This is a genomic window from Cobetia sp. MMG027 (assembly GCF_027947415.1).
Lineage (GTDB): Bacteria > Pseudomonadota > Gammaproteobacteria > Pseudomonadales > Halomonadaceae > Cobetia > Cobetia marina.
This window is the reverse complement of sequence record NZ_JAQJIO010000013.1, coordinates 1-110820: the sequence shown is the minus strand read 5'-3', so window position 1 is coordinate 110820 and position 110820 is coordinate 1. Positions and strand designations below refer to the sequence as shown.

Below are 110820 nucleotides of genomic sequence, written 5' to 3'. Positions count from 1 at the left end.
TGAACCGCCCCTGCAGCCCAGCTGCAGGGGCGTTTCTCTTTGTGCGTAGGAAAAAGTGGTGCGCAGGAAAGTGATATGCAGATCGGGGTGGCGTGCACCCCGCTGAGTCATCCATACGAGAGTTCTGTCCCTGTCGCCTCGACGTGAAGCCCGATTCCTCCTGGAGTCGGGCTTTTTCGTGGGTTGACCTTGATTGTGCAAAGACGGTGCTTTGCCCCTCGTGGCATGAGCCGACGATCAAAATGCCGTAGTCTCTAGGCATATCTTTTTGATGACAGGGAAGGCAATGGACGAGTTGATCGTGGTCGGTGCCGTGTTTGCGGTTCTGGTCATCGGTGGGGCGCTGACGGGTTGGCTCAGTCTGCTCAAGATCAAGGGGCTGGAGCAGCGTGTTCTCAAGCTGGAAGCACAGCTGCGGGAGGTCGGGCCACAGCTTATGCACAGCACCTCCAGGCGTCAGGGTGTGGATAAGTCGAATGATGGCTCTACCACGACTGACGATGCCGAGGGGGGCTTGTCACCTGATGGGAAGAAGGCTGCAGCGAGCCGAAGTCCTATTGACGAGGCATCCTCTCATCAGGCGGATGCGGATGCGGGCGCCGCTCCCGTGAAGCTGCTCGAGTCGCTATGGACACGCTTGCTGCATGGTGCGTCTGGCAGGCCCAGGGGGGAGAGGCGTGAGACCGGCAGCACGGATCGCGCAGGTGGCACCCCCATGGCGCGGAGCTTCGCGGTAATGCGCGAGCACTGGATGATACTTGTCGGTGCCCTGTCTCTGGTCATGGCGGGCGTGATGCTGGTCGGTTACTCCCTTGAGCAGGGGCTGCTGGGGCCGGGCATGCGACTGGCGCTGGGGCTGGGCTTCGGCATCGGCATGATCGTGCTGGCTGAATGGCTACGTTGGCGCACGACGCAATCTCCCAGCTTGACCGGAGCCGTGAGCGGTGCGGGAAGTCTGGTCACCGCAGCAAGTCTATTGGCCGGTCACTACCTGCTGTCGTTGGGTTCTCCACTCGTCACCTTCGTGCTGTTGGCTCTGCTGAGTCTGTGGACGCTGGAGCGTGCCCGCCATCATGGCCCATGGCTGGCCGCGCTGGGCATGCTGGGTGGTTACGCCCTCCCGCTTGCCTTGCCCCTTCAGGCACAGTTGGGAGGAGCCGCCAGCCTGATGCTGCTGGGGCATCTAGGGGTCATCGCCCTGGCATGCCGCCTTCTGCACCGGAAGATCGGACTGAACTGGCTGTATTGGGGGGGATTGTGCGGTGCCTTGCTATGGTGGATGGCGCTGCTCCCCCTGGAGGCGGGAACTGTTGATCTGCGACCTGTCTCAGGCGAGCTGGAGCGCGGACTTGCGGGTCTCTGGTTGTGCCTGTTGGCTATTGCGTACCTCCATACCTGGCGAGACGAGTCTGGACGATCCGAAGGCCGGGTGGTGGCAGATGGCGCGCAGGGTGGCGTGAGTGCCACGGGGGAGGCCATGACCTGGTGGCCATGGCGTGCCACCCCGCGGGTGCAGCGTCATTGGATCGCGGGTCTGCTGCTGGGGGCCGTCAATGCCATGAGCCTGTTGCTGCCCCATGTTGGGGGGCTGGAGGCTGCCAATGACATCGCGCCCGGTGACTGGTTGCCGAGTGTCCTGCTGCTGTGGGTCACGGGATGGACCGCACGACACATGGCGGCTAGCTGGTCGATGATGGTGGGGGCGGTAGCGTTCTGGTTGTTGGCATGGGGATGGAGCCCACTGACGGCGAGCGGGATCTGGGTGATGACAGGGCCGATGGCGCTGTGTGTTGGATTGGTTGGCCTTGCCTGCTGGAAACCGCAGGCCTCGCAGGCACCTGCCAAGCAGGCGCACATGCTGTCTGCCTGCTGGTGGGCCATGGCGACTCTGGTACCGCTGGTCGCGTGGGGACTGGCCGTCTGGAACGGCACCATCCCTGTCGAGGCGGAGGGTGGAGCGGCCCCATGGCTGAACGCCGCCATGCCACCCTTGATCTGGGGGCTGGTATGTTGGATTGGCGCCAACCGTTTCCATTCGCGAGAAGGAGTGCGTCTGGCTGCCGGCCTGTGGCTGCCCGCTCAATTCGGGATTGCGCTGGCGCTGGTGATCGCGCTTGACGGTCCATCGCTGACACTGGCGTTGGCATTGCAACTGCTTGGGTTGACGGGGTGTGAGTGGCGTTGGTGGCGACTCCAGGCTGATGAGGATGGCGCCGGACGCTCCCTGTTTGCCGAGTTGGCGCGCCTGCTTGCCTGGGGGTTGGCCCTGCGTCTGGCCTGGGGTGTCGTCACTGGCACGTATGACGACATCAGTCACTGGCCGTTGCAGGTCTTTCTGCCGGTGCTTGTCTGTGTCGCCCTCAGCAGTCATGGCATGCGTCACCGCAAGTCTATCCAGCGCTGGCTGGAAGGGGTCGTGGTTCAGCTTGCGCTCGCCACGACAGTGCTGGAGATTCGTTATCTGCTGACAGACGGCCAGCCTTTCTCCGGCCCTCTTTCACTGGCGGAACTCTCCCTGCAGGTGTTGGCGCTCGCTGGTGTGGCGGCGGGCTATGCCTGGCGCGGGCGTGGTTCGGCGACGAATGTCGCGCTATACCGCCTGCTGGCCTCCGTCGTGGGCGGCCTGGCAGGAATCATTTGGCTTGCCGGCATCGTTCTGGCATTCAATCCGCTGTGGCAGGGCGGTGATGTCGGTCGCTGGCCATTGTTGAACTGGCTATTGCCCGCTTATGCGCTGCCGGCGCTGGGAGCCGCCCTGGTATGGCGTCTTTCGCAGCATGCTGCCTTGCTGCGTCGTCTCTGCGAGGTGGTGGGTCTGCTGGCTGTCGGGCTATGGATTGGGCTCAGCTTGCGCCATGTCTGGCATGGTGGCGCGCTCTGGCTCTGGCTCGGGGTCGAGCAGGCGGAGCTTTATGCCTATAGTCTCGCCTTGCTGGCCGTTGCGGCGAGTCTCGTGATCGGCGGTGCCAGAATGGGGCAACCGCACTGGCAGCGCGTCGGACAGGGGCTGTTGGTCGTGACGATTCTCAAGGTCGGACTCTGGGACACGGCGACTCTGGATGGCCTGTGGCGAGTGGGGTCATGGCTCGGGCTTGGAACCGTGCTGATGCTGCTGTCAGCGTTGTTCAAGCGCCTGGCAGGGGCCGGTACGCGAAGGGAGGAGCAGGAATGAGTGAAAAGCCCCCGAACTTTGGTCGTTGTTCTTGGCTCGCAAGCCCATGAATCCGATAGAATGTGCCCTTTTGCACAGGGACGCTCCCCGCATGACCATCCGTGATCTCATTCGCCTGCTCGGAGATGGTGACTACCACTCCGGAGAGGCCCTGGGCGAAGAGCTCGGGGTGTCGCGTACGGCGGTCTGGAAGCAGCTCAAGAAACTTGAGGCGCTTGATATCCCGCTTGAGGCTGTGAAGGGGTTGGGCTATCGACTGGCCAACCCTATCGAGTTGCTTGATGGACAGCGGATCATCGAAGCGCTGCCACGCGAGACTCGCAAGCATCTGAAGCGCCTGTTCATCGAGGAATCGTTGGATTCCACCAATACCTTCATCCGTGAGCGCTTTCGCCAGGGAGCGGGTCATGCAGAGGTCTGCCTGGCTGAGGTGCAGTCTGCCGGGCGGGGTCGTCGTGGTCGCGAGTGGCAGACGCCATGGGGCCGCAGCCTGGTCTTCTCACTTGGTTGGCGCTTCGAGTCAGGTGCCGCATCACTGGAAGGCTTGAGCCTGGCGATCGGCGTGGCAGTCGCCGAGGTGCTGGAGGCGGATGGGTTGCCTGCGCGCCTGAAGTGGCCGAATGACGTCCTGCTTCAGATACAGAAGGACCAGCCGAAGATTGCCGGCATTCTGGTCGAGGTGACAGGTGATGTCTCCGGGCCTTGTGATGTCGTGATCGGTATCGGGTTGAACATCGAGTTGCCCGCGAGTCATCGCGAGGATATCGGGCAATCGGTCGCGGCGGTACGTGACATCATCCCGGGCGCTTCACGCAACGCTTATGCGGCTCGCCTGATGGAGTCGCTGCTGGCCCTGTTGCCTGAGTTCGAAGCTGAAGGGTTCTCTGCCTGGCAGCAGCGCTGGAATGAGCGCAATGCGTTCAAGGGGCGCGATGTGGTGATTCTGCGAGGCGACAAGCGGGAGGAAGCCATCGCTGAAGGTGTGGATATCAACGGAAATCTCGAGGTGCGCATGAATGGCGAAACCATCACACTCGCCGGTGGCGAGATCAGTCTGCGCGCTGTCTCATGATTCTGGATCTTGATATCGGCAACACCTTGTCCAAGTGGCGTCTCAAGGACACTGTCTCCAGCGAGATCCGCTCACGCGGCGCAGTATGGACACGTGAAGAGTGGCGTCCAGGGGAGGATATTCCCGATCTGGACGTCGTCACGGCAGTGCGCATTTCCAGCGTGGCGCGCAAGCAGGTATTGGATGAGACCGTCGAGCTGCTGCGCAAGCAGGTCGGGGCAGTGCATGTGGCACGCTCGACACGTGAGGCGCTGGGGGTCACCTGCGGGTATGAAGAGCCGCAGCGATTGGGGGTGGATCGCTGGCTTGGCGCGCTTGCCGGGCATCATCTGACCGGCGGATGTTGCAGTGTGGACTGTGGAAGCGCCATTACCGTGGACTTCGTGTTGCCGGGCGGGAAGCATCTCGGGGGCTATATCATTCCCGGGCTACGCCTGATGAAGGAGAGCCTCAAGCTGGGGACGCGCAACGTGGCCATCGACCCGGACAGTGAGGTGGACAGCCTGCTGGCGCCGGGACGCAATACGGTGGAGGCGGTCAATCACGGGATCTACATGGCGGCGGTCAGTGCCGTCAATCGGTTGTATGCCGAGGTGTGTGATCGTGAGGGGGTCGCGCTGCCGCTGTTGCTGACCGGAGGGGATGCACGCGTGGTAGCGAGAGGCCTGCGGGTTCCTCATGCATTATGGCCGGACATGGTCTATGCCGGTCTCGAGGCGCTTTTCCCGCTGACAGCGGCGGAGCGTGCCGGACGCCTGTCAGGCGCGCCGGAGCAGCCGCGCGTTGCTGATCTGGAAAAACTTCGCTCAGGGCTTGCACTTACCCAGATGCTTTGACATACTACGCCCCGTTCTGAGGAGATACATTCCCTCAAGCGCTTGAAGTCAAAAGAAATCAAGCACTTGACAGCGTATCCCAAGCGGCGTAAGATTTGTCGCCATAGAAGAGGTGGGGTTCCCGAGTGGCCAAAGGGAGCAGACTGTAAATCTGCCGCGAAAGCTTCGAAGGTTCGAATCCTTCCCCCACCACCAGATTCGCTCATGATGGCATGTTCATCTGGGCAGCAAGAGTTGGAAAGCGGGCATAGTTTAATGGTAGAACCTCAGCCTTCCAAGCTGATGACGCGGGTTCGATTCCCGCTGCCCGCTCCAGTTCATCTCGTCTGACGAGATTGCGCAAAGGTTTTGCTCGTGTAGCTCAGGGGTAGAGCACACCCTTGGTAAGGGTGAGGTCGGCGGTTCAAATCCGCCCACGAGCTCCATACAACGGAAAGGCGAGTCGCAGTTTGGCTCGTCTTTTTCGTTTCCGACGACCTCCCAGGTCGCGGTCAAAGATAAGGCTTGTCAGTATGGGTTGTCTCAGCTATGATGGCGCCCGCTGTTAATTCAGCCTTGTTTTTAGTCTCTGGAACACGCAAGTGTTACAGGCCAGTAGCTCAATTGGCAGAGCAGCGGTCTCCAAAACCGCAGGTTGGGGGTTCGATTCCCTCCTGGCCTGCCATCCTTCCCCAGGATGGTATTCGACTTCTTACCGATTCTCGATTCTAGCGATCGCTGCACCCTTGAGGAGTCTCTTTGATGAAACAGAACGCCGAGGTGCAGGAAGCGCGCCACGACGGATTCAAGTGGTCGGTCGTTGTCATTCTTCTTGTGCTGGCTGTTGCCGGCAACGCCTATTTTGCTGACCAAGCGCTGCTTTATCGCGTGCTTGGTGTCGTCGTGCTTGGCGTTGCAGCGGCTGCTCTGGCCATCACGACCAACAAGGGTCGTGATGTCGTCGAGCTGGCAAGCAGTGCGCGCCGCGAGATCCAGCGCGTCGTTTGGCCGACCCGACAGGAAACTGTCCAGACAACTGCCATCGTGCTGGGTGCCGTGCTTATCGTGGGCCTGTTGCTATGGCTCATCGATACCACCCTCGGCTGGCTGATGTCCGGCATCGTCAGTTAACGGAGTTTCCATGTCCAAGCGTTGGTATGTCATACACGCCTATTCCGGTTTCGAAAAGCAGGTCATGCGCTCCCTGAATGAGCGTGTGAAGTTGTATGCCATGGAAGAGCACTTCGGTGAGATCCTGGTGCCTGTGGAAGAAATCGTCGAGATGCGTGACGGCAAGCGCCGCAAGAGTGAGCGCAAGTTCTATCCAGGCTACGTGCTGGTCGAGATGGACATGAATGATCAGTCCTGGCACCTGGTGAATGAAACCCCGCGCGTCATGGGGTTCATCGGTGGCACGCCGGAGAAGCCGGCTGCGATCACCCAGAAAGAAGCCGACGCCATGTTGCGTCGCGTTCAGGACGGTACTGATAAGCCGCGTCCAAAGACTCTCTTCGAGCCGGGCGAGACAGTGCGCGTCACCGACGGTCCTTTCGCCGATTTCAATGGCGTCGTCGAAGAAGTGAATTACGAAAAGAGCCGCCTGCAGGTCAGCGTGCTGATCTTCGGGCGTGCCACGCCAGTGGAACTCGAGTTCTCGCAGGTCGAGAAGGACTGATCTTTGGATCACCTTTCCTGTCTGGACACGAGCATCACGGCAACACGACGGGTCGCCTGAGGCGGCCCGGTTTCACGGGGAGCCGCAAGGCGCTACCACCCAAAATGGAGTCCTATCATGGCCAAGAAAGTACAGGCTTACATCAAGCTGCAGGTCGCAGCCGGTAAAGCTAACCCGAGCCCGCCCGTGGGTCCTGCCCTCGGTCAGCACGGTGTCAACATCATGGAGTTCTGTAAAGCGTTCAACGCCGCTACCCAGAACGTCGAGCCGGGCCTCCCGACTCCTGTGGTCATCACCGTGTATTCCGACCGCAGCTTCACCTTCGTCACCAAGACGCCGCCTGCCGCCGTCCTGCTGCTGAAGGCTGCTGGTCTGAAGTCCGGTTCTGGCGAGCCGAACAAGAAGAAGGTCGGTACCGTGACTCGCGCTCAGCTCGAAGAGATCGCGACCACCAAGGAACCGGACCTGACAGCTTCCAATCTGGACGCTGCTGTTCGCACCATCGCCGGTACTGCCCGTAGCATGGGCCTGAACGTGGAGGGTCTTTGATCATGGCCAAGATTTCAAAGCGCGCCCAGGCGATCAACGCAAAAGTCGAATCCGGTAAGGTCTACAGCGTCGAAGAAGCTGTCGCTCTGCTGTCCGAGCTGTCCACCGTCAAGTTCAAGGAGACTGTTGAAGTCTCTCTGAACCTGGGTGTCGATCCGCGTAAATCCGACCAGGTCGTTCGCGGCGCTACCGTCATGCCGAACGGCACCGGTAACGACGTGCGTGTCGCTGTCTTCACCCAGGGCGCCAACGCTGAAGCAGCGAAGGAAGCCGGTGCAGACGTCGTCGGCATGGACGATCTGGCTGAGCAGGTCAAGAAAGGCGTGATGGACTTCGACGTCGTCATCGCTTCTCCGGACGCCATGCGCGTCGTTGGTCAGCTGGGTCAGATCCTCGGCCCGCGCGGCCTGATGCCGAACCCGAAAGTCGGTACCGTGACGCCGGACGTCGCGACTGCCGTGAAGAATGCCAAGGCAGGTCAGGTGCGTTTCCGTACTGACAAGAACGGCATCATTCACGCCGGTATCGGCAAGATCGACTTCAGTGCAGACGCGATTCAGGGTAACATCGACGCCCTGGTCGCCGAAGTGAAGAAGCTCAAGCCGAGCACTTCCAAAGGTATCTACCTGAAGAAGATCACCCTGTCCAGCACCATGGGCCCGGGTCTGACCGTCGATCACGCCAAGTACGCGTAAGGCAGTCACAGAATGTTTCACTTTGCGGTCCCCGTGCTCAGCCGCGGGGCGCCGTCAAAGACCGCAGGTGCCAGCCTTGTCGCTTCGGTGGCAGGGCTGGCTTAATCGCGACGTGATGCCTGCATCGCGCGCAGCCTGCGCAGATGGTGTCCCAGCCTCGCTGGTGGCAGCCATCCTCCAAGACTCTCCCGCGCAGTTCAGGTGAGAGAGATGGTAAACCACTGGGGAATTCGTTCCCCGGCACGAAATGGAGTCAACACCGTGGCTTTAGGTCTCGAAGACAAGAAGGCAATTGTTGCTGAGGTCAGCGAAACCGCCAAGGGTGCTCTCTCCGTAGTCGCTGCCGACTCTCGTGGTGTAACTGTTGGCGCAATGACCGAATTGCGCAAGCAGTGCCGCGAAGCGGGCGTCCAGCTGCGTGTTGTTCGCAACACCCTGGCTCGCCGTGCGCTGTCCGGTACCTCTTATGAGGTGCTGAACGAGTCCTTCGTCGGCCCGACCCTGCTTGCATTCTCCATGGAACACCCGGGCGCTGGCGCTCGTCTGTTCAAGGAATTTGCCAAGAAGGTCGAGGCATTCGAAGTCAAGGCACTGGCCTACGAAGGCGAGTTCATCCCGGCGGCCAACATCGACCGTCTGGCATCTCTGCCGACCCGCGACGAAGCACTGTCCAAGCTGCTGTCTGTCATGAAGGAAGCTTCTGCAGGCAAGCTGGTCCGTACTATCGCAGCACTGCGCGATCAGAAGCAGGAAGCCGAAGCCGCCGCGTAAGCGTCGCTTCTTCCTCCTGGCTGTCTCGTGCAGCCTGAATCGATTTCCGTTTGACCGAGCATCTTTGCTCCGCAAAGTTTAGGATTGCTAAAATGGCACTGACCAAAGAAGACATCATCAACGCCGTCGCTGACATGACCGTCATGGAAGTGGCTGAGCTGATCGAAGCAATGGAAGAGAAGTTCGGCGTTTCTGCCGCTGCCGCCGTCGTTGCTGGCCCGGCCGCTGCAGGTGAAGCCGCTGAAGAACAGACCGAGTTCGACATCGTTCTGACTGCTGCTGGTGACAAGAAAGTCAACGTCATCAAGGCTGTTCGCGAACTGACTGGCCTGGGCCTGAAAGAAGCCAAGGCAGCTGTTGACGGCGCTCCGGCCACCCTGAAAGAAGGCGTGAGCAAGGAAGACGCTGAAGAAGCGAAGAAGAAGCTGGAAGAAGCTGGCGCGTCCGTGGAACTCAAGTAACTCGTGTTCCAGGCTACGCACGCTGCGTAAGCTTCCTGGCTGGTGGCGGACTCCGCCACCAGCCTTTTTCTGTTGCAAGACGAATTATGACGGCGAGCCAGCCCGCAAGGGAGGCTTGCCGTCCGCGCCTGATGGACATCGCCGCGCCATCAGGTATGAGCCGACCACGCATCGGTCACCCAAGGTGAACAAGCTGGGGAATACAGATGGCTTACTCATACACTGAGAAAAAACGCATCCGCAAGGATTTTGGCAAACTGCCCCAAGTGATGGATGTGCCTTACCTGCTGGCCATCCAGCTTGATTCCTACCACGACTTTCTCCAGCAGGACAGGGCGCCAGAACAGCGCCTGGAAGTCGGCCTTCACGCTGCCTTCAAGTCCGTGTTCCCGATTGCCAGTTTCTCTGGCAACGCAGCGCTCGAGTATGTCAGCTACCGTTTCGGTACGCCGGCGTTCGACGTAAAGGAATGTCAGCTGCGCGGAGTGACCTACTCTGCACCGCTGCGCGTGAAAGTGCGCCTGATGATCTACGACAAGGAATCGTCCAACAAGGCGATCAAGGACATCAAGGAGCAGGAAGTCTACATGGGGGAAATCCCCCTGATGACAGAGAACGGTACCTTCGTCATCAATGGTACTGAACGTGTCATCGTGTCTCAGCTGCATCGCTCGCCGGGTGTGTTCTTCGATCACGACAAGGGCAAGAGCCACTCGTCCGGCAAGTTGCTGTACTCCGCACGTGTGATTCCTTACCGCGGTTCCTGGCTGGACTTCGAGTTTGACCCGAAGGACAACGTCTACGTCCGTATCGACCGTCGTCGCAAGCTGCCGGCCTCCGTGCTGCTGCGTGCCATGGGCATGACCAGCGAAGAGATTCTCGGTACCTTCTTCGATACCACCATGTACCACATCGAGCGCAGCGGCTTCTCCGTTGAGCTGGTGCCGTCACGCCTGCGTGGCGAGACTGCCGCCTTCGACATCAAGGATGCCGATGGCAGCGTGATCGTGGAAGAAGGTCGTCGCATCACCCAGAAGCACGTCCGTCAGATGGAAAGCTCCGGCCTCGAGCGTCTCGAAGTGCCGATGGAGTACCTCTACGGCAAGGTGCTGGCCAAGGATCAGATCGATCCGGCCACCGGTGAGCTGGTGTGCGAATGCAACAGCGAGATCACCCCGGAACTGCTGGAGAAGATGGCTCAGGCCAAGATCACCCAGTTCGAGGTCATCTACACCAACGATCTGGATTGCGGTCCGTTCGTGTCTGACACATTGAAGCTGGATACCACGCGTAACCAGCTCGAGGCACTGGTCGAGATCTACCGCATGATGCGTCCGGGCGAGCCGCCCACCAAGGACGCGGCAGAATCACTGTTCCAGAACCTGTTCTTCAGCGAAGACCGCTACGACCTGTCGGGCGTGGGTCGCATGAAGTTCAACCGTCGCCTGCGTCGCGAAAGCGATACCGGCAGCGGCGTGCTCGATCAGGACGATATCCTGACCGTCATGCAGGAACTGATCAGCATCCGTAACGGCAATGGCGATGTCGATGACATCGACCACCTGGGCAACCGTCGTATTCGCTCTGTGGGCGAAATGGCGGAAAACCAGTTCCGTGTCGGTCTGGTCCGTGTCGAGCGTGCGGTCAAGGAGCGTCTCTCCATGGCCGAGAGCGAAGGCCTGATGCCGCAGGATCTCATCAACGCCAAGCCGGTTGCGGCGGCGGTGAAGGAATTCTTCGGTTCCAGCCAGCTCTCCCAGTTCATGGATCAGAACAACCCGCTGTCCGAAGTGACGCACAAGCGCCGTGTCTCCGCGCTTGGTCCGGGTGGTCTGACCCGTGAGCGCGCCGGCTTCGAAGTTCGTGACGTTCACGCCACGCACTACGGCCGTCTGTGCCCGATCGAGACGCCGGAAGGCCCGAACATCGGTCTGATCAACTCCCTGGCGACCTACTCCAAGACCAACAGCTATGGCTTCCTCGAGACGCCGTACCGCAAGGTCGTGGATTGTCAGGTCACCGACGACGTCGTCGATCTGTCCGCGATCGAGGAAGGCGATTTCATCATCGCCCAGGCCTCCGCGACCGTCGACGAGAACAACCGTCTGGTCGACGACCTGGTTCAGGTGCGTCACCGTGGCGAGACTACCTTCATGGCGCCGGAAAAGGTCACCATGATGGACGTGTCTCCGCGTCAGGTCGTCTCCGTCGCTGCGGCATTGATCCCGTTCCTCGAGCACGATGATGCCAACCGCGCCCTGATGGGTGCGAACATGCAGCGTCAGGCCGTTCCGACCCTGAAGGCTGACAAGCCGCTGGTCGGTACCGGCATGGAGCGCTTCGTGGCGCGTGACTCCGGCGTCTGCGCCGTGGCACGTCGTGGCGGCGTCATCGACTCCGTCGATGCCAAGCGTATCGTCGTGCGTGTGCGGGAAGAAGAGATCATCGGCGGTGAAGCCGGCGTTGATATCTACAACCTGACCAAGTACGTCCGCTCGAACCAGAACACCTGTCAGAACCAGCGTCCGATCGTGCGCCCGGGCGACGAAGTCGCCATCGGCGATATCCTGGCCGACGGCCCGTCCGTCGACATGGGGGATCTGGCACTGGGTCAGAACATGCGTCTGGCGTTCATGCCCTGGAACGGCTTCAACTTCGAGGACTCCATCCTGTTCTCGGAGCGTGTGGTGCAGGAAGATCGCTTCACCACCATCCACATCCAGGAACTGACCTGTGTCGCGCGTGACACCAAGCTCGGGCCGGAAGAAATCACGTCCGATATCCCGAACGTCGGCGAGTCCGCACTCTCCAAGCTGGATGAGTCCGGTGTCGTCTACATCGGTGCCGAGCTGAATCCGGGCGATATCCTGGTCGGCAAGGTCACGCCGAAGGGCGAGACCCAGCTGACGCCGGAAGAGAAGCTGCTGCGTGCCATCTTCGGCGAGAAGGCGTCCGACGTGAAGGACACCTCTCTGCGTGCCCCGACCGGCATGAAGGCCACCGTCATCGACGTTCAGGTCTTCACCCGTGACGGCGTCGAGAAGGATCAGCGTGCGCTCTCCATCGAGCAGATGCAGCTGGCCGAGGTCCGCAAGGACCTGCAGGAAACCTACCGCATCGCGGAAGAGGCGACCTTCGAGCGTCTGCAGCGCAACCTGGTCGGTCAGGCGGTCAACGGTGGTCCGAAGCTCAAGAAGGGCGACGTGCTGACCGATGACTACCTCGAGGCCCTGCCGCGTCAGGAGTGGTTCAAGCTGCGTCTGCAGGACGAATCTCTCAATGAGCTGCTGGCCCAGGCCGATGAGCAGCTCGAGATCCGTCGTCGCGAGATGGACGAGCGCTTCGAAGACAAGAAGCGCAAGCTCACCCAGGGCGATGATCTGGCACCGGGCGTGCTCAAGATCGTCAAGGTATACGTCGCCGTGAAGCGCCGTATCCAGCCGGGTGACAAGATGGCCGGTCGTCACGGTAACAAGGGTGTCATCTCCGCGATCATGCCGGTGGAAGACATGCCGTTCGATGGTTACGGCGAGCCGGTAGATGTCGTGCTGAACCCGCTGGGTGTTCCGTCGCGCATGAACGTCGGTCAGATCCTCGAGACCCACCTCGGCATGGCCGCGCGTGGTCTGGGCGTGAAGATCGAGCACATGCTGCGCGAAGAGCGTGCCGAGCAGGTCAAGCAGATCCGCGAGTTCCTCGACAAGGTGTACAACACCGTCGGAGGCCGCCAGGAAGACCTCTCCGTGCTCAGTGATGACGAGATCATCACCATGGCGCACAACCTGAAGAAGGGCGTACCGATGGCGACGCCGGTCTTCGATGGCGCCAAGGAACACGAGATCAAGCAGTTGCTCACGCTGGCCGGTATCCCCGATTCCGGACAGATGGACCTCTACGATGGCCGCACCGGCGAGAAGTTCGATCGCAAGGTGACCGTCGGTTACATGTACATGCTCAAGCTCAACCACTTGGTGGATGACAAGATGCATGCGCGTTCGACCGGCTCCTACTCCCTCGTCACGCAGCAGCCGCTGGGTGGTAAGGCGCAGTTTGGTGGTCAGCGCTTCGGTGAGATGGAGGTCTGGGCCCTCGAGGCGTACGGCGCTGCCTACACCCTCCAGGAGATGCTCACGGTCAAGTCCGATGACGTGGAAGGCCGTACCAAGATGTACAAGAGCATCGTAGATGGCGATCACACCATGCAGGCGGGCATGCCCGAATCCTTCAACGTGCTGGTGAAGGAAATCCGCTCGCTGGGTATCGACATGGAGCTGGAAGGCTGACGCCGAAAAGCCACAAGTATTGACGGTCCGCAAAGCCTGGTGTCAGCAGCCAGGCTTTGCCCATGACAACTCCGCAACGGAGCGACCCATGAAAGATTTGGTGAAAGTTCTCAAATCGCAGGCGCAGTCCGAAGAATTCGACGCCATCAAGATTACCCTGGCGTCTCCGGACATGATTCGCTCGTGGTCTTTTGGTGAAGTGAAGAAGCCTGAAACCATCAATTACCGGACATTCAAGCCGGAACGTGATGGTCTTTTCTGTGCCAAGATCTTTGGTCCGGTGAAGGACTACGAGTGCCTGTGTGGCAAGTACAAGCGGATGAAGCATCGCGGCATCATCTGTGAGAAGTGTGGCGTTGAAGTGACCAAGGCGGCAGTGCGTCGTGAGCGTATGGCTCACATCGAACTGGCCAGCCCGGTCGCGCACATCTGGTTCCTGAAGTCGCTGCCGTCCCGTATCGGCATGCTGCTCGACATGACTCTGCGTGATATCGAGCGTGTGCTGTACTTCGAAAGCTTCGTGGTCATCGATCCGGGCATGACGACCCTCGAGAAGGGTCATCTGCTCAATGATGAGCAGTACTTCGAGGCGCTGGAAGAATTCGGCGATGACTTCGATGCCCGCATGGGTGCCGAGGCCATCAAGGCGCTGCTCGAGGACATCGAGCTGGAAGAAGAGGTCGAGCGCCTGCGCGAAGAGATTCCGCAGACCAACTCCGAGACCAAGATCAAGAAGCTGTCCAAGCGCCTCAAGCTGCTGGAAGCCTTCTACTATTCCGGCAACAAGCCGGGCTGGATGATCATGGAAGTGCTGCCAGTGCTGCCGCCGGACCTGCGTCCGCTGGTACCGCTGGACGGCGGCCGCTTCGCGACCTCGGATCTGAACGATCTGTATCGCCGCGTGATCAACCGCAACAACCGCCTCAAGCGTCTGCTCGACCTCAATGCGCCGGACATCATCGTGCGCAACGAGAAGCGCATGCTGCAGGAATCCGTGGATGCACTGCTCGACAACGGTCGTCGCGGTCGCGCCATCACCGGTTCCAACAAGCGTCCGCTGAAGTCACTGGCCGACATGATCAAGGGCAAGCAGGGTCGTTTCCGTCAGAACCTGCTGGGCAAGCGTGTCGACTACTCCGGTCGTTCCGTCATCACCGTCGGCCCGACCCTGCGTCTGCACCAGTGTGGTCTGCCGAAGAAGATGGCGCTTGAGCTGTTCAAGCCGTTCATCTACGCCAAGCTGCAGGCCTCCGGTCACGCCAGCACCATCAAGGCCGCCAAGAAGATGGTCGAGCGTGAAGCCCCGGAAGTCTGGGATTTCCTCGCCGACGTCATCCGCGAGCACCCGGTGCTGCTGAACCGTGCCCCGACTCTGCACCGTCTGGGTATCCAGGCGTTCGAGCCGCTGCTGATCGAAGGCAAGGCCATCCAGCTGCACCCGCTGGTCTGCGCGGCGTACAACGCCGACTTCGATGGTGACCAGATGGCCGTTCACGTACCGCTGACGCTGGAAGCCCAGCTGGAAGCGCGTGCGTTGATGATGTCGACCAACAACGTGCTGTCGCCGGCCAACGGCGAGCCGATCATCGTGCCGTCCCAGGACGTCGTGCTGGGTCTGTACTACATGACCCGCGAGAAGATCGGTGCCAAGGGTGAGGGCATGGCCTTCGCGAACCTGGGTGAAGTCGAGCGTGCCTTCGGCACGCACAGCGCTCACCTGCACGCGATGGTCAAGGTCCGTCTGACCGAGACGCTCAAGGATGAAGAATCCGGCGAGCTGTACGAGAAGACGTCCCTGCACGACACCACCATCGGTCGCGCACTGCTGTTCCGCATTCTGCCGAAGGGCATGCCGTTCGAGCTGATCAACCAGGTGATGAAGAAGAAAGCCATCTCCGGTCTGATCAACGAGGCGTACCGTCGTGTCGGTCTGAAGGACACCGTCATCTTCGCTGACCAGCTGATGTACACCGGCTTCCGTCTCGCGACCTGGTCCGGCGCCTCCATCGGCGTCAACGACTTCGTCATTCCGGACGCGAAGAAGGTCATCATCGACGCGGCCGAAGACGAAGTGAAAGAGATCGAAGACCAGTTCTCCTCCGGTCTCGTGACCGCGGGCGAGAAGTACAACAAGGTCATCGATATCTGGGCGCGTGCCAACGACCGTGTCGCCAAGGAGATGATGGCGGGTATCTCGAAAGAGACCGTCGTCAACTGGAAGGGCGAAGTGGTCAACGGCGAAGACGGCAAGCCGATGGAGCAGGAGTCGTTCAACAGCGTCTTCATCATGGCTGACTCCGGTGCTCGTGGTTCCGCGGCCCAGATTCGTCAGCTGGCCGGCATGCGTGGCCTGATGGCCAAGCCGGATGGCTCGATCATCGAGACGCCGATCACCGCCAACTTCCGTGAAGGTCTGAACGTACTCCAGTACTTCATCTCCACCCACGGTGCCCGTAAGGGTCTGGCGGATACGGCACTGAAGACCGCCAACTCCGGTTACCTGACGCGTCGTCTGGTCGATGTTGCCCAGGATCTGGTCATCACCGAAGCGGATTGTGGCACTCAGGAAGGTCTGATCCTGCACCCGGTCATCGAAGGCGGTGACATCATCGTCCCGCTGTCTCAGCGTGTGCTGGGTCGTGTCGTGGCACAGGATGTCGTCGATCCGGTCTCTGATGAGGTCCTGATCGCACGCGGCACCCTGCTGGATGAAGCCTGGTGTGCACAGCTCGATACCATGGGTGTCGATGAGATCATCGTGCGTACCACCATCGGCTGTGAAACCGTGCACGGTGTCTGCTCGGCCTGTTATGGCCGTGATCTGGCGCGTGGCCATCAGGTCAACGTCGGTGAAGCCATCGGTGTCATCGCGGCACAGTCCATCGGTGAGCCGGGTACCCAGCTGACCATGCGTACCTTCCACATCGGTGGTGCCGCCTCGCGTGCTTCTGCCGTGGATAGCGTCCAGGTCAAGCACGGCGGCCACGTGCGTCTGCACAACATCAAGTCGGTCGAGCGCGCGGATGGCAAGCTGATCGTCGTCTCGCGTTCCAGTGCGCTGGCTGTCGCTGACGATCACGGTCGTGAGCGTGAGTTCTACAAGCTGCCGTATGGTGCCGAGCTGTCCGTACGTGACGGTGACAAGGTCGAATCCGGTCAGTCCGTCGCCAAGTGGGATCCGCACACTCACCCGATCGTCGCCGAAGTGGCGGGTCAGGTGCAGTTCACGGACATGGAAGATGGTCAGACCATCAACCGTACCACCGACGAGATGACAGGCCTGTCCTCCATCGAAGTCATCGAGAGCGCCTCACGTCCGTCCGCGGCACGTGACAAGCGTCCGATGATCATGCTGGTGGATTCCAGTGGCAAGCACGTGACACTGCCGGGCTCCAACACGCCGGTCCAGTACCTGCTGCCGGGCAATGCCGTCGTGTCCGCCGAGAATGGCGCAGCCGTCGGTGTGGGTGACGTCATCGCACGTATCCCGATGGAAGCGTCCGGTAACAAGGACATCACCGGTGGTCTGCCGCGCGTTGCCGACCTGTTCGAAGCACGTCGTCCGAAGGAACCGGCCATCCTGGCCGAGATCTCCGGTACCGTGACCTTCGGCAAGGAAACCAAGGGCAAGCGTCGCCTGACCATCACGCCGGCCGAAGGTGACCCGTTCGAGCTGTTGATCCCGAAATGGCGCCAGATCAGCGTCTTCGAAGGGGAAACGGTCGAGAAGGGTGAGGTCATCTCCGATGGCCCGAGCAATCCGCACGATATCCTGCGTCTGCTCGGCGTCGCGGAAATGACCAAGTACATCACCACCGAAGTCCAGGAGGTCTATCGCCTCCAGGGTGTCGGCATCAACGACAAGCACATCGAAGTCATCGTGCGTCAGATGCTGCGCAAGGTGGAGATCACCGATTCCGGCGATTCCAGCTTCATCACCGGCGACCAGGTGGAATACGCCCGTGTCGTCGAAGAGAACATGCGTCTCGAGGCCGAAGGCAAGTTCCCGGCCAAGTTCGACCGCATCCTGCTCGGTATCACCAAGGCGAGCCTGGCGACAGAATCGTTCATCTCGGCGGCCTCCTTCCAGGAGACCACACGAGTTCTGACCGAAGCCTCTGTCACCGGCAAGCGCGATTATCTCCGTGGTCTGAAGGAGAACGTCGTGGTGGGTCGCCTGATCCCGGCGGGTACTGGCCTGGCTTATCACGATGAGCGTCGCCGCCGTCGTGATGGCCTGCCGCTCGCACCGGCCCCGTCGGCACAGGACGTCGAGCAGGAGCTGGGTGCCCAGCTGACCGCTCTCGACGCGGACGACGACGACCTCTGAGGTCTTGAGCCCCGCCGTCGCTGACGGCGGGGTTGACGCCCTTGTGGCCCAAGCCCTAGAATATGCAGCCTTTAACAGTAGGGCAGGTGCATCCTGTCCGATTGTTGGAAGGCAGTACAACCCATTGGAGCAAGCAAATGGCAACCGTAAACCAGCTCGTGCGCAAGCCGCGCAAGCGTCAGGCGTCCAAGAGTGACGTCCCTGCGCTGCAGGCATGCCCGCAGAAGCGTGGCGTGTGTACTCGCGTATACACCACTACCCCGAAGAAGCCGAACTCCGCACTCCGTAAGGTCTGCCGTGTTCGCCTGACCAACGGCTTCGAAGTCTCTTCCTACATCGGCGGTGAAGGTCACAACCTTCAGGAACACTCTGTTGTTCTGATCCGTGGCGGTCGTGTGAAGGATTTGCCGGGTGTCCGTTACCACACCGTTCGTGGTGCACTGGATACCTCTGGCGTGCAGAACCGTAAGCAGGGCCGTTCCAAGTACGGCGCCAAGCGTCCGAAGGCGTAATTCAAAGTTTAATATCGGTCTGATAAGAGTAAGGTCGGGTGTCGCGTCCATCGCGAGGCATCCCGGGTTTACCTGAAGGACCCTTCTACTGAGGGCTTATCATGCCTAGAAGACGTGTAGCAGCTAAGCGCGAAATCCTGCCGGATCCGAAGTTCGGAAGCGAGCGCCTGGCCAAGTTCATGAACCACCTGATGATCAGCGGCAAGAAGTCTGCAGCCGAGCGCATCGTTTACGGTGCCCTCGACCGTGTTGCCGAACGCTCCAATGATGAGCCGCTGGATCTCTTCGACAAGGCGTTGGAAGCCATCCAGCCGATGGTTGAGGTGAAGTCCCGTCGTGTCGGTGGTGCTACCTACCAGGTGCCGGTCGAAGTTCGTCCGTCCCGTCGCCAGGCACTGGCCATGCGTTGGCTGGTGGACGCTGCGCGCAAGCGCGGCGAAAAGACCATGGTGCAGCGCCTCTCTGGCGAGATCCTGGATGCCGCTGAAGGCAAGGGTTCTGCTGTGAAGAAGCGTGAAGACGTGCACCGCATGGCAGAAGCCAACAAGGCCTTCTCCCACTACCGCTTCTAAACAACGGGGATACTCACCGTGGCACGCAAGACTCCACTTAAGCGTTACCGCAACATCGGTATCTGTGCCCACGTCGACGCCGGTAAGACTACCACTACCGAGCGCGTCCTGTTCTACACCGGCCTGTCCCACAAGGTCGGCGAAGTCCACGATGGTGCTGCCACCATGGACTGGATGGAGCAGGAACAGGAACGTGGCATCACGATCACCTCTGCGGCGACCACCTGCTTCTGGCAGGGCATGAACAAGCAGTTCGACGAGCACCGTATCAACATCATCGATACTCCGGGGCACGTTGACTTCACTGTTGAAGTCGAGCGTTCACTGCGTGTTCTCGATGGCGCGGTCGTGGTGCTGTGTGGTTCTTCCGGTGTCCAGCCGCAGACAGAGACTGTCTGGCGTCAGGCCAACCGTTACGAAGTTCCGCGCATGATCTTCGTCAACAAGATGGACCGCGCTGGCGCGGACTTCTTCATGGTCGTCGAACAGGTGCGCAAGCGCCTGGGCGCGAACGCCGTGCCGATCCAGATCAACTGGGGCGCGGAAGACGAGTTCAAGGGCGTCATCGACCTGATCAAGATGAAGGCGATCGTCTGGGACGAAGACAATCACGGCATGAACTATGAGCTGATCGACATTCCGGCTGAGCTGCAAGACACAGCTGCCGAATGGCGTGAGCACATGCTCGAGTCTGCTGCTGAAGCGTCCGAAGAACTGATGGACAAGTACCTTGAAGAAGGCGACCTGACCGAGGAAGAAGTCAAGGCTGCGCTGCGTCAGCGTACCCTGGCCAACGAAATCTGCCTCGTGACCTGTGGTTCTGCCTTCAAGAACAAGGGTGTCCAGGCGGTTCTGGATGCGGTCATCGAATACATGCCGTCTCCGCTTGAAGTCAAGGCCATCGAAGGTGAGCTTGACGACAAGGACGGTACCATCGAGACCCGCGAAGCTGACGACAAGGCTCCGTTCGCGGCGCTGGCGTTCAAGATCGCGACCGACCCGTTCGTGGGTACCCTGACCTTCATCCGCGTCTACTCGGGCGTGCTGAAGTCTGGCGATGGCGTCTTCAACTCCGTCAAGAGCAAGAAGGAGCGTGTCGGTCGTATCGTCCAGATGCACTCCAACTCTCGTGAGGAGATCAAGGAAGTCTATGCTGGCGATATCGCCGCATGTATCGGTCTGAAAGACGTGACCACCGGGGATACCCTGTGTGATCCGGACAACAAGATCGTGCTTGAGCGCATGGAATTCCCTGAGCCGGTCATCTCCGTCGCCGTCGAGCCGAAGTCCAAGGCCGACCAGGAAAAGATGGGTGTCGCACTGGGCAAGCTGGCCCAGGAAGATCCGTCCTTCCGCGTCGAGACCGACGAAGAGTCTGGTCAGACCATCATCTCCGGTATGGGTGAGCTTCACCTGGACATCCTCGTTGACCGCATGCGTCGCGAGTTCAATGTCGAGGCGAACATCGGCAAGCCGCAGGTGGCTTACCGTGAGACCATCCGCACCAAGGTCGAGCAGGAAGGCAAGTTCGTTCGTCAGTCCGGTGGTCGTGGTCAGTTCGGTCACGTCTGGCTTCGCATTGAGCCTCTGACTGCAGAGGACAAGGGCGACGACGAAGAAATGACCTTCAAGTTCGAGTCCGAGATCGTCGGTGGTGCGGTTCCGAAGGAATACGTGCCGGCCGTCGAGAAGGGTGCCGCTGAGCAGCTCAAGAATGGTGTCATCGCCGGTTATCCGATGATCGACGTCAAGGTCACGCTGTTCGATGGTTCCTACCACGACGTCGACTCCAACGAGACCGCGTTCAAGGTTGCCTCTTCCATGGCGATCAAGGCCGGTGCCCCGAAAGCGGGTGCAGTGCTGCTTGAGCCGCTCATGAAAGTCGAAGTCGTCACGCCTGAAGATTTCATGGGTGACGTCATGGGCGACCTGAACCGTCGTCGTGGCCTCGTTCAGGGCATGGATGATTCTTCCACTGGCAAGATCATCAATGCACTGGTGCCGCTGGGTGAGATGTTCGGTTATGCGACCGACCTGCGCTCACAGACCCAGGGCCGCGCAAGCTACTCCATGGAGTTTGCGAAATACGACGAAGCGCCGAACAGCATCGTCGAAGCCGTCATCAACCAGAAGTAACCGATTAGCTAACGAAAGAGGTTATAGCAGTGGCTAAGGAAAAATTTGAGCGTTCGAAGCCGCACGTCAACGTCGGCACCATTGGTCACGTCGATCACGGCAAGACCACTCTGACTGCGGCACTGACTCGTGTCTCTGCAGAAGTTTTCGGTGGTGACGCGCGTGCGTTTGACTCCATCGATAACGCCCCGGAAGAGCGTGAGCGTGGTATCACCATCTCCACCGCTCACGTGGAATACCAGTCCGAAGTGCGTCACTACGCGCACGTCGACTGCCCGGGTCACGCTGACTACGTCAAGAACATGATCACCGGTGCTGCCCAGATGGACGGCGCTATCCTGGTCTGTTCCGCAGCTGACGGCCCCATGCCGCAGACTCGCGAGCACATCCTGCTGTCCCGTCAGGTCGGCGTTCCGTTCATCGTTGTCTTCCTGAACAAGGCTGACATGGTCGATGACGAAGAGCTGCTCGAGCTGGTCGAGATGGAAGTGCGCGAACTCCTGAGCGAGTACGACTTCCCGGGTGACGACACTCCGATCGTCATCGGTTCTGCTCTGATGGCTCTGGAAGGCAAGGACGACAACGGTATGGGTACTACCGCCGTTGCCAACCTGATCAAGGCCCTGGATGCGTACATCCCGGAGCCGGAGCGTGCTATCGACCAGCCGTTCCTGATGCCGATCGAAGACGTCTTCTCCATCTCTGGCCGTGGTACCGTCGTGACTGGCCGCATCGAGCGTGGTCTGGTCAAGACTGGCGAAGAGATCGAGATCATCGGCGTGCGTGACACCACCAAGACTACCGTTACCGGTGTCGAGATGTTCCGCAAGCTGTTGGACGAAGGTCGTGCTGGTGAGAACGTCGGCGCTCTGCTGCGTGGCACCAAGCGTGATGACGTCGAGCGTGGCCAGGTTCTGGCCAAGCCGGGCTCCATCAAGCCGCACACCAAGTTCGAAGCAGAAGTCTACGTTCTGTCCAAGGAAGAAGGCGGTCGTCACACTCCGTTCTTCAAGGGCTATCGTCCGCAGTTCTACTTCCGTACCACTGACATCACTGGTACCTGTGAGCTGCCGGAAGGCGTCGAGATGGTCATGCCGGGCGACAACGTCCAGATGGTCGTGTCTCTGATCGCTCCGATCGCCATGGAAGATGGTCTGCGCTTCGCTATCCGTGAAGGCGGTCGTACCGTCGGCGCTGGCGTCGTGGCCAAGATTGTCGAGTAAGGTTCTCCTTACCTGACACAGAAGGGGGCCCTGTTGGGCCCCCTTTTCTCGCATGTTTGACACCTGATGTCAGTCTGCCTATAATGCGCATCCTTTGAATGCGTGGGTGACGGCCTACGCCGTCGACATCCATTGGAGTTTTGGGCAATGCAAAACCAGAAGATTCGCATCCGGTTGAAAGCATTCGACCACCGTCTGATCGACCAGTCCTCTGCAGAGATCGTTGAAACTGCAAAGCGTACCGGTGCTCAGGTTCGTGGCCCGATCCCGCTGCCGACCCGTCGCGAGCGTTACACCATCCTGGTATCTCCGCACGTCAACAAGGACGCGCGTGACCAGTATGAGATTCGTACCCACAAGCGCGTTCTCGACATCGTCGAGCCGACAGAGAAGACTGTCGACGCGCTGATGAAGCTTGACCTGGCCGCCGGTGTGGACGTCCAGATCAAGGTTGACTGATACCTCACTAGTCACTGCGGCCCAGCGCTCTCAATGATGGAGCAGCAGCCGCCACGCCGGGATGGCGTCATACAATGTGCTAGTGGAATGCTCTGGAAAGGGCAGCCATAGCGGGTGACAGCCCCGTACACTAAAGGAGACTGAACATGTCTATCGGTTTAGTCGGTAAGAAGGCCGGGATGACCCGCGTCTTCACCGAAGCTGGCGCATCCGTGCCGGTTACCGTGATTGAAGTTGAGCCGAACCGCATCGTGACCATCAAGTCCGTCGAGACTGATGGCTACAATGCGATTCAGGTGACAACTGGTTCCCGCAAGGCCAAGCACCTCACCAAGGCAACTGCTGGTCAGTATGCCAAGGCAGGTGTTGAGGCTGGTCGTTCCCTGATGGAGTTCCGCCTGGAAGAAGGCGATGAAGCTCCTGCAGTGGGCGGCGAACTCACCGTATCCCTCTTTGAAGCTGGTCAGAAGATTGACGTGACTGGCACCTCCAAGGGTAAAGGTTTCCAGGGCGCAGTTAAGCGCTGGAACTTCCGCACCCAAGACGCTACCCACGGTAACTCACTGTCGCACCGCGCGCCGGGTTCCATCGGTAACTGTCAGACCCCGGGCCGCGTCTTCAAAGGTAAGAAGATGGCTGGCCAGATGGGCAACGTCCGTTCCACCGTCCAGAGCCTGGAAGTGGTCCGCGTCGACGCTGAGCGCAATCTTCTGTTGGTCAAGGGTGCCGTTCCAGGTGCTCCGGGCGGCGAAGTGATCGTGCGTTCCGCTGTGAAAGCTCGCTGAGGGGAATTAACCGATGAATCTTAATCTTGCAGGTGCAGGCGGCGCAGTAGACGTCTCCGATGCTACCTTTGGTAAGGACTTCAACGAGGCTCTGGTTCACCAGGTCGTCACCGCCTATCTGGCTGGTGCGCGTCAGGGTACCGTGGCTCAGAAGACCCGTTCTGACGTGTCCGGCGGTGGCAAGAAGCCGTGGCGTCAGAAAGGTACTGGCCGCGCTCGTGCCGGTACCATCCGTTCCCCGCTGTGGCGTTCTGGCGGTGTGACCTTTGCAGCGCGTCCGCAGGACCACTCGCACAAGGTCAACCGCAAGATGTATCGCGCTGCCATGCGTTCCATCCTGTCCGAGCTGGTCCGTCAGGATCGCCTGGTCGCGGTCGACGCAATCACTGTCGATGCTCCGAAGACCAAGCTGCTGATCGCCAAGCTCCAGGAACTGGGCCTTGAGAAAGCGCTGATCGTCACAGAAGAGCAGGACGTCAATCTGTACCTGGCTGCGCGCAACATCCCGTATGTTGACGTCGTCAATGTCGCTGGCGCTGACCCGGTCAGCCTCGTCGGTTACGACAAGGTGCTGATGACTGTCGCTGCCCTGCGCAAGTTCGAGGAGAACCTGGGATGAATCAGGAACGCGTATTCAAGGTCCTGCTTGGTCCTCACATGACCGAGAAGGCCGCGGTCGCTGCCGAGAACAACCAGTACGTGTTCAAGGTTGCCAGCGACGCGACAAAGCCCGAAATCAAGAAAGCCGTCGAAGAGCTGTTTGGCAAGAAAGTCGATCGTGTTCAGGTTCTGAACATGAAAGGCAAGACCAAGCGCACCGCTCGCGGTGTTGGTCGTCGCGCTGGTTATCGCAAGGCCTATGTAACTCTGGCCGCCGGCGAGACCATCGAAGACTTCTCTGGCGCCGAGTAAGGCAGGAGTACGGAACATGGCAATTGTTAAGACAAAACCTACCTCCGCCGGTCGCCGCCACCTGGTAAAAGTCGTCAATGACGAACTTTTCAAAGGTCGCGCGTACGCTCCGCTGCTTGAAAAGCAGTCAAAGTCCGGTGGTCGTAACAATAATGGTCGCATCACTACTCGCCACATCGGCGGTGGTCATCGTCACCATTACCGTCTGGTCGACTTCAAGCGCAACAAGGATGGCATTCCGGCCATCGTCGAGCGCCTGGAATACGATCCGAACCGTAGCGCGAACATCGCGCTGGTGAAGTACCTCGACGGCGAACGTCGCTACATCATTGCACCGAAAGGTGTCTCTGCTGGCGACCGTCTCGAGTCCGGTGTCAACGCACCGATCAAGAAAGGCAACGCTCTGCCGCTGCGCAATGTCCCGGTGGGTTCCACCGTTCACTGTGTAGAGCTGAAGCCGGGCAAGGGCGCTCAGATCGCTCGTAGTGCAGGTACCAGTGCCCAGGTCGTGGCACGTGACGGTAACTACACCACGCTGCGTCTGCGCTCTGGCGAGATGCGTAAGGTGCTGTCCGAATGCCGTGCAACACTCGGCGAAGTGGGCAACTCCGAGCACAGCCTCCGTCAACTGGGCAAGGCCGGTGCTAAGCGTTGGAGAGGCGTGCGCCCGACCGTTCGCGGTGTCGCGATGAACCCTGTCGATCACCCGCATGGTGGTGGTGAAGGTCGTACCTCTGGTGGCCGTCATCCGGTCAGCCCGTGGGGCGTCCCGACCAAGGGTCACAAGACTCGCAAGAACAAGCGCACCGATAAGCTTATCGTCCGTCGCCGCAAGGCCAAGTAACAGATATTGAGAGGTAACGGCTGTGCCACGTTCACTGAAGAAAGGTCCATTTATTGACCTTCATCTGCTGAAGAAGGTTGAGACAGCAGTGGAAAAGAACGACCGCAAACCGATCAAGACCTGGTCGCGTCGTTCCATGATCCTGCCGAACATGGTCGGGCTCACCATTGCCGTCCATAACGGTCGCCAGCATGTCCCGGTTCTCGTTTCTGAGGAAATGGTCGGTCACAAGCTCGGCGAGTTTGCTGCCACCCGCACATACCGCGGGCACGCTGCAGATAAAAAAGCCAAACGGTAAGCCAGAGAGGATTTAAGAGATGGAAGTAGCTGCTAAGCTGCGCGGCGCTCGTTTATCCGCCCAGAAGGCCCGTTTGGTGGCTGACCAGGTGCGCGGTAAGCCGGTCGCCGAGGCGCTGAATCTGCTCGCTTTCTCACCGAAGAAGGCCGCGAAGATTGTTCGCAAGGTTCTGCAGTCCGCGATCGCGAATGCGGAAGAAAACAACGGCATGGACATTGACGAGCTTCGCGTCTCGACTATCTGTGTCGACGAGGGCATGACGCTCAAGCGCATCCAGCCACGTGCCAAAGGCCGTGCGGATCGCATCTTGAAGCGCACTTGTCATATCACCGTCAAGGTAGCCGAGAAGTAGGAGACGACCAATGGGTCAGAAAGTTAATCCGACAGGTTTCCGACTGGGTATTGTCAAGGATCATACCTCTGTCTGGTACGCCGAAGGCGCTACCTATGCCGACAAACTGAACAACGATCTGCAGGTGCGTGGATTCCTGGAAGAGCGTCTGAAAAGCGCTTCCGTGAGCCGCATCAGCATCGAGCGTCCGGCAAACAACGCCCGTATTACCATTCACACTGCCCGTCCGGGTATCGTGATCGGTAAGAAAGGTGAAGATGTCGATCGCCTTCGTCGTGAAGTTTCCGAGATGATGGGCGTTCCCGTCCACATCAACATCGAGGAGATTCGCAAGCCGGAACTCGATGCCAAGCTGGTCGCTGCCAATGTGGCAGGTCAGCTCGAGCGTCGTGTCATGTTCCGTCGTGCGATGAAGCGTGCTGTGCAGAACGCAATGCGTCTGGGCGCCAAGGGCATCAAGATTCAGCTCTCCGGTCGTCTCGGCGGTGCCGAAATCGCCCGTACCGAATGGTACCGCGAAGGCCGCGTTCCGCTTCACACCCTGCGTGCTGACATTGATTACTCCACCTTCGAAGCTCACACCACCTACGGCATCATTGGTGTCAAGGTCTGGATCTTCAAAGGCGAGATCCTCGGTGGCATCGAAGAGGTGCGAGCCAAGGCGAAGCAGCCCGCGTCCGCACCCAAGAAGAAAGGCAAGTAAGGGGGTAATCGATGTTACAGCCCAAGCGTATGAAATTCCGCAAGATGCAGAAAGGTCGCAATCGTGGCCTGGCGCATCGCGGAAGCAAGGTAAGCTTTGGTGAGTTTGGCCTGAAAGCCACCGGCCGTGGTCGTATCACCGCTCGTCAGATCGAAGCTGGCCGTCGTGCCATCACTCGTCACGTCAAGCGTGGCGGTAAGATCTGGATCCGCGTCTTCCCAGACAAGCCGATTTCCAACAAGCCGTTGGAAGTTCGTATGGGTAAAGGTAAGGGTTCTGTCGAGTACTGGGTCGCACAGATCCAGCCCGGCAAGGTCCTTTACGAGATCGAAGGTGTATCCGAAGAGCTGGCCCGTGAAGCATTCAGTCTGGCCGCTATGAAGATGCCGATCTCCACCACCTTTGTTAAGCGGACGGTGATGTGATGAAAGCCCAAGAACTCCGTGAAAAGTCAGTCGAGGCGCTCCAGGAGCAGTTGTTCGAACTGCTGCGTGAGCAATTCAATCTGCGCATGCAGAAGGCTACCGGTCAGCTGAGCCAGGTTCACCTGCTCAAGCAGACTCGTCGCCAAATTGCTCAGGTTAAGACTGTGCTCAACCAGAAGTCAGGTGAGTAAAATGGCCGAAGAAACTAAAGCACGCACACTCACCGGCAAGGTGGTGAGTGACAAGATGGAAAAATCCATCGTTGTCATGGTCGAGCGCCGTGAGCGTCACCCGATCTATGGCAAGTACCTGAGACGCTCCACCAAGCTGCACGCCCATGATGAGGCGAATCAGGCTCGGATCGGTGACACCGTCTCTATCGCCGAGACTCGTCCGCTGTCCAAGAAGAAAGCCTGGACCCTGGTCGAGGTGGTTGAACAGGCCAAGGGTTGATCCCTAGGCCAGTTCCCACCAGGCAGTCAGATTAGGTTTGGAGAAAACCGATGATTCAGACTCAGACAATGCTGGATGTCGCCGACAACAGTGGCGCGCGCCGGGTGCAATGCATCAAGGTGCTGGGTGGTTCACACCGCCGTTACGCTCGTGTTGGAGACATCATCAAGGTCACCGTCAAAGAAGCTATCCCGCGTGGCAAGGTCAAGAAAGGCCAAGTCATGAAGGCAGTGGTCGTTCGTACCAAAGCCGGTGTCCGTCGTAATGACGGTTCCGTGATCCGCTTCGACGGTAATGCGGCCGTTCTGTTGAATAACACCAACGAACAGCCGATCGGTACCCGTATCTTCGGCCCGGTTACCCGTGAACTTCGCAGTGAGAAGTTCATGAAGATCATTTCCCTGGCGCCCGAAGTGCTGTAAGGAGCGGAAGCGGATATGCAAAAGATCAAACGTGACGATGAAGTCATCGTCATCGCCGGGAAGGACAAGGGCAAGCGCGGTACCATCAGCAAGGTGCTGAAAGGTGAGCGTCTGCTAGTGTCCGGTGTGAACATGATCAAGCGTCACACCAAGCCCAACCCGATGCTGGGCACCCAGGGGGGTATCGTCGAGCGCGAGGCTCCGATTCACGCGTCCAACGTGGCCATCTTCAACCAGGAGACCGGCAAGGCGGATCGTGTCGGTATCCAGGTTCAGGAAGACGGTACTAAGGTACGCATCTTTAAGTCGACTCAGAAGCTGATCGACGCCTAACGCGAGTCGGGTACAACATGGCGAACTTGAAAGAACGTTATCAGAACGAAGTGGCCGCCCAGCTTAAAGAGCAGTTCGGCTACGCCAACGTGATGCAGGTGCCGCGTATCACCAAGGTGACCCTGAACATGGGCATCGGTGAAGCCACCGCTGACAAGAAGCTGATCGACAACGCGTTTGCCGATCTCCAGATGCTGTCTGGTCAGAAGCCGATCATCACCAAGGCACGCAAGTCCATCGCTGGCTTCAAGGTCCGCGAAGGATGGCCGATCGGTGTCAAGGTGACCCTGCGCAGCGATCGTATGTGGGACTTCCTGGACCGTCTCGTGAACGTGGCTATCCCGCGCGTTCGTGACTTCCGCGGTCTGAACCCGAAGTCCTTCGATGGCCGTGGAAACTACTCCATGGGTGTGCGTGAGCAGATCATCTTCCCGGAGATCGAGTATGATAAGATCGACCGGATTCGTGGCCTGGACATCACCATCACCACTAGCGCCAACACCGATGATGAAGGTCGTGCGTTGCTGGGCGCGCTGAACTTCCCGTTCAAGAAATAAGGGTGGATCATGGCAAAGAAAAGCATGGTTGAGCGTGAGCTCAAGCGCACCAAGCTGGTCGCAAAGTACGCCGCCAAGCGCGACGCACTGAAGACCATCATCAATGACGTCAACGCTTCTGAAGAAGAGCGCTTCGACGCACAGCTGAAACTGCAGCAGCTGCCGCGTGATGCCAGCCCGGTCCGTCAGCGTAACCGCTGCCGTATCACTGGCCGTCCGCACGGCTACTACAACAAGTTCGGCCTGAGCCGCAACAAGCTGCGTGAAGCCGCTATGCGTGGTGACGTGCCTGGTCTGACCAAGTCCAGCTGGTAACACCACTGCAAGAATTCAGGAGCGCAACGTAAATGAGCATGCAAGACACTCTGGCGGATATGTTCACTCGTATCCGCAATGCGCAGATGGCCACCAAGGAGACGGTTACCATGCCGTCTTCCAAGCTCAAGGTTGAAGTGGCCCGCGTATTGAAGGAAGAGGGTTACATTTCCGAGTTTGCTGTCGCAGAAGGCGCGAAGCCGGAACTGACCGTGACCCTCAAGTACTTTGAAGGCAAGGCGGTTATCGAGAACATCAAGCGTGTTTCCAAGCCGTCCCTGCGCCAGTACAAAGGCAAGGGCGAGCTGCCGAAAGTCGCAGATGGCCTGGGTATTGCGATCGTTTCCACCTCCCGGGGCGTGATGACCGATCGTGCGGCCCGTCAAGCTGGTGTCGGCGGCGAAGTCCTCTGCACCGTATTCTAGGAGTTTGGAATGTCCCGCGTAGCCAAGTATCCGGTTAAATTGCCGAACGGCGTCGAGGCAAAACTCGATGGCGACAAGCTGACCGTGAAGGGCAGCAATGGCCAGCTGGAACTGACCGTCCACCAGGACGTGGTCATCAACCTGGAAGAAGGTCAGATGACCTTCGCCCCGGCTGAGACTGCCAAGAACTGGGCAATGGTTGGTACCACACGTGCTCTGGTCAACAACATGGTGTCTGGTGTTTCCGAAGGCTTCACCAAGTCTCTGGAAATCAATGGTGTGGGTTATCGTGCCCAGGCCAAAGGCCAGACAATCAACCTGACACTGGGCTTCTCACACCCGGTCGACTATGAACTGCCGGCAAGTGTTACGGCTGAAACGCCGAAGAACACTCAGATCGTCCTGAAATCTGCTGACAAGCAGGCTTTGGGTCAGGTCGCCGCAGAGATTCGCGCGTTCCGTCCGCCGGAGCCCTACAAGGGCAAAGGTATTCGGTACAGCGACGAAGTCGTCCGTCGTAAAGAAGCCAAGAAGAAGTAAGGCAGGGTTATGAACGCGAAGAAAGAATCTCGTCTCCGTCGTGCCCGCCGCGCTCGTGCGAAAATCCGCGAGCTGGGCGTGTTTCGCCTGTGCGTGAACCGCACCCCGCGTCACATCTACGCGCAGATCATCTCGCCGGATGGCGGCCAGGTCCTGGCCACCGCATCCACGCTCGACAAGAGCCTGCGCGAAGGTTCTACCGGTAACTCGGACTCCGCCGCCAAGGTGGGTGCTCTGATTGCCGAGCGCGCGAAGGAAGCGGGTATCAAGCAAGTGGCTTTCGATCGCTCCGGGTACAAGTACCACGGTCGCGTGAAGGCCCTGGCCGATGCCGCACGTGAAGGCGGCCTGGAATTCTAAAGGGTTTTACGATGGCGAATATCGAACAGAAGGGCGGTGACCTGCAAGAGAAGCTCGTGCAGATCAACCGCGTCGCCAAGGTAGTCAAGGGCGGCCGTATCTTCGGTTTCACCGCTCTGACTGTCGTTGGTGACGGCAATGGTCGTGTTGGCTTCGGTCGTGGCAAGGCGCGTGAAGTGCCGGTCGCGATCCAGAAGGCAATGGACCAAGCTCGTCGCAACATGATCAAGGTTGACCTGAAGGGCCACACCCTGCAGTACCCGGTGAAGGCTCGTCACGGCGCATCCAAGATCTACATGCAGCCAGCATCCGAAGGTACCGGCATCATTGCCGGCGGTGCGATGCGTTCCGTGCTCGAACTGGCAGGCGTCCATGACGTCCTGGCCAAGTGCTACGGTTCCACCAATCCGGTCAACGTGGTGCGCGCGACCATCAACGGTCTCGCTGCCATGAAATCTCCGGAAGACATCGCCGCCAAGCGTGGCCTGTCTGTCGACAAGATTGCGGGGTAAGGCACCATGGCAGCTAAGATCACGGTAACCCAGATCCGCAGCACCATCGGCGTCCTCGAAAAGCACAAGGCCACCATGAAAGGCCTTGGGCTGCGTCGCATCGGTCACACTGTCGAGCTGGAAGACACCCCCGCGGTACGCGGCATGATCAACAAGGTTCATTACCTTGTCCGTGTTGAGGGAGAGTAATCCATGAAATTGAATACCCTGAGTCCGGCCCCGGGCTCCAAGCACGCTGCAAAGCGTGTCGGTCGTGGTATCGGCTCCGGTCTTGGTAAGACCGGCGGTCGTGGCCACAAGGGCCAGAAGTCCCGTTCCGGTGGCAGCGTCAAGCCGGGCTTCGAAGGCGGTCAGATGCCTATGCAGCGTCGCCTGCCGAAGTTTGGTTTCACTTCCGCGAAATCTCTGGTTTCCGAAGAAGTGCGCCTGAGCGAGCTGGCACTGGTAGACGGTGATATCGTCGACCTCGAAACGCTGAAGAAGGCCAACGTGCTTCGTGATTCCACGAAGTTCGCGAAGGTCATGCTCTCCGGCGAACTGGACAAGGCAGTCACGGTCCGCGGCATCAAGGTCACCAAGGGTGCCCGTGCTGCGATCGAAGCTGCCGGTGGCAAGGTAGAGGACTAAATGGCTAAGTCAGGAAACGTACCGGCGATGCAGGGAAGTGGGTTGAGCGAACTCTGGGCGCGTTTGCGCTTCGTGTTCATCGCCATCGTGGTGTACCGAATCGGTGCACACATCCCCGTTCCCGGTATCAATCCTGACCAGCTTGCTGCCTTGTTCAGGGAAAACCAGGGCACCATCCTGAGCATGTTCAACATGTTCTCCGGTGGTGCACTGGAGCGAATGAGTATCTTCGCGTTGGGCATCATGCCCTACATATCCGCGTCGATCATCATGCAGCTCCTGACGGTGGTCTCGCCTCAGCTAGAGCAGTTGAAGAAGGAAGGTGAGGCCGGTCGTCGCAAGATCAGCCAGTACACGCGCTACGGCACGGTCGTACTGGCCCTGGTCCAATCGATCGGCATGGCAGTCGGACTGGTCGGAAACGGTGTCGCCTATTCCGCTGACTTCAGCTTCTACTTCACCGCCGTGAGTACGTTCGTGGCTGGTGCAGTGTTCCTGATGTGGCTGGGAGAGCAGATCACCGAGAAGGGTATCGGCAACGGGATCTCACTGATCATCTTTGCTGGTATTGTCGCCGGGCTGCCGAGTGCCATCGGCCAGTCTTTCGAACTGGCGCGCAATGATGGTGCCTGGAATGTGCTTCCGCTGCTGGCGCTGACGCTGCTCGCAGTCGTTACCGTTGCCTTTGTGGTGTTCATCGAACGCGGTCAACGCCGCATCACGGTGAACTATCCGCGCCGTCAGGTGGGCAACAAGATGTATGCCGGTCAGAGCAGCTACTTGCCGATGAAGGTCAACATGGCCGGGGTCATCCCGCCGATCTTCGCGTCAAGCATCCTGCTGTTCCCTGCATCGATGGGCCAATGGTTTGGCCAGAGTGAAAGCATGCAATGGTTGCAGACGGCTTCTCAGGCTCTCGGGCCGGGCCAGCCACTGTACATCTTGCTTTTCGCTGCCGCTGTAGTATTCTTCTGCTTCTTCTACACGGCGCTGGTCTTCAATCCCAAGGATGTTGCTGACAACCTCAAGAAGTCAGGAGCTTTCCTGCCGGGGATTCGCCCAGGCGAACAGACGGCCCGTTACATCGATAAGGTGATGACTCGCCTGACGCTGTTCGGCGCCCTCTACATCACCCTCGTCTCCCTGATGCCGCAATTCCTCGTTGTCGCCTGGCAGGTTCCGTTCTATTTCGGCGGTACCTCTCTGCTCATCGTGGTTGTGGTGGTCATGGACTTCATGGCCCAGGTGCAGTCGTATCTGATGTCAAATCAGTATGCGTCGGTGATGAAGAAGGCCAACCTCAAAGGCTATGGCAGCGGTGGCATGATGCGCTGATTGCGCAGCCCCTGTTAGCAAACTGGAGAGAACGATGAAAGTTCGAGCTTCCGTCAAGAAAATTTGCCGTAACTGCAAGATCATTCGGCGTCGTGGCGCAGTGCGGGTCATCTGCACTGAGCCGCGCCACAAGCAGCGTCAGGGTTAATCCCTCGACCCCGCTTAGCTGAATACAAGCTCGGGTGCTGGCATACCCCCTTGTTCCCAACGGGATCAAGGGGTATGCTATTGCGCCCTTTGTGGATGTAAAATCCGCCGCTAACCTTTCGGAGAAAACTGATGGCCCGTATTGCTGGCGTCAATATCCCGGACAACAAGCACGCGGCGATCTCGCTGACTTATATCTTCGGGATTGGCCGTACGCGTGCACAGCAGATCTGCGCCGCTCTCGGTTTAGAACCGAGCGTCAAGATCGCTGATCTGTCTGTTGAACAACTGGACCTGGTTCGTGCCGAGGTGGGTAAGTACACCGTCGAAGGCGACCTGCGTCGTGAGATCACGCTGAACATCAAGCGTCTCATGGACCTCGGTTGCTATCGTGGCCTGCGCCATCGTCGTGGTCTTCCGTTGCGCGGTCAGCGCACCAAGACCAACGCACGTACACGCAAAGGTCCGCGTAAACCGATTCGCAAGTAAACGAACTGGCGTTTAGACAGGAAACATCTAATGGCTAACCCGAGTAAGCGCAAGAAGGTTAAAAAGCAGGTAGTGGATGCCATCGCGCATATCCATGCCTCTTTTAACAACACTATCGTGACGATCACAGACCGCCAGGGCAATGCTCTCTCCTGGGCAACTGCCGGTGGTTCGGGTTTTCGTGGTTCTCGCAAGAGCACCCCGTTCGCTGCGCAAGTCGCAAGTGAACGTGCAGCGACCGCTGCAGCCGAATATGGTGTGAAGAACGTCGACGTGCTGGTCAAGGGCCCGGGTCCGGGTCGTGAGTCCGCCGTGCGTGCTCTCAATGCCGCAGGCTTCCGCGTGCAAAGCATCACCGACGTGACCCCCATCCCGCATAATGGGTGCCGTCCGCCGAAGAAACGCCGCGTTTAAGGAGACAGACTCATGGCTCGTTATATTGGACCGAAGTGCAAACTGTCTCGTCGTGAAGGCACCGACCTCTTCCTGAAGAGTGGCGTGACTCCGTTCGAGAAGAAGTGCAAATCCGAACAACCCCCGGGTGTTCATGGCCAGCGCCGTCAACGTCTTTCAGACTACGGCCTGCAGTTGCGTGAAAAGCAGAAGGTTCGTCGCATGTACGGCGTTCTGGAAAAGCAATTCCGCAATTACTACAAAGAAGCCGCTCGCGTGAAAGGCGCGACTGGTGAGGTTCTGCTCCAGCTCCTCGAGGCTCGCCTCGACAACGTCGTCTACCGCATGGGCTTCGGCTCCACGCGTTCCGAGGCACGTCAGCTGGTCAGCCACAAGGCGATCGCCGTGAACGGCCGTACCGTCAACGTCGCTTCCTTCAATGTGAAGGCCGGTGATGTGGTTACCGTTCGTGAGAAGGCCAAGAACCAGGCTCGCATCCAGCAGTCTCTGGCACTCGCTGCCAACCGCGGTGATGTCTCCTGGGTCGACGTCGACTCCAAGAAGATGGAAGGCACTTTCAAGGCTGTCCCCGAGCGTGGCGACCTGTCTGCCGATATCAACGAAAACCTGATCGTCGAGCTGTACTCCAAGTAATGTGATGCCGGGCTGATTCGTCGGCCCGGCTGGAGTACCCAGATTATCCGTTTGGCAGCCTTAAAGGTGTTCTTATGCAGCGCTCAGTGACAGAGTTTCTCCGTCCTCGCGATATCAAGGTCGAGGAAGTCAGCGCCCATCATGCGCGGATCGTCCTCGAGCCCTTCGAGCGTGGTTTCGGCCACACCCTGGGGAATGCTCTGCGTCGCATCCTGCTGTCTTCCATGCCCGGCTGTGCCGTCGTGGAAGCTGAGATCGAAGGCGTTCTGCACGAGTACAGCGCCATTGAAGGGGTACAGGAGGATGTCATCGAAATCCTGCTGAACCTCAAGGACGTGGCCATCAAGATGCATGGTCGCGACGAAGCTGTGCTGGCGCTGAACAAGAAGGGCCCGGGCATCGTGACTGCTGGCGACATCGCCGGTGACCATGATCTCGAAATCGTGAATCCGGATCACGTCATCGCTCACCTGAATGATGGTGGCGAGCTGAAGATGCAACTCAAGATCGCTCGTGGCCGCGGCTACGAACCGGCTGACGCGCGTCTCTCTGCAGATGACGAATCACGTGCCATTGGCCGTCTCCAGCTGGATGCGACCTTCACGCCGGTTCGCCGGGTCTCCTATGCTGTCGAGGCGGCGCGTGTTGAACAGCGCACCAACCTTGACAAGCTGGTGATTGACCTGGAAACCGACGGCACGCTGGATCCGGAAGAAGCGATCCGCCGCTCCGCAACCATCTTGCAGGAGCAGCTGGCCGCCTTCGTTGATCTGGAAGCAGACAAGGAACAGGAAGTCGAAGAAGAGGAAGATCAAATCGATCCGATCCTTCTCCGTCCCGTAGACGATCTTGAGCTGACCGTTCGCAGTGCGAACTGTCTCAAGGCCGAGAATATCTATTACATCGGTGATCTCATTCAGCGCACCGAAGTTGAGCTGCTGAAGACCCCGAATCTCGGCAAGAAGTCCTTGAATGAAATCAAGGACGTGCTGTCCGCGCGTGGTCTGTCCCTCGGCATGCGGTTGGAAAACTGGCCGCCCGCAAGCCTGAAGGACGACAAGGCTTCCGCTTAAGGAAGCCCGGTCGGCTCAAGCCCCAGACTGGTAAGGAATCACAACCATGCGTCATCGTAAGAGTGGTCGTCACCTGAACCGTACCAGCTCTCACCGTGAAGCCATGTTCAAGAACATGTGCATCTCTCTGGTAGAGCACGAAGTCATCAAGACTACCCTGCCGAAAGCCAAGGAACTGCGTCGTCATATCGAGCCGCTGATCACCCTGGCCAAGCAGGATTCCGTTGCGAACCGTCGTTTGGCGTTCTCTCGTACCGGTTCCAAGGAAGCGGTCGGCAAGCTCTTCAATGAGCTCGGCCCGCGCTACACCACCCGTCCGGGCGGTTACCTGCGCATCCTGAAGTGTGGCTATCGTGCCGGTGACAATGCCCCGATGGCATTCGTCGAGCTGGTCGATCGTCCGGCTGCCTCCGAGGCAGCGGGCGAAGAGTAAGCTTCGGCTTGCTTCGTCCACAAGAAAAGGCCAACCCTTCGGGGTTGGCCTTTTTTTATGCCTGATAGACAGGCCTGTCGGTTGGGCAGCTCATGCGGCCAGGCGTCATGGGCAAGCCCTGATTCGTCACGTTCCGCAAGGAAACGGTACGAAGGAGTCAGGGGTGTCGCTGGGGCACCTGACGAAGGTCAGTTGCTGGTTTCTGCCTTCTTCTTGCTGCCGGGCTTCCCGCCATTGGACGGCTTGCTGTCCGCTGACGTGTCTTGAGCGCCTGTCTTGGCGTTGGAGGCTCTTTGGCGCTTCAGCAGCGGTGCCAGGAAGCGACCGGTATGCGAGACCTCCTGCGTTGCCAGTTGCTCCGGTGTCCCCTCGGCGATGATCTGGCCCCCGCCTGAGCCGCCTTCCGGCCCCAGATCGATCAACCAGTCAGCGGTCTTGATCACATCCAGGTTGTGCTCGATGACGACGACGGTGTTGCCGTGATCGCGCAGGCGGTGCAGGACCACCAGCAGTTGTCGGATATCCTCGAAGTGCAGGCCGGTGGTCGGTTCATCGAGGATGTAGAGCGTCTTGCCAGTATCGCGCTTGGCCAGCTCGCGCGCCAGCTTGACGCGTTGGGCTTCCCCGCCGGAGAGCGTGGTCGCGCTCTGGCCGAGGCGGACATAGGACAGGCCGACATCCATCAGTGTCTGCAGTCGACGCGCGATGGCGGGTACTGGCGAGAAGAACTCCAGTGCCTCCTCGATGGTCATCTCCAGCACTTCATGGATGTTCTTGCCCTTGTACTGGACTTCGAGCGTCTCACGGTTGTAGCGCTTGCCCTTGCAGACATCGCAGGGCACGTACATGTCAGGCAGGAAGTGCATCTCGACCTTGATCAGGCCGTCGCCCTGACAGGCTTCGCAGCGCCCACCCTTGACGTTGAAGCTGAAGCGGCCCGGCTTGTAGCCGCGCGCGCGCGCTTCCTGGGTCCCGGAGAACAGCTCGCGGATCGGCGTGAAGATCCCGGTATAGGTGGCGGGGTTGGAGCGAGGTGTACGCCCGATGGGACTTTGATCGATGTCCACCATCTTGTCGAACAGATCCAGCCCCTCGATCTTGCCGTAGGGCGCCGGGGTCAGCGTGGTCGCACGATTGAGCTCACGGGCGGCCAGCGGCATCAGCGTGGCGTTGATCAGTGTCGACTTGCCTGAGCCGGAGACGCCGGTGATGCAGGTCAGCAGGCCTGTCGGCAGCGTTAGCGTCACATTCTGCAGGTTGTTGCCGGTGGCACCTGTCAGGCGCAGCACCTTTTCGGGATTGGCGGGCAGGCGATAGGGCGGCACGGCGATCTCACGCTCGCCACTCAGGTACTGTCCGGTCAATGAGCCGGGCGTCGCCTCGATCTGCGCCGGGGTGCCCTGGGCGACGATCTCGCCGCCGTGCACGCCGGCGCCGGGGCCGATATCGAGCACGTGGTCCGCGGCGCGGATGGCATCTTCATCATGCTCGACCACGATCACGGTGTTGCCCAGATCACGCAGGTGAATCAGTGTCTTGAGCAGGCGGTCATTGTCACGCTGATGCAGGCCGATGGAGGGCTCATCGAGGATGTACATCACGCCGACCAAGCCGGCGCCGATCTGGCTGGCAAGACGGATGCGCTGTGCCTCACCCCCGGAAAGGGTGTCGGCGCTGCGCTCCAGCGTCAGATAGTCGAGGCCGACATTGACGAGGAACTCGAGGCGCGCCTGGATCTCGTTGACGATCTTGGCAGCGATCTCGCCCTTGCGCCCGGGCAGGCTCAGCTTGCCGAACTCTTCCCACGCTTCGCCGATCGGCTGGCGCACGACCTCGGCGAGGGTGCGATTGTCGACGTAGACATTGCGTGCCTCGCGGCGCAGACGCGAGCCATCGCAGCTCGGGCAGGGTTGAACGGCCAGATAGCGGGCGAGATCCTCGCGCACCATGTTGGATTCGGTCTCACGGTAGCGCCGCTCCATGTTGGGCAGTACGCCCTCGAAGGGATGTTCGCGCGTCACCTTGCGGCCGCGGTCATTGACGTAGCTGAACGCGATATCCTCACGTCCGCTGCCATTGAGCACGGCATCACGCGCTTCATCACTGAGTGATTCCCAGGCGGCTTCCAGAGCGAAACCATAGTGCTCGGCGACGGCCTGCAGCTGGCTGAAGTAATAGACGCTGCGACGGTCCCAGCCCTTGATGACGCCTTCGGCCAGCGACAGCTCCGGATGGCTGATCAGCTTCTCCGGGTCGAAGTATTGCTTCACGCCGAGACCGTCACAGGTCGGGCAGGCGCCAGCCGGGTTGTTGAAGGAGAACAGGCGTGGTTCCAGCTCGGCCAGGGCATAGCCACACACCGGGCAGGCGAAGCGCGAGGAGAACACCAGGTCTTCCTGTTCGCCGTCCATGAAGTGCAGCCGTGCGCTGCCATCGGCCAGGTTCAGTGCGGTCTCGAAGGACTCGGCCAGACGCTGCTTGAGGTCCTCGCGCACCTTGAAGCGATCGACGACGACGTCGATATCATGCTTCTTGTTCTTCTCCAGCGGCTTGAGGTCATCCAGCTCGACGATGAGGCCATCGATACGCGCGCGGACGAAGCCCTGGGCGCGCAGCTCGGAAAGCAGTTGCAGGTGCTCGCCCTTGCGCCCGCTGACTACCGGTGCCAGTAGCATCAGCTTGCTGCCCTCGGGCAGGGCCAGCGCCTGATCGACCATCTGCGAGATGGTCTGGGCTTCCAGATCGATGTCGTGGTCCGGGCAACGCGGCGTACCGGCGCGAGCGTACAGAAGGCGCAGGTAGTCGTAGATCTCGGTAATGGTACCGACGGTGGAGCGGGGGTTGTGCGATGTCGATTTCTGTTCGATGGAAATCGCCGGTGACAGACCCTCGATGTGGTCGATGTCCGGTTTTTCCATCATCGACAGAAACTGGCGAGCATAGGTGGACAGTGATTCGACGTAGCGCCGCTGTCCCTCGGCATAGAGTGTGTCAAAGGCAAGTGACGACTTGCCGGAACCGGAGAGCCCGGTCACCACGATCAGCTTGTCACGCGGCAGTTCGACATCGATGTTCTTGAGGTTGTGGGTGCGCGCACCCCTGACCTGAATCCTGTCCATTGCCACCTCGGGCTGCGTCGATAAAAGCAACGATTATAAGGCGCGGGCGAAACGCCCGGCAAAGGCTGCATGCTTTCAAAGCCGACAGGCGAGCCTTAGAATGTGCAGTCCATCGGTGATCAGCACCCATGGAGTCTACTCTCTGGCGACCCGCGTGGTCGGCCTCCCTTTCTTGACTGTCCTGCTCCGGAGCCCGCCGCCATCCATGAAGACCTCTCGACTGCTAGCGCCGGAACGTCGCGCCATCGTCGGCCTTGCCAGCCTGTATGCCACCCGCATGCTCGGGCTGTTCATGGTGTTGCCGGTGCTGGCGCTCTACACCCGTGATCTGGCTGGCGCGACGCCGACGCTGGTCGGCGTCGCGTTGGGCGGGTATGGCCTGACCCAGGCACTGTTGCAGATCCCCTTCGGCTGGTTGTCCGATCGCCTCGGGCGCAAGGCCGTGATCGGCTTCGGACTCGGGCTGTTCATCCTTGGCTCGTTGGTCGCGGCAAATGCCGACAGCATCGAGATGATTATCCTTGGTCGTTGCCTGCAGGGCAGCGGTGCCGTGGCAGGTGCGATCATGGCGCTGCTGGCCGATCAGACGCGAGAGGAGGTGCGCACGATGGCGATGGCCTCCATCGGCATGTCGATCGGCGTCGCCTTCGCGCTGGCGATGGTCGCGGGACCCCTGACCGCGGATGCATTCGGACTTTCGGGCGTCTTCTGGCTGACGGCCATCATGGCCGTGGCGAGCGTGTTCGTACTCTGGAAACTGGTGCCTGCCGCACCCAGGCGTCAGCATCAAGATGTGGGGCTTGATCGTCGCCAGCTCAAGGGCATTCTTGCGAATTCCGCATTGTTGCGCATGGATGTGTCGATCTTTGCGCTGCACATGATCCTCACGGCCTGTTTCGTGGCCATTCCGCAGCAGCTGGTCAACTTCGGCATCGCGCCCGCCCATCATGGCTGGGTCTATCTGCCCTTGATGGGCCTGGCGTTTGTCGCCATGCTTCCGCTGGTCATCGTGGCCGAGAAGTACCGCCGCATGAAGCCGGTCTTCCTGGGCGCCGTGGCGACCATCGCGACAAGCCTGTTGCTGCTGGGGGTGGATGGCATCGAGCACGCAGGTCTCGTGCCCTTCCTTGGCCTGCTGTGGCTGTTCTTCGTGGCCTTCAATCTGCTGGAAGCCACCTTGCCGTCGATGATCTCCAAGCTGGCGCCGGCCGGTGCCAAGGGCACCGCGATGGGGGTGTATTCGACCAGCCAGTTCCTCGGTGCCTTCGTGGGGGGTGTCGGCGGCGGCTGGCTGACGGGCCATTTCGGGCTGAGTGGCGTCTTCTTCGGCATGGGGTTGCTGGCGCTGCTGTGGCTGGCTGTGGTCTGGAACATGCAGCCGCCGCGACATCTTGGCAGTGAAGTGGTCGGCCTGTCGCCAGAAGCCGCGAGGCTTCCGGCCGTCGAGTTGCAGACGCGCCTGCTGGCCATTGCCGGCGTGGAAGAAGCTCTGGTCGTGCGTGAGGAACAGGTCGCCTATCTGAAGGTCACACGCGATACACTGGATGACAAGGCGCTGGCGACTTTCACTCGTCAGCGTGATGGCGAAACTCCGGCAGGTGCCGAGGCACCTGCCAGCTGAACCCTGACACTGGCAGATCACTGTCAGTGCACTCGATACCTTCGCCGGTGCCTGATGTGCACCGGTCTATTTTCAGGAGTAATCTTCATGGCTCGCGGCGTAAACAAGGTCATTCTGATTGGTAATCTCGGTCAGGATCCGGAAGTCCGTTTCACTCCGTCCGGTAGTGCGGTGTGCAACCTCAACCTCGCCACCACGGATACCTGGAATGACCGTCAGAGCGGTCAGCGTCAGGAACGTACCGAATGGCACCGTGTGGTGATGTTCAACAAGCTGGCGGAAATCGCTCAGCAATACGTCAAGAAAGGCTCTCGCCTCTATATCGAAGGTCGTCTGCAGACGCGCAAGTGGCAGGATCAGAACGGCAACGACCGCTACAGCACCGAAATCGTCGCCAATGACATGCAGATGCTGGATACCCGTGGTGAAGGCGGCGGCGGTGGCGGCTTCAGTGGCGGCGGTCGTCCCCAGCAGGCACCTCAGCAAGGTGGTCAGTATGGTGGTCAGCAGCAGGCCGCGGCAGCTCCGCAGCAGGGTGGCCAGTTCGGCGGCCAGCCGCCGGCACCGCAGCAGGGTGGCAACTTCGGTGGTCAGCCGCCGGCCCCGCACACTCCGCCTCCGGCTCAGCAGCCCGCTCACCAGCCTCCTCAGCAGAACTCGCAGAACAACAATTTCGGCGCGCCGCCGGCTGGCAGCTTTGACGATTTCGATGATGAGATTCCGTTCTGATCATCAGCTCCATGGTCATCCATATTGCCTCGAACCCCCGCTCTGCGGGGGTTTTTCGTTTCTGGAGGCAAAGGAAACCTCTCGAGGTATCGAGGGTACTGCGTGAGAGGGCGGGGAGGTTTTCAGGCATTCCCCTCCATCTGCCAGGATATCGGCCGATACATCCAAAGTCGCTCTGCGAGCGTAAGGGGGTATGCCCCGAGTCCGATGATCGGGCCATTACGCTGTCGTCTCGCTTGAGGACACTGAGCGTGGAGGAAAAAATCAGGCAGTTCCGTACCTTGCAGGTAAACTATCGTTTCAAGTGTATGTCCACTTTCAGCTCGTTCCCCTTGGCAGGCCCCCGATGATTGAGGTCATTCATGCATGGTAGCTATTCCCCCTCACTGGTATTGCTTTCCATTCTGGTCGCGGTACTGGCATCTCATGCTGCCTTGCAGCTGATTCGGCAGGTCGCGCTGTCGGTGTCGCGTGCCAGTCGCCTGGGGTGGCTGCTGGGTGGGGCTCTGGCGATGGGCCTGGGCATCTGGTCAATGCATTTCATCGGCATGCTGGCCTATGACATCGGTACGTCGGTCACCTATGAGTGGGGCTTGACGCTACTCTCGATGATGGTGGCCGTGCTCTCTTCCGGACTGGCGCTGTGGGCCAACACGCTGTCGCGCTTGACGCTGCCATGGCTGTTTGGCAGCGGAGCGGTGATGGGGGGCGGGATCGCTTCGATGCACTATCTCGGCATGGCGGCGATGCAGATGCCGATGGCGTATCGCTACGATGCCCCGTTGTTGGGACTGTCGATTCTGGTGGCCGTCATCGCCTCGACGGCTGCGCTGTGGCTTGGAGGGCTCTTTCTGCATCAGCGCCGGCCGCGTCGCAGTTATCAGGCCCTTGCTGCGTTGCTGATGGGGGGAGCGATCGCAGGGATGCACTATCTGGGCATGGCGGCGATGGAAGTGGTGCCTGACTCGGTGATGCCGGCTCCCCCGCTTCGTTCGGGGGGAGGGCAGCATGTCTGGCTGGCAGTGATACTCGGGGTTGCCTCACTGGCCGTGCTGGGACTGACGTTGCTGGCGCTGAAGGCAGAAAGTCGTGTGCGGCGCAGTCGACACTATCGGGCGCGGTTGAGCGGTCTGCTGGAGTACCGCACCCGGGAATTGCGTCACGAACGGGATCAGGTGACCGTGATGCTGGATTCCATCGATGAAGGGGTGATCAGCCTTGATCGGGAGGGAATGATCCGCCACATCAATCCCATCGCGGCAGAATTGTGTGGCTGGGATCCCGCGCTGGCCCGGGGCCGCCCCTGGGCGCGCATTCTGCAATTGCGCCATGAGGGCTCCCTCCACATGATGGATACCCACCTGGATGTCGTGCTCAGCCGCGGGGAGGTCGTGCACATGGCGAACCAGACCCTGCTGGTCGCCAGGGATGGCAGTGAGTGTGCGATAGAGCTCAAGGCGTCTCCGGTACGCGCTCGCAATGATGAGGTGGAAGGCGCCGTGCTGGTCTTCCGTGACATCAGTTATCGCCAGGCGATGATTCGTCGGCTCGATTTCCAGGCCCATCATGACAGCCTGACGGGGCTGCAGAACCGCAGTGCCTTCGATGATGCTCTGGGGGCCTCGCTGGAAGACGGCGATCTGCATCAATTGCTGTATCTGGATCTCGACTTCTTCAAGGTCATCAACGACACCTGCGGTCATGCAGCGGGGGATACCGTGCTGCGCGAGATTGCGCATCTGATGCGCGAGCAGATCCGGGATTCTGATGTGCTCGCCCGTCTGGGAGGCGATGAATTCGCGGTCATCCTCTATCGATGCAATCGTGAACAGGCACTGGAGCGCGCCTCGAGACTCTGCTCGACCATCGCGGATTATCGTTATCTCGAGGATGGGCGTCAGTTCCAGCTGGGTGTCAGCATCGGCCTGGCGTCCATCACGGGGAGTGCACCGGCCACGGAAGTGCTGCGTCAGGCCGACGCGGCCTGTTACATGGCCAAGCAGAATGGTCGCAACCAGGTGCATGCCTATCACGAGGAAGATGCCGGGCTCGAGCGTGCCCAGCGCGAGCTCCAATGGTTGCCTCTGTTGCAGGAAGCGCTGGAGAAACGCTTCTTCACGCTCTATATCCAGCCGATTGAATCGTTGTGCCGCCCGTCCAGTGGGCCTTACTACGAAGTATTGCTGCGCTACGTCAATGCCGAGGGCGAGCATATGACCCCGGCCCACTTCATGGGCACTGCCGAGCGCTTCGGGCTGATGCCTGCCATTGATGTCTGGGTCGTCACTGAAGCGCTGCAGGTACTGAAATCCAATGACGGGCGCATTGAAGAAGACGCCATCCTGGCCATCAATCTCTCGGGGCAAAGCCTGAGTGACATGCCATTGCGCGATCAGCTGATCACCATGATCGAGGAGAGTGGTGTGGCGCCTGAGCGATTGTGCTTCGAGATCACCGAGACGGCCGCCATCAGCAATCTGGCGCAAGCACGCGAATTCATTCGTGGCATTCGTCGCCTTGGCTGCAGCTTCTCGCTGGACGATTTCGGCAGCGGAATGTCCTCTTTCGCCTATCTCAAGGAGTTGCCCGTCAATCAGCTCAAGATCGATGGCGCCTTCGTGCGCAATCTGACCCGTGACAGCCTGGACGCTGCCATCGTCTCGGCCATCTGCCGCATCTGTGCCCAGATGGGCATCGTCACCATCGCCGAATACGTGGAGCGACGTGACTTGCTGCCGGCACTTGAGCAGATCGGTGTCGATCTCGTTCAGGGCTATGGTATCGGTCGCCCCCAGCCGCTGGGAGGGGTGTTGCTCACTTCTGGTCCCCGGCGCGACAACGGGCCTGCAGCCAGCCTGCAAGGTTGATAGAATGTCGCCTTTGCATCGGCACGCTTCGTGCCGATGCGTCTGTTTGCCGGAGTGTGCCTGTGAAACTCTTGCTGCTGGATGCCGGGCATTGCCTGAGCCTCGGCCTGGCCCGAGTGGCCAACACCCGTACGGATCTCGAGCTTCAAGTGCTCGATGCCGTGCGTATCGACGCCAGTGATATTCGCTCGCATCGCGCGGATGTGGTGATCGTGCCTCCCTTCGTCAGTCCTGCGGACTCGGCACCGGCAGACGTCACGGCGCATGCCGAGCACGTGGAAGCCGTGCTGGCGGCCTGTGTCGAGACAGACACGCCGCTGGTGTGGTGCGTGGCGGACCAGATGTTCGAGCAGGGCGGGGAAGGCTTGCTCGATGAGGAAGAGGTGCCGTCCCCCATCGATACGGCATTGCGTCGGGTCATCGCCACGGGCGACCGTATCCGCGCCGAATTGCCGAGCCATCTGATCGTGCGTCTCGGGCCGTTGTTCGGCCCTGACGGCCGTGATGCCTGGCTGCCGACGCTGATCGAGTCGTTGCTCGCGGGTCAGGAAGTCCGCGCTGCGGAAGACGTCATCCTGTGCCCGACCAGTGTCGACGCCGTGGCCATGGCGCTGGTCGGCATGCTGCAACAGCAACGTTGCGGTGCGGGTTCCTGGGGCGCCTATCATCTGGCGGGTACCGAGCCTGTCAGCAGTTACGCCTTCATCAGCGTGGTGCGGACTCAGCTGATCACTCGGCTCGAGGGGATCGGGGAGGAGGTATCACCCGGCCCGATCAAGGCGTTGACGCTCAACTCGGGAACTCCGCTGCGCCGAGTGCTCAACTGTCGACGAGTGCTGGAGACCTTCGGGGTGCATCAGAAACCCTGGCGGCTGGAGCTGTCCCGTCTGCTGGACGATTGGGTGGCACAGCGCACCCCGGTGACCTCACCTCAAGAGGATGTCTGACGTGCGGAGATCTTTACTGTGAATGCACTGCGTAGTGTGTTGTTTTACTTCGGTTATTTCATGGCGTTGCTGCTCAGTGCCTTGGTGCTGGTACCCGTGGCAGCCTGCTTGCCGCTCAAGGCACGTTATCGCGTTCTGCATAGTTACAACCACCTTGTGCTCTGGTGGTTCCGTCTCACCTGTGGCGTCAGGGTAGAGGTCAGCGGACGTGAGCAGCTGCCCGAAGGGGCATGCGTTCTGCTCTCCAACCACCAGAGTGAGTGGGAAACCATCTATCTGCAGGTGGTCAAGCGGCCGCTATGCACCGTGCTCAAGCAGGAGTTGCTCAAGATTCCCGTCTTCGGCTGGGGTCTCAAGCTGCTTGAGCCGATTCCGCTGGACCGCAAGCAGCCCGCCAAGGCGCTCAAGCAGGTATTGAGCGTGGGTACGCAGCGGCTCAAGGATGGCTTCACGGTGCTGATCTTCCCGGAAGGGACGCGCCTGGCACCGGGGACGCGCAAGAAATTCAACAAGTCAGGTGCCGCGATTGCCTGTCGTGCTGGAGTGCCGGTCGTCCCGGTGGCCCACAATGCAGGCGAGATCTGGCCCAATGACAGCTGGATCAAGCGTTCTGGCACCCTGCATGTCGTCTTCGGGCCTGCGATCGAGACTACCGGCCGCAAGCCGGATGCGGTGATCGCGGATGTCGAGGGGTGGGTGGAAGACACCTTGCAGCGGATATCCCGCACTCCACGTCCGCCACTCGAGGAAAAGGCACCGGCAGACAGCGTGGGCGTCTGAGCGCTCCGACTGGAGGAAGTCGGGCGGTGAAGTGATGTGAAAGCCAGCCGATAGCTCGCCACCAGCAAAAAGGCCGCCCCATGGGGCGGCCTTTTCGTGTCATGCATCACCGGTCAGAGATCCATGATCTCAGTCCTGGAAGCGCTCCAGGATCAGACAGGCGTTGGTGCCACCGAAGCCGAAGCTGTTGGAGAGCACACGCTCGATCTTCACGCCATCACGGCGAGTGGTGACGATATCGAGGCCGTCGGCGCGTTCATCCAGTTCGCTGACGTTGGCGGAGGCGGCAATGAAGTCGTTCTCCATCATCAGCAGCGAGTAGATGGCTTCCTGCACGCCAGTGGCGCCCAGAGAGTGGCCGGTCAGCGACTTGGTGGAGCTCATCGCCGGGCTGTCCGCACCGAAGACTTCCTGGATGGCCTTGAGTTCGGCGACATCCCCCACTGGCGTCGAGGTGCCGTGAGTGTTGATGTAGTCGATCTTGCCGTTCACGGTTGCCATCGCCTGACGCATGCAGCGTGCGGCGCCTTCACCGGACGGTGCCACCATGTCGTGGCCGTCTGACGTTGCGCCGTAGCCTGTCACTTCGGCGTAGATCTTGGCGCCACGTGCCTTGGCGTGCTCCAGCTCTTCCAGGACCAGCATGCCGCCACCGCCAGCGATGACGAAGCCGTCACGGGTGGTGTCGTACGGACGAGACGCGGTTTCCGGCGAGTCGTTGTAACTGGTGGAGAGCGCGCCCATGGCATCGAACAGGCAGGACAGTGTCCAGTGTTCTTCTTCACCGCCGCCAGCGAAGACCACGTCCTGCTTGTTCAGCTGGATCTGCTCGACAGCGCTGCCGATGCAGTGAGCCGATGTCGCACAGGCCGAGGAGATCGAGTAGTTGATGCCCTTGATCTTGAACGGCGTGGCCAGACACGCGGAGACGGTGGAGCCCATGGTGCGGGTGACGCGGTACGGTCCGACGCGGCGCAGGCCCTTGGCGCGCATGATGTCAGCGGCCTCGACCTGGTTGGCGGAAGATGCGCCACCGGAACCGGCGATCAGGCCGGTACGCTCGTTGGAGACCTGCTCCGGGCTCAGGCCGGAATCAGCGATCGCCTGCTCCATGGAGATGTAGGCATACGCCGCGGCATCTCCCATGAAGCGCAGTTGCTTGCGATCGATATGGTCTTCGAGGTTGATGTCGACTACGCCCGCGACCTGGCTGCGGAAGCCAAGCTCGGCGTATTCCTCTTTGCGGCGGATACCGGAACGTCCCTCTTGGAGGGATTCCAGGACCTGCTGGCGATCATTGCCCAGGCAGGAAACAATGCCCAGCCCGGTGACTACCACTCTACGCATGGGAGCCTCCCGTTCAGAAGTTCGCAGTGGAGGTGAACAGACCGACGCGCAGGTCGTTGGCCTGATAGATGTCGCGGCCATCAACGGTGACTGTGCCATCGGCGATGCCGAGGATCAGCTTGCGAGTGATGACCCGCTTGATGTTGATGGTGTAGGTCACCTTCTTGGCGGTCGGCAGGACCTGACCGGAGAATTTCACTTCTCCGCAGCCCAGCGCACGACCGCGGCCCGGGTTGCCAAGCCAGCCGAGGTGGAATCCGACCAGTTGCCACATGGCATCGAGGCCCAGGCAGCCCGGCATGACCGGATCGCCCGGGAAGTGGCAGTCGAAGAACCACAGGTCCGGAGTGATATCGAGCTCAGCGATCAACTGCCCCTTGCCGTGGCTACCGCCTTCCTCACTGATGTGAGTGATGCGATCCAGCATCAGCATGTTGGGAGCAGGCAGTTGCGCATTGCCCGGGCCGAAGAGTTCGCCCTGGCCGCAGGCCAGCAGCTCGTCGCGAGTAAAGGAGTGTTGCTTGGTCACTGAGTCATTCCGAGTAGCGGGATGGTTATGCCGTACGGGGCGTAACAACGCCCGAATGGGGCTAGTCTAATGGCTGGCCCCACTGAATGCACGTGGGGGGCAGACTAAAGGGCACCATGGGGCGGTGCAAATATCTGCTTCAGCTTTTGGCGTGCCAGTCGATAAGACGATGGGTGTCAGCGGGCTGGCATGACATTTCCGTGGAGAATGGGCAGCATTGGTGCGCGGGCCAGCCTGGCTGTGAAGTGGCCATTTGCATGATGAAACCGTGTAGTGGATATCGTCATCTCGACCGAGGGTCCGGTATGTGGCCGAATGCTTCCTTCAATCGCCCCCTCATCTGGGGGGGAGTCATTGCTCTGTGCCTGATGCCGTGGCTGCCAGGCCTCGAACTGCGACTGTGCGCGCTGATACCGGTCACTCTGGCAGGCGCGGACATCCTGCGGTTGATGCGCCGACTGCATCTGCGGCGCGAGTTGCTGGAGGCGGCCGTGCACCTCAGCAGCGATGGACTCCTGATCAGTGATAGTCATAACAAGGTATTGGCGGTGAATGCCGCCTTCAGTCGGATCACCGGCTACGCGCCGGAGGAGATCATCGGGCGCAACCCCTCCCTGCTGTCCTCGGGTCGCCATGACGAGGACTTCTATCGCCGCTATTGGCAGGCCCTGGCGGTGCATGGCTATTGGGAGGGCGAGGTCTGGAACCGGCGCAAGCAGGGCGATGAGTACCCTGAGTGGCTGAGGGCGCGACGCATGGAGCGCGCAGGAGAGGTGTTCCACATCGCGCTGTTCTCGGATATCTCGCGCCACAAGGCGCGGGAGGAAGACCTGCAGCGCATCGGGCTGGAGGACACTCTGACCGGCCTGCCCAATCGACGTCGTCTGAGTGACCTGATGGTGAGTCGTCTGGGCAGCTTGCGGGCCGGTGAAGCCCTGGACCTGGCGCTGATCGACATCGATGCCCTCAAGAGCATCAACGACTCGCTGGGCACCGAGGGGGGAGACCGTCTGCTCAAGCTGTTCGCGCGGCGCCTCACGGAGCTGGCACGCGGCGGTGTCGCAGGACGCATCGGCGGTGACGAGTTCGTGATTCTGCGAACCACGGCGGGGGGAGACCACGGTGAGTGGATCGAAGAGCTGCGCTCGACGCTGACCCAGCCACTGGAAGTGGACGATCAGATTCTCCACCTGGCGCTCTCGATCGGCAGCTGTCGTGCACCGGAGGACGGGCGTGATCCCGAAGTGGTGATGCAGCGCCTGGAAAGCGCCCTGTACGCCGCCAAGCGCCACGGTCGCAATATCGACATGCGCTTCCAGCCGGCGCTGGACTCCGGTGCCGATCTCCAGCTGGGATTGGCCAACGATCTACGGGCAGCGCTCGAGAGCCATGGCCAGTTGCAGCTGCACTACCAGTGTCAGCATCAGGCCAGTACCGGCAAGGTGAGCAGTGTCGAGGCGCTGCTGCGCTGGCAGCATCCATTGCGTGGGCCGGTGTCACCTGCTGACTTCGTCCCGCTGGCCGAGCGCCATGGCCTGATGCTGCGACTGGGCAACTGGGTGCTGCGTGAGGCCGTGCAGCAGCAGGCGAACTGGCGACGTGCGGGACACCGCCTGTGCATCTGGGTGAATGTCTCGGCACTGCAGCTGATACAGGGCAATTTCGAGGCCTCGCTGGCCGCGCTGCTGCTGGAGTATGACGTGCCGGCGGACAGCATCGGCCTGGAGTTGACCGAATCGGTGTTGCTGGATGAGCGCGCCGGTGACATCTCGCGCCGGCTGGCGACCCTGCGCAGCAGAGGCCACCAGATCGCGGTGGATGATTTCGGGACCGGCTATTCGTCGCTGTCCTATCTGAAGGATCTGCCAGTGGACAAGCTCAAGCTGGATCGGGCCTTCATTCGCAGCTTGCCGGGGGAGCGCTCCGATGCGGCCATCACCATGGCGGTATTGGCGATGGCCAAGGGGCTGGGCATGGAGATGATCGCGGAGGGTGTCGAGACGGCAGAGCAGCGTGAGTACCTGGTATCGCACGGTTGTGGCTGGATTCAGGGCTTCTACTTCTCCCGTCCCGCGCCGGCGGCGGATGTCATCGAACGTCTCAATGGCTATGAATCCGGCCAGTTGTCCATGGCCATGGCCTGAAGCCGCCTCGATGCACGGACATCATGTGCCTGGCTGGGCCAGCTTCCAGCGCGAGATGGCCAGGCATAGCCCGCCCCAGATGAGGGCCTGTGCCGGCAACAGCCAATCGGCGAGCGTGACGTCAGCGAGCTGAGCGCCGCCGTAATAGGACAGGGGCGCGCTTGTCGCCCCGCCGATGGCGGCGAGCCATGGGCGCTGCCATAGCCAGTGCAATGCATGATGTACGGTACTGGCGAACAACGGCCACAGGCACCACATCCACACGGGCAGCGGCAGCCAGTGTGTCCAGTCCGGCGCGGTGGCTGGCAGCGAGTAGCCACCGGCCAGGGTCAGACCGCCGTCCACCACCATGCCCAGTGCCAGAAAGCCCCCCAGCCATCGCAGCTCTCGTGCGCGCCGGGCCTGTGGGACGACCCAGCCCAGATGCGCGGCCAGAATGAGCGGGGTGACCAGCAGTGCGACCCAGGCGCCCCCCAGCACGCAGCTGAACCAGCCAAGCTGAAACAGCCCGGCATTCAGCAGTGGGGTGATGCGTGGGGAGAGCACGTTCAGGCGTTCCAGTCCTTGAGTCCCACCTGCACCGGGCGGGCGCCAGGACCTCCCAGCAGCAGCTGACAGGTGCCGATGGTGCGCTCCCGGAAGCCCCCTTCACAGTAGGCCAGGTAGTAGCGCCACATCCGCACGAAGCGTTCGTCATACCCCTGTGCATAGACATCGTCGAGGCGTGCCTCGAAACGCTGCCCCCACGCCTTGAGCGTGGCCGCGTAATGCAGGCCGATATCCTCGAGTGTCAGCAGGTTCAGCTGGGTATCACGTTGCATGGCACCCAGTATGGCGCCATGTGAGGGCAGGAAGCCGCCCGGGAAGATGTAGCGCTTGATGAAATCCATCTCGCGGCTGGCGGCCGCGAAACGTTGATCACGGATCGTGATGGCCTGCAGGGCGATCAGGCCTTCGGGCTTGAGGAGTCGCTCGAGAGTCTTCAGGTAGGTCGGCAGATACTGATGCCCGACCGCCTCGATCATCTCCACCGAGACGATACGGTCGAAGCGGCCTTCGAGGGCACGATAATCCTGCTTGAGCAGCGTGATGCGGTCTTCCAGTCCTTCTTCGGCGATGCGTGCCGCCGTATAGGCATGCTGCTCATCGGAGATGGTGGTGGTGGTCACGTGACAACCGCGCGTTCGGGCAGCATGGATGGCAAGGCCGCCCCAGCCGGTACCGATCTCCAGCAGGTGATGCTGTGGCTCCAGCTCCAGCAGGTCGAACAGTCGCTCCAGTTTGTGCGTCGAGGCTTCCTCGAGGTCTGCCTGGGGATGCGGAAAGACCGCCGCGGAGTACATGCGGTGCTCGCGATCGAGGAACAGCGCGAAGAGGTCGTTGCCAAGATCGTAGTGCGCCGAGATATTGCGCTTCGAGCCCGCCAGGGTATTGCGCGCCAGCGCGTAGGCGACACTCAGCGCCCACTTGGAAAGGCGCGAGGTCCCGCTGTCCACCGAGTCATTGACCTGTTCCAGATTGAAGGCGAACAGACGCACCAGCCCCACCAGATCATCCGTCTCCCACTGACCGTCCATGTAGGCTTCCGCCGCCGCGACGGTGCCCCCCAGTGCCATGCGCCGCCAGGCGCGCGAATCGTGGATGCGCAGCGTGATGTCACGTGGCCCCCCTTGCCCCAGCACATGGCGCTCACGACCTTCCAGCACGGTCAGGCTGCCGCCCTCGAGTCTGTCGAGCATGCGCAGCAGCCGAGGGCGCAGCAGGCGGGTCAGGCGGTCATCGTGACGGGGGATTGCCACCGGACTGGGGGGAACGGGTTCAAACTGGCTCATGGTGATGTCCTCATGACGGATGCCGAGTCTCTGGCTGAGGGCGCGGATGATCGAAGATCGGCACGCGCTTGAGCGCCAGACGCAGCGCCTCGTAATGGATGCCTGCCACGGTCTTGAGCGTCATCCACGGGAAGCGCAGCAGCAGGCGGGTCATGGCGCGTGGAGTCGCGGGTTCCAGATGCAGGCTCAGGCTGGCATCGAAGAGTGATTCCCCGGGCTTGCGTGTCACTTCCTCGCCCAGTGGATGATTTTCCATGTGCAACAGGAGCTCATCGTTGCTGGGGTCATTGAAGCGCCAGTGATAGCGCATGCCCATCGGCATGAAGGGAGAGACATGCAGGCGCTTGTCGAAATGCGCCGAATGCATGCGCCGTCGCGAATCGGTGCGCGAGGCATACAGCACACGCTCGCCCCAGGGAATGTTGGTCACCTCACCGAGCACGGCGCCCAGCTGGCCCGTCGCGTGGTAGAGGTAATAGAGTCGGATCGGATTGAAGCCCACCCCGAAATGCCGCAGCTGGGTCAGCAGGAAGATGCGGCCTTGCGGCAGGGGCGCATGATCGCCCGCCATGGCGAGCTCGCGTCGACAAGCCTCATGGACACGCTCGATCAATGGGCCATCCGTCAGACCGTGCAGGGCTGCCGGGAGATGGTCGCGCTCGCGAAAGGCCAGCGGTGCCGCCCGACTGGCGCTTGCCAGACGCCGGCCTGCCATCAGGTCCGGCAGCTCATCCAGCGCCAGCCACGCCATCGCGACGCGATAGCGAAAGGCATGCTGGCGCGGCGCATGGCGACGATGGCGCAGCGTGCCGTAGCCGATACGGCTGGCGGGCGCCTTCAATCGTCTGCCTCGCGGGCACCCAGTGCCTCGGCGACGCGCAATGCACTCCACACGCCATCTTCATGGAAGCCGTTGCGCCACCAGGCACCACAGAAATGGGTGCGTCCCACCGGGCCACCGGGCCGCGGCGAGACACCGGAGATCTCCATGAAGCGCTGCTTGGCGGCCTCGGCCTCAAGCGTGAAGCGCGGGTGATCATAGGCGTAACGGCCCAGTACGAGGGCGGGGTCGATGGCATCGCTGTCGTTGAGCGTGATACAGAAGGTCTCTCGAGGCGGATAGTCGCGCTCATCGAGGCGCTGCAGGATGTTCATGTCGTAGGTGACGCTGGCTCGCTGGGCGTCATCCCGCCCATCGAGACGGTAGTTCCAGCTCGCCCAGGCCTCACGGCGCCTGGGCAGCAGGGAGGTGTCGGTGTGCATCACCACGTCATTGCGCTGGGTCGTGATCGCCGAGAGCACGTCCTGCTCACGGGCGCTGGCGTCTTTCAGCAGAGCCAGTGCCTGAGGCGCATGACAGGCCAGCACCACCTGATCGAAGCGTTCGCAGCGCCCATCGACGTGCTCCAGTGTCACGCCGTCGACATCGCGCCGTATCTGGCGGATCTCGCTGTTGAGGTGAATGCGCTCGGCATAGCCCTCGGTCAGCGGGGCGATGTAGCTGCGTGACCCACCGATCAGCGTGAACCACTGGGGACGATCGTTGATCGACAGCAGGCCGTGATGGCGGAAGAAGCGCACGAAGAACTGCAGCGGGAAGCGCTCGATGTCCGCGATGCTGGCGGACCAGATCGCCGCGCCCATCGGCAGCAGATAATGCTCACGAAACACCTGCGAGTAGCCATTGGCGTCGAGATAGCTGCCCAGGGTCGCGTCCTCGGCGAGCCTGCCGCTGTCCAGGTCCGCCGCGGCCTGCTGATTGAAGCGCAGGATGTCACGCAGCAGTCGATAGAAGCGCGGACGCAGCAGGTTGCGTTTCTGGGCGAACAACGACAGCAGCGTATGGCCGTTGTACTCGAAGTCCTCGGCGGTGGTGTGTACCGAGAAGCTCATCTCGGTGGGCTGATAGGCGACATCGAGACGCTCCAGCAGGCGCTGGAAGTGGGGATAGGTGCGGTCGTTGAAGACGATGAATCCGGTATCGATGGCCCATTCGCTGCCATCGGCGGTCTGCACGTCCATGGTCGCAGTGTGGCCGCCGAGACGCTCGGCCGACTCGAAGACATGCACCTCGTGGTGACGACTGAGGTAGTAGGCCGCTGCCATGCCGCTGATGCCGCTGCCGATGACGGCGATCCGCTGGCGGGGAAGAGGAGCTGTTGCCTGTGACGTCGTTGTATTCATGCCACTCCAGAGAAGGAAGACCTGCGATCAAGAAACATGCTGTTCGTGGCAGGCATTCGCATGCCTGATGTCGGTCAATCTCGCGTCATGCGCAGTCCGATCTGGCGGCGCAATGTCGGCGGTAGAATGCCCAGCAGCTTCACCAGCAGCGTGAAGCGCCTGGGGAAGTGAATATCGAGCCGGTGACGCGCCAGCCCTGACACGATCGCCTCGACGGCCTGATCGACCGTGACCTGCATCGGCATCGGGAAGTCATTGCGCTCGGTCAGCGGTGTCTTGACGAAGCCCGGATGAATCACGCTGACATCGATCCCCTGAGCATCCAGGTCCAGCCGCAGCGACTCGAGGAAGTAGCTCACTGCAGCCTTGGAAGCCCCATAGGCTTCGGCGCGTGGCAGCGGCAGGTAGGCCGAGGCACTCGACACCGCCGCCAGCTGTGGCCGCTCTCCCCCCTGCGCGGCAGCCGTGCGAAGCAGGGGCAGCGCGCTCTCGATCACATCCACGGCTGCCTGGAAATTGGTGGCGAAGACTCGGTGAATCAGATCGGCCTCGAAATCACGTGCATCCAGATATTCGCAGGTACCTGCGTTGAGGAGCATCAGGTCGAGTCCACCGAAGTCTTCCTCGATCTGTCGTGCGGCCGTACGGATGGCATCACGGTCGGTGAGATCCAGCGTGATCACCAGTGCATCACCGGGGCCTTGTTCGGCGTCGGCCGCGATGGCCTTCAGCTTGTCGGTGGAGCGTGCGCTCAGCACGACACGATGCCCATCGGCCAGCAGGCGACGCGCCAGCCCTTCACCGATCCCGGAGCTGGCACCGGTCAACCAGATGCGCTTGCGTGTCGTGGCTGGGGGCCTGGCTTGACTGGGCATTCTCTCTCCTTGGCGTGTTCGCCTGTCGCGATGAGCGCACCGCTTGACTGTCGGTGGGGGATGTCATCTGCGTGCCTGGGGGCACATCAGTCCATGCGTCGCTTGAGCAGCCTGATTACCTTGCCCAGCAACGGCACCTGCTCGTAGAGCAGCTCGCCGGCATCGAAGAAGTCACGGTGCCGACATACCTTGCCGTGTCGGAATTCGAGGCGTGAGGCACCTTCCACCACGATATCGCTGCCGCCGTTCAGGCGCGGATGGCGATAGGTCATCGTCCAGCTCAACCATGCCAGTCCCTGCTCCGCGCTCTCCCACGTGTTCGGTGCCTCATGCGACGTGGCGGCTGGCTCTGGCCGAGTCGGGCCCAGCGGATGATGAAACACGAAATCAATCGATGAGACATTCGTGTACAACCCTGAGAAATACTGGTTGAGCGCTTCGAGGCCCTGAACTTCGTGCAGAGGGTCGCGAAAAACGACATCGTCACTATAGACTGATTTCAGCAGCTCTGTAGAGGTTTTGTCCAGCTTTTCGTAAAGGCGACAGACCCGAACCAGCGCCGGGCTCATCTCGGGGGGCAGCGATTGCATGGCTGTGCTCCTGACGTCGAGACAATGAAAAAGCGGCCCGCTGGAGATCAGCAGGCCGCCTGGCAGGGTCACTCGCTTCTGGTGAGCGCCTTGAAGGCATCGAGGGCTCGCTGGCGGGCGGCCTTGTGGTCGACGATCGGGCGCGGGTAGCCACAGGCATGGCAGTCGTCAGCCGTGGGCTGGTGACGACGCTTGGCGGGAAGTTCGGCCAGCTCAGGCACGAAGCTTGCGATGAAGTCGCCGTCCTTGTCGAAGCGTTGCCCCTGGGTGGTGGGGTTGAAGATGCGGAAATAGGGCGCGGCATCGGTGCCGGTCGAGGCGGCCCACTGCCAGCCGCCATTGTTGGCCCCCAATTCACCATCCACCAGGTGTGCCAAGAAGTAGGCCTCACCACGGCGCCAGTCGATCAACAGGTGCTTGGTGAGGAACATGGCCGTCACCATGCGCAGGCGATTGTGCATCCAGCCGGTCTCGACCAGCTGGCGCATGGCGGCATCGACGATGGGGTAGCCGGTACGCCCTTCGCACCAGGCGGCGAAGCCTGCGTCATCATCGCGCCATTGCAGGGCTTCGGTATGGCGCTGGAAGGGGCGGTGGCGATTGACGCGCGGAAAGCCGACCAGGATGTGCTGGTAGAACTCGCGCCAGATCAGCTCGTTGACCCAGGTGGTCAGGCCGACATCACCGTCGGCGAGACTGCCGTTTTCCGCCAATACCGCCGCGTAGCACTGTCTAGCCGAGATCATGCCGAGCGCCAGATAGGGGGACAGTTCGCTGGTGCCGCGCGTGGCGGGCAGGTCGCGCTGCTCGTGGTAGCGGCGCGCCCGGAAGGTCATGAAGCGCTCCAGGCGCTCCTGGGCGGCATCCTCGCCGGCAGGCCATCGCTCCGCCTCCAGCGGCTCGCTCGGCCCATGTTCCACGTCGACGCTGTGCGTGTCGGGAAGCGCGGGAATGGCGTCTCCTGAAATCTCGCGTCCCTCGGCGTCTTGGGGCGCATTCTGCACCGCGGGAGCCTCGTTGAGCGCCAGACGCCGCGCGTCGATCTCCTTGTGCCAGCGCTTGGAGAAGGGCGTGAAGACGCCGTAGTAATCGCCCTTGCCGGTCAGCAGTTCGCCGGGCGTGAAGGCGAGCATGTCAGTGTAGCGATGCAGGCGGATGTCGCTGTCGGCCAGGCGCGCGCGGACGAGTCTGTCGCGTTCGCGCTCATTGACGGCGTACTCGTCATTGAAGTGCAGCGCCTGGACGCCAAGTTGCGTGCACAGCGTGGCCAGCGCTTCGGGTACTTCCGCGAAGGTGTCGCAGTCGAGGACCTTGAGCGGGATGTGATGGCCGGCGAGTGCCTGCTGCAGGACGTGCAGACCGCGACGCAGGAAGTCGAGCTTGTTGGCACCATGACCATGGGTCATCCACTGGGCGTAGCAGGGGATGACCACCGCCACCACCGGGCCGCGTGCGGCCGCTTGCGAGAGGGCGGTATTGTCATGCACGCGCAGGTCGCTTCGCAGCCACACGAGCTGCAGAGGCTGTCGGCTCGCATCGGAGTCAGCCCCGGATTCGGTGTCCGTACCGGGAGACCGTGAGGCGGTGGAAGTGCGGGATGTGGGAGAAGGGGCAGGCATGAAAGCTCCTTTGCGGTCGAAAATGTGCATCGCGCAGGAGCTTCGGGAGGATCAACGAGCCAGCAAGGACCTCAGGCGGACCACCGCTTGAACGGGGTCGGCCCCGAGACCTTCCAGGGGCCCGTCCACCAGCTCCTGCTGGCGAATCTGGGCGGCCGGGCCAGCGATGGCCAACGGCACGGAGAGTTGTTCTGCCACCCGCGGCAACTGGCGGCGCATGACATCGCTGCGCTCGGCCTGAGTGCCGACCAGGATCACGGCCTGCGCCTGGAATCGCTCAGCGGCCAGTGGCAGCTCGGCCAGGGGCAGCGGGCCATCCAGCAGGCTGACGTGATAACCGGCATCGCTGGCGACCAGCGCCAGCAGCAGCAGCCAGCTCAATCCCGGTTCATCCGGCAGGCGCGTCAGAGTGATGTGCGGGGCATGGCGCTCCTGATTCGCGAACATCAGGCGGGCGCCGATACGTGAGCGCAGGAAGCTCTCGAGGAAACATTGTGCCAATCGGGCCCCGAAGGTCGTGGTGCCACGCTCCTCCAGCTGCTCGACCACCGGCTTCCACAGGCGTTCGACCACACTGTTGACCGGATACAGCGCCAGACTCTGGTTGTAGAGCTCCGCCAGCCGAGACTCATCCTGGGCGTCGATGGCGGCCATGATCAGTTGCTGCTGGCCGCCCCAGCTGCCTTCATCCGGCATCGGCGCCGTCTCTGGCTGGGGCTGATCCAGCAGCTCCCGCACCTGACTGACGGGCACGCCCCTGTTGAGCCACTGCAGGATGTGCTCGATGCGCTCGATATCCTCGCGGGCATACAGGCGATGTCCCTTGGGCGTTCGGCGCGGTTCGATCAACCCGTAGCGGCGCTCCCAGGCTCTCAACGTGACCGAATTGACGCCGGTCAGGCGTGAGACTTCACGGATCGGAAACAGGGGCGAGCTGGCAGTTTCCGTGGCCTTGTCAGTCATGGATGGTGTTACCTCTGCGGTGACGAGGCATCCCGGATGAAGCACGAAGAGGAACGAAGCACAGAAGTGGGAACTGAAGCATTCGAAGCGCTGCGGGATGCCGGCAATGCATCTTGTGCATTAGCTGTACATGTGGGGCTCAGGATGGCGCAGCCGCCTCGGCCTGACAAGTGGCATCACGCGTCAATTCACGTCGCATATTCGACGCGCAGGCCTGAAGGTGGCATCGCAGAGCCTTTCCGGTTCGCAGTCTCTCTCGGGTCATCGGGTCATCATGCGTTGTCCTGTTGCTCCACAATCTCGATCAAGGCCTCGACAAACGCTGGATGGGCACCCACCGGGTCCAGCAACGTGATCGGACAATCCGGATGCTGCTGGCGGGATGTCTCGAGCATGGCGGGGACGTCTTCGCGCAGATGGCGGCCCGCCGCAAAGAACAGCGGCAGGATGTCGATACGCGCCGCACCGTCCGCCGCCAGGGCGTCGATGGTGTCGGTCAGCAGCGGGTCACACAACTCCATGTAGGCCAGACGTGTCGGGCGCTTCAGGCGACTGGCGAGCGAGGTCTCGAGTGCCTCGAAGGGCTCGCGCCAGCGTGGATCACGCGAGCCATGCGCCAGCAGGATCAAGGCATCATCCTGGTGTTCCGTCTTGCTCATGAGGGCTTCCTGTCATGGGGGGATCGTGGGTCAGTTCTCTGAACTCGCGGGCTCATGAGTTCAGCGCGTCAGCCAGTCGCTCTGCCGCTTCGCGTCCTGACAGCCAGGCATCTTCGACTCGCGGTCCTTTCAGTGCATCGCCCGCCAGGCTCAGACCGTGCTGGCTCATCGGCGAGGCGGGCATTGCCTGAGGTGCGCAGCGGGTCGGATGAGCATAGCGCCAGCGATGGGCCGTGAGCGATACCTTGTCTTCACTCCAGTCCTCGCCCAGCGCCTGGATCTCGGGCAGTGCCGTGAAGGCTTGCCAGAGTGCCGCGCAGATGTCCTCAGGCGAGTCTTCCAGGTGAGTCTGGCTCCAGCCGGCGGTGGCCAGCAGGCTCAGGGTCTCGCGAGACCCCGAGGGGGGCTGGCGGCCGGGGCGCGAATGCTGTCGCATCACGCAGCGCAGTGGGGCGTCATCTCCGCGACTGACCAGCAGCCCCTGCCAGTCCTCGATGCCTGCCAGGGCCGGCAGCGGTGTCTCCAATGCAGCCATCACGGTCCAGGTGGGTGCCATCTCGATCCGCGAGAGCAGGGCGCTCAGCTCAGGCGCCAGAGAGTGTGGAGTCTGTTGCGCCGAGGCCGGCACGTTGCCTTCAGCGTCGGTGCCGGCGTCATTCAGCAGAGCACGGGCCTGAGGGGCCGGGGCGGTGATCATCACATGATCAAAGGGACCATGCCGCTCGCCGTCCCGGTCCTCAAGCTGCCAGCGAACCTTGCCGCCCGCCGCTTCATCGCGGACCAGGCGTGTGATGCGCAGGCGAGTGTGCAGGGTGGCATTGGCCGGCAGCTCCTCGCTCAGGTGGCGGCTCAGGGCGCTCATGCGCGGACTGGCCACATAGCGGGCAGAATCATCGCGAAGCCGCTGCCATTCCTGCGTGTCAGACGCTGTCTTGCCCAGACGCAACAGCCTGTCACCCCAGGGGGCGACGATACCGTCTGCCCGCCATGTCTCGAGCGCTGACTGGAAGCGCGGATCACGCGCGGTGAAATACTGAGCGCCGATGTCGAGGGGGCCGTGGGGAGTGCGCCGACTGGCCAGACGCCCGCCCGGGCCGCGTCCCTTCTCGAAGATCGTCACCGCGTGACCCTGCGCTGCCAGGTACGAAGCAGCAGAGAGACCGGCGATACCGGCACCGATGATGGCGATGGACGATACTGACATCAGGCAGGACTCCTGCTGGGGAAGATGGACCGGGAGGATGCAGCATGAAATGACGCCGGCATCCCTTGAAGTTAACTTCTTGTGCAGGATTGTACAATAAAGGTATAGATTCATGGCAAGAGTTGGCACACTCGATGCTTCACCGCCGAGGAGGACAGCATGCGAATCTTGATCACGGGGGCAACGGGATTTGTCGGTCAGGCACTCTGCCGCTCACTGGCCGCGGCCGGGCATGAGCTGGCAGTGGTGTCACGTCGTCCGGAGCGGGCCGAGCGGCAGTTCGCCGAACTGGGCATCACCCTGAAGGCGGCGGATTCGGCGCTGATGTTCAAGGACTGGCAGCCACAGGGCATCGTCAATCTGGCGGGGGAATCGATTGCCGGGAGGCGCTGGAGCGAGGATCACAAGCAAGAGCTGCGTCGCTCGCGGCTGGAAACCACCGAGCATCTGGTGCTGCTGTGTCAGCAACTGGCGGCTGAGGGGCAGGCTCCCCAGGTGATGGTATCCGGTTCGGCGATGGGGTATTACGGCGCGCAGCCCAAGGCGGGCGAGCCGGGTGATGTCGAGATCGACGAGCAGGCAACGCCTCACGATGACTTCAATCATCGCCTGTGTCGCGACTGGGAAGCGGCCGCCATGCCAGTCTCGGACTGTGGTGTTCGCCTGGCGATCATCCGCATCGGTCTGGTGATGGAAGCGGATGGCGGAACGCTCGCCAAGTTGTTGACGCCCTTCAAGTTCGGCTTGGGTGGGCGTCTCGGCGATGGCCGTCACTACATGCCGTGGATCCACCGCCAAGATCTGATCCGCATCATCGAGCGTCTGCTGGAGGATGAGGACTTGAGTGGGGCCTTCAATGCCAGTGCACCGCATCCGGTCACCAACATGGGCTTTACCCACGCCTTGGCGCGCGGTCTGGGGCGCCCAGCGATCCTGCCGCTGCCGGCCAAGGCCCTCAAGCTGGGGTTGGGAGAGATGAGCACGCTATTGCTGGAGGGCGCCCGCATGGTGCCGGCGCGCCTGCTGGCCGCAGGCTTCACCTTCGACTACCCGACCCTCGACGTGGCCTTCGCCGACATCCTGAGAAAGTGAAGGCCGGGGCCTGATGCTGCAGGACTTGCCCCTGGGGGCTAGAGCCTCCTGGCCAGAACCTGGCGGCTAGAACGGCAGCGGAGCGTTCAGCACCAGCGATGGCGCGTCGCTGCCTGTCGCTGACGGAATCACCAGCTGTGCGGCATGCAGCAGCAGGCGAGGGCTGGCATTCAGTGCCGCGCCGCGTGCATAGAAGCCATCACCGATGATGGGATGGCCGAGCGCCAGCATATGCAGGCGCAGCTGATGCGAGCGCCCGGTATGAGGTGTCAGCAGGACACGGCTGGCGGCGAGGGTCTGAGGCGAGCCATCCGGGCGCTGGCCATCGAGCATCAGGTGACGCTCGATCTGATAGTGCGTCAGTGCCGGTTTGCCATGGAGGAAGTCGACGATCTGCCGCGGTCTGCGCGGCCAGTCACAGCGCAGCGGCAGGGCGATGCTGCCCTCGTCGGGCGTGAGATGCCCTGCCACCACGGCCACGTAGCGTTTCTCGAGGGTGCGCGACTGGAAGAGACGCGACAGCCGCCGCTGTCCCTCGACATTGCGCGCCACCAGTAGCACCCCGGAAGTTGCCACATCCAGCCGATGCACGGCACGGGTGTCCTCGCTCAACCGGCACAGGCGCGAATGGACGCTGTCGAAGCGTGAAGGGTCGCGGCCCGGTACCGAGGGCAGCTCGGCCGGCTTGTCGATCGCCCACCAGTCATCGCCTGCCGCCAGCAGCGTCAGCCCCACTCCCTCGACACGCGCGACCTCCTCGGCAAGGCGTTGTCCCTGCCAGCCATGCTCGGTCGTGGTGTCGGGTCGGCTTTCTGGATGTGATGTCGCCATGACGGTGCTCTAAGGTGGTAGGGGTTGGTCGGTCAGGCCCAAGAATAACGCTTTCGGCGACTCACAATGAAAAGCGCCCCACTTGCCGATGGCAGGTGGGGCGCTTTTCTTGCGTCATTGGCACGCCGTGACGTCAGGGGCTACCTGACATCACGGCGCGGGCAGATCAACGTTCGTGAGCATCCACGGTGACGATGACGCGCACGCTGTCCAGACGCAGACGCGTGGTCTCGATGGCGCCATCGAGAGCGGCACGCTCCTGGCGCAGCGCTTCCAGCTCTTCCTCGCGCACCGACGGGTTGTGGCTGGCCAATGCTTCGAGGCGGGCGAGCTCTGCACTGAGCTGCTCACGCATCTGCTGCTGGGCCTGCTCGACGATGCTCGGCAGTTCGCGCTCGGCTTCCTGCTCGGCATCGCTCATCAGCTTGCGCAGTGTCGCGTGGCTCTGCTTGATCAGATCACGTGCGACCGCCTTCTTGACCGGCTTGAGGTTCTTGGCCAGCCCGCCGAAGGAGACCTTGTCGGACAGGTTGCTGCCGTTTTCATCCAGCAGCACCCGGATGGCGGTCGGTGGCAGGAAGCGACCCAGGCGCAAGCCGCGCGGTGCGGTGGACTGGGTGCGGAACACCACTTCCGTCATCAGGCGACCGCCCGGGATCGCCGGGTGCTTGAGCAGTGCCAGCGCCGTGTTGCCCATGGAGCCATCGATGATGCGCACCAGCATCTCGCGGACCAGCGGGTGCTCCCACGACAGATGCTGGACATCTTCGCGTGACAGCGCCGTGGCGCGGTCGCTGGTGACGCTGAAGCCTTCCTCGCCCTTCACCAGCCCCGGCAGGCCGTCGAGCATGTGCGGGCCTGGCGCCAGATAGGTGATGCCATCGCCGAGGTCCCGGCTCTCGATGCCGAAGATGTCGAAGGCGCGCTCCAGATAGCCCGGCAGCGCCTTGTCGTTGTCCAGTGTCTCGATGGCGGCGATGACTTCCGCGGCGCGCTCGTGACGACAGGCATTGAGTTCCAGCAGACGGTTGCGACCGGACTGGCGCTCGGCCTGCAGGGCGTCGAAGCGTTCGCGGGTCTGCTCGATGATGCTGTCGATCTCTTCGCTGTCGAGCAGGGCTTCTTCCAGCTCGTCACCGAACTGGGAATACAGCTCGCTGCCGATGCCGTGGGGCGCACTGAAGGCGTCCATGCCATCGCGGTACCAGCGCAGCAGCTGGGCGCCCGGTGAGCCTTCGAAGACCGGTACGTGGATCTCGATCGGGAACTGCTGGCCGATGCGGTCCAGACGCCCGATGCGCTGCTCGAGCTGGTCCGGATGCACCGGCAGGTCGAACATCACCAGGTGGTGGCAGAACTGGAAATTGCGGCCTTCCGAGCCGATTTCCGAGCACACCAGCAATTGCACGCCTTCTTCCTCGGAGGCAAAGGCGGCGGCGGCGCGATCACGCTCGACCAGGCTCATGCCCTCATGGAAGACCGGTGCATGCACGCCGCCCAGCACGCGCAGACCTTCGGACAGCTCACGCGCGGTATCGGCGGTGTGACAGATCACCAGCGCCTTCTCGTTGCCGAGGTCGGTCAGGGTTTCCAGCAGCCACATGACGCGCGGGTCGATCTGCCACCAGGGCTCGGCGTTCATGCGGTCATCAGGCAGGGCGCGGTACATCTCGTCGAGGAACAGCACCACCTCGGGGTGGTTCATGCCGGTCTCGATCAGCAGGTCATCGAGGTAGTCCTCGTCACGCTCCAGCTTGCGCACCACACGCCGGTAGGAGGAGGGCAACTCCAGCTCATGGACGTGCAGACGACGCTCGGGGAAGCCTTCGACGTGGGTGCGCGAGTTGCGGAACATCACGCGGCCGGTGCCGTGGCGGTCGAGCAGCTGGTCACGCAGCTGACGACGGGCGCTGTCGCGCTGGGCGTCATCGCTGTCGCTGTCCATCAGGGTCTCGAGCAGGGCGCGGCTGTCGCCGTCATCCAGCACGGCGGTCAGGCTGTCCAGGCCGCTGGTGTCAGTCGGCAGGGCGTCCAGGCTGTCGATGGCCGAGGCCACGGCGACGTAACCCTCTTCCTCGGCCTTGAAGCGCTCCAGGTCGTGGTAGCGCTCCGGGTCGAGCAGGCGCAGGCGCGCGAAGTGGCTCTCCAGCCCCATCTGCTCCGGTGTGGCGGTCAGCAGCAGCACACCGGCGGTCTGGCGAGCGAGTGATTCGACGCAGGCATAGCCCGGGCCGACCTTGTCTTCGCTCCAGTCGAGGTGGTGGGCTTCATCGACGATCAGCATGTCCCAGTCGCAGGCGGCAGCCTGGACCTGACGCGACGGGTTGGCGAACAGCCAGTCCTGGCTGGCCAGAATGATCTGGTTGCCTTCGAAGGGGTTGCGCGTGCCGTGGGCCTTGCATTGCTCTTCATCGAGCAGCGAGACATCCAGCGCGAAGCGGCGCAGCATCTCGACCAGCCACTGGTGGGTCAGGCTCGCCGGTACCAGGATCAGGGCGCGACGGGCACGACCGCTGAGCAGCAGGCGATGCAGGATCAGACCGGCTTCGATGGTCTTGCCCAGGCCGACTTCATCGGCCAGCAGCACGCGCGGTGCGTGACGGCGGGAGACCTCATCGGCGATGTACAGCTGGTGCGGTACCAGGTCGACCTTGGGGCCGGAGAGGCCCAGCGCGGGGCTCTGCTCGACACGATGGAAGTGGCGCAGGGTGCGGTAACGCAGGTCGAACCAGTCATTGCGGTCGACCTGGCCGGTCAGCAGGCGGTCACGGGCCTGGTTGAACTGCATCTTGTCGTTGAGGCGTGCCTCGGGAAGCTCGAGCAGCTCGCCGGCGCTTTCGCCTTCACGTTCACAGATGTAGAGGATCTGGCCGCGCACTTCCTTGGAATCATCGACGATCAGCCATTCGCCATCGTCGGACTGGATGCGGTCGCCATTGCCGAAGGCGACTCGGGTCAGGGGCGCCTCGCGGAGGCTGTAGGTGCGGGTTTCTTCGCTGGCGGCAAAGAGGACGGTAACCGTGCGGAAATCGACATTGAGGATCGTGCCAAGGCCGAGATCGGCCTCACCATCACTGATCCAGCGCTGACCGGGAATGAAGTCGCTCATGATGCCTCGGGGTAGGACAAAGACGGGAATCGGGAATACAGGGGCGCGGTATCTTACCGGATCACGCGCCGTGGCTTAAGCGCCTTTTGTCCTTGTGAGGCGTCTTTGTCCTCTCGTGTCATCACTGGGCGTGGTGCACCCATGGCATGAGGCCTTCTCTCATGATTTGGGGGAGAGTGTCCGTCACGATCCGGACGGGGGCATCAGCGCCTGCAGCTGGGCGCGGCTCAGCTCGCCGATGTGGCGTTCGATCAGGCGGCCTTCGCCATCGAATATCAGGGTGGCGGGCAGGCCCTGTGCGTCGGCGAGCCCCATCAGCTGCATGGCGGGGTCCAGCAGGGCGAACTCCAGCGTGAGTCGCTCACTCTTTAGGAAACGAGTGACCGCGAGCGCCTGTTCGCCCTGATTGGCCAGCACCACGGTGACATCCGGCCGGGCGTCCACCTCGGCCAGCAGCGGCATCTCCCGGCGGCAGGGCGGGCACCAGGTAGCCCACAGATTGACGATCACGCGCTGATTGCGGACCTCATCCAGCGATACCGGGCGACGATCCAGATGATGCAGGGTGATCGACGGCATGCGCTCGATGGAATGCGTGCTGCCTAGCGGGTCGAGCTGCTTGAGGCCGAGGAAAGCGGTCAGGCCCAGAGTCAGACTGCCCAGCGCGATGACCTGGCGAATCACGCCATGCCGGCGCAGCAGCCACAGGCTGGCCAGGGTCGCGGCCAGCATGCCGCCGAGCAGGTGGTAGCCCGGTTGCCACAGCTTGAGAATATCCAGCGGTGTCTGCTGATAACTTGCCCAGTGCAGGGCGACGTAAGTGAGGCGCGCACCGATCACCCAGCTGACCAGCATGCGATTGAACCAGCGCGAGGGGCTCAGCGGTGAAGAGTCGTGAGCGGGCGCGGTCGTGCCCCTGGCGTGCATGCGCGCCAGTAGACGAATCAGCAGCGAGAACTCGATCAGCATCACCAGGGCTGCCACGAAGGCATAGAGGCGTTCGACGGAAATCAGGGCAGGGCCCAGAGCGATGGCATCCATGCGGTTATCCTTTGGCGGTTTCCGGGAAGGGGCATTCGGGTCAGCACTACCTGTCGAGCGGCGCTTGGCCGGCGCTGCAGTCGCGAGGCTCGAGTATGCGATAATCGACGGACTTCGACATCCACGCCTCGCGCGCTGAGCATTGCTCTGGCGCCGAGGACGCTCCAGGGATATCCCCATGCTTTCACATCATTATGACCGTAGCCGTGCGATCGCCGTTGCCAGTCAGGCCGCCGGCCTTATCGCCATCGTCGCGCTGGAAACCTGGCTGGGGGATGCCGCCCGCCCGTGGCAGGGGCTGGTGTTCGCCCTGATGCTTGCCTGTGGACTGGGGCTGGCGCTGCGCAGTTACTACCTCAAGCAAAAGGCCCGCCGCGACCGAGAACGTGCTGGTCGCGAGCGGGCCCGCAAGGCGAGTGACACCTGGATGTCCGATTGACGCAGGTGAGCGACTCAGTAGCTCTGCAGTCGGTAGCCTTCACGCTCCATGCAGTACTTCAGCAGCGTCTGTTTCTCGTTGTCTGACTTGTCCGTCAGGCCAAGTTCGTACTGGCAGCCGGCCCAGGTGTTGTGAGCCTCCGTGCTGTTGGCACCGGGCTTCTCCCATTGGGTACGGGTGGAGGCGCAGGCGGAGAGCAGGGAGGTGAGCAGCAGGGACAGCATGGCAAGGCGCAGTGTGTGCATGTGGCATCCTGAGGGATGTAAGGCATTGGAGGGGAGTTCGTCACTGGGCAGCATCAGCCGCAGGAAAACCTTCCAGCATCAAAAAAGCCGCTGATCAGTGATCAGCGGCTTTTTCAGATATCTGGTCGGAGTAGCAGGATTCGAACCTACGACCTCTGCCTCCCGAAGGCAGCGCTCTACCAAGCTGAGCTATACTCCGATGCGTCGTGAGCTTGTCTCGACGGAGGTGAATTATACGCAGACAGCTTTGCTTTGCAAGCCCTTGAGGTCAAAAAGTTTTATCGATGTCTCAAGGGGCAATTCGGCTGTCGAGAAGCGCGCTTCTCTTCACCTCATCCTGCCGGTACTTCTCGTCACGTTTTCCTGCTGGTGGTCTGTCTCCCCGTGGCTGAAAGGGGGATCAGGCCTGACGGCCGACACTCAACAGCGCGATGCGTTCGAGGCTGGCGCGGAAGTCGCTTTCTGGCAATGCCTTGAGTTCCGTCAGAGCATTGTCAGCCATTTCCTGGGCGCGGCTGCGGGTATAGTCGAGGCCGCCCGTGAGGCGCACGACTTCCAGCACCTCATCCAGCTGCTCCAGTCCGCCCTTCTCGATGGCGCCACGTACCAGGCTGGCCTGCGCCGGGCTGCCGACCTGCATGGCGCGAATCAACGGCAGGGTCGGCTTGCCCTCGGCCAGGTCATCACCGACATTCTTGCCCATGGTCTCGGCGTCGCCCTGATAGTCGAGCAGGTCATCGATGAGCTGGAAGGCGAGGCCCAGGTAGCGGCCATAGTTCTGCAGCGCGCTGACCTGTGCCGCCGTGACGGTGCCATCCGCTTCCTGGGCGAGTATCGCCCCGGCATGCGCGGCTGCCTCGAACAGCATGGCGGTCTTGCCGTGGATGGTCTCGAAGTAGGCGGCTTCATCGATGTCGGCATTGCCGATGTTGGTCAGCTGCAGGACCTCGCCTTCGGCGATGGTGCAGGTGGCGGCGGAGAGAATCGCCATCACGTCCATCGAGCCGACTTCCACCATCATCTGGAAAGAGCGGGAATAGAGGAAGTCACCGACCAGCACGGAGGGCGCATTGCCCCAGGTGTCATTGGCGGTGGAGCGACCGCGACGCAGACTGGACTCGTCGACGACATCATCGTGCAGCAGTGTCGAGGTGTGCATGAACTCGATCAGTGCGGCCAGGTTGATGTGGCGATCACCCTGATAGCCGAGTGCGCGGGCTGCCAGCAGCACCAGGACCGGGCGCAGGCGCTTGCCACCACTCTGGATGATGTACTGACCGATGGTCTGGACCAGCGGCACGCGCGACTCGAGCTGCGCGAGAATGGTGCGGTCTACGGCGGCGAAGTCATCTGCCACTGCCGCGTGAAGGGTCGATGCGTCGGCTTGCATGAGGTCGTCGTGCCCGTAGCGAGAGGTGAGGCCGCCGTGGCGTGCCATTTGCCGGTTATGCTATGGGGCACCCCTATGGCCGTCAAGGCGTGCACCCGCGCAGGGATGCAGGCTGGCGGCGGGTCGGACGTGTGCATCTTGACATTGCTTGTCGATCGCGGCACGCGGCGCTATAATACGCGGCCGTGACTCATCCCGCTCCCTGTCAGATGGCTCCAGAAGGGGCGCCACTCGCAGCAGGCCACCCAAGAGCACACCCTTGATGAGTTCGATGGAGAGAATCATGTACGCAGTTATCAAGAGCGGTGGCAAGCAGTACCGCGTTCAGGAAGGCCAGACCCTGAAGCTCGAGAAGCTTGAAGTCGCCACTGGCGAAACTATCCAGTTCGACGAAGTCCTGATGGTCGCTGAAGGCGACGACATCAAGGTCGGCGCTCCGCTGGTTGAAGGTGCCAAGGTTGCTGCCGAGGTCGTGTCTCACGGCCGTGGCGACAAGGTCACCATCATCAAGTTCCGTCGCCGGAAGCACTCCATGCGTCGTGCGGGCCACCGTCAGTGGTTCACCGAAGTCAAGATCACTGGTATCTCTGCGTAATTGCAGCGCTACCCACCATAGGAGAATTATCCAATGGCACATAAGAAGGCGGCGGGCTCTACCCGCAACGGTCGCGATTCTGAATCCAAGCGCCTTGGTGTGAAGCTGTTCGGTGGCCAAGCGGCTATCGCCGGCAACATCATCGTGCGTCAGCGCGGCACCCGTTTCCACGCCGGTACTGGTGTTGGCATCGGCAAGGACCACACTCTCTTCGCTCTGGCCGACGGCCACGTGAAGTTCGAGACCAAGGGTCCGAAGAACCGCAAGTTCGTCAGCATCGTTTCTGCCTGAAACGTCTGACAGCTTACGCAGACTGGACGATGCCCCGGTATCGTATGACGGTCTGCAAGGAAGCCCCGCTCAGGCGGGGCTTTTTTGTCGCATGACGGCCCGGGTCGTCGTCAGGAGAGAGCAGCATGCAGTTCCTTGATGAAGCGTCGATCATTGTCGAGGCCGGACGTGGCGGCAATGGTTGCCTGAGTTTTCGCCGTGAGAAATACGTGCCGCGTGGTGGCCCCGATGGGGGTGACGGCGGGCACGGCGGTAGTGTGTACCTGATCGGGGATGATTCCCTCAATACCCTGATCGACTTCAAGTTCCAGCGCTATTACCAGGCCGAGAGCGGTGACGCCGGCCAGGGCCGTCAGATGGCGGGCAAGGCGGGTGAGGACCTGATCGTCAAGGTGCCGGTCGGCACCACCGTGATCGACGAGGAAACCCTCGAGATCATCGGTGACGTGACGGAAATCGGCCAGCTGGTGCTGGTTGCGCAGGGTGGGCGTCGTGGTCTGGGCAACATCCACTTCAAGTCCTCCACCAATCGCGCGCCGCGCCAGACCTCCAAGGGCACCTGGGGTGAGCGTCGCAACCTGCGCCTCGAGATGAAGGTGATGGCGGATGTCGGCCTGCTGGGCATGCCGAATGCCGGCAAGTCGACGCTGATTCGCGCCGTCTCCGCGGCCAAGCCCAAGGTCGCCAACTACCCCTTCACCACGCTGGTGCCGAACCTTGGCGTCGTGAAGATCGGTAGCCACCAGCACTTCGTGATGGCCGACATTCCCGGCCTGATCGAAGGGGCGGCGGATGGCGCCGGCCTGGGGCTGCGCTTCCTCAAGCACCTGACGCGCACGCGCCTGTTGCTGCATGTGGTGGATATCGCGCCCTTCGACGAGAGCGACCCGGTCCATGCGGTCGAGGCGATTCTCAATGAGCTCAAGAACTTCTCCTCGGCACTCACGGAGCTGCCGCGCTGGCTGGTGATCAACAAGATCGATCTGCTGGCGGAAGAGGATCGCGAGGCGATGGTCAAGGACCTCGTCGAGCGTCTGGGCTGGGAAGGTGAGCTGTTCGTCGTCTCCGCGGCCAGTGGTATCGGCACTCAGGAGCTGGTGCAGGCCGCACACCGCTGGCTGGGCGAGCAACGCCTGCAGCTGGCGGAAGATCCGGAAGCTGCCGAGGCGCATGCCGCCCTGCTGGCGCGGATGGAGAACGAGTCGCTGGAGCGCGCTGAAGAGCGCCTGACACGTCGCAAGCGCAAGAAGGGTGACGAAGAAGAGGACGATGACGACTTCAATGACGACGATTACGACGTCGAGGTCGAATACGCGCCCTGAGGTCGAGGTTCGTCCGGTGGCTGCCCTGCGAGGCAGTCACCGAGTGACGAGCGACCCGCTTCGCGATTCACGCCCCGCCCCGAGCCTTCTGGTCTCGCGGCGGGGCGTTTTCGTTGCAGGTACCGCTCGAGGATGATGACAGCAGCGGGGCGGGAGCGGACAATGACGCGACGGGGCAGTCACAGCCTGCCGAGCGGGGCGGGAGACCACATGACAGGAGATAGTGCGGTGGCGGAGCAGAAGGTGGCGGAAGTGGCGGAAGTGGCGGAGATGGGCAGTCGGGTCGGACGTGAGGCATTGGCCCGGGCGCGGCGCGTGGTGGTCAAGATCGGCAGTGCGCTGCTGACCGACGACGGCCGCGGGCTGGACGATGCCGGTATCGGGCGTTGGGTCGACCAGATCGCGGCACTGCATGCGCGTGGCATCGAGGTGATCGTGGTGTCTTCCGGCGCGATCGCCGTCGGCATGTCCCGGCTTGGCTGGACGGCGCGACCCAGTGGCGTGCATGAGCTGCAGGCCGCGGCGGCGGTCGGCCAGAATGGCCTGACCCAGTGCTATGAAGAGCATTTCCATCGTCACGGCCTGACCACCGCCCAGATTCTGCTGACCCACGACGATCTCTCCAATCGCAAGCGTTACCTGAATGCACGCTCGGCGCTGCGCACCCTGGTGGAGCTGCGCGTGGTGCCGGTGATCAACGAGAATGACACTGTCGTCACCGACGAGATTCGCTTCGGTGACAACGATACGCTCGGCGCGCTGGTCGCCAATCTGCTGGAAGCCGATGCCCTGTTGCTGCTCACCGATCAGGAAGGGCTGTACGACGCCGACCCGCGCCATGATCCGGCGGCCAGGCTGATCGAGGAAGCGCAGGCCGATGACCCGATGCTGGTCAAGGTCGCCGGTGGCGGCGGGGTGCTGGGGCGTGGCGGCATGGCCACCAAGGTGCGGGCGGCGCGCCTGGCAGCCCGCAGCGGCGCGCTGACGGTGATTGCCTCCGGCCGCCAGCCTGACGTGATCACGCGCCTGGCCGCTGGCGAGCGCTTCGGTACCCTGCTGCTGCCCGAGCATGCGCCGATCGCGGCGCGCAAGCGCTGGATCGCCGGGCAACTGCAGGTGCGGGGCACCCTGACGCTGGATGCCGGAGCCGTCAGCGTGCTGACCACGCGTGGTTCCAGCCTGCTGCCGGTGGGCGTGAAGAAGATAGACGGCACCTTCAAGCGCGGTGACCTGGTGCAGTGTGTCGATGAATCCGGCGCGCGGATCGCCAAGGGGCTGGTCAACTATTCCGCGGTCGATGCCGAGCGCATCCTGGGGCTGCCGAGTCATCAGATCGAGGCTGCGCTGGGCTATATCGAGGCGCCGGAGCTGATCCATCGCGACAACCTCATCGTGCTGTAGGGCGCATGAGGCCTGCCGATGCGGGCCTCATGCTGGCAGTCATCCGTCCGGCCATGCTAGACTCTGCCGTCCTGTCGGGAGCTGGTCCGCTCCGATGGCGAAGGCTTGGCGGGGCTTCCACGTCAAGTCGCTGATTTCTCTATGGTCTTCACGTCAAGTGTCGAAAGCGAGAGATGACCGGACCCGCTGTCGCCCCGCGACAACGTCTTCCAAATTCAAGTTCATGAGTACGCGCCTACGGGTGGACTCATAAGGAGCATCAAAGTGGCAAACTCCAAGCAAGCTCGCAAGCGCGCTCGTCAGGCTGAAGTCCGTCGTCAGCACAACTCCGCACAGCGTTCCGCCGTGCGTACCAGCGTCAAGAACGTGCTGAAGGCCGTCAAGACTGGTGACCACGCTGCTTCCATGGCCGCTTTCAATGTCGCGCAGAAGGTCCTCGACCGTTACGCCGACAAGGACATCCTGTCCAAGAAGAAGGCCGCTCGCGTCAAGAGCCGTCTGAACGCACGCGTCAAGGCACTGGCTGTCTGAGACGTGTTCGCGTGAAAAAACCGGCTTCGGCCGGTTTTTTTGTGTCTGTCTATCGTGTTGGATGGCATCGGTATCGGATCAGGGAAGTGAAAGGGGTGTCAGGGTGAGCAAGCCGCAGGATGAGTCGCCCAGAGGCGATCAGGATGTCGGGAAGGAGTCGGGTCGCCAGGCCGTGCAGGCTGGCTCTCAGGCGACGGCTCAGGCAGAGACCAGCAGTGGAGACAGCCTGCCGGTGCGCGCGGGACTGCTGCGCTCCGGACTGATCGTCAGCGTGATGACGATGCTGTCGCGGGTGCTGGGGCTGGCGCGAGACGTGATCATCGCCAGTCTGCTGGGGGCAGGCAGCGGGGCGGATGCCTTCTTCGTGGCCTTCAAGATCCCCAACTTCATGCGTCGTCTGTTCGCCGAGGGGGCCTTCAATCAGGCCTTCATTCCGGTGCTGTCCGAGTATGCGACCCGGCGCACGCGGGAAGAAGTCCGCGAGTTGCTGGATGCCGTCAGTGGCAGTCTCGGCGTCATCCTGGCGCTGATCACGGCGCTGGCGATGCTGTGCGCGCCCTGGCTGGTGTGGGTCTTCGCGCCCGGGTTCGGTGACGATGCCGGCAAGCTGGCGCTGACCGGTGACATGCTGCGCCTGACCTTCCCCTATCTGCTGCTGATCTCGCTGACCGCCTTCGCCGGCAGCGTGCTCAATACCTGGAATCGCTTCGCGGTGCCGGCCATCACCCCGGTGCTGCTCAACCTGAGCCTGATCGGTGCGGCGCTGTTGCTGGCACCGCGTTTCGAGACACCCGCCATGGCGCTGGCCTGGGGCGTGTTGATCGCCGGTGGCGTGCAGCTGCTGTTCCAGGTGCCGTTCCTGCTGCGTCTTGGCCTGATGCCCAAGCCATGGCCGAACTTCGCCCACGAAGGCGTGCGGCGCATCCTCAAGTTGATGACACCGGCGCTGTTCGGGGTCTCGGTCTCGCAGATCAACCTGCTGCTGGATACCGTGCTGGCCTCGTTTCTGGTCACCGGCAGCGTGTCGTGGCTCTATTACTCCGACCGGCTGGTCGAACTGCCGCTGGGCATCATTGGCATCGCCATCGGCACCGTGATTCTGCCGGCGCTCTCCAAGCGTCACGCGGAGCAGTCGCTGGAGCACTTCCAGAAGATGCTCGACTGGGCGCTGCGTTCGGTATTGTTGATCGGCGTGCCGGCGGCGCTGGCGCTGGGCGTGCTCGCGGAGCCGCTGCTGATCACGTTGTTCCACTATGGGGCGATGACGGACAATGATGTGGTGATGTCGGCCCAGAGCCTGCGGGCCTACAGCTTCGGGCTGCTGGCCTTCATGCTGATCAAGGTGCTGGCACCGGGCTTCTATGCGCGTCAGGACACGAAGACGCCGGTCAGGATCGGCATCATCGCGATGGTCGCCAACATGGCCTTCAACCTCGCGCTGATCGTGCCGTTGGCCCATGCGGGCCTGGCATTGGCCACGGCGCTGTCGGCCTTCCTGAATGCCGGGCTGTTGGCGCGTGGCCTGTATCGCGAGGGTGTGCTGCGCTTCCAGCCGGGCTGGGGGCGCTATTCGCTGACGCTGATTGGCGGTTGCGCCCTGATGGGCGGCGGCCTGCTGTGGCTGTCACCGGACTGGACCACCTGGCTCGGTTGGGGCCTGTGGGAGCGCTGTGCGATGATGGGGGCGCTGGTCGTCGGCGGTGTGCTGGTCTATGCACTGTGGTTGGGGCTTTGCGGCATACGTCCGCGCCACTTCCGCATGCAGGGCTGAGCCCCGACTCCCGATTCACAACTCGCGTTCCAGCAGTTTTCTCTCTGGTGGGGCAACGGTGGCTGTCAGCGCCGTGCCCCTTCGCTATAATCGACCACTTTCGGCGGCTTGTGTGATGCACGCATGGACTTGATCAGAGGACTCCACAATCTCGCCCGCCTGCGCAAGCAGGATGGCAGTCGCGGCTGCGTGGCCACCATCGGCAATTTCGATGGGGTGCACCTCGGCCACCAGGCGATTCTGGAGCAACTGCGCGAGCGCGCGGCGGCCTATGGGCTGCCGGCCACGGTGGTGGTGTTCGAGCCGCAGCCGCGCGAGTTCTTCGCGGGTGACAAGGCGCCGCCACGCCTGACGCGACTGGCGGAAAAGGTCCGCCTGCTGGGTAGCCACGGCGCCGAGCGCGTACTGTGCCTGCCCTTCAATGAGGCGCTGCGCTCATTGTCGGCCCGTGAATTCATCGAGCAGGTACTGATCGATGGCCTCGGCGTGCGCCACCTGGTGGTCGGCGACGACTTCCGCTTCGGCTGTGATCGTGCCGGTGACTTCGCGCTGCTGGAGCGCATCGGCGCCGCCGAGGGCTTCGCGGTGGAGCATACCCGCACCTTCGAGATCGCCGGTGAGCGTGTGTCCAGCACTCGCGTGCGCAAGGTACTGGCCGCGGGTGACATGGCATTGGCCGCCAGATTGCTGGGACGAGCCCATCACTGGCAGGGGCGCGTGGTCGCGGACCGTCAGCTGGGGCGTACCATCGGCGTGCCGACCGCCAATCTGCCGCTGCCGAATGCGCCGCTGGCAGTCTCCGGCGTCTACGCGGTGATGGCGCATCTGGCCGATGGCCGCGCCTGCCCGGCGGTAGCCAATATCGGCTGGCGCCCGACGGTCGGCACGCCGCGCCCGGTCCTTGAGGTTCACCTGCTGGACTTCGCGGAGGACCTCTATGGCCAGTCGATGCGTGTCAGCTTCTGTGCCTTCCTGCGTGGCGAGCAGCGCTTCGATGGCCTGGAGGCTCTCAAGGCCGCCATCTACGCCGATATCGCATTGGCACGCCGCTTCTTCGCGCTGGCCGCAGGCGAGACGCCCGCCAGTGATGAGCAGGCATTGCTCGATTGCATGACCTCGATGGCTGACCTGCCGCTGGCCAGCCGTCCGCTGAGCGCACTGATGAATGCGCCGACGGCACCCTTACACGGCACTGCTGAGGTGTCTGATTCCACAGCTCGGGAAGCTCAGGCTTCCCGCCCCCACGACGGCTGACCCGAAAGGCTATGAGCGACTACAAGCACACTTTGAATCTGCCCGATACCGACTTCCCGATGCGCGGCAATCTCCCCAAGCGTGAGCCGGACCAACTGGCCCGCTGGAACGAGATTGACCTCTACGCGCGTCTGCGTGAAGCAGGCAAGGGCCGTCCGAGCTTCGTGCTCCACGACGGCCCTCCCTATGCCAACGGCAATATTCACATCGGTCACGCCGTCAACAAGATTCTCAAGGACATCATCGTCAAGTCCAAGACGATGGCGGGCTTCGATGCGCCTTACGTGCCGGGCTGGGACTGTCATGGTCTGCCCATCGAGCACAAGGTCGAGACCACCCACGGCAAGCATCTCGAGTCCGAGAAAGCCCGTCACCTGTGCCGCGAATACGCGGGCGTGCAGGTGGAAGGTCAGAAGCACGAGTTCATCCGTCTCGGCATCGTCGGTGACTGGGGCAACCCGTATCGCTCCATGGACTTCGCCAACGAAGCCGGTGAGATCCGTGCGCTGGCCGAGATGGTCAAGGGCGGTTATGTCTTCAAGGGCCTGAAGCCGGTCAACTGGTGCTTCGACTGTGGCTCTGCGCTTGCGGAAGCGGAAGTCGAATACGCCGACAAGACCTCTGACGCCATCGATGTCGCCTTCGCGGCAGACGACAGCGCGGCGCTGGCCAAGGCCTTCGGCCTCGAGTCACTGAGCAAGCCGGCGGCGATCGTGATCTGGACCACCACCCCGTGGACCATCCCGGCCAACCAGGCGCTCAACGTTCACCCGGACTTCGTCTACTCGCTGGTCGATACCGGCGAGCGCCTGCTGGTGCTCGCCGAGGAGCTGGTCAAGGACAGCCTGGCGCGCTTCGGGCTGAGTGGCGAGACACTGGCGACCGTCAATGGCGCGGCACTGGAGAATCTCAACTTCCGTCACCCGATCTACGATCGTCTGTCGCCGGTCTATCTGGCCGACTACGTCGAGACCGGTGCCGGTACCGGTATCGTCCACTCCGCGCCGGCCTACGGCGAGGATGACTTCCACACCTGCCGTCGTTACGGCATGAGCTTCGACGAGATCGAGAGCCCGGTGCAGGGCAACGGCGTCTACGTGCCGGACCTGCCGGAATTCGGTGGTCAGTTCATCTGGAAGGCCAATCCGAACATCGTCGCGCGTCTGGAAGAACTCGGCGCGCTGATGGCGCACGAGAAGATCACCCACAGCTACATGCACTGCTGGCGCCACAAGACGCCGGTCATCTATCGCGCCACGGCCCAGTGGTTCGTCGGCATGGACATCGCCGGCACCGATGGCGTGACCCTGCGTGACAAGGCGCTGTCCGCCATCGAGGACACCACCTTCATTCCTGCCTGGGGCCAGGCGCGCCTGAAGAGCATGATCGCCAACCGCCCTGACTGGTGCATCTCGCGTCAGCGCAACTGGGGCGTGCCGATTCCGCTGTTCCTGCATCGCGCCACTGGCGAACTGCACCCTGACAGCGTCGCGCTGATGGAGGCGGTCGCGGATCGTGTCGCCGAGCACGGCATCGATGCCTGGTGGTCACTCGACAGCCAGGAGCTGCTGGGCGATGAGGCCGAGAACTACGAGAAGGTCACCGACACGCTGGACGTGTGGTTCGATTCCGGCACGACTCACTGGCATGTGCTGCGTGGCTCGCACCCGCATGGTCACGAGGAAGGTCCGCGTGCCGACCTGTACCTGGAAGGCTCCGACCAGCACCGTGGCTGGTTCCACTCGTCACTGCTGACCGGCTGTGCCATCGACGGCCACGCACCGTACAAGGCACTGCTGACTCACGGTTTCACCGTCGATGCGCAGGGCCGCAAGATGTCCAAGTCGGTCGGCAACGTGGTTGCGCCGCAGCAGGTGATGGACAAGTTGGGTGCCGACATTCTGCGCCTGTGGGTGTCCTCCAATGACTATTCCGGTGAGATGGCCGTCTCGGACGAGATCCTCAAGCGGACTGCCGATGCCTATCGCCGCATTCGCAACACCTCGCGCTTCCTGCTGTCCAACCTGAACGGTTTCGAGCCCGAGCGTGATGCGCTGGCCTTCGACGACATGCTGGCGCTGGACCAGTGGGTGGTCGATCGTGCCGCCCAGCTGCAGGCACGTGTCGAGCTGGCCTACGAGGAATATCGCTTCCTCGATATCTATCAGCAGGTGCTGACCTTCTGCTCGCGTGAGCTGGGCGGCTTCTATCTGGATGTCATCAAGGACCGCCAGTACACCACGCAGCCGAACTCGCGTGCGCGTCGCAGCTGTCAGACGGCGCTGTATCACGTGATCGAGGCGCTGGCACGCTGGATGGCGCCGATCCTCTCCTTCACCGGAGAAGAGATCTACGCCAACATCCCGGGTCCGCGCAAGGACACCATCTTCCTGGAGACGGCCTACACCGGCCTGACCACGCTGGCGGATGATGCCCCCATGGGGCGTGAGTTCTGGGAGCAGGTGCTGCACGTCAAGCAGGCGGTCAACAAGACGCTGGAAGGCGCGCGCAACGCCGGTCTGGTCAAGAATGGCCTGGCGGCGGAAGTCACCCTTTACGTCAATGACGAGCTAAAAGCACTGCTGGCAAGTCTCGGCGACGAGCTGCGCTTCGTGATGCTGACCAGCGGCGTGACCCTGGCGCCTCTCGATGCTGCGGGTGACGCAGAAGAGACCGAAGTGTCCGGCCTCAAGGTGGCGGTCAAGGTCAGCGAGAATGCCAAGTGCGAACGTTGCTGGCACCACCGTCCGGAAGTCGGCACCCTGCCGGAACATCCGACCCTGTGTGGCCGCTGCGTGACCAACCTGCCGGATGGCGAAGGCGAGACGCGTCACTTCGCGTGATCGCTGACGCGACCGCGGCATCGTTCAGCCTCCGCTGAGCGCTGATATCGAACGCCGGGCTCTGGCCCGGCGTTCGTGTCTTGCCGCCGACGGATTCATTTCATGCAGGGATGCCCATGGCATCCCCGACAGGAAGGTAACATGACGTCTTCTTCACAACCGCCTGCCAGTGAGGCCGGCTCGGCCGCCAGTGAGCCGATGCGTTCGCCGTTGCGCTGGCTGTGGCTGTCAGTGGTGATCGTGGTGCTGGACCTGACCACCAAGTGGTTGGCCAGCAGTTCTTTGATCTATGGTCAGGCCAACGAGGTGCTGCCGGTCTTCAATCTGACGCTGCTGCACAATACCGGCGCGGCCTTCAGTTTCCTGGCCGGTCATGACGGCTGGCAGCGCTGGCTGTTCGCCGGCATCGCCGTGGTGGCGGCCATCGGTCTGAGCATCTGGCTTGCGCGCCTCAAGCGTCACGAGACCTTCACGGCGCTGGGCATCGCGCTGGTACTGGGTGGCGCACTGGGCAATCTTTATGATCGTGTCGTGCATGGTTACGTGGTGGACTTCCTGTCCTTCCACTGGGGCAATGCCTTCTTCCCGGCCTTCAATGTGGCGGACGTCGCCATCAGCTTGGGAGCCGTGGCACTGATCATCGAATCCTTCCGTGGCCGCTCCGAGTGAGTGGCGCAAACGAGGTCAGCATGAGCGAATATCGTATCGCCGAAAACATGGAGGTCAGCCTCCATTTCCGTCTGCGTCTGGAAGACGGTACCGAAGTGGATTCCACCTTCGACAAGACGCCGGCCACCTTCCAGGTAGGCGATGGCAACCTGCCGCCGGGCTTCGAGCGGCCGATCATGGGCATGGCGGCAGGTGAGACCGGCAGCTTCACGGTCACGCCGGAGCATGCCTTCGGTCAGCACAATCCGCAGAATGTCCAGACCGTGGCGCGCAAGAGCTTCGATGACGAGATCGAGGTCGGCATGGTGATGTCCTTCGCCGAGCCGTCAGGCTCGGAGCTGCCGGGCATCATCCGCGAGATCGATGAGCGTGACGTCAAGGTCGACTTCAACCACCCGCTGGCCGGGCGTACCCTGACCTTCGAGGTCGAGGTGCTGTCCGTCTCCCCCGCGACCACGCACTGAGTCTTCTTTCCCAGGGGCACCTCACACGTGTGCCCCTTGCCATCAAGCGGAGCCTGTCATGCAGATCAAGCTGGCCAACCCGCGCGGTTTCTGCGCCGGAGTGGATCGCGCCATCGATATCGTCAACGGGGCGCTCGACGTGTTCGGGCCGCCGATCTACGTGCGTCACGAGGTGGTGCACAACCGCTTCGTGGTCGACTCCCTCAAGGAGCGCGGCGCCATCTTCGTCGAGGAACTGCACGAAGTGCCGGATGACGTCATCGTCATCTTCTCGGCCCACGGTGTCTCGCGTGCGGTGCAGGAAGAGGCCGAGCGTCGCAACCTCAAGGTCTTCGATGCCACCTGTCCGCTGGTGACCAAGGTGCACATGGAAGTGCTGCGCTATGCGCGCAAGGGCCAGGATTGCGTGCTGATCGGCCATGAGGGTCACCCGGAAGTCGAGGGCACCATGGGTCGCTATGACACCTCCAAGGGTGGCACCATCCACCTGGTGGAGGACGAGTCCGATGTGGCGCGCCTGGAGGTCAAGGACCCGGATCAGCTGGCCTTCGTCACCCAGACCACACTGTCCATGGATGACACGGCGCGTGTGATCGATGCGCTGCGCGAACGCTTCCCGGCGATTCAAGGGCCGCGCAAGGACGATATCTGCTACGCGACCCAGAATCGTCAGGACGCCGTACGCATGCTGGCGGAAGCCTGCGATGTGGTGCTGGTGGTCGGCAGCCCCAACAGCTCCAACTCCAATCGCCTGCGCGAACTGGCCGAGCGCATGCAGACCCCGGCCTGGTTGATCGATGATGCCGAGCAGATCGAGGCCGCCTGGCTCGAGGGTATCGGCAGTATCGGGATCACGGCAGGCGCAAGTGCGCCCGAAGTGCTGGTGCAGGGCGTGATCGATCGCCTGATGGCACTGGGGGCTTCGGCGCCCGAGGAACTGGAAGGTCAGGAGGAGAATATCGTCTTCTCCATGCCCAAGGAGCTCAAGGAGCGCTTGATCGCCTCGGATCAGATTCGCGAGCTGTAACGCTCTGTAAGTCATTGGTCATCTGAAAGCCGCGACTCTGTCGCGGCTTTTTTCATGTCTGATCCGCAATATCTGACTCTTTGTGAGTTATTGCGCATGTTCTCAATGCCCTGATCATTCCGGTGAGCGTTGATCTGGCCTGAGGATATATGAAAAAAAATGTAATGCTCGGTTACGAAAATGATACATAATGGAGGGTAAGCCACCTCTGGAGATATCGGCATGCTATGCCATCCCCTAGCCAAAAGCGTCATCGGTGCTCGTGCACGACGCGGGGCAGCGGGAGCGTGCGGGCCCAGAGGAGCACGAGGCTTCACGCTCATCGAAGTCATGATGGTGGTCGCGATCATCGGGATTCTGGCGGCGGTAGCAGTGCCATCCTATCTCGGGTACGTGGAGCGCAGCTGGCGTTCTCATGCTCAGCAGGCGCTGGGCCAGCAGGCCAGGCAGTTGCATGGCTTCTATGGACACGATTTCTCCGAGGCGCCGGTGCTGGAGGGTGAGTTGCCAGCCGATGGCGTCAGCAGTATCGAGGATGCCGGCGGCAATCTGCGCTACCTGATCTCCTATCGCAGCCTCACGCCGAGCACCTTCGTGTTGCAAGCCACTCCGCAGGGAGCACAGCTCAACGATGACTGCGGCATTCTGTGGATGGATGAGGTCATGAATACCGGCGCGGAAGGAGGGGGGCGGTGTTGGTGAAGTCTGCGAGACCATCCTCTCGACATCGGGTCGGGAGAGAACTGCCTTTCGCGTTGCATGAGAGGCCACGAGAGGCCGGGGAGCCTGACATCATGCGTCATTCACGCGGTTTCACGCTGATCGAGCTGGTGGTGACGGTGGCGATCATCGCCATCATCGCTGCCTGGGCGGTGCCTGCCTGGCAAGGGATGGTACAGCGCTCTCAGGTGGAGTCCGACGTGCGCGCCCTGACGCATGCCCTGGCGATGGCACGCAGTGCCGCGACCAGTCGCGGCACCATGGTCAGCGTCTGTCCCTATGCTCCGAGCGTTGCCACGCCGAACCCCACTGTCTGTGATGCGGACTGGTCGAATGGCTGGGTGGTGTATGAAGGCAGTGGGGCCAATTTCACGGCAGGGGATCGCATGTGGGTTCATCAGGGCAGCAACTCGGTGGCGCAATCCGGCGGTGCCAGTCGTATCACCTTCAATGATCGCGGCACACTCAACAGCGGCAACAGCACGCTGGTGTTCTGCGCAGCCTCGGATTCCACTTCCGTGGTGGTGGCGCCTTCAGGGCGCGTGAGACTCGAGACGGGAGGTGATTGCTCATGACAAGACGTAACCCTCCGAAGATCGCGACGGCGCATCGTCAGCGTGGCGTCGGTCTGATCGAGGCGCTGGTGGCCGTGCTGCTGCTTGGTGTCTCCTTGCTGGGGCTGGGGCTGCTGCAGGTGCAGACGTTGCAGCATCAGCGCGTCAGTTACAGCAATACGGTGGCACAGCTGCTGTCATTGGACATGGCCGAGCGCATCCGGGCCAATCTCGAAGCCATTGCGCAATACGATGGTGCCGATACGCAGGACCCACCGGACAATGGATGCTCGTCAGACTGCACGCCTGCTCAGTTGGCCAATCAGGATGTGATCGACTGGCGAACGGCCATTCAGGGTTCCACTCTGACCAGCGGTGTCGGCAACGTGACGGTAGACGAGCGCCTGGTCGGCGGTGCCGGTATCGGGGTGCATGACGTCAGTGTCCAGGTGCAATGGAGCGATACGCTCAACGGTGGAGTGGATATCCAGGCATATCGCTTCGAGGTGGAGCCATGAACCCGCGTGTCTCTATCGCTGGCAAGAAGTTCTCTCGCTCTCCAGCCTCTCGCGCGCATCAGGCGGGGGTTGGCCTGGTCGAACTGATGATCAGTCTGGTGCTGGGTCTGCTGATCACGGCGATGGCAGTGCAGATGTTCTCGACGTCACGCAGTACCGTGAGTACCCAGGAAGCCCTGTCCTATCTTCAGGAGTCGGCGCGTTATGTCTCGTTCCGGCTTCAGCCCCTCATGCGCAATGTGGGCTACGCGGGGTGTGCCAACAGTCGTGATATCACCAATGCCAGTTCAGTGGATGACTCCCACGATCTCACGGCGCCCTTCGGTGGGCAGCAGCGTACCCAGCGTAGCCTCAGCTATTTCAATCTGACGTTCGTCGCCGCCAGCAAGGATGGCGATGAGATCACGCTCATCAGCAGCATGACCTCACTGGGCGGACCGCTGAGCGTGCGCAATGGCAGTGAAGCGGCCTTCGTGACCGACGAGTTCGCGCTGGTCAGTGATTGCAACAGCACCGATGTCTTCAAGGTGTCGGGGACGACCCAGGGCAGTATCGAGACCAACGATACCCTGTCGCGTTCCTATGGCAGTTCACAGTCATCGAACGCCTATCTGTATCCGGTGCAGGCCTGGGAGCTCCGGCTGGATGATCAGGCCAATGACAGCTCGGTGCGTGCGCTGTATCTCGATCGCATCGATGCCACCTTTGCGCGCGAAGAGCTGGCCTCTGGCGTCGAGGGCTTCGATGTCAGCTTCAGTCTGGACACCACTGGCAACGGCAGTGTCGATCGGGTCAAGGTGCCTGCCGCCACGGTTCGCAGCGAAGACCGTTGGGATGAGGTGCGTCGCATCGAGATCGCCCTGACGCTCGAGAGCCTGCCAGGCGTGGTGCCGGGCGGAGATAACGATGGCCGTCTGACACGCACCTTCAATCTCACGTTCACGCCGCGCAATCTGCAACTGAGGGGCAGCTGATGCATACATCGCCGTCAACATCCGGGCCCTGTGCGGCAACGAGGGGGCCCGCGCATCAGCAAGGCATCGCGCTGCTGATCGTGCTGGTCATGCTGGTGGTGATCGGTCTGCTGGCCGTCACCGGCGTGGAGGACAGTCAGTTGCAGACCCGGATGGCCGTCAACAGCCGCAACTTCGAGCAGTCCTATTACAACGCCGAGACCAGCCTCAGCATCGGTGAGCGGGCGTTGCAGGAGGGTCTGGAGAATGGCGCCTGGGAACTGGGCGATTTCGATGACTCGGCTGGGCTGATGCTGGCACTCCCTGAGGATGCGCCGCCGATCAACCCGCTCTCTGAAGCGGATTGGCAGGCCAATGGCATCGATACGCTGGATGATGATAACGGCGCGGTGATCGGGGCGTACGTGATCGAGTATCTGGGCAAGGTCGGTCAGCCCCCACTGAATACCAGCAACGAATTGAATGCGGTCGGTACGCGCCTGGATGCCTTCCGCGTCAGTGCAATGGGCCTGGGAGGCGGCAATGGTGCCTCCTGGACAGTGGTGCAAAGCGAGTTGGAACTGGGCCCTTACTTCTGAGAGGAGCATGAACATGCGTTATCTGCTGAGTGGTGCCCTATGCCTTTTCGCTCTGCCTTGCCTGGCGGCTCCCGGGGAAATCGCTCGTGCGCCAGTGACGGAAGCCACGGGTGTTCAGCCCAATATCCTGTTCATTCTTGATGATTCGGGCAGCATGGCCTGGGAGGATACGCTCAATCAGGGCGTCGAATACTGGGGCTATCAGCCCGCCTCGTCGGTGCTTGGAGACTCCGGAGTCTACTCGATCAGCAACTTTGGGACTGTCAGTCATCAATCCCAGACCAGCGTTGCCCGCGCCATTGGCTCGTGCAATGGCTTCAATGTCCTGGCCTACAATCCGGCGCTCACCTATGCCCCCTGGGCGGGCAAGGATCGCTTTGGAGCGGATTACCTCGACGCGACGCTCCTGACGGCGCGCGCGAATCCCTATGAGCCGACGACAACCGTCAATCTTACCGGGGTCTATTACATGCCCTGGACGGACAATGACGGTGACGGCGAGTATGACTTCGAGGAGTGCGGGCTTTATCGAAGTGGCAATGGTCTTTATGTGGATACCACGCGTCAGACCTACATCAACCAGCAGTCCGCCGCGCAGAAGACCAACTTCGCCAACTGGTTCACCTATTACCGCGACCGCATGTCCGTTGCCAAGTCGGCCATGGCAGGCGTCATCGATACCAACGAGTCTCGGGTAGGCCTGCGTACCATCCAGGGGCGCAACAACCGCAACGTCGCGGACATGACCGACGACGATGAACGTGACGACCTGATGGAAGAGCTGTTCACCGCTTATCCCTCCGGCGGGACTCCACTGCGTACGGCCTTGAAGAATGCCGGCGAATACTTCGCCAGTACCGGGAACAATGCGCCCATCCTGAGTGCGGATGAAGGCGGCATGTGTCAGCAGAATTACGCGATCATGATGACTGATGGCTATTGGAATGGCTCAAGTCCCAGTGTCGGCAATGTCGATGGTGGCAGCGGTGATTACATCAGTGCCAGTCACCGTGACAGTTACTCCAATACCTTGGGTGACGTGGCGATGTATTACTATCGCACCGACCTGCGCACTGATCTGATCAATAGCGTTCCCACCGTGCCGGATGTGGATGAAAACCCGTCCCAGCACATGGTCACCTACACTGTCGGCTTCGGGGTGGATGGTTCCCTGACCGAGAATCCATCCGGTATCGATACCTCCTTCACCTGGCCTCAGCCGGTGTCCAATACCAATACCACCATTGATGATCTTCGCCATGCCGCCTGGAATGGACGCGGCGAGTATCTGAGTGCTGCCAACCCCCAGGCCCTGATCGATGCATTGAACAATATCGCCCAGTCAATCGCGGGGCGTGCTGCCAGCACCGGCAGTCTGGATATCAGCAGTGGTAGCCAGACCAGTGATGCCTATGTCATCCAGACGACCTATGACCCGGCCAACTGGGCGGGGGATGTGGTCGCACGCAAGATCGGCAGCGATGGCACCTTGAGCAGCACATCCGAGTGGTCCGTCGCGGAGTGGTTGCGTGACGATGCCGGTCGCAGCAGCAGTCGCAAGGTGATCACCTATAATCCGGGGATTTCGGACGTCGACGAGAAGGCCTTCTTCTTTGATATCGAGGAGGCCGGCTCATTGGAGGCGGAACAGATTCTCGACCTCGTCGGTTTCCTGGACGAGACGCTGTTGACCGATGCCGTGCTGATCTCCGTGCGTGAAGCTGCAAACGGGGTCTCCGGGACTCTCGGCAACGGTCTGGGGCTCGGCCTGGGGAATGGCAATGGTCTGGCCAATGCCCTGGGGTTGACCGGCGGGCAGAGCGGCGTGCTGGAGCTGGTCGGTGATACCGTGACGCAGCTGACGGGGCAGATTCTGGATACGAGCGGGACCTTCCTCACGCTCAATGGGACACCGCTTGCCGTGAGAACGTCGGAGCTCGAGAATCTGATCGGCTATCTCAAGGGCGATGATACCTATGAAGGTACCTTGTTCCGTGATCGTGACGACAACTATCTCGGTGATATCGTCCACGCCTCGCCGGCCATCGTCGGCCCGCCTTCCGCCAGCTACCGCAATGACATGGAAGTGTCTTCGTACCGCTCCTTCAAGACCTTGCATGAAGATCGCCAGTCGATGATCTACATCGGTGCCAACGATGGCATGCTGCATGCCATCGACATGGAAAGCGGGGAAGAGAAATTCGCCTACATGCCATATGCCGCTTTCAGCATCGAGGGAGGGCGTGGCATTCGTCAGCTCGCCGACCAGAATTATGTTCACCAGTATTACGTCGATGCCACGCCTGTCGCGCGCGATGTCCACGTACAACTGGGAGAGGAAGACGCTCCCAGCTGGCATTCGGTCCTGGTGGGGGGGCTTGGCGCGGGTGGCAAAGCGGTCTACATGCTGGATATCACGGATCCCGAAGCCTTCGACACGCTGGGGGAGTCCAATGGCACCTCGCCGGCGGATATCGTGCAGTGGGAATTCACCCACGAGGATCTCGGTTACACCTTCAGCGACATTCAGGTTGCTCGACTTGATGATGGCAAGTGGTACGCCATCTTCGGCAATGGCTACAACGCGGATAGTGACGGGCGTGCCAAACTGTTCATCGTGGATCTGGAGGACCCGGAAAACTTCGCGCTGCTGGATTCACAGCAGGGCAGCAATGCCGGGGGGTCCTGCACGTCAGCCAACAGCGACTGCAATGGCATGTCGAGCCCGGAGCTGGCGGACATCGATGCCGATGGCATTACCGATTGGGTCTACGCGGGTGATCTTCACGGCAATGTCTGGGTGTTCGACATGCGTGATTTCTCGTTGGATGACGTGGGGAGCGGCGAGACGTCGCGCCTCTTCCAGTCATGTGCGGTGGCTCTGAACAGCACGACATCGACCTGTCCGACGGCTTCGCGCCAGCCCATCACCTCGCGAGTGGCCGTGGCACGCAGCGGTGTCTTCAACAGTACCGTCGATACGCCGTACCTGAATGTCTATTGGGGGACGGGGCAACTGTTGACACTGCAGGATGCCATCGACACCTCGACGCAGTCTTTCTATAGCGTATTGCACACGGGCGACACGACGCGTCGTTATCACGGACAGCTGGAAAAGCAGAGCTTCACGAACATCACCGGGGTCAGTGATGCACGTACCGTCACCGGTGTGGGTGTCGATTATGCCAATCAGAACAACAATGGCATCCAGTACGGGTGGTATGTGGAGCTTTCCGATTCCGGGGAGCGTCTGGTGACGATTCCGGCAGTACGTGGCGATCTGATCGTCTTCAATACCACGATCCCGGGCAGCAATGGCCCCTGTACCGGTGGTGCCAGCGGCTGGTTGAATGCCCTCAGCCTGCGTAATGGTCTGCAACCGGTCCGCAGCAACAACAGTGTCCAGCAGGTCTTTGACTACAATGGCGACGGCAAGGTGGATGCCAGCGACAACGTCAACAATCAGGTCGTGCTGTCGATAAAGACGGACGGGGAGCCCACCTCGCCCAAGTTCCTGGGAGATACCCAGTACGTCGGTCAGGGCGGTACCAATCAGGTGGTCGAGATGGCCATGGACTTCGGGATCGATGGACTGGAAGGCCGTAGTGCCTGGTACCAGCTGCGCTAGGAGAGGGAACATGCAGACATCACGACACAAGTGGCAGCGGAGCGGCGGCGCATGGATACTGGCAGCCTGTGCACTCCTCACGGGGTGGGGCGGGACGGCCATGGCGGCAGATACCTTGATTCAGCTGGACATGGAGCAGACCGTCACAGGCGTGATTGACCAGGTGGAGGGGGACCAGCTGCAGCTCAACGACATGGGGTTCGTGATCCTGCCCTCCACGCGCGTCCTCAATCGCAATGGGCGAGAACTTCAGGCATTCCACCTCAATCCGGGGCAGGAGGTCGAGGTACGCTTCGATCCGCGCGGCGAGCCAAGACCTGTGATCGATATCACGCTGCTTCGCAGGGGGCGTTGATGATCAGACGAACTGGCGGTTCTCGATCACAAGGTGGTTTCGGCTTGATGGAGCTGATGATTGCCGTGGCCATCATCGGAATCCTGGCCGCTATCGCCTATCCCAGCTATCAGGATCAGGTGGAGCGCTCACGCCGCACGGATGCCATCACGTCCCTGCTGGCGCTTGCCCAGACCCAGGAGCGCATCATGGCCACCTGCGGAGAATATGCCACCGCCAGTGTGACTGCCGCCACGGACTGTGATGATGCTCTGGGGCTCGGCGGAGACGGGATCGGGCTTGGCCAGGCGGATACGGCCAGCGAGGAGGGCTTCTATACACTGGCCGTCGCGGGGGACGCCGACAGCTATACGCTGACGGCCACTGCCACGGGCAGTCAGGCCAATGATGAGGACTGTGCCACTTTCACGTTGACGGAGCTGGGTATCAAGGGAGCTGCGGTATTGGCAGATTCAGAAGGCACCGACAGTAGCAATTGCTGGTAACGCAGCACACCCTGCCATCCGTTTGCAGCAGACACGAGCCCCGATTCTTTTGGATCGGGGCTTTTCGTTGTCCAGAAACTCGCGCCACCAAAGATGAAACAATGATGAATATGAGTAATTTGTGGGATGTCAGGTAATTCTATGTAACATAATAATTCCATTATGTGGCTGGTTGACGTTACATTGCCCCATTTCACATCGCGAAGGGCACCTTCGCCTGCGTGTTTCTCAGGGATATGACGATGTCAGTTTTGCATGTGCTTCGACGCACACGTCAGCAGGAGGGGCAGCAAGGATTCACGTTGATCGAGCTGATGATCACGTTGGCAGTGCTGGTCATCACGATCACGATCGCCGTCCCCGCCTGGCAGGGAGTGGTCGCGCGCAATGCCGTGACCAGTACCGCCGAGACACTCATTGCCTCGGTCAACTACGCGCGCAGCGAGGCGGTGGCCAGTGGTGGCAGCATCACGCTCTGTCCGCTGAATGCCGCGGGTGATGCCTGCATGAATTCGACCCGCTGGAGCAATGGCTGGGCGGTCGTGCAGGGCACTCAGGCGGATGCACGAGTATCGCTGGGCGATGATCTGTTGCGCCTGTTCGATGCCGCCATCACCGTGCAGGCAGATGTCACCGGCGTGACCTTTGATGACCAGGGCGCGACACCGGACTCCACTTGGCTGTTGATCTGTGACCAGTCGGGTGGTCAGGGCCATCGCCAGCTTGAATTGACCCCCATTGGACGAGTACTGACGGAGACATATGGCAGCGATGACCAGAGTTGCTGAGGTGGGCTCGCATCCCGCGAGAGAGGGGCAACAAGGTACCAGTCTGCTGGAGGCTCTGATCGCCCTGTTGCTGATGGGGCTGACGTTGCTGGGTTTCGGACTCATGCAGATGGAGAGCCTGCAGGCCAACAACGAGAGTTATGCGCGTACCGAAGCTCGCATCCTGTTGATCAGCATGGCGGAGCGTATCCAGGCCAACCCTGATGGCGTGGATGACTACGCTGGTCTCGACACCGAGAGCGCGGGCAATCCCGGCAATTGTCCCTGCAGTGTTGCTGAGCTGGCGGCACGCGATGTAGCGGTGTGGGCGGACAGGCTTGAGGACAGTGGACTGAACGCGCCGGTCGGGGCCATCGCCAGCAGCGGGAGTGATCTTCTGACACTGACCCTCGGCTGGAGCGGTGCCGCGCCGCTGGGTCAGAACGCAGACAGCATGGACGCCGATGCTCAGGCGTTGAGCGAGACCCTACAGATACGAGTGGTGCCCTGATGTCATTGAAAGTCTCTCTCTCGCGGCGAGCCTGCGCGTCGCGCTCGCCCAGGGCGCCTCGCTCGATGCCTTCACGGCGTGCCCAGCAGGGCGTCGGCCTGGTCGAATTGATGTTGGCGCTGGTGCTGGGGTTGTTCATTTCCGCCATGGCGCTGGAGTACTTTCTCGCCTCGCGCTCAACCCTCAACACGACGTCTGCCGTGTCCTACCTGCAGGAGTCTGCGCGCCATGTCACGCGTCGCTTGCAGCCATTGGTGCGCAATGCCGGTTTTTCCGGCTGTGCGTCGGTGAGCAGTGTCAGTGATGGCACCGGCAGCCACGCGCTGTCCGATGCTCCCTTGACGGCCGAGTCCGACACGGTGGCGGGGGTCACCTACGACCGCCTGGCCCTGCAGGTACCCGCACTGGGAGCGCAGCGTGGCTGGCAGCTCGGGTCGAGTGTCGCTCAGGGGGATACGTCGTTGGTACTTGAAGATTACGCCGCCGATACGCTGGAGGCGGATAGCGTCGTGCTGATCAGTGACTGCGAGAGTGGTGATATCGCTCGCCTGGCGGGCGATGGCAGCAATTCACTGGATCTGTCGAGTGCTGTGGAACATGGCTACGGCGGTGCCCAGCAGACCCAGGCATATGTCTACCCGTTGCAGCGTTGGTATCTGCTGCTGTCGCAGACCGATGACGATTCTCCCGTCCGTCTGTGCCTGAACGGAGAAGATGTCGATGGTGACCCGACCGCAGGCTGTGATGAAGAAGTGGCGCGATACGTCGAAGCGCTGGATCTGTCCTTCGATACGGCCTCGGGCAGTGGCAGTGCGAGTCGTTTCGCAGTAGAGCGCAGCGCGGCGGAAGTGGAAGCCGCAAATGACTGGGGTAGCGTCAGACGTATCCACATCAGCCTGACCCTCAAGACGCCACCGACGATCAACGTCGAGGGTGAGGATGATGGTGAATTGGAACGTACCTTCGACATTACCCTGAGCCCGAGGAATATCGGTCTATGAATCAGATGAACGCCCCCCGGCATCCTCGTCAGCAGGGGATGGCATTGCTGGTCGTGTTGATCATGCTGATCGTGGTCGGCGTGATGGCAGTGACGGGCAATGAGGATACCCAGTTGCAGACCCGCATGCTGATGAATACCCAGTTCTACGACAATGCCTATGCCGAGGCCGAGAGCCTTCAGCAGCAGGCCGAAAGTCGTCTGCTCGAGGGCGAGCTGACGCTGGATGACTTCGGCGAGGATGGTTTCTATGACCTGACGGCGGGAGAAAGTCTGGACTTCGATCCTCTGCAGGCAGACGCCTGGGATGGCGAGGGCATCCTGAGTGGCAATGCGGCTGCCAATGGTAACTATGTCATTGAATATCTTGGGGAAACGACAGAAGGCGTTCTGAATGACGACAACCTGAGCAGCAGCCAGTTGTTGAATGCCTTCCGGATCACGGCCGCCGGTTGGAGTCTTGAGAGCGCGGGAGACCTTGAGAGCAGAAAGCGTGCACTGGCAGTGGTGCAAAGCGAAATCATGATGGCCGATTGAAGGGAATCTATCGATGAAATCGAAGCATTCACCCCGCCCCAGCGGCTTGCGTCGTATTCGCCTGCCGGTCTTGCTGTCAGGCGGGCTGCTGGTCGCCTTGCCCGTGCTGGCAGACAGCGACACGCTACTCCAGCTGCCCACCACCCAGAGCGTCGGCGTCACCCCCAATGTCCTGCTGGTATTGGATGATTCGGGCTCGATGTCTTTTGAAGACACTTTTGAGGGTGGAGAGTCCGTCCAGAAATATGATTTGGTCTATAGCTGGTACTATAAATACTCTAATTGCACCAAATATTGGTGTGATGTTGAGTTTAGGCCTAGATATAACTTATCCAATGATTATTTTTGTGCTGTTGAAAACAAGCAGGCTTACGACCCTGCTCAAACCTATCTACCTTGGAAAAAGGGAGATGGTGACGAACGCTATGCTAATATGGACCCGACAGCAGCATGGATTGACTTTGAGGGCGGCAACTCCAAAAGCAATCTTGTTAACCTGACAGACCCTGATCTTGATTTTCGTTATTATACAGGTGATAAATGCAAGGATAAAACCGAGGTTAGAATATCAGATAAGACACTTTCAGATGCAGAGAAAGTTAATTACGCTAATTGGTTTACATACTATCGAGATCGTCTAGGCGTCGGTAAAGCTGCAGCATTGGAGTTACTGGCCGGTACTGAATATAGGACAGGTTACCTAACTATAAATCCCCGCAATGGTAGTGAAAAAGCTGTCGTTGATAATATTGTCGATCAAATTGTCGAGCTTGTGACCAATGTTTTGGGTAATGTGGTTGAGTTGATTACCAATAGTGATAGTGGTAACGGCCACCTGACCGAAGTAAGAGATGCAATTGTCGACTCTGAAATTAGTACGAGTAACACCTACCGGGGTACACCATTACGAGAAGCTCTCTATCGCGCTGGTGAATATTACAGTGATAATTATTCCGGTCTGGGCTCTACACCGATTCTTTCCGAAGATGAAGGCGGCATGTGTCAGCAGAACTTCACTGTTCTGATCACGGATGGTTTCTGGAATTCCGAGAATTCTACCGCCTCCAGTAATATCGAAAGCAAGATCGGCGATGCCAATGGGGACGGACGGACCTGGCGGGAAAGTTATAACTATAGTTATGGCGGTAATGCCACGCTGGCGGATGTCGCTTATTATTATGCCCATAATGATCTGTTGCCGAAGCTTGGAAGTGGTACCTATGAAAAGCAGGTGATGACGACCTATACCGTCGCCTTCGGGGTGGACTCCGACAGCAATGACTGGAGCGACAACAAGCGTGTCATCGAGAGCAGCTCCAGCACCATCGATGACCTGGAACAGGCCGCCATCGATGGCGGGGGCTCCTACTTCAATGCCTCCAGCCCGACGGATCTCGTCTCGGCGCTGGCGGCGATCGCCTCCGAGATCGTCGCGGTAGGCAACAGTGTCAGCGGCCTTTCTACCAATCTGACGACGGCCAGTGTCGAGACGGACAGTCGACTGGTCGAGAGCCGCTATTCCGCCTCGACCTGGACGGGAGATGTGGTGGCCTCCTCGGTACAGGAGGGCAATGACGTCGAGGAGGGCGATCAGCTCTGGAGTGCTGCCACCCAGCTGAGTGAGGCATTGGCAGAGGAGGATGGCCTCGAGTCACGTACGGTCTTCACCATGTCCGGGGGGAACGGCGTCGAGTTCACGACCGACAACGCGGGCCGGCTGAGCTCGAGCCAGCGCAACGATCTCGCGCGCATGGAGGTCGGTGGCAACTCTACCGATGACCATGTGAAGGCAGCGATCGAGTGGTTGCGGGGCAGTGATGAATATGAGGGCGATGGTCTGCGCAATCGCACTGGCGTGCAGCTGGGTGACATCATCGGCTCATCGCCAGTCGTCGTGACACGTGAGGACTCGACGACACAGGGCAGTGTCTTCGTCGGGGCCAACGACGGCATGCTGCATGCCTTCGACCTCAATACCGGTAGCGAGCAGTTCGCCTACATTCCGGAGCTGCTCTATAGCGAAGAGGACGACGCAGGGCTGGGCTATCTGACCGACCCGGGCTATCAGCATCGCTATTATGTCGATGGTGAAGTGCGTATCGCCAGTCTGGATGGCGAGGAGTGGCTGGTGTCCGGTCTGGCGGGCGGTGGACGCGGCCTGTTCGCGCTCAATGTCACCAAGGCCGTGGCGGGTGAAGACTTCGATGAAGATGATGTAGTGCGCTGGGAATTCAGCTCAAGCGACGATGATGACATGGGGCATGTCTTCGGCAGTGCGCATATCGTGTCACTGAACAATGGTGACAGTGCGGTGCTGGTCGGCAATGGCCTGGAAACGGCCGATGAGAACGCCGCGCCGACGTTGTTCGCGCTGGAGCTCGATGGAGTCAATGCCGGCGGCGTGATCGCCAAGCTGTCCCCCAGTGGGGTGACCGGCGGCCTGGCCAATCTGCAGGTTGCTGATATCGACAGCAATGGCACTGTCGATTTTGCCTATGGGGGAGATCTTCAGGGGCGGTTGTGGAAGTTCGATCTCAGTGATGACGACAGCAGCAAGTGGAGTGTCACGCGGCTGTTCACGGCCTGTGCTACCAGCCTGACTGGCGGGGAGTGCCAGACGGATGCGCTGCAACCGATCACGGTCAAACCGACGCTGAGTCGCTACTCCGGAGGCACGCAGACCATGTCTTCGCCCAATCTGCTGGTGTCCTTCGGAACAGGGCAGGACATGTACGCTGATGCCGAGGACGAGGCCTGGGTCACCCAGAGCCTCTACACCGTGCTGGATGCCGGTGGCAGTCACACCAGCTTGATGCGCAGCAACCTCGAGGAGCGGACTTTCGTCAGTGGCAGCTACACCAACGGGGAGCTGACTGGACGGACTCTCGGTGGCGACAGCTTCAGCTATTACCCCAGCCAGCTGGAAGATCAGGACAGCGATCGCTTCGGCTGGTATCTGGATCTGGATGCCTCCGAGCAGGAAGAGCTGGTCGAGCCGGCCAACCTGCTCTCGAACCTGGTGGTCTTCTCTACCAGCACCTCCAGCACGGGGACCAACTTCTGTGAAAGCACCGGGGGCGGCTGGCTGGTCGCGCTGGATACCGAGACAGGGTTGCCGACCTACGACGACAGCGAAGGCAGCTATGTGACCATCTTCGATTTCAATCAGGATGAAGCCTTCAGCGCCGATGATCTGGTCGGCACCATCATCGACAACACCGTCGCCGTCGGCAATGTGGTCGTCAGCGTGAAACTGAGCGGTACGCCGACGTCCAGCGTCAGTGTCGGCAATACGGTCTATGTGGGTAGCAGCTCATTGGGAACGGTAGAAGGCACCGTCTCATCCTACGACCTGAACGTGTCCAGCTCGACGGATACCGGTCGTGTTTCCTGGTATCAACTGCGCTGATCGCATTGCATCTGTGATGCATGACCCGACGCCGTCACGCTCTCTCAGAGTGTGGCGGCGCCTTCACTTCTCAGCAGTACCTTCAAGTCCGCCTTTCAAGGAAGATCTTCATGGCCAGCTTTCTCTCTCTAGGCGCTAGCCTGTCCCGCAGTGCTCTGTCTCGCAGTGCTCTGTCCCGCAGTGCTCTGTCCCGCAGTGCTCTGTCTCGCAATGCTCTGTCTCACCGCAGGTACGCCCGCGGTTTCACGTTGACGGAAATCATGATCGTGGTCGTCATCGTCGGCATCCTCGCGGCGATCGCCTACCCGAGCTATCAGGATCAGGTAATCCGCTCACGTCGTGCCGATGGGCAGGCGGCACTGATGTCATTGGCCCAGGCTCAGGAGCGCTACATGGCGCGTTGCGGTGGCTACGCGACCAGCATCGCCGGTGACAGCGATTGTGATGAGGAGGGGCTGGGGCGCGCCACCGAGTCGCCGGAAGGCTATTACGCCCTGAGCTTGGAGGATGGCGCCACGACGACCCGCTTCACGCTGATCGCGACTGCGGTGGCGCCTCAGAGCGCCGATACCGATTGCCCTGCGCTGACCCTCACCAATACCGGCATCCGCGACACGACCGGCGATGGCGATTGCTGGTAGCAGTGGCGAGAGCGGCCTCGGTGCGATGCTGGATTGCGCGCGGCTCGCTTGCACCGCCTTGCGGGCGGCGTATTCTGGAAGCCTTTCCCGGTCTTGAGGCAGGAGCGAACAGGCGTGAATGACTTTGTGGTGGTAGGCGGTGGCGTGATCGGCATGCTGACTGCGCTGGAACTGGCGGATGGCGGTGCCGAGGTCACGCTGGTCGAGCGGGGCCAGTGTGGGCGCGAGGCATCCTGGGCGGGCGGCGGTATCGTCTCGCCGTTGTATCCGTGGCGTTATAGTGCGCCGATCTCACGCCTGTCTGCCTGGTCGGAAGGTTTCTACCCCACGCTGGCCGAGCGCCTGATCGAGACCACCGGCATCGACCCCGAATATCGCCAGCAGGGTCTGCTGTACCTGAATGTCGAGGATGCCGAGCAGGCACTGAGCTGGTCCGAGGAATACACCAAGCCGCTGACGCGCGTGGAGGCTGACTTTCTTTACGACAAGGCACCGGCCGTCGCGCCCGGTTGCGAATCGGCGCTGTGGATGCCGACGCTGGGCAGCATCCGCAATCCGCGCCTGGGCAAGTCACTGCGCGCCGCTCTCGATGCCCACCCGCGCGTACGTCTGCTCGAGAATGTCGCGGTGCAGGGCATTCTGCTGCAGGACGACACCGCCATCGGCGTGCAGACCGCCAATTCAGTGCTGTCCGCCGGACAGGTCGTGGTCTGTGGGGGCGCCTGGAGTCGCGAGATATTGAGTGAGGCGGGGCTGGCGCTGCCGGTGCGGCCGGTACGCGGCCAGATGGTGCTGTTCAAGGCACCCAAGGGGCTGGTGGAGCGCGTGGTACTCAAGAATGGACGCTACGTGATTCCACGTGCCGATGGGCGCATCGTGGCGGGTTCCACGCTGGAGGAGGTCGGCTTCGACAAGGCGACCACCCTTGAGGCGCGTGAGTCGCTGATCAAGAGCGCCTGCGAGATCATCCCGGCGCTGGCCGAGTGTGAGGTCGAGCATCACTGGGCGGGGCTGCGTCCCGGTTCGCCGACCGGCACGCCGTTCATCGGTGCCGTGCCCGAACGCCGCCACCTGCACGTCAATGCCGGTCACTATCGCAATGGCCTGGTACTGGCGCCGGCCTCGACCCGCCTGCTGGCGGACCAGTTGCTGGGGCGTACGCCTATCATCGACCCCACCCCCTACCAGCCCGAGACCTTGCTGGGCGAGATCGCCACGCTGGAAGCCTCGTCCCAGCCAGACGCGACGCGCTGGGCCTGAGCATCGTCATGGCGTCTTCCCCCTCGAGCCTTCGTCTCGAGGGGGAAGACAGTGCGTTACTTGCGTGGGCCCTCGTCGAGGAAATGCTGCTGGTGCTCCTGACAGCAGAAGTGCAGCGCTTCATGGCGGATGGCGTCATTTTCCGGCAGATGCAGATCGCAGTAGGCGCAGCGCACCATGTTCTGGGCCTCGCGCTCGGCAGGCTGGCCGTCATCGTGGTTGTCCTGGCTCAGCTTCCATTGGCGATACATGCGATAGAGGCGCAGGCCTGCCCAGAACAGGACGACGAATACCAGCAGACGGATGATCAACAGGCTCATTCCTATATGACTCCCAGATGAGGCGGCGCGCGTGGCTTTTTGCCAGCGGCGCGACCTTGCGGGACAATGGCGGCCATCATGAGACTGATGAGCCGGTGCACGGCTCAGCAGTCTGAGCCAGATGTCTGGCCACAGTGTACTGGCCCCTTATCGAACCGCCAATCGAGAGATCCTTACCGCATGCAAGATCTGACTCTGGTGATGGCCCAGCTCGACCCGCTGGTCGGTGATATTCCCGGCAATACCGAGCGTGCCATCGAAGCCGTCCGTGAAGCGAGTCTCGAGCACAAGGCCGACGTCGTCGTGCTGCCCGAGCTGTGTCTGACCGGCTACCCGCCGGAAGACCTGTTGCTGCGCGAATCCATGGAGGCACGACTCGACGAGGCGCGCGCGCGGATGGCCAGCAAGGTCGCGCGCGGCGTGATGGTCATCGTCGGCTACCCCGGCATGCGTGACGGCAAGCGCTACAACCTGGCCGGCGTGCTCAAGGATGGCGAGTGGATCGCCGAGTATGCCAAGCAGGCCTTGCCCAATTATCAGGTCTTCGATGAGCAGCGTTACTTCACGCCGGGCTCCGAGGCCTGCGTGGTGGAATGCCGCGGCGCCCGTCTGGGTATCGTCATCTGTGAAGACCTGTGGGATGGCGCGCCCGTTCGTCAGGCGCGGGATGCCGGCGCGGACATTCTCGTCAGCCTCAATGCCTCGCCCTATCATCTGGAGAAGCCGGCCGAGCGCAATCATCTGTTCGCTCAGCGGGCGGCCGAAGTGAAGTGTCCGCTGGTCTACGTCAATCAGATCGGTGGCCAGGACGAGCTGGTCTTCGATGGTGGCTCCGCCGCCATCGATGCCGAGGGCAATACCTGCGTGCAGGCACCCTGGTGGGATGTCGGCCTGATGCCGGTGCAGTTCCTCAAGGAGGAAGGCGGTAGCTGGGCGCCGCAGAGCGGCGAGATCGCCGAGCTGCTGTCACCGGAAGAGTCGCTCTACTGTGCACTGGTCACCGGCCTGCGTGACTACGTCAACAAGAGCGGCTTCAAGGGCGTGGTGCTGGGTCTCTCTGGTGGCATCGACTCCGGCCTGTCGCTGGCGATTGCCGTCGATGCGCTGGGCGCGGACCGCGTGCATGCGGTGATGATGCCGTACCACTACACCGCGGACATCTCCAGGGAAGACGCTGCCGAGCAGGCGACACTGCTGGGCGTGAATTACGAGGTGATGCCCATCGCGCCGATGGTCGAGGCCTTCACCGAGACACTGGCGGAGAGCTTTGCCGGCAGTGAGCGCGACACCACCGAGGAGAACCTGCAGTCACGCTGTCGTGGCGTGCTGCTGATGGCCATCTCCAACAAGAAGGGCCTGATGGTGCTGACCACTGGCAACAAGAGCGAGATGGCGGTGGGTTACGCAACCCTCTATGGCGACATGGTCGGTGGCTACAATGCGCTCAAGGACGTCTACAAGACCTGGGTATTCCGTCTCGCCAACTGGCGCAACACCATGGGCCCGGCGATTCCGGAGCGTGTCATCACGCGTCCGCCGTCCGCGGAGCTCGCCGAAGACCAGCTCGACAGCGACTCGCTGCCGGACTACGACACCCTGGATGCGATTCTCACCCATTACATCGAGGGTGACATGAGTGCCGAGGCGATCATCCGTGCCGGTTTCGAGGAAGAGGATGTCTATCGTGTGGTGCGTCTCGTCGACCGCTGTGAGTACAAGCGCCGTCAGGCACCGGTTGGCGTGCGTGTCACGCCGCGTGGCTTCGGGCGTGACCGTCGCTACCCGATCGTCAATGGCTGGGCGGCCGGCGACTGAGGCAACTCATGTCCGGTGTCAGGGATTGCGGATTCTTTGCGCAAGCCGCTGAAAGCGCCTGAGTCCGACGATTCTGGCCATGCTGACAGCACGAAAAAAGCCCGTGATCGGTGATCACGGGCTTTTCGATGGTGAGGCGGGAAGCCTGATCGTCAGACGGTCAGGTCATCCGCCTTCACGTAGCGCGGCTCGAAGGTACGGCCATCCAGACGCTTGTTGTCCGGATCATTCTGGATCAGCACCTTGAGCGTCTCGCTGGCGCGGTCGCGCAGACCGAGGCCCAGATAGCCTTCGACCATCACGGCCAGCGCATCGCGGGTGGCAGGAGTGTTAGGGTAGTGCTCGATCACCCACTCACCACGCTTCACGGCGGCCAGATAGGCCTGCTTGCGCAGGTAGAAATCGGCAGTCTGCAGCTCGCCACGCGCGAGTACGTTGCGCAGATAGATGATGCGCTGACGCGAATCTGCCGCGTAGGTGCTGTTGGGGAAGCGGCGCACCAGCTCGCCGAAGTCGACGTAGGCGTCCCGCGTCGCACCGAGATCCCGCTTGGAGATGTCGATCAGGTCCAGCGATTCCAGGCTGAAGCGCCCTGCACTATAGGCTGCCAGTCCACGCATGTAGTAGGCATAATCGACCTGCGGGTGGTCCGGGTGCAGCCGAATGAAGCGGCTGGCCGCCGCGCGTGCGGCTTCCCAGTTGTCCACCTGGTAGTAGGCGTAGATCAGCTCCAGCTGCGACTGTTCGGCATAGCTGCCGAACGGGAAGCGAGTATCCAGTGCTTCAAGTTGCTGCACGGCGGAGTTGAAGCGGCTGGTATCCAGGGAAACCTGAGCCTGACGGTACAGCTCCTGCTCCTGAAGATCCGGTGCCGGCTCGTTGGACGCACAGCCGACCAGCAAGGTGCTGGCCAGGGCGAAGGCAGTCAAGGGAAGGGCGCGCATCGGTTTCCTCATCTCGGGCAATCCATGGCGGGCATGCTAGAATCCGCCGATCCGCACTCACTATAAAGCAAAGGCCCTTTCCTGCGAAACGGCCTCAGAGAGCAATATGGCAGACACCATCAACCGCGAAGAGCGGATCCCGGAGGCGATGATTGGCATGCGCCTTGATCAGGCCTGCGCCGAGATCTTCTCCGACTATTCCCGCGAGCGCCTCAAGCACTGGATCAAGACCGGTGCCTTGACCCTCGACGGTGCCGCTGTCAAACCCCGCGAGAAGGTCTATGGCGGTGAACGTCTGGCCCTGACCGCCGAGCTTGAAGAAGAAGTCAGTCATGGCCCCGAGGACATCGAGCTCGAGATCGTCTTCGAGGATGACGACGTGCTGGTCATCAACAAGGAGCACGGCATGGTCGTGCACCCGGGGGCCGGCAATCCGGATGGCACGCTGCTCAACGCCATCCTGCACCATTGTCCGGGTAATGCCATGCTGCCGCGTGCCGGGATCGTGCATCGTCTCGACAAGGACACCAGTGGCCTGATGGTGGTCGCCAAGTCGCTGACTGCCCAGGCGGACCTGGTCGAGCAGCTGCAGGCGCGTACCGTGTCTCGCGAGTACGATGCCGTCGTGACCGGTGTGCTGACGGCGGGCGGTACCGTGGATGCGCCCATCGGGCGTCACCCCAAGGATCGCAAGCGTCAGGCCGTGACCCATAGCGGCAAGATGGCGATCACGCATTTTCGCGTGGTGGAGCGCTTCCGGGGTCATACCCATATCCGCTGCAAGCTGGAAACCGGGCGTACCCACCAGATCCGTGTGCACATGGCGCACCAGCGCTATCCGCTGATCGGGGACCCGGTCTACGGAGGCCGTCTGAAGCTTCCGCCGGGGGCCAGTGACCCGCTCAAGGAGCTGCTGCGTCAGTTCCCGCGTCAGGCGCTGCATGCCCGTCGCCTCGCCTTCATCCACCCGATCACGGGCAAGGAAGTCGAATTCCGCGCCGAGATGCCGGGTGACATGCTGGTCTTGATCGACTATCTCAAGGAAGACATCGCCCGCTGAGGGGCTCGGTTCGCGTATCCCATCGCGCCAGGAGAGGTTATGCACGACGACAGTCTACGCCCGACCCTGATTCTGCCGGACTGGCCAGCACCCAGTCCGGTGCAGGCCTTCGTGACCACGCGTGAGAGTGGCCCGAGTCAGGGGCCATACGCTGGCTTCAATCCGGCGCGGCATGTCGGGGATGATCCGGCGATGGTCGCGCGGGTGCGTGACCTGCTCGCGGCGGAGGTCGATGATGGTCGTCCGCTGGCGTGGCTGGATCAGGTGCATGGGACTCAGGTGGTGGATGCCTTTGACGTCTGTCACACCGATGAGCGCCATGAGCCGGTGCCACCGCGTGCTGACGCCTGCATCAGTACCGGTACGGGGCAGGCCTGCGTGGTGATGACGGCGGACTGCCTGCCGGTGCTGTTCTGTGATCGACAGGGGACGCGGGTCGGGGTGGCGCATGCGGGCTGGCGTGGTCTGGTGGAAGGTGTGCTGGAAGCCACTGTCGCCCGCCTGGGAGATGACCCGGGCGAGCTGATGGCCTGGCTGGGCCCGGCGATCTCCAATGCCCAGTTCGAGGTCGGCCCCGAGGTGCGTGACGCCTTCATCGCGGATCTCCCCGAGGCCGACGACGCCTTCGAATCCAGCCCCTATCGGCTGGGCCACTACATGGGCGACCTCTACAAGCTGGCTCGCCTGCGGCTGGAGCGTGCCGGTGTCGGCCATGTCAGTGGCGGTCACTTCTGTACCGCCTCGGAATCGCGCTTCTACTCCCATCGCCGTGATGATGGCGTGACGGGGCGAATGGCCACGGTGATCTGGTTACGCTGATAGAATGAAGTGGAGACCTTGCCGCCGCGATGCACCGACGCTCGGCAAGCCGAAAGACGAAAGCGCCCCGTTGACCTGATCACTCAGGTTGGCGGGGCGCTTTTCCGTGTCGAGCGGAAGCCCCTGGCGACATCTTCAGGCGCTGAGGGCCAACCTGCTGCAGGGGAACCTGATCTGGATCATGCTTCGCGGACAACATGCTGCGTTGCCGCAAATCACGCCTTGAAAGCGACCCCCCAGCCCCCCATCTCTAGGGTTAGATACGAAATGTTACAGGCGAAGCTCCTGAGAAGAGGAGTACCGCCATGACTCTCAGGAGAAGGCACCATGCGCATCGACAAACTCACCAGCAAGCTGCAGAACGCGCTTGCGGATGCCCAGTCGCTCGCCGTCGGGCGAGGCCACAATGAAATCCATCCCCAGCACCTGCTGCTGGCCCTGCTGGAGGACCGCGATGGCGGTCTCAAGGCGTTGGTCAACAAGGCGGGCGGTGATGCTACCAGCTTGATGAGCGGGCTCAAGCGTCAACTGGATGACCTGCCCACCGTGTCCCAGTTCGACGGAAATGTCGCGCCTTCCCAGGCGCTCGGCAAGCTTCTGAATCTGGCCGACCGCGAAGCCCAGAAACGCGGTGATCAATACATCGCTTCCGAGCTCGCGCTGCTGGCCGCGCTGGAGCTGGGCGGTGATCTCGGCAAGTTGTTCACCTCCTCGGGCATCAAGAAGCCCGCCCTGACCTCCGCCATCGATGCACTGCGCGGTGGCGAGGCGGTGGGAGATGCCGACGCCGAGAACAATCGAGAGGCACTCAACAAGTACACGATGGACCTCACCCAGCGTGCGCGCGACGGCAAGCTCGACCCGGTGATCGGGCGTGACGAGGAGATTCGCCGCACGATTCAGGTCCTTCAGCGTCGCACCAAGAACAACCCGGTGTTGATCGGTGAGCCCGGTGTCGGCAAGACCGCCATCGTCGAGGGGCTGGCCAGCCGTATCGTCAATGGCGAGGTGCCGGAAGGCCTCAAGAACAAGCGTGTGCTGTCTCTCGACATGGGCTCGCTGCTGGCGGGGGCCAAGTTCCGCGGTGAGTTCGAGGAGCGCCTCAAGTCCGTCCTCAAGGAGCTGTCGCAGGAAGAAGGCCAGGTCATCCTGTTCATCGATGAGCTGCACACCATGGTCGGCGCGGGCAAGGCCGAGGGCGCGATGGATGCCGGCAACATGCTCAAGCCGGCGCTGGCGCGTGGCGAGCTGCACTGTGTCGGTGCCACCACGCTTGACGAGTATCGCCAGTACATCGAGAAGGATGCCGCGCTGGAGCGTCGTTTCCAGAAGGTGCAGGTGGATCAGCCCAGCGAGGAGGACACCATCGCCATCCTGCGTGGCTTGAAGGAACGCTACGAGGTGCACCATGGGGTGGATATCACTGACAGTGCGATCATTGCGGCCGCGCGCCTCTCATCGCGCTACATCACGGACCGTCAGCTGCCGGACAAGGCGATCGACCTGATCGATGAAGCCGCGTCACGCATCCGCATGGAGCTGGACTCCAAGCCGGAGGAGATGGACCGTCTCGACCGCCGTCTGATCCAGCTCAAGATGGAGCGTGAAGCCCTCAAGAAGGAGACTGATGAAGCGGCACTCAAGCGTCTCGGCGCGCTTGAGGACCAGATCGCGGAGCTGGAACGCGAATATGCCGATCTCGATGAGGTCTGGAAGGCCGAGAAGGCCAGTATCCAGGGGGCAGCGCAGTTCAAGGCCGAACTGGAACAGGCGCGCATCGATCTGGAACAGGCGCGGCGTGCCGGCGACCTCAGCCGCATGTCGGAACTGCAGTACGGCGTGATTCCGGGGCTCGAGAAGCAGATCAGCGAAGCCGGCGAAGGCGAGGCGGATACCTCCGCCCACGTGCTGCTGCGCTCCAATGTCACCGAGGAGGAGATTGCCGAGGTCGTCTCGCGCTGGACCGGCATTCCGGTCTCCAAGATGCTCGAAGGCGAGCGCGACAAGCTGCTGCGCATGGAAGAGGCGCTGCACGAGAAGGTGATCGGTCAGGACGAGGCGGTGATCGCGGTGGCCAATGCGGTGCGTCGCTCACGCGCCGGGCTATCGGACCCGAATCGCCCCAACGGCTCCTTCCTGTTCCTCGGCCCGACCGGGGTCGGCAAGACGGAGCTCTGCAAGTCGCTGGCCAGCTTCCTGTTCGATACCGAAGAGGCGATGGTGCGCATCGACATGTCCGAGTTCATGGAGAAGCACTCGGTGGCTCGCCTGATCGGCGCGCCTCCCGGATATGTCGGCTATGAAGAGGGTGGCTATCTGACAGAGGCGGTACGTCGCAAGCCGTACTCCGTGCTGCTGCTCGATGAGGTCGAGAAGGCGCATCCGGATGTCTTCAACATCCTGCTGCAGGTATTGGAAGATGGCCGCCTGACCGATGGGCAGGGGCGTACCGTCGACTTCCGCAATACCGTGATCGTGATGACCTCGAATCTGGGGTCCGAGATGATCCAGCGCATGAGCGGTCTCAATGGCGAGCTGGCGGACGAGGAAGACACGCAAGAGAGTGTCGATCGCAAGGCGGCCTTCCAGTACGACGACATGAAGACGGCGGTCATGGAAGTCGTCGGCAATCACTTCCGGCCGGAGCTGATCAACCGCATCGATGAAGTGGTGGTCTTCCACGCGTTGGGGCAGGCGCAGATCGCCTCCATCGCCGGCATTCAGCTCGAGCGGCTCAAGGCGCGGCTGGCCGAACGTGATCTCGGCTTCGAGATCACCGATGCCGCGATGGCGCTGCTGGCCAAGGCAGGCTTCGATCCGGTCTACGGTGCGCGTCCGCTCAAGCGCGCCATCCAGAGCCGTATCGAGAACCCGCTGGCCCAGGCGCTGCTGGGCGGTGAATTCGTGCCCGGTGACGTGATCCAGGTCGGCGAAGAGGGCGGAGAGCTGACCTTCACGCGCTGAATCGCGCGCCCGTGAGTGACGCCCCACCGTGACGGAAGTCTGTCTTCCGCTTGCGGTGGGGCGTTTTCGTGTCTGTCGTCTGGGCGCAAAATGACAACCCGGCGGCAGGGATGCTGAAAATCACGAGGCAGAAAATTGCGAATTAAATGCCATTCGTGAGGTTTTACGCACGCATATGGCCGGATTTCCCGTTATCGGTGTGGCATTTGGCGTAGGCGGCGCACACTGGCGTAAGGTTGAGTTGACAGCCCCTTGCGGCTGTTGGACTCTTGACCATTCCTGATTGCGGGCGTGGCCATTCGGGCGACCCTCGAAGCGCCACGTGAAGGACAGACGCTGAGTCGCTGTCCGCCTGTCGAAGGATATGCCGATCAGGGTACGCCAACCGTATCGATCGGCCATCAGCCCCGACCGCATCCAACCGATGCGACAAGAGTGCAGGCCCTAACCGGGCCGCAGACGCCAGGGTTTGGCATCAGGTGCCGCAACTGTTGCGGTAGCGACATTCAGGTCGCACTCGATCCGGCTTGCGTATTGCTGCCGGACGCACTCGAGACCTCCAGGGGAGAACAACCAAGTGGAATTGCTTTCCGGCGCTGACATGATCGCCCGCGCGCTGCATGACGAGGGCGTGGAGTATATATACGGCTATCCCGGTGGAGCGGCGCTGCACATCTATGACGCCCTGTTCCGTCAGGACAAGGTCCAGCACATTCTGGTCCGCCACGAACAGGCTGCTACCCACGCAGCCGATGGCTACGCACGCGCTTCCGGCAAGCCCGGAGTCGTGCTGGTCACCTCAGGCCCCGGCGCGACCAATGCCGTGACCGGTATCGCCACGGCCTACATGGACTCGATTCCCATGGTCGTGCTGTGTGGCCAGGTCGCCAGCCACCTGATCGGTGAAGATGCCTTCCAGGAAACCGACATCGTCGGTGTGACTCGCCCGATCGTGAAGCACAGCTTCTCGATCAAGCACCCGAGCGAGATTCCGGAAGTCATCAAGAAGGCCTTCTATCTGGCCTCCAGCGGACGCCCGGGGCCGGTCGTCATCGACATCCCGAAGGACATGACCGCCCCGACCGAGCGTTACGAGTACAGCTACCCCAAGAAGGTACGCATGCGCTCCTACAGCCCGGTCACCCGTGGCCACAGCGGCCAGATCAAGAAGGCCGTCGAGCTGATGCTCAAGGCCCGCCGCCCGCTGTTCTTCACCGGCGGTGGCGTGGTCTCCGGTCGTGCCAGCGAAGCGCTGACCGACCTGGTGCGCCGTCTGAACTTCCCGATCACCACCTCGTTGATGGGCATCGGTGCCTATCCGCAGGGCGATCGCCAGTGTCTGGGTTGGCCCGGCATGCACGGCTCCTATGAGTCGAACAATGCCATGCACCACACCGATCTGATCATCTGCATCGGTGCGCGCTTCGATGATCGCGTGACCAATAACACCTCGAAGTTCTGCCCGACGGCCAAGATCATCCACGTCGACATCGACCCGAGTTCAGTCTCCAAGACCGTGCGCGCCGATGTGCCGATCGTCGGTCCGGCCGATGCCGTGATCAACGAGATGATCAGCCTCGTGCAGGGGCGTGAGCTGGCCAACCCTGATGCACTGGAGGCCTGGTGGTCCCAGATCGATGGCTGGCGTGCCGAGCGTGAAGGCAAGCTGTATGAGCCGTCCGCCCCGGGCGAACCGCTCAAGCCGCAGCAGGTGGTGGAAGCCGTGCACCGCGCGACGCGTGGCGAAGCCTTCGTCGCCACCGATGTCGGTCAGCACCAGATGTTCGCCGCCCAGTACTACAAGTTCCAGCGCCCCAACCGCTGGATCACCTCCGGTGGTCTGGGCACCATGGGCTTCGGCTTCCCGGCGGCCATGGGCATCAAGATGTCCTACCCGGATGACGATGTGGTGCTGTTCACCGGGGAAGGCAGCTTCCAGATGATGATGCAGGAGTTCTCGACCTGTAAGCAGTACGGGATCGGGGTCAAGATCATCAATCTCAACAACCAGTCGCTGGGCATGGTGCGTCAGTGGCAGGACCTGAACTACAAGTCCCGTCACTCGCATTCCTACATGGAGTCGCTGCCTGACTTCGTGCAGCTGGCGGGCGCCTATGGCTTCCGTGCCATCAAGGTGCACACGGTGGAGGAGCTCGAACCTGCGCTGGAAGAAGCCTTCCGCAACAAGGACGAGCTGGTGTTCCTCGACATCTATGTCGACCCGCGTGAACACGTCTATCCGATGCAGGTGCCTCTCGGCTCCATGCGTGACATGCTGCTTACGAAGACGGAGCGGACCTGATGCGCCATATCATCTCCATTCTGATGGAAAACGAACCGGGCGCGCTGTCACGGGTCGTCGGCCTGTTTTCACAGCGCAATTTCAACATCGAGACCCTCAACGTGGCCCCGACCGAGGACGCGACCCTGTCACGTCTGACCGTCACCACGGTCGGCGAAGATCGCGTCATCGAGCAGATCACCAAGCACCTCAACAAGCTGGTGGATGTGGTCAAGCTGGTGGATCTCACCGAGGGCAGCCACATCGAGCGCGAGCTGATGCTGGTCAAGGTCAAGGCGTTGGGCGCCCAGCGTGACGAGATCAAGCGCACGGCGGACATCTTCCGTGCCCAGATCGTCGACATCACGCCGAGCCTCTACACCATCCAGATCACCGGTGACGGTGGCAAGCTGGATGCCTTCCTGGCGGCGATGCAGCCGGTAGGCGTGCTGGAAGTGGCACGTACCGGGGTCTCCGGCATCGCCCGCGGTGAGAAGGTGTTGAGCCTGTAAGACGGTGATTGTGGAATCGCAAGACAAGAACGGCGCCCCTCGGGGCGCCGTTTTCGTTGTGGCGTGGGGCAGGCCATATAGCGCAATGTTCCGTGGCGCAGGGTCACTGCGTCATCACTCCTTTGGCCGTCGCGGGGTACCGGGCAGCTGTTCCCAGAGTGCGCGTACCAGTGGATGTCGAAGACGTTTCTCCTGTACGCACAGCCCGACCTTGTAGGGGGTCAACGGCGGATCGACATCGAGGATGCGCACCTGATCGGCCAGCGGGGAGTTGTCGAGCACGATCTGCGGCACCACGCCGATCCCGAAGCCCAATCCGACCATGCTGACGATGGCCTCGTTGCCGGCGACCTGGGCATACAGGCGCGGCTTGATGCCACGAGTGTGGCACCAGGCATCGAAGCGCTCGCGCGCCAGGCCGGTCTCGGAGAGGATCATCGGGACGCGCGCCCAGTCGATATGGTCGTCCCCCGCCGCCGAATCGTCTGCCCCGCCGATGCCTTCCAGCTGATGGCCGGGGCCATCACGACGCGGGGCAATGAAGCGCAGCGGCGACTCGGCGAAGTCGGTGAAGGCCAGGCGCGAGGGCAGCACGTCCGGGCGTGCGGCGATCGCCAGGTCCTCGTGGCCCATCAGCACGCGCTCCAATGCCACGGCGGGGTCACCGGTATGCAGTTTGAGCTCCACATGCGGATGGCGGGCCCGGAAGGAGGCGAGAATCTCATACAGGAAGCTGTAGCTGGCGGTCACCGAGCAGTACAGGGATAGCTCGCCACGCAGTTCATCGCTGTCTTCCAGCAATGACTGACGAATGTCATCCCACTGACTCAGGAGTTCGCGAGCATGACGACGGAAGCGCTCTCCCGCCGGTGTCAGTGCGACGCTGCGGTTGTCGCGCTCGAACAGGCTGACGCCCAGTTCCTCTTCCATGGCGCGAATGGCACGTGACAGGGCAGAGGCGCTCAGGTGCAGGGCAGTGCTGGCGCGTCCGAAATGCAGCGTTTCGGCGAGGGTCAGGAATTGCTTGAGTTGACGATTGTCCATGCCGGAGTCCGCTGTCGATGAGTGCTGAAGGGGGAAATGCCTTGTGTTGCGCCATATGGCATATGATGGTGCAAATATAGCATTTTACGCAATGCCGAGGTGCAGGTAAGGTGGACTCATCGCCGCGCAGGAGGAGGACGGCAGACCTTGATCCAAGGCGCACGACCTCCCAGGGACGCAGAGCGGTCAGGATAGATGGCCGTCGGCGCTGGACACTGACATACGCCCTTCCCTCGCGGGAAGGGTCGCAAGAACAACAGACACTCTTTCAAGATCTCACGCCATCCCGCTGACGGGGTGAGCCGCCAGGAGCAATGACGATGAAACTCTATTACGACAAGGATTGTGACCTCTCCCTCATCCAGGGCAAGAAAGTGGTCATCCTCGGTTACGGTTCCCAGGGCCACGCCCACGCGAACAACCTGAAGGAATCCGGCGTCGACGTCACCGTAGCCCTGCGTCGCTCTTCCTCCAGCTGGGCCAAGGCCGAAGCGGCTGGCCTGAAGGTTGCTGAAGTCGAGGAAGCGGTCAAGGCGGCCGACCTGGTCATGATCCTGGCGCCGGACGAGAACCAGAAGGCCATCTACGAGAACCAGGTGGAACCGAACCTGAAGCAGGGCGCGACCCTGGCCTTTGCTCACGGCTTCAACGTCCACTACAACCAGGTCGTGCCGCGTGCTGACCTCGACGTCATCATGATCGCGCCGAAGGCACCGGGTCACACCGTGCGTTCCGAGTTCGTGAAGGGCGGCGGTATCCCGGACCTGATCGCCATCCACCAGGATGCGACTGGCCAGGCCAAGGACATCGCACTGTCCTACGCGGCAGGCGTCGGCGGCGGTCGTACCGGCATCATCGAGACCACCTTCAAGGACGAGACCGAAACCGATCTGTTCGGTGAGCAGGCTGTCCTGTGTGGTGGCGCGGTCGAGCTGGTCAAGATGGGCTTCGAGACCCTGACCGAAGCCGGCTACGCACCGGAAATGGCCTACTTCGAGTGTCTGCACGAGCTCAAGCTGATCGTCGACCTGATGTACGAAGGTGGCATCGCCAACATGAACTACTCCATCTCCAACAATGCGGAGTATGGCGAGTACGTGACCGGTACCGAAGTCATCAACGAGCAGTCCCGTGTCGCCATGCGCAATGCACTCAAGCGCATCCAGAGCGGTGAATACGCCAAGATGTTCATCCAGGAAGGCAACACCAACTACCCGTCCATGACGGCCCGTCGTCGTCAGAACGCCGAGCACCCGATCGAACAGACTGGTGAGAAGCTGCGCGGCATGATGCCGTGGATCACTGCCAACCAGCTGGTCGACAAGTCACGCAACTGATCCTGCCTATTGGATCCGGCGTGAAATGAGCGGGGCGCTCTCCATCAGGAGGGCGCCCCGCTTGCGTTGTTGCTCTATAAGCGCTATCGAATGGGGGAGGGAAGTGACAGTCGACGGTGAGGCCGCTAGGGTGTCACTACTATTCGCGCTCACTGGCAGGTGTAGAATGTGGTTACCCTGCCACGACGAGGCATGATGCAAGGAATCCCATGACTGACGAAAATCGACATCCCGGCGCAGAAGATGCCCCCGAAGAACCGACCCGCCGTAGCAGTTCCGTGCTGGACAAGGTGGTGGAAGAATTCACCGACGACAGCGAAGTCGTGGAAGAGGCCATCGAGGATGGCAAGCCCGTTCGTCGGCGTGGCATCTACCTGCTGCCCAACCTGTTCACCACGTCGGCATTGTTCTCTGGCTTCTTCGCTGTGGTATGTGCGCTGAACGGCGAGTTTGCCAATGCCTCCATCGCCATCTTCGTCTCGATGGTGCTGGATGGTCTCGATGGACGTGTGGCTCGCCTGACCAATACGCAAAGCGCCTTTGGTGCGGAGTACGACAGCCTGGCGGACATGTTGTCCTTCGGCGTGGCACCGGCACTGGTCACCTTCAGCTGGATTCTGCAGGATGTCGGCAAGATCGGCTGGATCGCCGCCTTCGTCTATGTCGCGGGTGCGGCGCTGCGCCTGGCGCGCTTCAATGTCCAGATAGGCTCCACCGACAAGAAGTGGTTCATCGGCCTGCCCAGTCCGGCAGCGGCGGCACTCGTGGCTGGCTGTGTGTGGACCATGCACAACTTTGACGCCGAGACCTTCGCCTTCAAGTCGCTGATGGTCTTCGTGGTCGCGGCTGCCGGTATCCTGATGGTGTCGAACATCAGGTACTACAGTTTCAAGGAGATCGACCTCAAGGGGCCGGTGCCCTTCGTCGCGCTGCTCGCCATCGTGCTGGCCTTCGTGGTCATCTCGCTGGAGCCGTCCGTGATGCTGCTGGGCCTGTTCGGTTGCTATGTCGCCAGTGGTCCGATCATGGCACTGGGCCGCAAGCTGCGCGGCAACAAGTAAGCGCCAGCTGCCATTGGTGTGATGATCGATATTCGGCCCCGCCATTTCTGGCGGGGCCGAATGCGTTTCTGGCCGGGGAAGAGATGTGTCAGCAAGCAACGGCGAGACGAGGCCCAAGGAGCAAGAAGAGGTGATGAGGGAAGAGATGTCGCCCGCATGTCCTCGAAATGACAATCGATGGAAAAAGCCCTTGTGCTCACGCCGGTTCGTGCGTAAAGTACGCATCCGCTGCCGGGGACGCATGGCGTTACCAGCGGTGAAAGAGGTTTGCAGGTAATTGTTTTGTTTGG

106 protein-coding genes and 5 tRNA genes are annotated in these 110820 nt (G+C 61.5%); 89 read left to right on the top strand and 22 right to left on the bottom strand.

The features are described 5' to 3' along the window. The first annotated feature begins 286 nt into the window (after window positions 1-286). The 47 genes from PJK54_RS16685 to rplQ all read left to right on the top strand — a co-directional run bounded on the left by PJK54_RS16685 (window position 287) and on the right by rplQ (window position 36112). Window positions 287-3172: a DUF2339 domain-containing protein gene (locus PJK54_RS16685; protein WP_271303385.1), complete on the top strand. Its 2886-nt coding sequence runs from the start codon at window positions 287-289 to the stop codon at window positions 3170-3172. Window positions 3173-3263: 91 nt separating this feature from the next. Beyond that, window positions 3264-4244, top strand: coding sequence for a biotin--[acetyl-CoA-carboxylase] ligase (locus PJK54_RS16680; RefSeq protein ID WP_077373336.1), 981 nt, complete (start codon window positions 3264-3266; stop codon window positions 4242-4244). Next, window positions 4241-5080 carry a type III pantothenate kinase gene (locus PJK54_RS16675; RefSeq protein ID WP_077373339.1) on the top strand — a complete coding sequence of 280 codons (840 nt, stop codon included), beginning with the start codon at window positions 4241-4243 and terminating at the stop codon, window positions 5078-5080. Before PJK54_RS16680 ends, PJK54_RS16675 begins: the two co-directional genes overlap by 4 nt. 111 nt (window positions 5081-5191) lie before the next feature. Continuing rightward, window positions 5192-5275, top strand: a tRNA-Tyr gene (locus PJK54_RS16670). 46 nt (window positions 5276-5321) lie between these two features. Further along, a tRNA-Gly gene (locus PJK54_RS16665) sits at window positions 5322-5395 on the top strand. Between the two features lie 35 nt (window positions 5396-5430). Beyond that, window positions 5431-5505, top strand: a tRNA-Thr gene (locus PJK54_RS16660). A gap of 163 nt (window positions 5506-5668) precedes the next feature. After that, window positions 5669-5744, top strand: a tRNA-Trp gene (locus PJK54_RS16655). A gap of 77 nt (window positions 5745-5821) precedes the next feature. Continuing rightward, the gene (secE, locus tag PJK54_RS16650; protein ID WP_043334897.1) at window positions 5822-6190 is read left to right on the top strand and encodes a preprotein translocase subunit SecE; all 369 of its coding nucleotides are present in this window, start codon (window positions 5822-5824) and stop codon (window positions 6188-6190) included. Between the two features lie 10 nt (window positions 6191-6200). Beyond that, a complete protein-coding gene (gene nusG / locus PJK54_RS16645) occupies window positions 6201-6734 on the top strand; it encodes a transcription termination/antitermination protein NusG (protein WP_065392619.1) in 534 nt (177 codons plus the stop codon). 117 nt (window positions 6735-6851) lie between these two features. Next, a complete protein-coding gene (gene rplK / locus PJK54_RS16640; protein ID WP_043334893.1) occupies window positions 6852-7283 on the top strand; it encodes a 50S ribosomal protein L11 in 432 nt (143 codons plus the stop codon). A gap of 2 nt (window positions 7284-7285) precedes the next feature. Then, window positions 7286-7978 carry a 50S ribosomal protein L1 gene (gene rplA, locus PJK54_RS16635; RefSeq protein WP_065392620.1) on the top strand — a complete coding sequence of 231 codons (693 nt, stop codon included), beginning with the start codon at window positions 7286-7288 and terminating at the stop codon, window positions 7976-7978. 261 nt (window positions 7979-8239) lie between these two features. Then, window positions 8240-8749, top strand: a complete 510-nt coding sequence (rplJ, locus tag PJK54_RS16630; RefSeq protein ID WP_065392618.1) for a 50S ribosomal protein L10 — start codon at window positions 8240-8242, stop codon at window positions 8747-8749. Between the two features lie 92 nt (window positions 8750-8841). Beyond that, window positions 8842-9210, top strand: coding sequence for a 50S ribosomal protein L7/L12 (rplL, locus tag PJK54_RS16625; RefSeq protein WP_043334886.1), 369 nt, complete (start codon window positions 8842-8844; stop codon window positions 9208-9210). Window positions 9211-9416: 206 nt separating this feature from the next. Further along, window positions 9417-13493, top strand: a complete 4077-nt coding sequence (gene rpoB / locus PJK54_RS16620; RefSeq protein WP_271303384.1) for a DNA-directed RNA polymerase subunit beta — start codon at window positions 9417-9419, stop codon at window positions 13491-13493. 88 nt (window positions 13494-13581) lie between these two features. Continuing rightward, window positions 13582-17823 (top strand): DNA-directed RNA polymerase subunit beta', encoded by a 4242-nt coding sequence (gene rpoC, locus PJK54_RS16615; RefSeq protein WP_077373345.1) that lies wholly within the window; start codon window positions 13582-13584, stop codon window positions 17821-17823. 137 nt (window positions 17824-17960) lie between these two features. After that, window positions 17961-18335 (top strand): 30S ribosomal protein S12, encoded by a 375-nt coding sequence (gene rpsL, locus PJK54_RS16610; protein ID WP_077373348.1) that lies wholly within the window; start codon window positions 17961-17963, stop codon window positions 18333-18335. Between the two features lie 101 nt (window positions 18336-18436). Continuing rightward, a complete protein-coding gene (rpsG, locus tag PJK54_RS16605) occupies window positions 18437-18907 on the top strand; it encodes a 30S ribosomal protein S7 (protein WP_043334878.1) in 471 nt (156 codons plus the stop codon). An 18-nt stretch (window positions 18908-18925) separates the two neighbouring features. After that, the gene (gene fusA / locus PJK54_RS16600; protein WP_065392571.1) at window positions 18926-21043 is read left to right on the top strand and encodes an elongation factor G; all 2118 of its coding nucleotides are present in this window, start codon (window positions 18926-18928) and stop codon (window positions 21041-21043) included. Window positions 21044-21072: 29 nt separating this feature from the next. Further along, window positions 21073-22266, top strand: coding sequence for an elongation factor Tu (gene tuf, locus PJK54_RS16595; RefSeq protein WP_065392570.1), 1194 nt, complete (start codon window positions 21073-21075; stop codon window positions 22264-22266). Window positions 22267-22413: 147 nt separating this feature from the next. After that, on the top strand, window positions 22414-22725 hold the full coding sequence (gene rpsJ / locus PJK54_RS16590) for a 30S ribosomal protein S10 (protein ID WP_024950650.1): 312 nt from the start codon (window positions 22414-22416) through the stop codon (window positions 22723-22725). Window positions 22726-22871: 146 nt separating this feature from the next. After that, complete coding sequence (gene rplC, locus PJK54_RS16585) at window positions 22872-23510, top strand: 50S ribosomal protein L3 (protein ID WP_065392569.1); 639 nt, start codon at window positions 22872-22874, stop codon at window positions 23508-23510. 13 nt (window positions 23511-23523) lie between these two features. After that, complete coding sequence (gene rplD / locus PJK54_RS16580; protein WP_065392568.1) at window positions 23524-24129, top strand: 50S ribosomal protein L4; 606 nt, start codon at window positions 23524-23526, stop codon at window positions 24127-24129. After that, on the top strand, window positions 24126-24422 hold the full coding sequence (gene rplW / locus PJK54_RS16575; protein WP_065392567.1) for a 50S ribosomal protein L23: 297 nt from the start codon (window positions 24126-24128) through the stop codon (window positions 24420-24422). Before rplD ends, rplW begins: the two co-directional genes overlap by 4 nt. Window positions 24423-24438: 16 nt before the next feature. Continuing rightward, on the top strand, window positions 24439-25266 hold the full coding sequence (gene rplB / locus PJK54_RS16570) for a 50S ribosomal protein L2 (RefSeq protein ID WP_043334862.1): 828 nt from the start codon (window positions 24439-24441) through the stop codon (window positions 25264-25266). A gap of 22 nt (window positions 25267-25288) precedes the next feature. Continuing rightward, complete coding sequence (rpsS, locus tag PJK54_RS16565; protein WP_024950655.1) at window positions 25289-25564, top strand: 30S ribosomal protein S19; 276 nt, start codon at window positions 25289-25291, stop codon at window positions 25562-25564. Between the two features lie 19 nt (window positions 25565-25583). Beyond that, window positions 25584-25916 (top strand): 50S ribosomal protein L22, encoded by a 333-nt coding sequence (gene rplV / locus PJK54_RS16560; protein ID WP_043334859.1) that lies wholly within the window; start codon window positions 25584-25586, stop codon window positions 25914-25916. A 10-nt stretch (window positions 25917-25926) separates the two neighbouring features. Beyond that, complete coding sequence (gene rpsC / locus PJK54_RS16555) at window positions 25927-26619, top strand: 30S ribosomal protein S3 (RefSeq protein WP_043334856.1); 693 nt, start codon at window positions 25927-25929, stop codon at window positions 26617-26619. A gap of 11 nt (window positions 26620-26630) precedes the next feature. Further along, complete coding sequence (rplP, locus tag PJK54_RS16550) at window positions 26631-27044, top strand: 50S ribosomal protein L16 (RefSeq protein WP_043334854.1); 414 nt, start codon at window positions 26631-26633, stop codon at window positions 27042-27044. Continuing rightward, on the top strand, window positions 27044-27235 hold the full coding sequence (gene rpmC, locus PJK54_RS16545) for a 50S ribosomal protein L29 (protein ID WP_024950659.1): 192 nt from the start codon (window positions 27044-27046) through the stop codon (window positions 27233-27235). The genes rplP and rpmC overlap by 1 nt, the downstream gene beginning before the upstream one ends. 1 nt (window position 27236) lies before the next feature. Beyond that, the gene (gene rpsQ, locus PJK54_RS16540; protein WP_043334852.1) at window positions 27237-27497 is read left to right on the top strand and encodes a 30S ribosomal protein S17; all 261 of its coding nucleotides are present in this window, start codon (window positions 27237-27239) and stop codon (window positions 27495-27497) included. Window positions 27498-27547: 50 nt separating this feature from the next. Beyond that, complete coding sequence (gene rplN, locus PJK54_RS16535; protein ID WP_043334850.1) at window positions 27548-27919, top strand: 50S ribosomal protein L14; 372 nt, start codon at window positions 27548-27550, stop codon at window positions 27917-27919. 15 nt (window positions 27920-27934) lie between these two features. After that, the gene (gene rplX, locus PJK54_RS16530) at window positions 27935-28252 is read left to right on the top strand and encodes a 50S ribosomal protein L24 (protein WP_043334846.1); all 318 of its coding nucleotides are present in this window, start codon (window positions 27935-27937) and stop codon (window positions 28250-28252) included. Between the two features lie 17 nt (window positions 28253-28269). Continuing rightward, a complete protein-coding gene (gene rplE, locus PJK54_RS16525) occupies window positions 28270-28809 on the top strand; it encodes a 50S ribosomal protein L5 (RefSeq protein ID WP_065392566.1) in 540 nt (179 codons plus the stop codon). Window positions 28810-28818: 9 nt separating this feature from the next. Beyond that, the gene (gene rpsN, locus PJK54_RS16520) at window positions 28819-29124 is read left to right on the top strand and encodes a 30S ribosomal protein S14 (RefSeq protein WP_043334842.1); all 306 of its coding nucleotides are present in this window, start codon (window positions 28819-28821) and stop codon (window positions 29122-29124) included. A 32-nt stretch (window positions 29125-29156) separates the two neighbouring features. After that, window positions 29157-29549 carry a 30S ribosomal protein S8 gene (gene rpsH / locus PJK54_RS16515; protein WP_065392565.1) on the top strand — a complete coding sequence of 131 codons (393 nt, stop codon included), beginning with the start codon at window positions 29157-29159 and terminating at the stop codon, window positions 29547-29549. Window positions 29550-29558: 9 nt separating this feature from the next. After that, on the top strand, window positions 29559-30089 hold the full coding sequence (gene rplF, locus PJK54_RS16510; protein WP_065392564.1) for a 50S ribosomal protein L6: 531 nt from the start codon (window positions 29559-29561) through the stop codon (window positions 30087-30089). A gap of 9 nt (window positions 30090-30098) precedes the next feature. Beyond that, the gene (gene rplR / locus PJK54_RS16505) at window positions 30099-30449 is read left to right on the top strand and encodes a 50S ribosomal protein L18 (protein ID WP_024950667.1); all 351 of its coding nucleotides are present in this window, start codon (window positions 30099-30101) and stop codon (window positions 30447-30449) included. A gap of 11 nt (window positions 30450-30460) precedes the next feature. Then, a complete protein-coding gene (rpsE, locus tag PJK54_RS16500; protein ID WP_054556902.1) occupies window positions 30461-30961 on the top strand; it encodes a 30S ribosomal protein S5 in 501 nt (166 codons plus the stop codon). Window positions 30962-30967: 6 nt separating this feature from the next. Beyond that, a complete protein-coding gene (gene rpmD, locus PJK54_RS16495) occupies window positions 30968-31150 on the top strand; it encodes a 50S ribosomal protein L30 (RefSeq protein ID WP_024950669.1) in 183 nt (60 codons plus the stop codon). A gap of 3 nt (window positions 31151-31153) precedes the next feature. Continuing rightward, window positions 31154-31588 carry a 50S ribosomal protein L15 gene (gene rplO / locus PJK54_RS16490; protein ID WP_065392563.1) on the top strand — a complete coding sequence of 145 codons (435 nt, stop codon included), beginning with the start codon at window positions 31154-31156 and terminating at the stop codon, window positions 31586-31588. Next, complete coding sequence (gene secY / locus PJK54_RS16485) at window positions 31589-32923, top strand: preprotein translocase subunit SecY (RefSeq protein ID WP_271303383.1); 1335 nt, start codon at window positions 31589-31591, stop codon at window positions 32921-32923. Between the two features lie 34 nt (window positions 32924-32957). Further along, on the top strand, window positions 32958-33071 hold the full coding sequence (gene rpmJ / locus PJK54_RS16480; RefSeq protein ID WP_077373351.1) for a 50S ribosomal protein L36: 114 nt from the start codon (window positions 32958-32960) through the stop codon (window positions 33069-33071). 131 nt (window positions 33072-33202) lie between these two features. Further along, entirely contained in the window at window positions 33203-33559 is a 357-nt protein-coding gene (gene rpsM, locus PJK54_RS16475) for a 30S ribosomal protein S13 (protein ID WP_024950672.1), read from the top strand. Between the two features lie 30 nt (window positions 33560-33589). After that, window positions 33590-33973 carry a 30S ribosomal protein S11 gene (gene rpsK / locus PJK54_RS16470; protein ID WP_043334827.1) on the top strand — a complete coding sequence of 128 codons (384 nt, stop codon included), beginning with the start codon at window positions 33590-33592 and terminating at the stop codon, window positions 33971-33973. Window positions 33974-33985: 12 nt separating this feature from the next. Beyond that, window positions 33986-34606 (top strand): 30S ribosomal protein S4, encoded by a 621-nt coding sequence (gene rpsD, locus PJK54_RS16465; RefSeq protein WP_065392561.1) that lies wholly within the window; start codon window positions 33986-33988, stop codon window positions 34604-34606. Between the two features lie 74 nt (window positions 34607-34680). Continuing rightward, window positions 34681-35679: a DNA-directed RNA polymerase subunit alpha gene (locus PJK54_RS16460; RefSeq protein ID WP_065392560.1), complete on the top strand. Its 999-nt coding sequence runs from the start codon at window positions 34681-34683 to the stop codon at window positions 35677-35679. 46 nt (window positions 35680-35725) lie between these two features. Beyond that, on the top strand, window positions 35726-36112 hold the full coding sequence (rplQ, locus tag PJK54_RS16455) for a 50S ribosomal protein L17 (RefSeq protein ID WP_065392559.1): 387 nt from the start codon (window positions 35726-35728) through the stop codon (window positions 36110-36112). 188 nt (window positions 36113-36300) lie between these two features. Here rplQ and uvrA read toward each other — a convergent pair whose 3' ends face one another. Further along, window positions 36301-39231: an excinuclease ABC subunit UvrA gene (uvrA, locus tag PJK54_RS16450; RefSeq protein WP_136939721.1), complete on the bottom strand. Its 2931-nt coding sequence runs from the start codon at window positions 39229-39231 to the stop codon at window positions 36301-36303. 205 nt (window positions 39232-39436) lie between these two features. Here uvrA and PJK54_RS16445 point away from each other — a divergent pair, with 205 nt between their 5' ends. The 5 genes from PJK54_RS16445 to PJK54_RS16425 all read left to right on the top strand — a co-directional run bounded on the left by PJK54_RS16445 (window position 39437) and on the right by PJK54_RS16425 (window position 46175). Beyond that, window positions 39437-40852, top strand: coding sequence for an MFS transporter (locus PJK54_RS16445; RefSeq protein ID WP_084207746.1), 1416 nt, complete (start codon window positions 39437-39439; stop codon window positions 40850-40852). Between the two features lie 87 nt (window positions 40853-40939). After that, the gene (locus PJK54_RS16440) at window positions 40940-41581 is read left to right on the top strand and encodes a single-stranded DNA-binding protein (RefSeq protein WP_077373360.1); all 642 of its coding nucleotides are present in this window, start codon (window positions 40940-40942) and stop codon (window positions 41579-41581) included. Window positions 41582-41943: 362 nt separating this feature from the next. After that, window positions 41944-44448, top strand: a complete 2505-nt coding sequence (locus PJK54_RS16435; RefSeq protein WP_271303382.1) for a bifunctional diguanylate cyclase/phosphodiesterase — start codon at window positions 41944-41946, stop codon at window positions 44446-44448. Between the two features lie 62 nt (window positions 44449-44510). Continuing rightward, on the top strand, window positions 44511-45395 hold the full coding sequence (locus PJK54_RS16430) for a sugar nucleotide-binding protein (RefSeq protein WP_077373366.1): 885 nt from the start codon (window positions 44511-44513) through the stop codon (window positions 45393-45395). A gap of 18 nt (window positions 45396-45413) precedes the next feature. Further along, complete coding sequence (locus PJK54_RS16425) at window positions 45414-46175, top strand: lysophospholipid acyltransferase family protein (protein ID WP_240499633.1); 762 nt, start codon at window positions 45414-45416, stop codon at window positions 46173-46175. Window positions 46176-46304: 129 nt separating this feature from the next. On the opposite strand, the gene fabB is transcribed toward PJK54_RS16425, so the two are convergent. Further along, window positions 46305-47522, bottom strand: coding sequence for a beta-ketoacyl-ACP synthase I (gene fabB, locus PJK54_RS16420; protein ID WP_077373369.1), 1218 nt, complete (start codon window positions 47520-47522; stop codon window positions 46305-46307). A gap of 13 nt (window positions 47523-47535) precedes the next feature. Further along, window positions 47536-48051, bottom strand: coding sequence for a 3-hydroxyacyl-[acyl-carrier-protein] dehydratase FabA (gene fabA / locus PJK54_RS16415; RefSeq protein ID WP_077373372.1), 516 nt, complete (start codon window positions 48049-48051; stop codon window positions 47536-47538). A gap of 305 nt (window positions 48052-48356) precedes the next feature. Here fabA and PJK54_RS16410 point away from each other — a divergent pair, with 305 nt between their 5' ends. Then, window positions 48357-50195, top strand: coding sequence for a putative bifunctional diguanylate cyclase/phosphodiesterase (locus tag PJK54_RS16410; RefSeq protein ID WP_271303381.1), 1839 nt, complete (start codon window positions 48357-48359; stop codon window positions 50193-50195). A 21-nt stretch (window positions 50196-50216) separates the two neighbouring features. Here PJK54_RS16410 and PJK54_RS16405 read toward each other — a convergent pair whose 3' ends face one another. From PJK54_RS16405 to PJK54_RS16360, 10 genes are all read right to left on the bottom strand, one after another. Further along, window positions 50217-50741, bottom strand: coding sequence for a DUF2878 domain-containing protein (locus tag PJK54_RS16405; protein WP_077373378.1), 525 nt, complete (start codon window positions 50739-50741; stop codon window positions 50217-50219). A 2-nt stretch (window positions 50742-50743) separates the two neighbouring features. Continuing rightward, window positions 50744-52027, bottom strand: a complete 1284-nt coding sequence (locus PJK54_RS16400) for an SAM-dependent methyltransferase (protein WP_271303380.1) — start codon at window positions 52025-52027, stop codon at window positions 50744-50746. Between the two features lie 10 nt (window positions 52028-52037). Continuing rightward, window positions 52038-52868: a DUF1365 domain-containing protein gene (locus PJK54_RS16395; protein ID WP_077373383.1), complete on the bottom strand. Its 831-nt coding sequence runs from the start codon at window positions 52866-52868 to the stop codon at window positions 52038-52040. After that, the gene (locus tag PJK54_RS16390) at window positions 52865-54211 is read right to left on the bottom strand and encodes an NAD(P)/FAD-dependent oxidoreductase (protein WP_136939715.1); all 1347 of its coding nucleotides are present in this window, start codon (window positions 54209-54211) and stop codon (window positions 52865-52867) included. Before PJK54_RS16390 ends, PJK54_RS16395 begins: the two co-directional genes overlap by 4 nt. A 74-nt stretch (window positions 54212-54285) precedes the next feature. Then, window positions 54286-55086, bottom strand: a complete 801-nt coding sequence (locus PJK54_RS16385; RefSeq protein ID WP_271303379.1) for an SDR family NAD(P)-dependent oxidoreductase — start codon at window positions 55084-55086, stop codon at window positions 54286-54288. A gap of 86 nt (window positions 55087-55172) precedes the next feature. Next, entirely contained in the window at window positions 55173-55676 is a 504-nt protein-coding gene (locus tag PJK54_RS16380) for a nuclear transport factor 2 family protein (RefSeq protein ID WP_271303378.1), read from the bottom strand. A gap of 68 nt (window positions 55677-55744) precedes the next feature. After that, complete coding sequence (phrB, locus tag PJK54_RS16375) at window positions 55745-57295, bottom strand: deoxyribodipyrimidine photo-lyase (protein WP_271303377.1); 1551 nt, start codon at window positions 57293-57295, stop codon at window positions 55745-55747. Between the two features lie 51 nt (window positions 57296-57346). Beyond that, a complete protein-coding gene (locus PJK54_RS16370; RefSeq protein ID WP_077373395.1) occupies window positions 57347-58258 on the bottom strand; it encodes a MerR family transcriptional regulator in 912 nt (303 codons plus the stop codon). Window positions 58259-58530: 272 nt separating this feature from the next. Further along, a complete protein-coding gene (locus tag PJK54_RS16365; RefSeq protein WP_084207753.1) occupies window positions 58531-58917 on the bottom strand; it encodes a sirohydrochlorin chelatase in 387 nt (128 codons plus the stop codon). Window positions 58918-58969: 52 nt separating this feature from the next. Next, a complete protein-coding gene (locus PJK54_RS16360) occupies window positions 58970-60121 on the bottom strand; it encodes an NAD(P)/FAD-dependent oxidoreductase (RefSeq protein ID WP_271303376.1) in 1152 nt (383 codons plus the stop codon). A gap of 159 nt (window positions 60122-60280) precedes the next feature. On the opposite strand from PJK54_RS16360, the gene PJK54_RS16355 reads away from it, so the two are divergent. Beyond that, window positions 60281-61213, top strand: coding sequence for a TIGR01777 family oxidoreductase (locus PJK54_RS16355; RefSeq protein WP_271303375.1), 933 nt, complete (start codon window positions 60281-60283; stop codon window positions 61211-61213). A gap of 66 nt (window positions 61214-61279) precedes the next feature. Here PJK54_RS16355 and PJK54_RS16350 read toward each other — a convergent pair whose 3' ends face one another. From PJK54_RS16350 to PJK54_RS16340, 3 genes are all read right to left on the bottom strand, one after another. After that, entirely contained in the window at window positions 61280-62044 is a 765-nt protein-coding gene (locus PJK54_RS16350) for a pseudouridine synthase (RefSeq protein ID WP_271303374.1), read from the bottom strand. Window positions 62045-62210: 166 nt separating this feature from the next. Next, window positions 62211-65153: an RNA polymerase-associated protein RapA gene (gene rapA, locus PJK54_RS16345; protein WP_077373406.1), complete on the bottom strand. Its 2943-nt coding sequence runs from the start codon at window positions 65151-65153 to the stop codon at window positions 62211-62213. A gap of 183 nt (window positions 65154-65336) precedes the next feature. Further along, a complete protein-coding gene (locus tag PJK54_RS16340; RefSeq protein ID WP_271303373.1) occupies window positions 65337-66194 on the bottom strand; it encodes a TlpA disulfide reductase family protein in 858 nt (285 codons plus the stop codon). A 178-nt stretch (window positions 66195-66372) separates the two neighbouring features. Between PJK54_RS16340 and PJK54_RS16335 the strand changes: the two genes are divergently transcribed. Continuing rightward, window positions 66373-66633, top strand: a complete 261-nt coding sequence (locus PJK54_RS16335) for a hypothetical protein (RefSeq protein WP_077373412.1) — start codon at window positions 66373-66375, stop codon at window positions 66631-66633. Window positions 66634-66647: 14 nt separating this feature from the next. Here PJK54_RS16335 and PJK54_RS16330 read toward each other — a convergent pair whose 3' ends face one another. From PJK54_RS16330 to ispB, 3 genes are all read right to left on the bottom strand, one after another. Further along, window positions 66648-66878 (bottom strand): hypothetical protein, encoded by a 231-nt coding sequence (locus PJK54_RS16330; RefSeq protein ID WP_077373415.1) that lies wholly within the window; start codon window positions 66876-66878, stop codon window positions 66648-66650. A gap of 122 nt (window positions 66879-67000) precedes the next feature. Continuing rightward, window positions 67001-67077: transfer RNA gene (locus PJK54_RS16325), tRNA-Pro, on the bottom strand. A 201-nt stretch (window positions 67078-67278) separates the two neighbouring features. Then, entirely contained in the window at window positions 67279-68268 is a 990-nt protein-coding gene (ispB, locus tag PJK54_RS16320) for an octaprenyl diphosphate synthase (protein ID WP_271303372.1), read from the bottom strand. A 283-nt stretch (window positions 68269-68551) separates the two neighbouring features. On the opposite strand from ispB, the gene rplU reads away from it, so the two are divergent. The 26 genes from rplU (at window position 68552) to thiO (ending at window position 96373) form a co-directional block, all read left to right on the top strand. Next, window positions 68552-68863 carry a 50S ribosomal protein L21 gene (rplU, locus tag PJK54_RS16315; RefSeq protein WP_065392479.1) on the top strand — a complete coding sequence of 104 codons (312 nt, stop codon included), beginning with the start codon at window positions 68552-68554 and terminating at the stop codon, window positions 68861-68863. 33 nt (window positions 68864-68896) lie between these two features. Continuing rightward, complete coding sequence (gene rpmA, locus PJK54_RS16310) at window positions 68897-69154, top strand: 50S ribosomal protein L27 (RefSeq protein ID WP_043335969.1); 258 nt, start codon at window positions 68897-68899, stop codon at window positions 69152-69154. Between the two features lie 125 nt (window positions 69155-69279). Beyond that, complete coding sequence (gene cgtA / locus PJK54_RS16305) at window positions 69280-70476, top strand: Obg family GTPase CgtA (protein WP_271303371.1); 1197 nt, start codon at window positions 69280-69282, stop codon at window positions 70474-70476. Window positions 70477-70746: 270 nt separating this feature from the next. Continuing rightward, window positions 70747-71877 (top strand): glutamate 5-kinase, encoded by a 1131-nt coding sequence (gene proB / locus PJK54_RS16300; protein WP_136939727.1) that lies wholly within the window; start codon window positions 70747-70749, stop codon window positions 71875-71877. A gap of 264 nt (window positions 71878-72141) precedes the next feature. Continuing rightward, window positions 72142-72408, top strand: coding sequence for a 30S ribosomal protein S20 (rpsT, locus tag PJK54_RS16295; RefSeq protein ID WP_077373420.1), 267 nt, complete (start codon window positions 72142-72144; stop codon window positions 72406-72408). Window positions 72409-72634: 226 nt separating this feature from the next. Next, window positions 72635-74179, top strand: coding sequence for a murein biosynthesis integral membrane protein MurJ (gene murJ / locus PJK54_RS16290; protein ID WP_373996132.1), 1545 nt, complete (start codon window positions 72635-72637; stop codon window positions 74177-74179). 123 nt (window positions 74180-74302) lie between these two features. Next, window positions 74303-75433 carry a bifunctional riboflavin kinase/FAD synthetase gene (ribF, locus tag PJK54_RS16285; RefSeq protein ID WP_077373426.1) on the top strand — a complete coding sequence of 377 codons (1131 nt, stop codon included), beginning with the start codon at window positions 74303-74305 and terminating at the stop codon, window positions 75431-75433. Window positions 75434-75444: 11 nt separating this feature from the next. Next, the gene (gene ileS / locus PJK54_RS16280) at window positions 75445-78276 is read left to right on the top strand and encodes an isoleucine--tRNA ligase (RefSeq protein WP_271303370.1); all 2832 of its coding nucleotides are present in this window, start codon (window positions 75445-75447) and stop codon (window positions 78274-78276) included. A gap of 141 nt (window positions 78277-78417) precedes the next feature. Continuing rightward, on the top strand, window positions 78418-78945 hold the full coding sequence (lspA, locus tag PJK54_RS16275; RefSeq protein WP_240499635.1) for a signal peptidase II: 528 nt from the start codon (window positions 78418-78420) through the stop codon (window positions 78943-78945). Window positions 78946-78965: 20 nt separating this feature from the next. Further along, the gene (gene fkpB, locus PJK54_RS16270) at window positions 78966-79409 is read left to right on the top strand and encodes an FKBP-type peptidyl-prolyl cis-trans isomerase (RefSeq protein WP_077373432.1); all 444 of its coding nucleotides are present in this window, start codon (window positions 78966-78968) and stop codon (window positions 79407-79409) included. Window positions 79410-79467: 58 nt separating this feature from the next. Further along, window positions 79468-80436: a 4-hydroxy-3-methylbut-2-enyl diphosphate reductase gene (gene ispH, locus PJK54_RS16265; RefSeq protein ID WP_077373435.1), complete on the top strand. Its 969-nt coding sequence runs from the start codon at window positions 79468-79470 to the stop codon at window positions 80434-80436. A gap of 222 nt (window positions 80437-80658) precedes the next feature. Continuing rightward, on the top strand, window positions 80659-81138 hold the full coding sequence (locus tag PJK54_RS16260; protein ID WP_271303369.1) for a type IV pilin protein: 480 nt from the start codon (window positions 80659-80661) through the stop codon (window positions 81136-81138). Window positions 81139-81230: 92 nt separating this feature from the next. Further along, on the top strand, window positions 81231-81731 hold the full coding sequence (locus PJK54_RS16255) for a GspH/FimT family pseudopilin (RefSeq protein ID WP_077373519.1): 501 nt from the start codon (window positions 81231-81233) through the stop codon (window positions 81729-81731). Continuing rightward, complete coding sequence (pilV, locus tag PJK54_RS16250; protein ID WP_191237753.1) at window positions 81728-82228, top strand: type IV pilus modification protein PilV; 501 nt, start codon at window positions 81728-81730, stop codon at window positions 82226-82228. Before PJK54_RS16255 ends, pilV begins: the two co-directional genes overlap by 4 nt. Continuing rightward, on the top strand, window positions 82225-83202 hold the full coding sequence (locus tag PJK54_RS16245; protein ID WP_271303368.1) for a PilW family protein: 978 nt from the start codon (window positions 82225-82227) through the stop codon (window positions 83200-83202). Before pilV ends, PJK54_RS16245 begins: the two co-directional genes overlap by 4 nt. Then, on the top strand, window positions 83202-83780 hold the full coding sequence (locus PJK54_RS16240) for a pilus assembly PilX family protein (RefSeq protein ID WP_127734342.1): 579 nt from the start codon (window positions 83202-83204) through the stop codon (window positions 83778-83780). The genes PJK54_RS16245 and PJK54_RS16240 overlap by 1 nt, the downstream gene beginning before the upstream one ends. Window positions 83781-83793: 13 nt before the next feature. Next, window positions 83794-87408, top strand: coding sequence for a pilus assembly protein (locus PJK54_RS16235; RefSeq protein ID WP_271303367.1), 3615 nt, complete (start codon window positions 83794-83796; stop codon window positions 87406-87408). 10 nt (window positions 87409-87418) lie between these two features. Then, entirely contained in the window at window positions 87419-87763 is a 345-nt protein-coding gene (locus tag PJK54_RS16230) for a hypothetical protein (RefSeq protein ID WP_176494347.1), read from the top strand. Beyond that, window positions 87763-88248 (top strand): type IV pilin protein, encoded by a 486-nt coding sequence (locus PJK54_RS16225; protein WP_271303366.1) that lies wholly within the window; start codon window positions 87763-87765, stop codon window positions 88246-88248. Before PJK54_RS16230 ends, PJK54_RS16225 begins: the two co-directional genes overlap by 1 nt. Before the next feature lie 242 nt (window positions 88249-88490). Beyond that, window positions 88491-89036: a GspH/FimT family pseudopilin gene (locus tag PJK54_RS16220; RefSeq protein ID WP_271303365.1), complete on the top strand. Its 546-nt coding sequence runs from the start codon at window positions 88491-88493 to the stop codon at window positions 89034-89036. Further along, window positions 89020-89526, top strand: coding sequence for a hypothetical protein (locus PJK54_RS16215; protein WP_271303364.1), 507 nt, complete (start codon window positions 89020-89022; stop codon window positions 89524-89526). The genes PJK54_RS16220 and PJK54_RS16215 overlap by 17 nt, the downstream gene beginning before the upstream one ends. Before the next feature lie 65 nt (window positions 89527-89591). After that, window positions 89592-90527 carry a PilW family protein gene (locus tag PJK54_RS16210; RefSeq protein ID WP_176494351.1) on the top strand — a complete coding sequence of 312 codons (936 nt, stop codon included), beginning with the start codon at window positions 89592-89594 and terminating at the stop codon, window positions 90525-90527. Beyond that, the gene (locus tag PJK54_RS16205) at window positions 90524-91063 is read left to right on the top strand and encodes a pilus assembly PilX family protein (protein ID WP_176494352.1); all 540 of its coding nucleotides are present in this window, start codon (window positions 90524-90526) and stop codon (window positions 91061-91063) included. The genes PJK54_RS16210 and PJK54_RS16205 overlap by 4 nt, the downstream gene beginning before the upstream one ends. A gap of 997 nt (window positions 91064-92060) precedes the next feature. Next, complete coding sequence (locus PJK54_RS16200; protein ID WP_271303363.1) at window positions 92061-94472, top strand: pilus assembly protein; 2412 nt, start codon at window positions 92061-92063, stop codon at window positions 94470-94472. A 260-nt stretch (window positions 94473-94732) separates the two neighbouring features. Further along, complete coding sequence (locus PJK54_RS16195; protein ID WP_438265522.1) at window positions 94733-95113, top strand: type IV pilin protein; 381 nt, start codon at window positions 94733-94735, stop codon at window positions 95111-95113. Window positions 95114-95227: 114 nt separating this feature from the next. Next, on the top strand, window positions 95228-96373 hold the full coding sequence (gene thiO, locus PJK54_RS16190; protein WP_084207769.1) for a glycine oxidase ThiO: 1146 nt from the start codon (window positions 95228-95230) through the stop codon (window positions 96371-96373). Between the two features lie 56 nt (window positions 96374-96429). Here thiO and PJK54_RS16185 read toward each other — a convergent pair whose 3' ends face one another. Then, window positions 96430-96693, bottom strand: coding sequence for a PP0621 family protein (locus PJK54_RS16185; protein ID WP_077373474.1), 264 nt, complete (start codon window positions 96691-96693; stop codon window positions 96430-96432). 180 nt (window positions 96694-96873) lie between these two features. Between PJK54_RS16185 and PJK54_RS16180 the strand changes: the two genes are divergently transcribed. Next, window positions 96874-98508, top strand: a complete 1635-nt coding sequence (locus tag PJK54_RS16180; protein ID WP_084207770.1) for an NAD+ synthase — start codon at window positions 96874-96876, stop codon at window positions 98506-98508. Between the two features lie 152 nt (window positions 98509-98660). Here the strand turns inward: PJK54_RS16180 and PJK54_RS16175 are convergent, their stop codons facing one another. Beyond that, complete coding sequence (locus PJK54_RS16175; protein ID WP_103751389.1) at window positions 98661-99452, bottom strand: outer membrane protein assembly factor BamD; 792 nt, start codon at window positions 99450-99452, stop codon at window positions 98661-98663. Window positions 99453-99558: 106 nt separating this feature from the next. Here PJK54_RS16175 and rluD point away from each other — a divergent pair, with 106 nt between their 5' ends. The 5 genes from rluD to ilvN all read left to right on the top strand — a co-directional run bounded on the left by rluD (window position 99559) and on the right by ilvN (window position 107088). Then, window positions 99559-100512, top strand: a complete 954-nt coding sequence (rluD, locus tag PJK54_RS16170; RefSeq protein ID WP_077373483.1) for a 23S rRNA pseudouridine(1911/1915/1917) synthase RluD — start codon at window positions 99559-99561, stop codon at window positions 100510-100512. 39 nt (window positions 100513-100551) lie between these two features. Next, window positions 100552-101331 carry a peptidoglycan editing factor PgeF gene (pgeF, locus tag PJK54_RS16165; RefSeq protein ID WP_271303362.1) on the top strand — a complete coding sequence of 260 codons (780 nt, stop codon included), beginning with the start codon at window positions 100552-100554 and terminating at the stop codon, window positions 101329-101331. Between the two features lie 327 nt (window positions 101332-101658). Further along, the gene (gene clpB, locus PJK54_RS16160) at window positions 101659-104295 is read left to right on the top strand and encodes an ATP-dependent chaperone ClpB (RefSeq protein ID WP_077373488.1); all 2637 of its coding nucleotides are present in this window, start codon (window positions 101659-101661) and stop codon (window positions 104293-104295) included. Window positions 104296-104872: 577 nt separating this feature from the next. Next, entirely contained in the window at window positions 104873-106597 is a 1725-nt protein-coding gene (locus PJK54_RS16155) for an acetolactate synthase 3 large subunit (RefSeq protein ID WP_136939691.1), read from the top strand. Beyond that, window positions 106597-107088: an acetolactate synthase small subunit gene (ilvN, locus tag PJK54_RS16150; protein ID WP_043337227.1), complete on the top strand. Its 492-nt coding sequence runs from the start codon at window positions 106597-106599 to the stop codon at window positions 107086-107088. The genes PJK54_RS16155 and ilvN overlap by 1 nt, the downstream gene beginning before the upstream one ends. Window positions 107089-107202: 114 nt before the next feature. Here the strand turns inward: ilvN and ilvY are convergent, their stop codons facing one another. Beyond that, a complete protein-coding gene (gene ilvY / locus PJK54_RS16145) occupies window positions 107203-108132 on the bottom strand; it encodes an HTH-type transcriptional activator IlvY (protein WP_077373494.1) in 930 nt (309 codons plus the stop codon). A gap of 320 nt (window positions 108133-108452) precedes the next feature. On the opposite strand from ilvY, the gene ilvC reads away from it, so the two are divergent. Together ilvC and pssA are read left to right on the top strand one after the other, a co-directional pair. Further along, entirely contained in the window at window positions 108453-109469 is a 1017-nt protein-coding gene (ilvC, locus tag PJK54_RS16140; RefSeq protein WP_043337232.1) for a ketol-acid reductoisomerase, read from the top strand. A 209-nt stretch (window positions 109470-109678) separates the two neighbouring features. Beyond that, window positions 109679-110530: a CDP-diacylglycerol--serine O-phosphatidyltransferase gene (gene pssA, locus PJK54_RS16135; RefSeq protein WP_077373497.1), complete on the top strand. Its 852-nt coding sequence runs from the start codon at window positions 109679-109681 to the stop codon at window positions 110528-110530. The last annotated feature ends 290 nt before the right edge of the window (window positions 110531-110820 follow it).

Excerpts from the sequence above, each read along its gene's own strand:
- PJK54_RS16685 (WP_271303385.1), top strand. The coding sequence starts at position 287 with ATGGACGAGTTGATCGTGGTCGGTGCCGTGTTTGCGGTTCTGGTCATC.
- PJK54_RS16680 (WP_077373336.1), top strand. The coding sequence starts at position 3,264 with ATGACCATCCGTGATCTCATTCGCCTGCTCGGAGATGGTGACTACCAC.
- PJK54_RS16675 (WP_077373339.1), top strand. The coding sequence starts at position 4,241 with ATGATTCTGGATCTTGATATCGGCAACACCTTGTCCAAGTGGCGTCTC.
- secE (WP_043334897.1), top strand. The coding sequence starts at position 5,822 with ATGAAACAGAACGCCGAGGTGCAGGAAGCGCGCCACGACGGATTCAAG.
- nusG (WP_065392619.1), top strand. The coding sequence starts at position 6,201 with ATGTCCAAGCGTTGGTATGTCATACACGCCTATTCCGGTTTCGAAAAG.
- rplK (WP_043334893.1), top strand. The coding sequence starts at position 6,852 with ATGGCCAAGAAAGTACAGGCTTACATCAAGCTGCAGGTCGCAGCCGGT.
- rplA (WP_065392620.1), top strand. The coding sequence starts at position 7,286 with ATGGCCAAGATTTCAAAGCGCGCCCAGGCGATCAACGCAAAAGTCGAA.
- rplL (WP_043334886.1), top strand. The coding sequence starts at position 8,842 with ATGGCACTGACCAAAGAAGACATCATCAACGCCGTCGCTGACATGACC.
- rpoB (WP_271303384.1), top strand. The coding sequence starts at position 9,417 with ATGGCTTACTCATACACTGAGAAAAAACGCATCCGCAAGGATTTTGGC.
- rpoC (WP_077373345.1), top strand. The coding sequence starts at position 13,582 with ATGAAAGATTTGGTGAAAGTTCTCAAATCGCAGGCGCAGTCCGAAGAA.
- rpsL (WP_077373348.1), top strand. The coding sequence starts at position 17,961 with ATGGCAACCGTAAACCAGCTCGTGCGCAAGCCGCGCAAGCGTCAGGCG.
- rpsG (WP_043334878.1), top strand. The coding sequence starts at position 18,437 with ATGCCTAGAAGACGTGTAGCAGCTAAGCGCGAAATCCTGCCGGATCCG.
- rpsJ (WP_024950650.1), top strand. The coding sequence starts at position 22,414 with ATGCAAAACCAGAAGATTCGCATCCGGTTGAAAGCATTCGACCACCGT.
- rplC (WP_065392569.1), top strand. The coding sequence starts at position 22,872 with ATGTCTATCGGTTTAGTCGGTAAGAAGGCCGGGATGACCCGCGTCTTC.
- rplD (WP_065392568.1), top strand. The coding sequence starts at position 23,524 with ATGAATCTTAATCTTGCAGGTGCAGGCGGCGCAGTAGACGTCTCCGAT.
- rplW (WP_065392567.1), top strand. The coding sequence starts at position 24,126 with ATGAATCAGGAACGCGTATTCAAGGTCCTGCTTGGTCCTCACATGACC.
- rplB (WP_043334862.1), top strand. The coding sequence starts at position 24,439 with ATGGCAATTGTTAAGACAAAACCTACCTCCGCCGGTCGCCGCCACCTG.
- rplV (WP_043334859.1), top strand. The coding sequence starts at position 25,584 with ATGGAAGTAGCTGCTAAGCTGCGCGGCGCTCGTTTATCCGCCCAGAAG.
- rpsC (WP_043334856.1), top strand. The coding sequence starts at position 25,927 with ATGGGTCAGAAAGTTAATCCGACAGGTTTCCGACTGGGTATTGTCAAG.
- rplP (WP_043334854.1), top strand. The coding sequence starts at position 26,631 with ATGTTACAGCCCAAGCGTATGAAATTCCGCAAGATGCAGAAAGGTCGC.
- rpmC (WP_024950659.1), top strand. The coding sequence starts at position 27,044 with ATGAAAGCCCAAGAACTCCGTGAAAAGTCAGTCGAGGCGCTCCAGGAG.
- rpsQ (WP_043334852.1), top strand. The coding sequence starts at position 27,237 with ATGGCCGAAGAAACTAAAGCACGCACACTCACCGGCAAGGTGGTGAGT.
- rplN (WP_043334850.1), top strand. The coding sequence starts at position 27,548 with ATGATTCAGACTCAGACAATGCTGGATGTCGCCGACAACAGTGGCGCG.
- rplX (WP_043334846.1), top strand. The coding sequence starts at position 27,935 with ATGCAAAAGATCAAACGTGACGATGAAGTCATCGTCATCGCCGGGAAG.
- rplE (WP_065392566.1), top strand. The coding sequence starts at position 28,270 with ATGGCGAACTTGAAAGAACGTTATCAGAACGAAGTGGCCGCCCAGCTT.
- rpsN (WP_043334842.1), top strand. The coding sequence starts at position 28,819 with ATGGCAAAGAAAAGCATGGTTGAGCGTGAGCTCAAGCGCACCAAGCTG.
- rpsH (WP_065392565.1), top strand. The coding sequence starts at position 29,157 with ATGAGCATGCAAGACACTCTGGCGGATATGTTCACTCGTATCCGCAAT.
- rplF (WP_065392564.1), top strand. The coding sequence starts at position 29,559 with ATGTCCCGCGTAGCCAAGTATCCGGTTAAATTGCCGAACGGCGTCGAG.
- rplR (WP_024950667.1), top strand. The coding sequence starts at position 30,099 with ATGAACGCGAAGAAAGAATCTCGTCTCCGTCGTGCCCGCCGCGCTCGT.
- rpsE (WP_054556902.1), top strand. The coding sequence starts at position 30,461 with ATGGCGAATATCGAACAGAAGGGCGGTGACCTGCAAGAGAAGCTCGTG.
- rpmD (WP_024950669.1), top strand. The coding sequence starts at position 30,968 with ATGGCAGCTAAGATCACGGTAACCCAGATCCGCAGCACCATCGGCGTC.
- rplO (WP_065392563.1), top strand. The coding sequence starts at position 31,154 with ATGAAATTGAATACCCTGAGTCCGGCCCCGGGCTCCAAGCACGCTGCA.
- secY (WP_271303383.1), top strand. The coding sequence starts at position 31,589 with ATGGCTAAGTCAGGAAACGTACCGGCGATGCAGGGAAGTGGGTTGAGC.
- rpmJ (WP_077373351.1), top strand. The coding sequence starts at position 32,958 with ATGAAAGTTCGAGCTTCCGTCAAGAAAATTTGCCGTAACTGCAAGATC.
- rpsM (WP_024950672.1), top strand. The coding sequence starts at position 33,203 with ATGGCCCGTATTGCTGGCGTCAATATCCCGGACAACAAGCACGCGGCG.
- rpsK (WP_043334827.1), top strand. The coding sequence starts at position 33,590 with ATGGCTAACCCGAGTAAGCGCAAGAAGGTTAAAAAGCAGGTAGTGGAT.
- rpsD (WP_065392561.1), top strand. The coding sequence starts at position 33,986 with ATGGCTCGTTATATTGGACCGAAGTGCAAACTGTCTCGTCGTGAAGGC.
- PJK54_RS16460 (WP_065392560.1), top strand. The coding sequence starts at position 34,681 with ATGCAGCGCTCAGTGACAGAGTTTCTCCGTCCTCGCGATATCAAGGTC.
- rplQ (WP_065392559.1), top strand. The coding sequence starts at position 35,726 with ATGCGTCATCGTAAGAGTGGTCGTCACCTGAACCGTACCAGCTCTCAC.
- uvrA (WP_136939721.1), bottom strand. The coding sequence starts at position 39,231 with ATGGACAGGATTCAGGTCAGGGGTGCGCGCACCCACAACCTCAAGAAC.
- PJK54_RS16445 (WP_084207746.1), top strand. The coding sequence starts at position 39,437 with ATGAAGACCTCTCGACTGCTAGCGCCGGAACGTCGCGCCATCGTCGGC.
- PJK54_RS16440 (WP_077373360.1), top strand. The coding sequence starts at position 40,940 with ATGGCTCGCGGCGTAAACAAGGTCATTCTGATTGGTAATCTCGGTCAG.
- PJK54_RS16435 (WP_271303382.1), top strand. The coding sequence starts at position 41,944 with ATGCATGGTAGCTATTCCCCCTCACTGGTATTGCTTTCCATTCTGGTC.
- fabB (WP_077373369.1), bottom strand. The coding sequence starts at position 47,522 with ATGCGTAGAGTGGTAGTCACCGGGCTGGGCATTGTTTCCTGCCTGGGC.
- PJK54_RS16410 (WP_271303381.1), top strand. The coding sequence starts at position 48,357 with ATGTGGCCGAATGCTTCCTTCAATCGCCCCCTCATCTGGGGGGGAGTC.
- PJK54_RS16400 (WP_271303380.1), bottom strand. The coding sequence starts at position 52,027 with ATGAGCCAGTTTGAACCCGTTCCCCCCAGTCCGGTGGCAATCCCCCGT.
- PJK54_RS16390 (WP_136939715.1), bottom strand. The coding sequence starts at position 54,211 with ATGAATACAACGACGTCACAGGCAACAGCTCCTCTTCCCCGCCAGCGG.
- PJK54_RS16385 (WP_271303379.1), bottom strand. The coding sequence starts at position 55,086 with ATGCCCAGTCAAGCCAGGCCCCCAGCCACGACACGCAAGCGCATCTGG.
- PJK54_RS16380 (WP_271303378.1), bottom strand. The coding sequence starts at position 55,676 with ATGCAATCGCTGCCCCCCGAGATGAGCCCGGCGCTGGTTCGGGTCTGT.
- phrB (WP_271303377.1), bottom strand. The coding sequence starts at position 57,295 with ATGCCTGCCCCTTCTCCCACATCCCGCACTTCCACCGCCTCACGGTCT.
- PJK54_RS16370 (WP_077373395.1), bottom strand. The coding sequence starts at position 58,258 with ATGACTGACAAGGCCACGGAAACTGCCAGCTCGCCCCTGTTTCCGATC.
- PJK54_RS16365 (WP_084207753.1), bottom strand. The coding sequence starts at position 58,917 with ATGAGCAAGACGGAACACCAGGATGATGCCTTGATCCTGCTGGCGCAT.
- PJK54_RS16360 (WP_271303376.1), bottom strand. The coding sequence starts at position 60,121 with ATGTCAGTATCGTCCATCGCCATCATCGGTGCCGGTATCGCCGGTCTC.
- PJK54_RS16355 (WP_271303375.1), top strand. The coding sequence starts at position 60,281 with ATGCGAATCTTGATCACGGGGGCAACGGGATTTGTCGGTCAGGCACTC.
- PJK54_RS16350 (WP_271303374.1), bottom strand. The coding sequence starts at position 62,044 with ATGGCGACATCACATCCAGAAAGCCGACCCGACACCACGACCGAGCAT.
- rapA (WP_077373406.1), bottom strand. The coding sequence starts at position 65,153 with ATGAGCGACTTCATTCCCGGTCAGCGCTGGATCAGTGATGGTGAGGCC.
- PJK54_RS16340 (WP_271303373.1), bottom strand. The coding sequence starts at position 66,194 with ATGGATGCCATCGCTCTGGGCCCTGCCCTGATTTCCGTCGAACGCCTC.
- PJK54_RS16335 (WP_077373412.1), top strand. The coding sequence starts at position 66,373 with ATGCTTTCACATCATTATGACCGTAGCCGTGCGATCGCCGTTGCCAGT.
- PJK54_RS16330 (WP_077373415.1), bottom strand. The coding sequence starts at position 66,878 with ATGCACACACTGCGCCTTGCCATGCTGTCCCTGCTGCTCACCTCCCTG.
- ispB (WP_271303372.1), bottom strand. The coding sequence starts at position 68,268 with ATGCAAGCCGACGCATCGACCCTTCACGCGGCAGTGGCAGATGACTTC.
- rplU (WP_065392479.1), top strand. The coding sequence starts at position 68,552 with ATGTACGCAGTTATCAAGAGCGGTGGCAAGCAGTACCGCGTTCAGGAA.
- rpmA (WP_043335969.1), top strand. The coding sequence starts at position 68,897 with ATGGCACATAAGAAGGCGGCGGGCTCTACCCGCAACGGTCGCGATTCT.
- cgtA (WP_271303371.1), top strand. The coding sequence starts at position 69,280 with ATGCAGTTCCTTGATGAAGCGTCGATCATTGTCGAGGCCGGACGTGGC.
- proB (WP_136939727.1), top strand. The coding sequence starts at position 70,747 with ATGGGCAGTCGGGTCGGACGTGAGGCATTGGCCCGGGCGCGGCGCGTG.
- ribF (WP_077373426.1), top strand. The coding sequence starts at position 74,303 with ATGGACTTGATCAGAGGACTCCACAATCTCGCCCGCCTGCGCAAGCAG.
- ileS (WP_271303370.1), top strand. The coding sequence starts at position 75,445 with ATGAGCGACTACAAGCACACTTTGAATCTGCCCGATACCGACTTCCCG.
- lspA (WP_240499635.1), top strand. The coding sequence starts at position 78,418 with ATGACGTCTTCTTCACAACCGCCTGCCAGTGAGGCCGGCTCGGCCGCC.
- fkpB (WP_077373432.1), top strand. The coding sequence starts at position 78,966 with ATGAGCGAATATCGTATCGCCGAAAACATGGAGGTCAGCCTCCATTTC.
- ispH (WP_077373435.1), top strand. The coding sequence starts at position 79,468 with ATGCAGATCAAGCTGGCCAACCCGCGCGGTTTCTGCGCCGGAGTGGAT.
- PJK54_RS16260 (WP_271303369.1), top strand. The coding sequence starts at position 80,659 with ATGCTATGCCATCCCCTAGCCAAAAGCGTCATCGGTGCTCGTGCACGA.
- PJK54_RS16255 (WP_077373519.1), top strand. The coding sequence starts at position 81,231 with ATGCGTCATTCACGCGGTTTCACGCTGATCGAGCTGGTGGTGACGGTG.
- pilV (WP_191237753.1), top strand. The coding sequence starts at position 81,728 with ATGACAAGACGTAACCCTCCGAAGATCGCGACGGCGCATCGTCAGCGT.
- PJK54_RS16245 (WP_271303368.1), top strand. The coding sequence starts at position 82,225 with ATGAACCCGCGTGTCTCTATCGCTGGCAAGAAGTTCTCTCGCTCTCCA.
- PJK54_RS16240 (WP_127734342.1), top strand. The coding sequence starts at position 83,202 with ATGCATACATCGCCGTCAACATCCGGGCCCTGTGCGGCAACGAGGGGG.
- PJK54_RS16235 (WP_271303367.1), top strand. The coding sequence starts at position 83,794 with ATGCGTTATCTGCTGAGTGGTGCCCTATGCCTTTTCGCTCTGCCTTGC.
- PJK54_RS16230 (WP_176494347.1), top strand. The coding sequence starts at position 87,419 with ATGCAGACATCACGACACAAGTGGCAGCGGAGCGGCGGCGCATGGATA.
- PJK54_RS16225 (WP_271303366.1), top strand. The coding sequence starts at position 87,763 with ATGATCAGACGAACTGGCGGTTCTCGATCACAAGGTGGTTTCGGCTTG.
- PJK54_RS16220 (WP_271303365.1), top strand. The coding sequence starts at position 88,491 with ATGTCAGTTTTGCATGTGCTTCGACGCACACGTCAGCAGGAGGGGCAG.
- PJK54_RS16215 (WP_271303364.1), top strand. The coding sequence starts at position 89,020 with ATGACCAGAGTTGCTGAGGTGGGCTCGCATCCCGCGAGAGAGGGGCAA.
- PJK54_RS16210 (WP_176494351.1), top strand. The coding sequence starts at position 89,592 with ATGCCTTCACGGCGTGCCCAGCAGGGCGTCGGCCTGGTCGAATTGATG.
- PJK54_RS16205 (WP_176494352.1), top strand. The coding sequence starts at position 90,524 with ATGAATCAGATGAACGCCCCCCGGCATCCTCGTCAGCAGGGGATGGCA.
- PJK54_RS16200 (WP_271303363.1), top strand. The coding sequence starts at position 92,061 with ATGTGTCAGCAGAACTTCACTGTTCTGATCACGGATGGTTTCTGGAAT.
- PJK54_RS16195 (WP_438265522.1), top strand. The coding sequence starts at position 94,733 with ATGATCGTGGTCGTCATCGTCGGCATCCTCGCGGCGATCGCCTACCCG.
- PJK54_RS16185 (WP_077373474.1), bottom strand. The coding sequence starts at position 96,693 with ATGAGCCTGTTGATCATCCGTCTGCTGGTATTCGTCGTCCTGTTCTGG.
- PJK54_RS16180 (WP_084207770.1), top strand. The coding sequence starts at position 96,874 with ATGCAAGATCTGACTCTGGTGATGGCCCAGCTCGACCCGCTGGTCGGT.
- PJK54_RS16175 (WP_103751389.1), bottom strand. The coding sequence starts at position 99,452 with ATGCGCGCCCTTCCCTTGACTGCCTTCGCCCTGGCCAGCACCTTGCTG.
- rluD (WP_077373483.1), top strand. The coding sequence starts at position 99,559 with ATGGCAGACACCATCAACCGCGAAGAGCGGATCCCGGAGGCGATGATT.
- pgeF (WP_271303362.1), top strand. The coding sequence starts at position 100,552 with ATGCACGACGACAGTCTACGCCCGACCCTGATTCTGCCGGACTGGCCA.
- clpB (WP_077373488.1), top strand. The coding sequence starts at position 101,659 with ATGCGCATCGACAAACTCACCAGCAAGCTGCAGAACGCGCTTGCGGAT.
- ilvN (WP_043337227.1), top strand. The coding sequence starts at position 106,597 with ATGCGCCATATCATCTCCATTCTGATGGAAAACGAACCGGGCGCGCTG.
- ilvY (WP_077373494.1), bottom strand. The coding sequence starts at position 108,132 with ATGGACAATCGTCAACTCAAGCAATTCCTGACCCTCGCCGAAACGCTG.
- ilvC (WP_043337232.1), top strand. The coding sequence starts at position 108,453 with ATGAAACTCTATTACGACAAGGATTGTGACCTCTCCCTCATCCAGGGC.
- pssA (WP_077373497.1), top strand. The coding sequence starts at position 109,679 with ATGACTGACGAAAATCGACATCCCGGCGCAGAAGATGCCCCCGAAGAA.